The organism is Acinetobacter sp. Q85-2, assembly GCF_013420555.1.
Taxonomy (GTDB): domain Bacteria; phylum Pseudomonadota; class Gammaproteobacteria; order Pseudomonadales; family Moraxellaceae; genus Acinetobacter; species Acinetobacter indicus.
Window position 1 is genome coordinate 57,672 of record NZ_VOXW01000004.1, and the last position, 115,343, is coordinate 173,014.

At 46.3% G+C, this 115,343-nt stretch carries 103 protein-coding genes (2 of these 103 cut by a window edge); 50 read left to right on the forward strand and 53 right to left on the reverse strand.

Annotation, left to right across the window (positions count from 1 at the left end; translation table 11 throughout):
• Together FTT68_RS02850 and FTT68_RS02855 are read right to left on the reverse strand one after the other, a co-directional pair.
• A protein-coding gene (locus FTT68_RS02850; protein ID WP_160241209.1) for a bile acid:sodium symporter family protein crosses the window boundary here: on the reverse strand, positions 1–778 show its 5' portion. Its footprint begins 107 nt before the window's first position; only the first 778 of its 885 coding nucleotides appear in the window; it begins with the start codon at positions 776–778; its stop codon lies off the left edge, out of view.
• Positions 779–940: 162 nt separating this feature from the next.
• Positions 941–1,300 carry a hypothetical protein gene (locus tag FTT68_RS02855; RefSeq protein WP_180175188.1) on the reverse strand — a complete coding sequence of 120 codons (360 nt, stop codon included), beginning with the start codon at positions 1,298–1,300 and terminating at the stop codon, positions 941–943.
• A gap of 261 nt (positions 1,301–1,561) precedes the next feature.
• On the opposite strand from FTT68_RS02855, the gene mnmG reads away from it, so the two are divergent.
• A complete protein-coding gene (gene mnmG, locus FTT68_RS02860) occupies positions 1,562–3,442 on the forward strand; it encodes a tRNA uridine-5-carboxymethylaminomethyl(34) synthesis enzyme MnmG (RefSeq protein WP_016659103.1) in 1,881 nt (626 codons plus the stop codon).
• 323 nt (positions 3,443–3,765) lie between these two features.
• Here the strand turns inward: mnmG and FTT68_RS02865 are convergent, their stop codons facing one another.
• Positions 3,766–4,764 carry a YafY family protein gene (locus FTT68_RS02865; protein WP_005178762.1) on the reverse strand — a complete coding sequence of 333 codons (999 nt, stop codon included), beginning with the start codon at positions 4,762–4,764 and terminating at the stop codon, positions 3,766–3,768.
• 245 nt (positions 4,765–5,009) lie between these two features.
• On the opposite strand from FTT68_RS02865, the gene FTT68_RS02870 reads away from it, so the two are divergent.
• The 5 genes from FTT68_RS02870 (at position 5,010) to FTT68_RS02890 (ending at position 9,255) form a co-directional block, all read left to right on the forward strand.
• Positions 5,010–6,560 (forward strand): circularly permuted type 2 ATP-grasp protein, encoded by a 1,551-nt coding sequence (locus FTT68_RS02870; RefSeq protein ID WP_180057006.1) that lies wholly within the window; start codon positions 5,010–5,012, stop codon positions 6,558–6,560.
• 20 nt (positions 6,561–6,580) lie between these two features.
• Positions 6,581–7,183 carry an alpha-E domain-containing protein gene (locus FTT68_RS02875; protein ID WP_016659100.1) on the forward strand — a complete coding sequence of 201 codons (603 nt, stop codon included), beginning with the start codon at positions 6,581–6,583 and terminating at the stop codon, positions 7,181–7,183.
• The gene (locus FTT68_RS02880; RefSeq protein WP_180175189.1) at positions 7,180–7,959 is read left to right on the forward strand and encodes a transglutaminase family protein; all 780 of its coding nucleotides are present in this window, start codon (positions 7,180–7,182) and stop codon (positions 7,957–7,959) included. The genes FTT68_RS02875 and FTT68_RS02880 overlap by 4 nt, the downstream gene beginning before the upstream one ends.
• A 30-nt stretch (positions 7,960–7,989) precedes the next feature.
• Positions 7,990–8,724 carry a proteasome-type protease gene (locus FTT68_RS02885; RefSeq protein WP_005178750.1) on the forward strand — a complete coding sequence of 245 codons (735 nt, stop codon included), beginning with the start codon at positions 7,990–7,992 and terminating at the stop codon, positions 8,722–8,724.
• A 96-nt stretch (positions 8,725–8,820) separates the two neighbouring features.
• Positions 8,821–9,255 carry a BLUF domain-containing protein gene (locus FTT68_RS02890; RefSeq protein ID WP_016659098.1) on the forward strand — a complete coding sequence of 145 codons (435 nt, stop codon included), beginning with the start codon at positions 8,821–8,823 and terminating at the stop codon, positions 9,253–9,255.
• A 71-nt stretch (positions 9,256–9,326) separates the two neighbouring features.
• Here FTT68_RS02890 and alr read toward each other — a convergent pair whose 3' ends face one another.
• From alr to ppsA, 12 genes are all read right to left on the reverse strand, one after another.
• Positions 9,327–10,397, reverse strand: coding sequence for an alanine racemase (gene alr / locus FTT68_RS02895; protein ID WP_104510195.1), 1,071 nt, complete (start codon positions 10,395–10,397; stop codon positions 9,327–9,329).
• Between the two features lie 45 nt (positions 10,398–10,442).
• A complete protein-coding gene (gene dnaB / locus FTT68_RS02900) occupies positions 10,443–11,888 on the reverse strand; it encodes a replicative DNA helicase (RefSeq protein ID WP_005178744.1) in 1,446 nt (481 codons plus the stop codon).
• Between the two features lie 210 nt (positions 11,889–12,098).
• The gene (rplI, locus tag FTT68_RS02905) at positions 12,099–12,545 is read right to left on the reverse strand and encodes a 50S ribosomal protein L9 (protein ID WP_005178742.1); all 447 of its coding nucleotides are present in this window, start codon (positions 12,543–12,545) and stop codon (positions 12,099–12,101) included.
• Between the two features lie 9 nt (positions 12,546–12,554).
• Positions 12,555–12,782, reverse strand: coding sequence for a 30S ribosomal protein S18 (rpsR, locus tag FTT68_RS02910; protein ID WP_004719336.1), 228 nt, complete (start codon positions 12,780–12,782; stop codon positions 12,555–12,557).
• Between the two features lie 11 nt (positions 12,783–12,793).
• A complete protein-coding gene (rpsF, locus tag FTT68_RS02915) occupies positions 12,794–13,183 on the reverse strand; it encodes a 30S ribosomal protein S6 (RefSeq protein ID WP_005178734.1) in 390 nt (129 codons plus the stop codon).
• Between the two features lie 297 nt (positions 13,184–13,480).
• Positions 13,481–14,359, reverse strand: a complete 879-nt coding sequence (gene cyoE, locus FTT68_RS02920) for a heme o synthase (protein WP_005178733.1) — start codon at positions 14,357–14,359, stop codon at positions 13,481–13,483.
• Positions 14,360–14,369: 10 nt separating this feature from the next.
• Entirely contained in the window at positions 14,370–14,699 is a 330-nt protein-coding gene (locus tag FTT68_RS02925) for a cytochrome o ubiquinol oxidase subunit IV (protein WP_171296426.1), read from the reverse strand.
• Entirely contained in the window at positions 14,696–15,316 is a 621-nt protein-coding gene (cyoC, locus tag FTT68_RS02930) for a cytochrome o ubiquinol oxidase subunit III (protein WP_005178726.1), read from the reverse strand. Before cyoC ends, FTT68_RS02925 begins: the two co-directional genes overlap by 4 nt.
• Before the next feature lie 4 nt (positions 15,317–15,320).
• Positions 15,321–17,303 (reverse strand): cytochrome o ubiquinol oxidase subunit I, encoded by a 1,983-nt coding sequence (cyoB, locus tag FTT68_RS02935; protein WP_104491607.1) that lies wholly within the window; start codon positions 17,301–17,303, stop codon positions 15,321–15,323.
• 3 nt (positions 17,304–17,306) lie between these two features.
• Positions 17,307–18,383, reverse strand: a complete 1,077-nt coding sequence (cyoA, locus tag FTT68_RS02940; RefSeq protein WP_104491605.1) for a ubiquinol oxidase subunit II — start codon at positions 18,381–18,383, stop codon at positions 17,307–17,309.
• 298 nt (positions 18,384–18,681) lie between these two features.
• The gene (locus tag FTT68_RS02945; RefSeq protein WP_075166879.1) at positions 18,682–19,476 is read right to left on the reverse strand and encodes an RDD family protein; all 795 of its coding nucleotides are present in this window, start codon (positions 19,474–19,476) and stop codon (positions 18,682–18,684) included.
• 66 nt (positions 19,477–19,542) lie between these two features.
• Positions 19,543–21,921, reverse strand: a complete 2,379-nt coding sequence (gene ppsA, locus FTT68_RS02950) for a phosphoenolpyruvate synthase (protein WP_180175190.1) — start codon at positions 21,919–21,921, stop codon at positions 19,543–19,545.
• 155 nt (positions 21,922–22,076) lie between these two features.
• Between ppsA and FTT68_RS02955 the strand changes: the two genes are divergently transcribed.
• Positions 22,077–22,913, forward strand: a complete 837-nt coding sequence (locus FTT68_RS02955; protein WP_104488923.1) for a pyruvate, water dikinase regulatory protein — start codon at positions 22,077–22,079, stop codon at positions 22,911–22,913.
• A gap of 183 nt (positions 22,914–23,096) precedes the next feature.
• Here the strand turns inward: FTT68_RS02955 and FTT68_RS02960 are convergent, their stop codons facing one another.
• The 4 genes from FTT68_RS02960 to FTT68_RS02975 all read right to left on the reverse strand — a co-directional run bounded on the left by FTT68_RS02960 (position 23,097) and on the right by FTT68_RS02975 (position 26,169).
• The gene (locus tag FTT68_RS02960; RefSeq protein WP_005178717.1) at positions 23,097–23,666 is read right to left on the reverse strand and encodes a hypothetical protein; all 570 of its coding nucleotides are present in this window, start codon (positions 23,664–23,666) and stop codon (positions 23,097–23,099) included.
• Positions 23,667–23,886: 220 nt separating this feature from the next.
• The gene (locus FTT68_RS02965) at positions 23,887–24,882 is read right to left on the reverse strand and encodes an LLM class flavin-dependent oxidoreductase (RefSeq protein ID WP_005178716.1); all 996 of its coding nucleotides are present in this window, start codon (positions 24,880–24,882) and stop codon (positions 23,887–23,889) included.
• Between the two features lie 150 nt (positions 24,883–25,032).
• On the reverse strand, positions 25,033–25,524 hold the full coding sequence (locus tag FTT68_RS02970; protein ID WP_180175191.1) for a glycine zipper domain-containing protein: 492 nt from the start codon (positions 25,522–25,524) through the stop codon (positions 25,033–25,035).
• Between the two features lie 222 nt (positions 25,525–25,746).
• Entirely contained in the window at positions 25,747–26,169 is a 423-nt protein-coding gene (locus FTT68_RS02975; protein WP_005178713.1) for a glycine zipper domain-containing protein, read from the reverse strand.
• 358 nt (positions 26,170–26,527) lie between these two features.
• On the opposite strand from FTT68_RS02975, the gene prfA reads away from it, so the two are divergent.
• Positions 26,528–27,616, forward strand: a complete 1,089-nt coding sequence (gene prfA / locus FTT68_RS02980) for a peptide chain release factor 1 (protein ID WP_005178710.1) — start codon at positions 26,528–26,530, stop codon at positions 27,614–27,616.
• Positions 27,616–28,443: a peptide chain release factor N(5)-glutamine methyltransferase gene (prmC, locus tag FTT68_RS02985; RefSeq protein ID WP_075166875.1), complete on the forward strand. Its 828-nt coding sequence runs from the start codon at positions 27,616–27,618 to the stop codon at positions 28,441–28,443. Before prfA ends, prmC begins: the two co-directional genes overlap by 1 nt.
• Here the strand turns inward: prmC and FTT68_RS02990 are convergent.
• The 3 genes from FTT68_RS02990 to FTT68_RS03000 all read right to left on the reverse strand — a co-directional run bounded on the left by FTT68_RS02990 (position 28,440) and on the right by FTT68_RS03000 (position 31,094).
• The gene (locus tag FTT68_RS02990) at positions 28,440–29,351 is read right to left on the reverse strand and encodes a bestrophin family protein (protein WP_005178708.1); all 912 of its coding nucleotides are present in this window, start codon (positions 29,349–29,351) and stop codon (positions 28,440–28,442) included. The genes prmC and FTT68_RS02990 overlap by 4 nt on opposite strands.
• 149 nt (positions 29,352–29,500) lie before the next feature.
• On the reverse strand, positions 29,501–29,851 hold the full coding sequence (locus tag FTT68_RS02995) for a hypothetical protein (RefSeq protein WP_005178707.1): 351 nt from the start codon (positions 29,849–29,851) through the stop codon (positions 29,501–29,503).
• Between the two features lie 223 nt (positions 29,852–30,074).
• On the reverse strand, positions 30,075–31,094 hold the full coding sequence (locus FTT68_RS03000; protein WP_104491604.1) for an AraC family transcriptional regulator: 1,020 nt from the start codon (positions 31,092–31,094) through the stop codon (positions 30,075–30,077).
• A 159-nt stretch (positions 31,095–31,253) separates the two neighbouring features.
• Between FTT68_RS03000 and FTT68_RS03005 the strand changes: the two genes are divergently transcribed.
• The 3 genes from FTT68_RS03005 (at position 31,254) to FTT68_RS03015 (ending at position 35,278) form a co-directional block, all read left to right on the forward strand.
• Entirely contained in the window at positions 31,254–32,024 is a 771-nt protein-coding gene (locus FTT68_RS03005; protein WP_005178702.1) for a 3-hydroxyacyl-CoA dehydrogenase, read from the forward strand.
• Positions 32,025–32,202: 178 nt separating this feature from the next.
• Positions 32,203–33,339, forward strand: a complete 1,137-nt coding sequence (locus FTT68_RS03010; RefSeq protein ID WP_005178699.1) for an acyl-CoA dehydrogenase family protein — start codon at positions 32,203–32,205, stop codon at positions 33,337–33,339.
• A 298-nt stretch (positions 33,340–33,637) separates the two neighbouring features.
• A complete protein-coding gene (locus tag FTT68_RS03015) occupies positions 33,638–35,278 on the forward strand; it encodes an AMP-binding protein (protein WP_180175192.1) in 1,641 nt (546 codons plus the stop codon).
• A gap of 181 nt (positions 35,279–35,459) precedes the next feature.
• Here FTT68_RS03015 and FTT68_RS03020 read toward each other — a convergent pair whose 3' ends face one another.
• A complete protein-coding gene (locus FTT68_RS03020; RefSeq protein ID WP_005178694.1) occupies positions 35,460–35,960 on the reverse strand; it encodes a pyridoxamine 5'-phosphate oxidase family protein in 501 nt (166 codons plus the stop codon).
• Between the two features lie 294 nt (positions 35,961–36,254).
• On the opposite strand from FTT68_RS03020, the gene FTT68_RS03025 reads away from it, so the two are divergent.
• The 4 genes from FTT68_RS03025 (at position 36,255) to FTT68_RS03040 (ending at position 39,278) form a co-directional block, all read left to right on the forward strand.
• A complete protein-coding gene (locus tag FTT68_RS03025) occupies positions 36,255–37,028 on the forward strand; it encodes a HesA/MoeB/ThiF family protein (protein ID WP_180175193.1) in 774 nt (257 codons plus the stop codon).
• Between the two features lie 59 nt (positions 37,029–37,087).
• Positions 37,088–38,386 carry an AarF/ABC1/UbiB kinase family protein gene (locus tag FTT68_RS03030; RefSeq protein WP_016659087.1) on the forward strand — a complete coding sequence of 433 codons (1,299 nt, stop codon included), beginning with the start codon at positions 37,088–37,090 and terminating at the stop codon, positions 38,384–38,386.
• Positions 38,387–38,503: 117 nt separating this feature from the next.
• Positions 38,504–38,884, forward strand: coding sequence for a dihydroneopterin aldolase (gene folB, locus FTT68_RS03035; protein ID WP_005178686.1), 381 nt, complete (start codon positions 38,504–38,506; stop codon positions 38,882–38,884).
• A complete protein-coding gene (locus FTT68_RS03040) occupies positions 38,841–39,278 on the forward strand; it encodes a 2-amino-4-hydroxy-6-hydroxymethyldihydropteridine diphosphokinase (protein WP_005178682.1) in 438 nt (145 codons plus the stop codon). The genes folB and FTT68_RS03040 overlap by 44 nt, the downstream gene beginning before the upstream one ends.
• 169 nt (positions 39,279–39,447) lie before the next feature.
• On the opposite strand, the gene coq7 is transcribed toward FTT68_RS03040, so the two are convergent.
• Positions 39,448–40,083 (reverse strand): 2-polyprenyl-3-methyl-6-methoxy-1,4-benzoquinone monooxygenase, encoded by a 636-nt coding sequence (gene coq7, locus FTT68_RS03045; protein WP_005178679.1) that lies wholly within the window; start codon positions 40,081–40,083, stop codon positions 39,448–39,450.
• Between the two features lie 4 nt (positions 40,084–40,087).
• The gene (locus tag FTT68_RS03050; RefSeq protein WP_180175194.1) at positions 40,088–41,407 is read right to left on the reverse strand and encodes an MFS transporter; all 1,320 of its coding nucleotides are present in this window, start codon (positions 41,405–41,407) and stop codon (positions 40,088–40,090) included.
• Positions 41,408–41,584: 177 nt separating this feature from the next.
• Here FTT68_RS03050 and FTT68_RS03055 point away from each other — a divergent pair, with 177 nt between their 5' ends.
• The 10 genes from FTT68_RS03055 (at position 41,585) to FTT68_RS03100 (ending at position 59,645) form a co-directional block, all read left to right on the forward strand.
• The gene (locus tag FTT68_RS03055) at positions 41,585–44,335 is read left to right on the forward strand and encodes an autotransporter assembly complex family protein (protein WP_180175195.1); all 2,751 of its coding nucleotides are present in this window, start codon (positions 41,585–41,587) and stop codon (positions 44,333–44,335) included.
• A gap of 21 nt (positions 44,336–44,356) precedes the next feature.
• Positions 44,357–48,868, forward strand: coding sequence for a translocation/assembly module TamB domain-containing protein (locus tag FTT68_RS03060; protein ID WP_180175196.1), 4,512 nt, complete (start codon positions 44,357–44,359; stop codon positions 48,866–48,868).
• Between the two features lie 107 nt (positions 48,869–48,975).
• Positions 48,976–49,335, forward strand: coding sequence for a hypothetical protein (locus FTT68_RS03065; protein ID WP_168390645.1), 360 nt, complete (start codon positions 48,976–48,978; stop codon positions 49,333–49,335).
• A 272-nt stretch (positions 49,336–49,607) separates the two neighbouring features.
• Positions 49,608–49,877, forward strand: coding sequence for a hypothetical protein (locus FTT68_RS03070; RefSeq protein ID WP_005178664.1), 270 nt, complete (start codon positions 49,608–49,610; stop codon positions 49,875–49,877).
• Between the two features lie 295 nt (positions 49,878–50,172).
• The gene (locus FTT68_RS03075; protein WP_104488916.1) at positions 50,173–52,812 is read left to right on the forward strand and encodes a bifunctional aconitate hydratase 2/2-methylisocitrate dehydratase; all 2,640 of its coding nucleotides are present in this window, start codon (positions 50,173–50,175) and stop codon (positions 52,810–52,812) included.
• A 204-nt stretch (positions 52,813–53,016) separates the two neighbouring features.
• The gene (locus tag FTT68_RS03080; RefSeq protein ID WP_168370161.1) at positions 53,017–54,027 is read left to right on the forward strand and encodes a hypothetical protein; all 1,011 of its coding nucleotides are present in this window, start codon (positions 53,017–53,019) and stop codon (positions 54,025–54,027) included.
• A gap of 106 nt (positions 54,028–54,133) precedes the next feature.
• The gene (locus FTT68_RS03085) at positions 54,134–54,355 is read left to right on the forward strand and encodes a hypothetical protein (RefSeq protein WP_180175197.1); all 222 of its coding nucleotides are present in this window, start codon (positions 54,134–54,136) and stop codon (positions 54,353–54,355) included.
• A 124-nt stretch (positions 54,356–54,479) separates the two neighbouring features.
• On the forward strand, positions 54,480–55,703 hold the full coding sequence (gltS, locus tag FTT68_RS03090) for a sodium/glutamate symporter (protein WP_168370571.1): 1,224 nt from the start codon (positions 54,480–54,482) through the stop codon (positions 55,701–55,703).
• Positions 55,704–56,289: 586 nt separating this feature from the next.
• Complete coding sequence (locus FTT68_RS03095) at positions 56,290–58,512, forward strand: DUF6351 family protein (protein WP_180175198.1); 2,223 nt, start codon at positions 56,290–56,292, stop codon at positions 58,510–58,512.
• 395 nt (positions 58,513–58,907) lie between these two features.
• Positions 58,908–59,645 carry a hypothetical protein gene (locus FTT68_RS03100; RefSeq protein WP_180175199.1) on the forward strand — a complete coding sequence of 246 codons (738 nt, stop codon included), beginning with the start codon at positions 58,908–58,910 and terminating at the stop codon, positions 59,643–59,645.
• On the opposite strand, the gene thiM is transcribed toward FTT68_RS03100, so the two are convergent.
• From thiM to FTT68_RS03115, 3 genes are all read right to left on the reverse strand, one after another.
• Entirely contained in the window at positions 59,642–60,505 is an 864-nt protein-coding gene (gene thiM, locus FTT68_RS03105) for a hydroxyethylthiazole kinase (protein WP_016659073.1), read from the reverse strand. The genes FTT68_RS03100 and thiM overlap by 4 nt on opposite strands.
• 11 nt (positions 60,506–60,516) lie before the next feature.
• Positions 60,517–61,683 (reverse strand): hypothetical protein, encoded by a 1,167-nt coding sequence (locus tag FTT68_RS03110; protein WP_075166858.1) that lies wholly within the window; start codon positions 61,681–61,683, stop codon positions 60,517–60,519.
• 195 nt (positions 61,684–61,878) lie between these two features.
• Positions 61,879–62,136, reverse strand: coding sequence for a hypothetical protein (locus FTT68_RS03115; protein WP_005178638.1), 258 nt, complete (start codon positions 62,134–62,136; stop codon positions 61,879–61,881).
• A gap of 663 nt (positions 62,137–62,799) precedes the next feature.
• Between FTT68_RS03115 and pepN the strand changes: the two genes are divergently transcribed.
• A complete protein-coding gene (gene pepN / locus FTT68_RS03120; protein WP_104505379.1) occupies positions 62,800–65,406 on the forward strand; it encodes an aminopeptidase N in 2,607 nt (868 codons plus the stop codon).
• 240 nt (positions 65,407–65,646) lie between these two features.
• Positions 65,647–65,862, forward strand: coding sequence for a hypothetical protein (locus FTT68_RS03125; protein WP_005178631.1), 216 nt, complete (start codon positions 65,647–65,649; stop codon positions 65,860–65,862).
• Between the two features lie 70 nt (positions 65,863–65,932).
• Here the strand turns inward: FTT68_RS03125 and FTT68_RS03130 are convergent, their stop codons facing one another.
• A complete protein-coding gene (locus FTT68_RS03130; protein WP_005178630.1) occupies positions 65,933–66,379 on the reverse strand; it encodes a universal stress protein in 447 nt (148 codons plus the stop codon).
• Between the two features lie 106 nt (positions 66,380–66,485).
• Complete coding sequence (locus FTT68_RS03135; RefSeq protein ID WP_005178628.1) at positions 66,486–66,929, reverse strand: universal stress protein; 444 nt, start codon at positions 66,927–66,929, stop codon at positions 66,486–66,488.
• Between the two features lie 284 nt (positions 66,930–67,213).
• Here FTT68_RS03135 and FTT68_RS03140 point away from each other — a divergent pair, with 284 nt between their 5' ends.
• The gene (locus tag FTT68_RS03140) at positions 67,214–68,233 is read left to right on the forward strand and encodes an alpha/beta hydrolase (RefSeq protein WP_180006352.1); all 1,020 of its coding nucleotides are present in this window, start codon (positions 67,214–67,216) and stop codon (positions 68,231–68,233) included.
• A gap of 25 nt (positions 68,234–68,258) precedes the next feature.
• Here the strand turns inward: FTT68_RS03140 and FTT68_RS03145 are convergent, their stop codons facing one another.
• The 4 genes from FTT68_RS03145 to FTT68_RS03160 all read right to left on the reverse strand — a co-directional run bounded on the left by FTT68_RS03145 (position 68,259) and on the right by FTT68_RS03160 (position 72,260).
• Complete coding sequence (locus FTT68_RS03145) at positions 68,259–69,437, reverse strand: benzoate/H(+) symporter BenE family transporter (protein ID WP_016659069.1); 1,179 nt, start codon at positions 69,435–69,437, stop codon at positions 68,259–68,261.
• A 108-nt stretch (positions 69,438–69,545) separates the two neighbouring features.
• Positions 69,546–70,199 (reverse strand): leucine efflux protein LeuE, encoded by a 654-nt coding sequence (gene leuE / locus FTT68_RS03150; RefSeq protein ID WP_005178625.1) that lies wholly within the window; start codon positions 70,197–70,199, stop codon positions 69,546–69,548.
• Between the two features lie 91 nt (positions 70,200–70,290).
• A complete protein-coding gene (tal, locus tag FTT68_RS03155) occupies positions 70,291–71,274 on the reverse strand; it encodes a transaldolase (RefSeq protein WP_180175200.1) in 984 nt (327 codons plus the stop codon).
• Between the two features lie 95 nt (positions 71,275–71,369).
• Positions 71,370–72,260: a LysR family transcriptional regulator gene (locus tag FTT68_RS03160; protein WP_168381423.1), complete on the reverse strand. Its 891-nt coding sequence runs from the start codon at positions 72,258–72,260 to the stop codon at positions 71,370–71,372.
• A 98-nt stretch (positions 72,261–72,358) separates the two neighbouring features.
• Here FTT68_RS03160 and aceI point away from each other — a divergent pair, with 98 nt between their 5' ends.
• Positions 72,359–72,793, forward strand: coding sequence for a chlorhexidine efflux PACE transporter AceI (aceI, locus tag FTT68_RS03165; RefSeq protein WP_168405513.1), 435 nt, complete (start codon positions 72,359–72,361; stop codon positions 72,791–72,793).
• Between the two features lie 104 nt (positions 72,794–72,897).
• On the opposite strand, the gene FTT68_RS03170 is transcribed toward aceI, so the two are convergent.
• A complete protein-coding gene (locus tag FTT68_RS03170) occupies positions 72,898–74,409 on the reverse strand; it encodes an acetyl-CoA C-acetyltransferase (protein WP_045795462.1) in 1,512 nt (503 codons plus the stop codon).
• A gap of 242 nt (positions 74,410–74,651) precedes the next feature.
• On the opposite strand from FTT68_RS03170, the gene FTT68_RS03175 reads away from it, so the two are divergent.
• The 5 genes from FTT68_RS03175 to dnaX all read left to right on the forward strand — a co-directional run bounded on the left by FTT68_RS03175 (position 74,652) and on the right by dnaX (position 81,171).
• Entirely contained in the window at positions 74,652–76,043 is a 1,392-nt protein-coding gene (locus FTT68_RS03175) for a 3-oxoacyl-ACP reductase (RefSeq protein ID WP_180175201.1), read from the forward strand.
• A 165-nt stretch (positions 76,044–76,208) separates the two neighbouring features.
• Entirely contained in the window at positions 76,209–77,063 is an 855-nt protein-coding gene (locus tag FTT68_RS03180) for a MaoC/PaaZ C-terminal domain-containing protein (protein WP_104489202.1), read from the forward strand.
• A 69-nt stretch (positions 77,064–77,132) separates the two neighbouring features.
• Positions 77,133–78,398 (forward strand): serine hydrolase, encoded by a 1,266-nt coding sequence (locus FTT68_RS03185; protein ID WP_180175202.1) that lies wholly within the window; start codon positions 77,133–77,135, stop codon positions 78,396–78,398.
• Between the two features lie 71 nt (positions 78,399–78,469).
• Positions 78,470–78,913 carry a copper resistance protein NlpE N-terminal domain-containing protein gene (locus FTT68_RS03190; protein WP_127801430.1) on the forward strand — a complete coding sequence of 148 codons (444 nt, stop codon included), beginning with the start codon at positions 78,470–78,472 and terminating at the stop codon, positions 78,911–78,913.
• A 146-nt stretch (positions 78,914–79,059) separates the two neighbouring features.
• Positions 79,060–81,171: a DNA polymerase III subunit gamma/tau gene (gene dnaX, locus FTT68_RS03195; RefSeq protein ID WP_180175203.1), complete on the forward strand. Its 2,112-nt coding sequence runs from the start codon at positions 79,060–79,062 to the stop codon at positions 81,169–81,171.
• Between the two features lie 24 nt (positions 81,172–81,195).
• Here the strand turns inward: dnaX and FTT68_RS03200 are convergent, their stop codons facing one another.
• Together FTT68_RS03200 and FTT68_RS03205 are read right to left on the reverse strand one after the other, a co-directional pair.
• Positions 81,196–81,633 carry a thioesterase family protein gene (locus FTT68_RS03200; protein ID WP_075166843.1) on the reverse strand — a complete coding sequence of 146 codons (438 nt, stop codon included), beginning with the start codon at positions 81,631–81,633 and terminating at the stop codon, positions 81,196–81,198.
• A 72-nt stretch (positions 81,634–81,705) separates the two neighbouring features.
• The gene (locus FTT68_RS03205) at positions 81,706–82,866 is read right to left on the reverse strand and encodes an iron-containing alcohol dehydrogenase (protein ID WP_180175204.1); all 1,161 of its coding nucleotides are present in this window, start codon (positions 82,864–82,866) and stop codon (positions 81,706–81,708) included.
• A 118-nt stretch (positions 82,867–82,984) separates the two neighbouring features.
• Between FTT68_RS03205 and FTT68_RS03210 the strand changes: the two genes are divergently transcribed.
• From FTT68_RS03210 to FTT68_RS03225, 4 genes are read left to right on the forward strand one after another with little or no spacing between them, the layout of a single operon-like run.
• Complete coding sequence (locus FTT68_RS03210) at positions 82,985–83,491, forward strand: low molecular weight protein-tyrosine-phosphatase (RefSeq protein WP_005178601.1); 507 nt, start codon at positions 82,985–82,987, stop codon at positions 83,489–83,491.
• A gap of 15 nt (positions 83,492–83,506) precedes the next feature.
• A complete protein-coding gene (gene murB / locus FTT68_RS03215) occupies positions 83,507–84,544 on the forward strand; it encodes a UDP-N-acetylmuramate dehydrogenase (protein WP_016659057.1) in 1,038 nt (345 codons plus the stop codon).
• A gap of 15 nt (positions 84,545–84,559) precedes the next feature.
• Positions 84,560–85,687: a YdcF family protein gene (locus FTT68_RS03220; RefSeq protein ID WP_180061756.1), complete on the forward strand. Its 1,128-nt coding sequence runs from the start codon at positions 84,560–84,562 to the stop codon at positions 85,685–85,687.
• Positions 85,687–86,730 carry an alpha/beta hydrolase gene (locus FTT68_RS03225; RefSeq protein WP_005178596.1) on the forward strand — a complete coding sequence of 348 codons (1,044 nt, stop codon included), beginning with the start codon at positions 85,687–85,689 and terminating at the stop codon, positions 86,728–86,730. Before FTT68_RS03220 ends, FTT68_RS03225 begins: the two co-directional genes overlap by 1 nt.
• 41 nt (positions 86,731–86,771) lie before the next feature.
• Here the strand turns inward: FTT68_RS03225 and FTT68_RS03230 are convergent, their stop codons facing one another.
• Positions 86,772–88,442 carry an FMN-binding glutamate synthase family protein gene (locus FTT68_RS03230; protein WP_005178590.1) on the reverse strand — a complete coding sequence of 557 codons (1,671 nt, stop codon included), beginning with the start codon at positions 88,440–88,442 and terminating at the stop codon, positions 86,772–86,774.
• Between the two features lie 262 nt (positions 88,443–88,704).
• On the opposite strand from FTT68_RS03230, the gene FTT68_RS03235 reads away from it, so the two are divergent.
• Together FTT68_RS03235 and FTT68_RS03240 are read left to right on the forward strand one after the other, a co-directional pair.
• Positions 88,705–89,391, forward strand: coding sequence for a response regulator transcription factor (locus tag FTT68_RS03235; RefSeq protein WP_016659055.1), 687 nt, complete (start codon positions 88,705–88,707; stop codon positions 89,389–89,391).
• Positions 89,388–91,277 (forward strand): ATP-binding protein, encoded by a 1,890-nt coding sequence (locus FTT68_RS03240; RefSeq protein ID WP_216605607.1) that lies wholly within the window; start codon positions 89,388–89,390, stop codon positions 91,275–91,277. Before FTT68_RS03235 ends, FTT68_RS03240 begins: the two co-directional genes overlap by 4 nt.
• A gap of 4 nt (positions 91,278–91,281) precedes the next feature.
• Here FTT68_RS03240 and FTT68_RS03245 read toward each other — a convergent pair whose 3' ends face one another.
• From FTT68_RS03245 to FTT68_RS03255, 3 genes are all read right to left on the reverse strand, one after another.
• A complete protein-coding gene (locus FTT68_RS03245) occupies positions 91,282–92,463 on the reverse strand; it encodes a cupin domain-containing protein (protein WP_180175205.1) in 1,182 nt (393 codons plus the stop codon).
• Positions 92,464–92,632: 169 nt separating this feature from the next.
• On the reverse strand, positions 92,633–93,223 hold the full coding sequence (locus FTT68_RS03250; protein WP_180175206.1) for a nucleoside triphosphate pyrophosphatase: 591 nt from the start codon (positions 93,221–93,223) through the stop codon (positions 92,633–92,635).
• Positions 93,223–93,606: a DUF2237 family protein gene (locus tag FTT68_RS03255; RefSeq protein WP_168390631.1), complete on the reverse strand. Its 384-nt coding sequence runs from the start codon at positions 93,604–93,606 to the stop codon at positions 93,223–93,225. Before FTT68_RS03255 ends, FTT68_RS03250 begins: the two co-directional genes overlap by 1 nt.
• A 143-nt stretch (positions 93,607–93,749) precedes the next feature.
• Between FTT68_RS03255 and FTT68_RS03260 the strand changes: the two genes are divergently transcribed.
• The 4 genes from FTT68_RS03260 (at position 93,750) to FTT68_RS03275 (ending at position 97,486) form a co-directional block, all read left to right on the forward strand.
• Positions 93,750–94,937 carry a phosphoglycerate kinase gene (locus FTT68_RS03260; protein ID WP_127798862.1) on the forward strand — a complete coding sequence of 396 codons (1,188 nt, stop codon included), beginning with the start codon at positions 93,750–93,752 and terminating at the stop codon, positions 94,935–94,937.
• Positions 94,938–95,069: 132 nt separating this feature from the next.
• The gene (locus tag FTT68_RS03265) at positions 95,070–95,345 is read left to right on the forward strand and encodes a hypothetical protein (RefSeq protein ID WP_005178577.1); all 276 of its coding nucleotides are present in this window, start codon (positions 95,070–95,072) and stop codon (positions 95,343–95,345) included.
• A 137-nt stretch (positions 95,346–95,482) separates the two neighbouring features.
• Positions 95,483–96,520: a class II fructose-bisphosphate aldolase gene (gene fba, locus FTT68_RS03270; protein WP_005178575.1), complete on the forward strand. Its 1,038-nt coding sequence runs from the start codon at positions 95,483–95,485 to the stop codon at positions 96,518–96,520.
• 111 nt (positions 96,521–96,631) lie between these two features.
• A complete protein-coding gene (locus FTT68_RS03275; protein ID WP_104494872.1) occupies positions 96,632–97,486 on the forward strand; it encodes a DMT family transporter in 855 nt (284 codons plus the stop codon).
• Here the strand turns inward: FTT68_RS03275 and FTT68_RS03280 are convergent.
• Both FTT68_RS03280 and nfsB read right to left on the reverse strand, forming a co-directional pair.
• Positions 97,449–97,658 (reverse strand): hypothetical protein, encoded by a 210-nt coding sequence (locus FTT68_RS03280; protein ID WP_035363206.1) that lies wholly within the window; start codon positions 97,656–97,658, stop codon positions 97,449–97,451. The genes FTT68_RS03275 and FTT68_RS03280 overlap by 38 nt on opposite strands.
• Positions 97,659–97,779: 121 nt before the next feature.
• Positions 97,780–98,433 (reverse strand): oxygen-insensitive NAD(P)H nitroreductase, encoded by a 654-nt coding sequence (nfsB, locus tag FTT68_RS03285; RefSeq protein ID WP_005178567.1) that lies wholly within the window; start codon positions 98,431–98,433, stop codon positions 97,780–97,782.
• Between the two features lie 248 nt (positions 98,434–98,681).
• Between nfsB and hpaI the strand changes: the two genes are divergently transcribed.
• Positions 98,682–99,476, forward strand: a complete 795-nt coding sequence (hpaI, locus tag FTT68_RS03290) for a 4-hydroxy-2-oxoheptanedioate aldolase (protein WP_075166833.1) — start codon at positions 98,682–98,684, stop codon at positions 99,474–99,476.
• Between the two features lie 64 nt (positions 99,477–99,540).
• On the opposite strand, the gene FTT68_RS03295 is transcribed toward hpaI, so the two are convergent.
• Entirely contained in the window at positions 99,541–100,260 is a 720-nt protein-coding gene (locus FTT68_RS03295; protein WP_168397883.1) for a UDP-2,3-diacylglucosamine diphosphatase, read from the reverse strand.
• 57 nt (positions 100,261–100,317) lie between these two features.
• Positions 100,318–100,827, reverse strand: a complete 510-nt coding sequence (locus FTT68_RS03300; protein WP_005178561.1) for a peptidylprolyl isomerase — start codon at positions 100,825–100,827, stop codon at positions 100,318–100,320.
• Between the two features lie 166 nt (positions 100,828–100,993).
• Between FTT68_RS03300 and FTT68_RS03305 the strand changes: the two genes are divergently transcribed.
• Positions 100,994–102,718: a glutamine--tRNA ligase/YqeY domain fusion protein gene (locus tag FTT68_RS03305; protein ID WP_016659047.1), complete on the forward strand. Its 1,725-nt coding sequence runs from the start codon at positions 100,994–100,996 to the stop codon at positions 102,716–102,718.
• Positions 102,719–102,858: 140 nt separating this feature from the next.
• Here the strand turns inward: FTT68_RS03305 and FTT68_RS03310 are convergent, their stop codons facing one another.
• A complete protein-coding gene (locus FTT68_RS03310; protein WP_005178558.1) occupies positions 102,859–103,389 on the reverse strand; it encodes a lecithin retinol acyltransferase family protein in 531 nt (176 codons plus the stop codon).
• Positions 103,390–103,473: 84 nt separating this feature from the next.
• Between FTT68_RS03310 and FTT68_RS03315 the strand changes: the two genes are divergently transcribed.
• Positions 103,474–104,322, forward strand: coding sequence for a phosphodiester glycosidase family protein (locus FTT68_RS03315; protein WP_180175207.1), 849 nt, complete (start codon positions 103,474–103,476; stop codon positions 104,320–104,322).
• Here the strand turns inward: FTT68_RS03315 and FTT68_RS03320 are convergent.
• From FTT68_RS03320 to putA, 4 genes are all read right to left on the reverse strand, one after another.
• Positions 104,309–104,563 (reverse strand): hypothetical protein, encoded by a 255-nt coding sequence (locus FTT68_RS03320; protein ID WP_045795440.1) that lies wholly within the window; start codon positions 104,561–104,563, stop codon positions 104,309–104,311. The genes FTT68_RS03315 and FTT68_RS03320 overlap by 14 nt on opposite strands.
• A 167-nt stretch (positions 104,564–104,730) precedes the next feature.
• Positions 104,731–104,955: a hypothetical protein gene (locus FTT68_RS03325; RefSeq protein WP_005178553.1), complete on the reverse strand. Its 225-nt coding sequence runs from the start codon at positions 104,953–104,955 to the stop codon at positions 104,731–104,733.
• 243 nt (positions 104,956–105,198) lie between these two features.
• Positions 105,199–106,281 (reverse strand): tRNA (uridine(54)-C5)-methyltransferase TrmA, encoded by a 1,083-nt coding sequence (gene trmA / locus FTT68_RS03330; protein WP_087662276.1) that lies wholly within the window; start codon positions 106,279–106,281, stop codon positions 105,199–105,201.
• 252 nt (positions 106,282–106,533) lie between these two features.
• Positions 106,534–110,286, reverse strand: coding sequence for a trifunctional transcriptional regulator/proline dehydrogenase/L-glutamate gamma-semialdehyde dehydrogenase (gene putA, locus FTT68_RS03335; RefSeq protein WP_168390628.1), 3,753 nt, complete (start codon positions 110,284–110,286; stop codon positions 106,534–106,536).
• 129 nt (positions 110,287–110,415) lie between these two features.
• Between putA and FTT68_RS03340 the strand changes: the two genes are divergently transcribed.
• Positions 110,416–110,898, forward strand: a complete 483-nt coding sequence (locus FTT68_RS03340) for an Lrp/AsnC ligand binding domain-containing protein (protein WP_005178547.1) — start codon at positions 110,416–110,418, stop codon at positions 110,896–110,898.
• 93 nt (positions 110,899–110,991) lie between these two features.
• Here the strand turns inward: FTT68_RS03340 and putP are convergent, their stop codons facing one another.
• Positions 110,992–112,500 carry a sodium/proline symporter PutP gene (putP, locus tag FTT68_RS03345; RefSeq protein ID WP_075166972.1) on the reverse strand — a complete coding sequence of 503 codons (1,509 nt, stop codon included), beginning with the start codon at positions 112,498–112,500 and terminating at the stop codon, positions 110,992–110,994.
• Between the two features lie 424 nt (positions 112,501–112,924).
• Between putP and aspA the strand changes: the two genes are divergently transcribed.
• Positions 112,925–114,373, forward strand: coding sequence for an aspartate ammonia-lyase (gene aspA / locus FTT68_RS03350; RefSeq protein ID WP_016659035.1), 1,449 nt, complete (start codon positions 112,925–112,927; stop codon positions 114,371–114,373).
• Between the two features lie 89 nt (positions 114,374–114,462).
• Here aspA and FTT68_RS03355 read toward each other — a convergent pair whose 3' ends face one another.
• Positions 114,463–115,167 carry an NAD-dependent deacylase gene (locus tag FTT68_RS03355; protein ID WP_104499675.1) on the reverse strand — a complete coding sequence of 235 codons (705 nt, stop codon included), beginning with the start codon at positions 115,165–115,167 and terminating at the stop codon, positions 114,463–114,465.
• Positions 115,160–115,343, reverse strand: the end of a protein-coding gene (locus FTT68_RS03360; RefSeq protein WP_005178537.1) for a LysR substrate-binding domain-containing protein. 776 nt of this gene lie beyond the right edge of the window; only the last 184 of its 960 coding nucleotides appear in the window; the start codon falls outside the window, past its right edge — the gene reads right to left on this strand; its stop codon occupies positions 115,160–115,162. Before FTT68_RS03360 ends, FTT68_RS03355 begins: the two co-directional genes overlap by 8 nt.

Consider the following 115,343-nt stretch of genomic DNA (forward strand, 5'->3'; position numbering starts at 1 on the left):
GAATGGCAATCTGGGTGCTTTGTAGTACCGACAGTGCCAGGGTTAAAGACAGCGCGGTGTTATGAATACTCATAAAGAAACCGCAGGAGCGCGCCTGCTGTTCGGAAATGTCCATCAGCTGTGGCAGCACATAACCGGCCACCAGACTGACAAAAGCATACAGGGCGGTGGCCAGTCCAACCTGTTCCATATACTGCGCCAGCTGATAGCGCTCCTGAAAGAGCGCGAAAAAGAACAGGGCAAAAATAAAATATACCGACATGCGTCGAATTGGTTTACTCAGCCGTTTGGCCAGCTCTGGAAAAGACGAGCGAATGGCCATTCCCAGACAGACTGGTACTAAAATTAGCAGGAAGGTATAGGCAATCCGCTCAATTGGCATGTTGATTTCGGTCTGATCGGCCATGAAATAGCGCATGGCAATGCTAATGATAAAAGGCAGGGTTAAAATGGCCATCACCGAATTGATGGCGACCACGACAATATTCAGGGCTACATCGCCTTTATAGACATAACTGAACAGGGCAGAGGTGGAACCACTAGGGGTAGCTGACAGCAGCATCAGGCCCACCGCCAGCAAAGGAGGCAGTTCTAAAAACAAGCAGAGAATAAATGCCAGTCCAACCAGCAAGACCTGCCGGGTAAACAAGGCAATAAAAATGACTTTCGGTTGCTGATTGACCCGAATAAAATCTTTAGGGCTGAGTAGCAAGCCCAAACCCATCATTAATACCGCCAAGGTTAGCGGTAGAAAGAAGGTAAAAATGCCGCTTTGCATGGCATCATCCTATTTAATTCTTATTTTCCCCAGTTTCAGTGTAATTGAGTTGAGTTTTAAATCAACCATAAAAATAATAAAAACAGCCATTTACTTGGTAATAAATGGCTGTTTTCTTGATTGAGTTCACATATTTTGGCTAGATGTGAATCGGGTTGGAGTTTACATTTGAGCAGGACGCGGCGGGGTAAATCCAAGGGCACATTTACCACGAACTTCTGCACCGGAAATGGTTGCCGTGGTTGCATTCATGTCTTGGCCACAGGTGGTATACAGTGCAGCTTCATCACCGTGAATATCGAGTTTTCTGTCTGCCGGGAAGAACTGTGGCTGGCAGGTACCGTTCCAGATAATGCCACGATAGGCAAAGCTGACCGCAGCACCTTGAGATTTGCCTTTACAGACATTCTGATAGCGCTGTGAATCGTACACTTTTTCAACTTTGTCATTTGCCTGTATAGCTGCAAATGGAGATAAACATAAACCGCAGAGGATGGATGAGAGGAGTATCTTCTTATTCATAATTCGTACCTGTGCTTGTTTGTAATGAGTACATGATTTAGGATAAAAAATAATCAAAATAAAACAACCTATATCTGGTTAATTTTTAATATGAAATGTTTTTATTTGCAGTATATCTGCAACGTTCATTTACATTGCCAGCCAATCAATCAGGTGAAAAACCACGAGAAAATCCAAATAAAATTGACTTAATCTGTCAACTTATACGCCGGCTTTTGCTATAATATTCTGTCATTTCTTTTTATCTCTCAATTTACCACTATGCATTATCCTAAAGTTTACGATGTCATTGTTATCGGCGGCGGTCACGCGGGTACGGAAGCGGCTTTGGCTGCGGCGCGTATGGGCCGACAAACCTTGCTCTTAACTCATAACATTGAGACTTTGGGGCAGATGAGCTGTAACCCGGCCATTGGTGGTATTGGTAAATCGCATCTGGTGCGTGAAATTGATGCCTTGGGCGGTGCGATGGCGCTGGCTGCCGATAAAGGCGGGATTCAATTCCGTATTCTGAACTCGCGTAAAGGTGCTGCAGTGCGTGCCACACGTGCGCAGGCTGATCGGGTTCGTTATAAAGCCGCGATTCGTGAAACGCTTGAGAACCAAGCAAACTTGGATATTTTCCAGCAAGCGGCGGATGACCTGATTGTAGAAGGCGATACCGTTAAAGGTGTGGTCACCCAAATGGGCATCCGCTTTGATGCCAAAACGGTAGTATTGACTGCCGGGACCTTCCTGGGTGGTGTGATTCACGTCGGTCTGGAAAAATCCAGCGGTGGTCGTGCCGGTGATCCACCCTCTATTTCTCTGGCACACCGTTTACGTGAATTACAACTACCAGTGGGCCGTTTAAAAACTGGGACTCCACCGCGTATTGATGCACGTTCAGTCGATTTCTCGGTGATGACCCCGCAGCCGGGTGATTTCCCATCTCCAGTGATGTCATTTATGGGCGATGCCTCGATGCATCCTGAACAGGTCAACTGTTATATCACCCATACCAATGAAAAAACCCATGACATTATCCGTGGTGGTTTGGATCGTTCGCCAATGTATACCGGCGTGATTGAAGGGGTAGGTCCACGTTACTGTCCTTCGATTGAAGATAAAATTCACCGTTTTGCCGACAAAGATTCGCACCAAGTGTTCTTGGAGCCTGAAGGTCTAGATACACATGAGCTGTATCCAAACGGTATTTCAACTTCACTGCCTTTTGATGTGCAGTTTGAACTGGTACGCTCAATCCGTGGTATGGAAAATGCCCATATTCTGCGTCCGGGTTATGCGATTGAATACGATTATTTCAACCCGCAAGCATTGAAATTCACTTTGGAAACCAAAGCCATTAATAACCTGTATTTTGCTGGTCAAATCAACGGGACTACTGGTTATGAAGAAGCCGGTGCGCAAGGTCTGCTTGCAGGTTTGAACGCTGCACGCCGTGCCTGGGATCAGGAACAGTGGACGCCAAAACGTGATGAAGCGTATATGGGCGTACTGGTTGACGACCTGATTACCTTGGGAACCAAAGAACCGTACCGGATGTTCACCTCACGTGCCGAATACCGTTTAATGCTGCGTGAAGATAACGCAGATCAGCGTTTAACCGCGATTGGCCGTGAACTGGGTCTGGTGGATGATGCACGCTGGAATGCTTACTGTGAAAAAATGGATGCAGTTGAGCGTGAGAAAGGCCGTTTACAGCACTTGTGGGCTGCGCCAAATAACCCGATGGGTAAAAAATTCGTTGAAATGACGGGTGCAGACCTTTCTAAAGAGTGTTCTGCAATTGACCTGCTAAAACGTCCAAACATCACTTTTGCGCAAATTGCCGAACTGACTGGTTCAGAAGTATCGCAGCAAGTCGGTGACCAGATTGAAATTGCGGTGAAATACGAAGGGTATATCAACCGTCAGCATGAAGATGTAGCGCAGATGAAACGTCTGGAAGAAACCAAAATCCCGGCTGATTTTGATTATGACGGCGTATCTGGTCTGTCGCGTGAAATCACCATGAAGCTGAAACAGGTATTGCCGGAAACTCTGGCGCAGGCCAGTCGTATTCCAGGCGTGACTCCTGCGGCAGTTCAATTGGTGATGATCACCATTCGTAAAAATGCCCAAGCCCGTAAATCTGCTTAAAAGATCCTAATTTGTGAAAAAGCCCGCGGTTGAGATCGCGGGCTTTTTTATGTGCTGAATAAATAAAGTGGAAATTGAGTTTAAGAAAAAACAGATTTAAGCTGCAGATCTTATGATTTCACAGATGATATTGGAGCCGTTACAGTGATCTTATCCAAACAGAGAGGAGTGCACGATGACCTTAAAAACCATTCGTTATAATACGGCTGAACTGGCATGCTAACGGCAATCGCATCCTGTTCAACTTCCCTAAAATCAGCAGCGATAACAACAAAATTGAAAAGAAAATAAGTAAATGTTAGGTCCCAGACTTGGGACCTTTTTTATTCATTGATTTGATGCACAGCGTCAGACACTTCTGCCGGCTCAATCTGTACCAGTTTTTTGCCAAAACTGCGCAGCCACCACACCAGTTGCGAGGTAAACGGCACATTGGAAATGACCTGATACAAGCCATTGTCCAGCTGGATAATCTGCTGGTCTTTGCTTAAACGGGTTTCTTCAAAATAATGTGCATCGGCTTCTGACATGGTCAGTTTCAACTCGATATTTTCAGTCGGCTTGCTGTAATCGACTCTAAAGCCCAGCGCGCCGGATTCAATATAGGCATCAATATCAAAATTAACCGGATGCAGGGCGCGGGAATTTAATACCTCCGCCGATTTAAAGCGATGCAGGGCAAAGGTCTGAATATCGGTTTTGTCGTGTCGGGTGCAAATCAGATAAATCACTGCACCTTTTTGTACCAGCGCCAGCGGATTCAGAATATAGGTCTTTTCTTCCGAAGCCGTGGTACGTGGATGGTAAACGCATTCCAGCTGTTTGTCCTGTAGCAGACCTTCATAAATGGCCTGTTGTGCGCTTTTATCGACTACCGGCGGAATCAGCGGCTGAATGGCCGGCACAATCCGCACCCGGTTAATCCACTGGCGGACATTGTTCTGGGTCGACAGGCTGCGCCGTGCCAGATCAAACCACGGGGTCATTTCCTCAATCAGGCTAGGTGGTAACAGATGTTTGAGATGTTCTTCCACCATCATAAAGGTGACTGCCTGTGAGCTGGTCATGTGCGGCAGGCTTTGTAGCGGTGCATCGGAGCGCCAGCGCCAGCCTTGCGGGACGGTGCCATTATTTTCAATCGGGAAGCGCTGCGAAATCTGGTTTAAATCACGCTGGATGGTACGTAGGCTGATATCAATGCCTTCACGTTGCAGAATTTCCTGTAATTCACGGGTACCCATCCATTTTCCGGTAGAAAGGCGGGACAGGATTTGCCACTGGCGATAGAGGCTATTGGACGTTTCTTTTTCTTGTGTCGACATATTGGAATCAGCGCTGAGATAAATATTGGAGAGTTCATGGCTATAGTCCACACAATAAGAAATGTCATGCTTTTTGGCAAGTGGCAGGCACGAGGTCTGGCGATAAATTGATACAAGATGAAGCAAAATAAGATTTGTTTTATCTCTACAGATCGGCGATAAAGAAAGAGTGAATACCAAGTCACAATTATTGGCACTGGAATTGCTTATATAAAATTAGAAAGGATAACAATGATGAGGTTTGTATGCTGAAAGAAAATCAAGATACAAATTCAATAGATACAATAACATCAGACCATCTTTTAGAGCGGGTGCAGGTCTCGGTGACCGATATTTCGCTGCCGCAGCAAAAATCATCTGTATTATTCGAACAATTGAAATCTGAATTTTTTAATAAATTGTCGGGCGAACAGAGCCTTGCCGATAGTGCCGCGCAGAAAATCGAACAATGGCTGACCCAGCACAGTTTAGAAGAACTGACAGCACTGAATGATGCCGCCAAAGCACATTTTCTGTATCAGGGAATTACCTTTACCGTGTATGGCGATCAGGAAGGCACCGAGCGCACCATTCCTTTTGATATTATTCCGCGGGTTATGGCCCGGCAGCAATGGAATACAGTGGCCTTGGGCTGTGCCCAGCGTACCCGGGCGCTAAATCTGTTTTTACATGATATTTATCATCAACAGGATATTCTAAAAGCCGGTATCGTACCGGAACTGCAGGTGCTGACCCACGAAGCCTATCAGCCACATATGCTTGGTCATGGTCTGAAGGGTAAGGTCTATAGTCAGATTAGTGGCATTGACATTATTCGTGATCAGCACGGTGAATTTTTTGTGCTGGAAGACAATTTAAGAACGCCATCGGGTGTGTCTTATATGCTGGAAAGCCGTAAGATTAGCCAGAAACTGATTCCCCAGCTGTATCAGCAGAATAATATTCAGGGCATCGAGCATTATCCGCAGCTTTTAAAAGAAATTCTGGCCGAAAATGCCTATGTCGATCAGCCTTTTATTGTGGTGCTGACACCGGGGCGCTATAACAGTGCCTATTATGAACATGCATTTTTAGCCCGTGAGATGGGTGTACCTTTGGTAACATCGAGTGACCTGTTTGTATTAAATGACAAGGTTTATGTGAAAACGGTGCGGGGCAAACAGCAGGTTGATGTAATTTATCGCAGGGTAGATGATGCATTTTTAGACCCGCTCTGTTTCAGACCGGACAGCACCCTGGGTGTGCCGGGCCTGATGTCGGCCTATTTACAGCATCACGTCGTCATCGCCAATGCGCCGGGTACCGGGGTGGCCGATGACAAATCCATTTATCCTTATGTCGATAAAATGATTCATTTCTATTTGGGTGAACAACCAATCTTAAATAATGTCCCGACCTATCAGTGCCGCGAAGCAGATGATCTGGCCTATGTGCTGGAACATCTGGAACAGTTGGTAGTGAAAGAAGCACAAGGTTCAGGTGGATATGGCATGCTGATTGGTCCTCAAGCCTCCGAGGAGCAACTGGCCGAGTTTAAAATGAAAATTCTGGCCGCACCGCAAGCCTACATTGCCCAGCCGACCCTGAATCTGTCGGTGAGTCCGACCTTAACCGAACAGGGCATTGCCGAACGGCATATTGATTTACGTCCTTTTGTGCTCAGCTCGCCTTATCGTACTGAAATTGTTCCCGGTGGCTTAACCCGTGTGGCCATGCAGGCCGGTTCGCTGGTGGTCAATTCATCTCAAGGTGGTGGCATTAAAGATACCTGGGTGGTTGATCCCTTACATTCATAACAACTCCCAAGGAGAATCATGTGATTTTACTGAGTCGTAATGCACAGCAGATTTTCTGGTTGGGTCGTTATTTGACCCGCATCCAGTATTTATGCAGTCAGTTTCCATTTAAATATAATGATGATGCCTTGCAGTATGCACACGCCTTCTGTTTGCCAGCCTTTGATGCGGCATCTTTAAATGAGCTGATTCTAAATCCGGAACAGCCCGCCTCTTTTCATCAGCAGTTTCAGTATGCCAAAGACAATATTCAGGATTTACGCGGGGTCTTGTCGGCACATGCCTATGCCGAATTAAACCAGTACATTAAAAATGCCAAAGAAAATCCGGCCTATATCTGTGATGTAGTTGGAGATTGTCATGAAGTCTTAGAAGCTGAAGCATCTGATATTTTCCTGTTCTTTAAACTGGGGCAGCATCTCGAGCAACTGGACCGGCAATTGCGCTTAAAGCAGGATATTCAGGGCACGGTCTATTATATTGAAGTGGTGGTAGGGTTATTGACCCAAGCCGGCTGGGATTCTTTACCCGAAATCTGGATGAAGCTGAAGCAGCAGCCCGACAGCATGCATTTTTACCAGTTTAGTGACCATATCCAGCAACTGTTCGAGGCCGATGCATGAGGCTCATGATTAATCACCAGACCCATTATCATTATTCGGTACCGGCCTGTAACAGTATTCAATATATTAAAATGACCCCGCCGAACAATGCCCATCAACAGGTTCATCATTGGGCGATTAGTGTGCCAGGGGAATCCGAGATTAAACAGGATGCTTTTCAGAATATCTGGATGACCAGCACCCAGCGCTTTAGCTATCAAAGTCTGAGTATTATGGCGCAGGGCATTGTCGAGTTGCGTCCGCAGACACGCTGGGGCCTGCAAGATCAGCTGAATCCCTATCTGTTTTTACAACCAACAGCCAGCACGCTGTGCAGCCCTGAAATGCAGTGTTTTGCACGGCAGTATGTACCGCAGGTGAATCGTGACAACCTGATCCGTTTGTCAGAAGCGATTTTAAGCCATATGCCATACCGTCCGGCCCAAACTTCGGTGCAGACCACCGCCATTGAAGCCTTTCAGGCCAAACAGGGCGTCTGTCAGGATCATGCCCATGTACTAATTGCCATGTGTAAATCTTTGGGCGTACCGGCGCGTTATGTTTCGGGTTATTTATATAGCAGCAACAGTTCACATCTTGCCAGCCATGCCTGGGTAGAGGTATTTTTAGAACAGCACTGGTACTGTTTTGATGTCAGCAATCTGGCTTTTCAGCCAGACTCGCATGTCTATCTGGCCGTCGGGCGGGATTATTGGGATGTGGCGCCGGTCCGTGGCGTAAGAGAAAAAGGCGGCATCGAGCACATGCAGACCATGGTGCAGGTTCTGGCCTGCTAAGTAATGGATGACAACGAAAAGGATAATGCTATGACGTATTGCTGTGCGCTGCGTTTAAAAGATGGTCTGGTGTTTATTAGTGATTCGCGTACCAATGCCGGGGTCGATCACATTTCGGTATTTCGCAAGCTGTATACCTTTGGCGTGGAAGGCGAGCGCCTGATTACCATTCAGACCTCGGGCAACCTAGCGACCACACAGGCAGTCATCGGTCATTTAAAAAATCATCTGACTTTAAACCAGGAACCGCATTTATATAGTGTCAAAACCATGTTTGAAGTGGCAGAATTGGTGGGTTGTTTGCTGAAAAAAGTCATTCAGGATGTTACCGACGATAAAGACGAGCAGCATAATTATTATTGCAATTTGCTGGTGGGCGGGCAGATTAAAGGCGAGCCGATGCAGCTGTATCATATTTATCCGCAAGGCAATTTTATTTGCGCCACGCGTGATACGCCGTTTTTCCAGATTGGAGAAAGCAAATATGGCAAACCAATTCTTGACCGGGCCTTACGCTATGATATGTCGCTGGAAGATGCCTTACGCTGCGGCCTGATTTCTTTTGATTCCACTTTACGTTCCAATGTGTCCGTGGGTATGCCGCTGGACTGTATGGTTTATCATAAAGACAGCCTGCATATTCCTTTGGGCAAACGTATTTGCGAAGAAGACCCGTACTTTGAATATATCAGCAAGCAGTGGTCCGATACCTTAAGACGCGGGTTGCAGGAATTGCCGGTGCCAACCGAAGATTATTTGACTTAAAAGCTCAGTCCCTTTATTTTAATCAAGTTTTCCTTGAATGATAAATCCTTAAGAAAATCAAAAAATATTCGTACAGATCATGATGAGGACTTGAATATGTTTCAGCTTTGCTATGCCAGCCAGAGTACCTCGACGGCTGAAAATTTACTGCAAGATTTACGCAATATTCTGATCGAAGCGCGCAATGCTAATACCCAGCATCAGGTATCGGGTGTGCTGTGCTATGCAGAGGGTTATTTTTTTCAATGTCTGCAAGGTGATGAACAGGCCGTTCAGGAAATTTTTGCCGGGATTGTTGGTGATCCGCGTCATCAGAATATCCAGATTTTTACCGAGAATCATGTTGCCCAGCAGCGTTTTCAGGATTGGGCTATGAAATATGTGATGCGTAATAGCGAGATCAAAGCCTATTTCCAGCAACTCGGTCATGCGCAATTTTTACCGCATCAATTAAATGCCACACAGGTTGATGGATTGCTTCAGGTGCTATATGAGGCGCTAAATCATTCGGTGGTGGATGAGGTGGCTTAAATCTGCTGCTTATGTAATTAAAATGAATAAAAAAAAGAACCTCAAGCAAGGTTCTTTTTTTATTGAGCAGATTAAATGATTTTACGGTCCGGACGCTGGGTTAAACGGCACAACAGCTCATAACCAATGGTGCCATTGGCTGCAGCAACATCATCCACTAATCGTTGCTTGCCCCAAAGCTCGACTTCCGTGCCTAACTGAACATCCAATCCAGTTACATCAATAGCAATCATATCCATGGCAACACGACCGACTACAGCTGCTTTTTGGCCTTTAATGGCGACAAAATTCTGCGCAAAGAAGGCACGTGGATAGCCATCACCGTAGCCAATGGACACAATAGCCAGTTGCATAGCTTTATCGGCAGTAAAGGTCGAGCCATAACCAACCTGTTCACCGGCCTGAATCTCATTTAAGGCAATAATTTCTGCGCTAAAGGTCATCACCGGTTTTAAATCTAGTGCATAAATATCTCGGTCTGCAAACGGAGTTGCGCCATAAAGCATGATGCCGGGACGGACAAAATCAAAATGCAGTTCCGGATATTTATAAATAGCAGCAGAATTACAGCACGAAGCTAAAATCGGTGCGCAGTCGTTTTTTACTTCCAGAAACTGACGGATCTGTTCATCATTCAGTGGATGATCAGCATCTGCATTGGCAAAGTGCATCGCCAGAACACAGGTAAAGCCGGCCGATTTTAATTGCTGAATGACCTCTTTAATCACCTCAAGTTTAAAGCCCAGACGGTTCATGCCGCTGTTGAGCTTAACCCAGACTTTCAGATTTTTAGAGATATAGGCATCTTTGTGCGCAATGAGCCATGTAACCTGTTCAGGCTGATGCACCACAATCTCGATATTCTGTTCAATGACAATTGGCATTTCATCTTCAGTGAACACGCCTTCAATCAGGGTGATGGGTTGCTGGAACCCCAGTTCACGAATTTCCAGTGCTTCTTGTAAACAGGCGACACCAAAGGCATCGCTGTCTTGTAAGGCTGCTAAGCAGTCTTTAACGCCATGTCCATAAGCATTGGCTTTGACCATACTGACAATTTTGGCAGTTGGGGCAAGTTGTCTGACACGGTTTAAATTATATTGAAGCGCAGCGCGATCAATATAAACTGTAGCTTGGCGCACCCTTATTTACTCCTACAGGGTCATGGAAAGGCAATGATGGCTGAATTATTCATCATCATCGTACTGAGCATAAAACTCAGGGGAAAGGTTACTAAAGCGGGTGTATTGGCCTTCAAACGCCAGACGCACGGTGCCAATCGGGCCGTTACGCTGTTTACCAATAATAATTTCGGCAGTACCGGCTTCTTTAGATTCCTTGTTATAGACCTCATCACGGTAAATGAACATGATCAAGTCGGCATCCTGCTCAATCGCACCCGATTCACGAAGGTCGGACATTACTGGGCGTTTGTTGGGACGGTTTTCCAGCGAGCGGTTGAGCTGGGAGAGGGCAATGACCGGACACTGCATTTCTTTGGCTAAGGCTTTCAAGCTACGCGAAATTTCTGAAATCTCGCCGACACGGTTATCGCCCATGCCGGGTACTTTCATCAGCTGCAAATAGTCAACCATGATACAGCCGAGTTTGCCGCCGTGCTGTTTGGCAATCCGGCGCGCACGCGAACGTACTTCGGTTGGAGGGAGCGCTGATGAGTCATCAATGTATAAATGCTTTTCTTGTAGCTGTAAAATGGTGCCGGTGACTTTGGACCATTCATCGCCGCTGAGTTTGCCGGAACGTAAATTCCCCTGATGCACTTTGCCATACGAGGAAATCAGACGCATGGCAATTGAATCGGCTGGCATTTCCATGGAGTAAACCAGCGCCGGCAGGTCGTTATTGAACAGTACACTTTCAACCAGGTTCATGGCAAAGGTGGTTTTACCCATTGACGGACGGGCCGCAACAATAATCAGGTCGCCAGCTTGCATCCCCGAAGTTTTATTGTCCAGCTCGACAAAGCCGGTGGTCAGACCGGTAATGTTGCCATCCATTTGCGACAGTTCATTTAACTTGTCGAAGACATCGGCCACGACGGTATTAATGGCTTTCGGACCGGCATTTTTCTTGTTGTTATTGTGCTGCTCGGCAATCTGGAAAATATTGGTTTCAGCGAGGTCTAGAATTTCACTGACAGTGCGGCCTTTGGTGTCATAGGCATTTTGCAGAATTTCCGAGCTGACTTTAATCATGTTTCTTAAGGTCGAAAACTCTTTAATTTTAGCCGCATAAGTTTCCAGGTTATAGAAACTCGATGGTGAATCGGCCATCAGCTGCATGAGATATTCTTCACCACCAATGGCATCAAGCAGATTGTGCTTGATCAGCCAGTCATTGACCAGAACGGCATCATAAGGGGAGTTTTCTTTGGCCAGGGTATCAATGGCACGGTAAATATATTTGTGTCGCGTGGCGTAGAAATCGGATTCCTGTAATACATCTCCGACCTGTTCCAGTGATTCGGCCACGGTCATGAGGGCAGCCAGAACGGCCTGCTCAATGGCCAGGTTATGCGGCGGGGTGCGAAACTCTTTGAGCGCACCGGAATCGTTGCTGGAACTCTCTGTTTTGACTGGAGTTGGTTTGGTGTTGGCCAGCGCCTGTGACATATAATTCCCTGATTTTAATACGATGAATACCAAATAAAACCGGTGGTCTTATAGCATGAATTCAATAAACGGTGTAACCACAAATCATACGCGCTCTGGCAAAAAAAGCGAGCAGATTTTAAGAACGGATAGCTTACAAAAAGGTGAGGAGATTTTTACAGAAATAAAAAAAAGAGCATGCCAAGGCATGCCCTTTTTTCTTGCGAGAAATTACTCAGATACGATAGTAACGAGAACTTCAGCAACAACATCATGGTGCAATTGGATTGCGATGTTGAATTCACCAGTGTGACGAAGCGCACCGTTTGGTAAACGAACTTCTGAACGGTCTACTTCTAAACCAGCGTTCGTTAACGCGTCAGCGATGTCACGAGTACCGATTGAACCGAATAATTTACCTTCGTCACCCGCTTTCGCAGTGATTACGATATTTACTTCGTTCAGTTGGTCAGCACGTGCTTGAGCAGCAGCCAATACTTCAGCTTCTTGCTTCTCAAGTTCAGCACGACGAGCTTCAAAAGCAGCAGTGTTTGCTTCAGTCGCAGCAACTGCTTTACCTTGAGGGATAAGGAAGTTACGGCCGTAACCAGCTTTAACTGATACTTTATCGCCTAATTTACCAAGGTTTTTAATGCGTTGTAATAAGATAATATCCACAGCTCAACCTCACTTATGATTGTCAGTGTAAGGGATCAACGCTAAGTAGCGAGCTTGTTTGATCGCAAGCGCTAATTGACGTTGGTAACGAGCTTTAGTACCTGTAATACGGCTAGGAACGATCTTGCCGTTTTCAGTGATGTACTGTTTTAAAGTATCGATATCTTTGTAGTCGATGTACGTAACGTTCTCAGCTGTAAAGCGGCAGAACTTGCGACGACGGTAAAAACGTGCCATTGATGTTCTCCTTATGCTTCAGCAGAGTCTTGGTTAACTTGTTGTGCTTCTTCACGTTGAGCTTTACGCGCACGTTTTTCTTCAGCACTCTTAGCCAGTAAAGACTCTTCAGTGATAGCGTTTTCACGACGGATGATTAAGCTACGAAGGATCGCGTCGTTATAACGGAACAATTCTTCAAGTTCATCAAGAGTCGTTTGACCACATTCAACATTCATTAAAATGTAGTGCGCTTTGTGAATTTTGTTAATTGGGTAAGCCAATTGACGACGGCCCCAATCTTCTAAACGGTGAATTTGACCTTCAGCTTCTTTGATGTGAGTCAGGTAACGTTCTACCATACCCACAACTTGATCGCTTTGGTCTGGGTGTACCAAAAGTACGATTTCGTAGTGACGCATTGTCAGCTCCTTACGGTTTATGCAGCCCCTGACCAAATAGCCAGAAGCAAGGAGTCACAACCAGGGTTGTGTCGCAAAATTGCGAAGCGTGAATTTTAGTGCTTTTGCTAACGAAATACAAGCCATTGAACAAAGAGCTTGATCACTTATTTCAACAAAAGAGTGAGGTGGGGGAATTATGGTAATAAGCTTACTAATAGAGAGTAAGTATCTATAAATCAGAAAAAGAGATCGAAGAAAAGAAAACTGGAATTAGAAGGGGAGTCCCATCTTAAAAGATAGAGAGGGCTCTATCTTTTAAAAGAGGATGATTGAATTTGCAGGAGCTTGCGCAGTAATGCTGAAGCTTAAACTGATCACGGTAATTAAAATTACAGAGAACAGGAAAAAGCGTTTTGCCCACAGCTGATCATTTTCTGCTTTAAAGCCGAGGATGGCAATGTACAGCCAGTAAATACACAGGGCATTTAAAATCAGCAGATATAACCAGTTGGCATATCCAAATACAAATAAGGCATTCATGACCACTGTAAACAGAATCACATAAATTAGCGACTCTACTTTGGTGCGATACACAGAACGCGCCACAGGTAAAATTGGAATACCTGCATTTTTGTAGTCATCGAAGCGGTAAATGGCAATCGCCCAGGAATGCGGCATTTGCCACAGTGCATAGCCCAGAAAAATAAGCAGGGCAGCCAGGTCAAACTGGTTTGCAACCGCAGTATAACCAATAACCGGTGGGCTTGCGCCCGAAATACTACCAATAATGGTCTGATGAATGGTGGTGCGTTTGGTCCATAAGCTATAAAAGCCGACATAAACTACAAAACCAATCACGGCAAAAAGGAAAGCGTACGCATTTACCCCAAACCATAAAATGCTAAAACCTAGTACACCCAGTACTAAAGCAAACGCTAAAGCAACCGGAACTGAAATGGTTTTTTTTACCATCGCACGATTTTGTGTACGTTGCATTTTTTGGTCGATGTCTTGGTCAATTACGTTATTAACCACACATCCAGATGCCACTACCAGGGTAGTGCCCAGAAGGGTAAGAAGCAGGAGAAGGAAATCTACAGAACCTTGAGTGGCTACAAAGTAGCCACCCAAAGTGGTAACGAAGTTACCGAAGAGAATTCCTGGCTTAGTCAGGAATAAATACTTTTTCAGCATGACAACCAGTTTAGATCATCATGTTGTAGTGAAGGTAGTTCATAATCCATACTGAACCGACTAACAGAATAGCGATACAGAGGATTGTATAAATAAACGCAATCACGTTCCAGCGTTGTTCTGAAGACGAGTTCATGTGCAGGAAGTAAACTAACTGTACAAGAACCTGAGCAACCGCAGTAATCGCAATAACTGTGACCAGCAGACCGCGGCTAAAACCACCTGCCATAACCATACCAAAAGGAATAATGGTTAAAATAACAGACAGGATAAAGCCAACAGAGTACTGCTTGAAGTTACCGTGTGATGCGCCAGCAGCGTTGTGATCGTGACCCATTATAGAACTCCCATCAAGTAAACGACGCTGAATACACAGATCCATACGATGTCAAGGAAGTGCCAGAACAAGCTTAGGCAAGCAAGACGACGCATGTTAGGTAGAGTCAAACCATATTTCTTGATTTGAATCATTAACACGATCATCCATACCAGACCAGAAGTAACGTGAATACCGTGCGTACCAACTAAAGTAAAGAACGCAGATAAGAACGCACTAACGCTTGGGCCATGACCAGCGTGAACTAAATGATTGAACTCATATAGTTCCATGCCAATAAAGATCGCACCGAAGATCCATGTGATGCCTAACCAAGTTAAAACTTTAGCAACATCTTTTTTGTATGCAGCCAGAACTGCAAAACCAAAGGTTACTGAAGAGATCAGCAGGGCGAAGGTTTCAGTTAAAACGAAACCTAAAGACTCGCCAAAAAGATCTTTTGCACTTGGAGTACCAACTGGAACGTGGCTGCTTAATACAGCGAATGCAATGAAGAGTGTACCGAAAATGATCAAGTCACTCATCAAGTAAGTCCAGAAACCAAAGACAGTGATGTCAGTATCATCGTGATGATGATGCTCATCGTGTCCGTGGTTGTCGTGATGAAGTACCTCAGCCATTGTCTTAGTCCTTCTTCAAGTGTTTTTCAAGTAAGGCATAACGTTCGTTTTCAATGCGTTCTACTTCTGCTGCAGGAACATAGTAGTCCACTTTCTTCGTGAACGAGCTCACGATGAACGAAATGATAGACGCGATAAACGTTACAACTACTAACCACCAGATGTGCCAGATAAGTGCAAAGCCCATTACTGTGATAAACATAGCAATCACAAAGCCCGCAGCACGGTTGGTTGGCATGTGGATGTCTTCGTACTTCGCTGGTTTCGCGTAAGCTACGCCATTCTCTTTGTCAGTCCAGAAAGTATCAATACCATTGATCTTTGGAAGATGCGCAAAGTTATAGAACGGAGCAGGAGATGAAGTCGCCCATTCAAGGGTACGGCCATCCCAAGGGTCGCCAGTGTGGTCAAGACGCTGGTTACGTTGCAAGAAGCCAACAATGATTTGCATTAAGAAGCATGCAATACCAATGGCAATCATTACCGAACCCACCATCGCGATCATGACATATGGGTCCCAATCTGGGTTGTCATATGTGTTCAGACGACGCGTCATACCCATGAAACCAAGGATATACAGCGGCATGAACGCAAAGTAGAAACCTAAGAACCAGAACCAGAATGCAGCTTTACCCCAAGTTTCATTCAGTCTCCAACCAAACATTTTTGGCCAGTAGAAAATGATACCTGCGAACATCGCGAATACTACACCACCAATAATTACGTTATGGAAGTGAGCGATCAGGAATAAAGAGTTGTGTACCAGGAAGTCCGCTGGTGGAACTGCCATTAATACACCTGTTAAACCACCGATACCGAAAGTCACTAGGAAGCCAAGTGTCCACAGCATTGGAGTTGTGTAGGTGATGCGGCCCTTGTACATGGTGAATAACCAAGAGAAGATTTTCACACCAGTCGGGATCGCAATAATCATGGTCATGATACCGAAGAACGCGTTAACGTTGGCACCTGCACCCATGGTAAAGAAGTGGTGAACCCATACAACGAAAGACAATACAGTAATTGCTACAGTTGCATACACCATTGATTTGTAGCCGAACAACGTTTTACGAGAGAACGTCGCAACAACTTCTGAGTAAATACCAAATGCTGGTAATACCAAGATATAAACTTCAGGGTGACCCCAAGTCCAGATCAGGTTTACATACAACATTGGGCTACCACCCATGTCGTTTGTAAAGAAGTGGAAACCGAAGTAACGGTCAAGCGTTAACATTGCAATTGTTGCAGTTAACACTGGGAATGAAGCAATGATCAGTACCGCTGTACATAAAGATGTCCAGGTAAAGATCGGCATGTCCATTAATTTCATGCCAGGCGCACGCATCTTGATGATGGTAACGAAGAAGTTAACACCCGTTAGAAGCGTACCTAAACCGGAGATCTGTAATGCCCAGATGTAGTAGTCCATACCTACGCCTGGAGAGTATTCAATACCTGACAGTGGAGGATAAGCCATCCAGCCTGTTGCAGCGAACTCACCAATTGCAAGTGAAACCATGATTAGACCCGCAGCACCAGCGAACAGCCAGAAGCTTAAAGAGTTTAATAATGGGAAGGCAACGTCACGAGCACCAATCTGTAAAGGTACAGAGATGTTCATCAAGCCTACTACAAGACCCATTGCCACGAAGAAGATCATGATCACACCGTGTGCGGTGAAGATCTGGTCGTAGTGCTCAGGGTGTAAATAACCTTCGCCACCACCTCGTGCAAGGAATTGCTGAAGACGCATCATGATCGCATCGGCGAAACCACGCAGCAGCATGACCACAGACACGATGATATACATGATACCAATTTTTTTATGGTCTACAGATGTGAACCATTCATTCCACAGGTAACCCCATTTCTTGAAGTAGGTAATACCCGCAACAAGAACGAGACCGCCCAGGATCATCATTACAACTGTAGCCTGTACGATTGGATCGTACGGAATTGCATCTAGTCCTAACTTACCAAACATGTCTTATTCCTCTACAGAAGCAGTCGCATGTTCAACGTTTACATGAGCTTCTGAAGCAGGCGCTTCAAGCGCAGTTTCAGCTTGAGCTGAATGGTCTGCACCATGATAGTTACTCATGTATTTATTGATCACAGATTCAAACAAGCCTTGCTCTACAGAAGAGTAATAAGTCACAGGATGTGGCTGAGTCTTATAAGGACCTTCTGCTTCAGCAGTTGCAGCAAGTTTTTTCTCTAGTTCTGTTTTCGCGTTACGAACCATTGCATCAATTTGTTTCTGTGAACGGTTACCGTCACGTAAAGATGCAAATTCAGCTTGATCTAGAACTGTTTTTTGAACAGCTTCAGGATTGATCGTTGTGCCTTGTCCGGCTTTAACCGCAGTTACCCATTGATCAAAATCAGCTTCAGTTACAGAGTGAGCAAGGAAGCGCATTTGAGAGAAACCGTAACCTGAGTAGTTAGACGAGAAGCCGCGGTATTGACCAGTGCTGTTCGCTAATATGTTCAGGTGAGTCTGCATACCCGCCATTGCATAAATCTGACCAGACAATGCAGGGATAAAGAACGAGTTCATTGTAAAGTTAGATGTTAAACGAAGGCTTACCGGCGTTTGCTCTGGGAAGCGGATTTCGTTAACAGTCGCAATGTTCTGTTCTGGGTAGATGAAGATCCATTTGAATTGTTCGGCAATAACCTGAACAGTTAATGGAGCCTTATCTGACTCGATTGGACGGTATGGGTCATACTTGTGGGAACCCCACCAAGTTAACCAAGCTAAAATACCAATAATAATAACCGGGATACCCCAAACCACGATTTCAATCGCAGTAGAGTGTGCCCATGTTGGTTTATAGTCTGCATCTTTATTTGATGCGCGATATTTCCAACCAAACCATAATGCCATGATGATTGAAGGAATCACCACTAATAGCATCAAGTAGATCGCAGTCATCATCAGGTTCGATTGACCTTCAGCAACTGGACCTTGCGAGTTTAGAAGTACCATATCACCACCACACCCGGTTAAGAGTGCAGCCATCGTAGATAAAGACAATACAGCTAAAATCGTTTGTCTCATTTTACAACCTCGGTGAAGAGTCCCATTCCCTAATTTAATTATGGGATAGCGATTATAGTGTCGCATGATTGATAAGTATTTTTTTTGACGCAAAAATCCTTGTCAATCATGATACACCGCTACGTTGTAGGGCATTATGCCTGATATCGACAAACTAAGCTACTCAAAAAGCGGCTTTAAATGACTGTAATAAAAACCGATTCTGTCACTCGGAATTAACTTTTTTACGAAATATTTTTATTTGTATATCAATGTAATGAATAAAAAAGGGATGAAATTTCATCCCTTTTTTGATCTTTTATTTTTCTTGCTTTACGACTTTGGTTTTGGCCAGTTTGTCATGCAAAGTCTGACGTTTTTCACCCAAAGCGAAGATATAATCGGCAATTGTAATAAACGGCATGAATAACAGATTCAAAATAATGAAAACCAGGGTACGCAGGGCAAATACGCGGGTCAGGCCTACTTTGCTGTGGTCTTCAGCATCGACAATCTTGATTTTGGTTAAACGTTTACCAATACTCTGTCCACTTTTGGCCAGCAGAAACGCCTGAATCCCGAGCATAATCAGCAGGTAAATAGCCATCATTTGCCAGGCATCGGCAGGAATCAGGCGAAACAGTTCCGACTGTAGTTGCACGGCCTGATCAGAGCTGGTGGCTGACTGCATTTTTTGTTGTAGTTCAGACAGTTGACCAAACTGGTCCTGCGTTAAAAAGAAAGATGGAATGGCGGCGGCGGGTAACCACAGCAACAGGTCAATAATTTTCGCCAGTGCGCGCGTGCCGATAGAGGCCAGTTCGGTTTGAGTGGCTTTTGCTTGCGGCTGGTTCAGGCTTGAATTGTTATAGCTGGCAGTATTCTGCGGCTGCTGAAACGGTGATGCTTCCGGTGCGGCCGGCGCAGGCTCGTAGCCTTCAGGTTGATATACAAGTTTACCTTGGGTGAGCTCACCTAAAGCTTTCCATTCTGTCATCCCTTGATGCCATGCAAGATCTGTCAGTAACACTTGCTGGCTGGCAAGCATCTGGTTTACTTGCTCCAGGGTATATGGACCGGCTTGTTGATTATTTCGTGCCAAGTAAATCTGCATAAAGTTTAAATCTCAAATCTATAAATAAAAAAGACCCAATGAATGGGTCTTTTTTAACATGTTTTATTAAGCTTGTTGAGCTTTTTCTTCAGCAAGGAAGAACCAGGTGTCTAATACTGAGTCTGGGTTCAGCGACACAGATTCAATCCCTTGTTCCATCAGCCATTTTGCCAGGTCAGGGTGGTCAGATGGACCTTGACCACAGATGCCGACATATTTGCCCGCTTTACGGCAAGCATGAATCGCCATCGACAGCAGGGCTTTTACCGCTGCATCACGTTCATCAAACAGGTGAGAAACAATACCTGAGTCACGGTCTAAACCAAGGGTTAACTGGGTCAAGTCGTTTGAACCGATTGAGAAACCGTCGAAGTGTTCAAGGAATTGCTCAGCCAACAGGGCGTTGGTTGGTAATTCACACATCATGATCACTTTCAGACCATTTTCACCACGTTTCAGGCCATTTTGTGCCAGCAGTTCCATCACACGTTTCGCTTCAGCCACAGTACGTACAAATGGAATCATGATTTGTACGTTGGTTAAGCCCATTTCATCACGGACTTTTTTCAGTGCGCGACATTCAAGCTCGAAGCAGTCACGGAAGTTGTCTGATACATAACGGCTTGCACCACGGAAGCCTAGCATCGGGTTTTCTTCTTCCGGCTCGTATAACTTACCGCCAATCAGGTTGGCATATTCGTTTGATTTGAAGTCAGACATACGCACGATGACTGGCTTGTCTGCAAACGCGGCTGCCAGCGTTGAAATACCTTCTACCAGTTTTTCCACATAGAATTCAACTGGAGAAGTATAACCCGCAGTACGTGCCATTACGGCTGCACGTGTTTCACGTGGCAAGCTGTCAATATTCAGTAGTGCTTTTGGATGCACACCAATCATACGGTTAATGATGAACTCAAGACGTGCCAGGCCAATGCCTTCGTTTGGAATTTGCGCGAAGTCAAATGCACGGTCCGGGTTACCCACGTTCATCATGATCTTGAACGGCAGCGCAGGCATCGACTCGATTGAGTTACGTTGTACTTCAAAATCTAAAGCACCTTCATAAATGAAGCCTGTATCGCCTTCGGCACAAGAGACAGTGACTTCTTGACCATCTGCTAATACTTCAGTTGCATTACCACAACCCACAATTGCAGGTACGCCTAATTCACGTGCAATAATTGCAGCGTGACAGGTACGACCACCACGGTTAGTAACAATGGCAGCGGCACGTTTCATCACTGGTTCCCAATCCGGGTCGGTCATGTCAGAAACCAGTACATCACCGTCTTGGACTTTGTCCATTTCTTTAATCGAGGTTACGATGCGAACTTTACCAGACCCGATACGCTGACCAATTGAACGGCCTTCACACAATACCGTGCCGCGTTGTTTCAGCAGGTAACGCTCCATGGTGCCCACGTTTTGACGACTTTTCACTGTTTCCGGACGCGCCTGAACAATGTAAATTAAACCGTCATCACCATCTTTGGCCCATTCGATGTCCATTGGTGCACCGTAGTGCTCTTCAATGATTAACGCCTGTTTTGCCAGTTCTTGCAGTTCGTGATCGTTTAAGGCGAACTGTTGACGGTCGGCTTTTTCAACATCAACCACAACCACAGATTTACCAGCCGCACCTTCTTCACCATAAATCATTTTCTGGTGTTTAGAACCGAGGTTACGACGTAGAACTGCGTGTTTACCTGCTCTTAACAGTGGCTTAGAGATATAGAATTCGTCCGGGTTGACCGCACCTTGTACCACCATTTCACCCAGACCGTAAGAAGCCGTAATAAAGACTGCATCACGGAAACCAGATTCTGTATCCAGGGTGAACATTACACCTGCGGCACCTGTTTCTGAGCGCACCATGCGTTGTACGCCAGCAGACAGGGCAACAACATCATGGTCAAAGTTTTGGTGTACGCGGTAAGAAATTGCGCGGTCGTTGTACAAAGAGGCAAATACTTCTTTAATGGCAATCAGGACGTTGTCGATGCCACGGATGTTCAGGAAAGTTTCCTGTTGACCCGCGAAAGAAGCATCTGGCAAATCTTCTGCGGTAGCAGATGAACGAACGGCAACCGCGATGTCAGGGTTGCCGTTAGAAAGTTCTGCGAAAGCATCGCGGATTTCTTTTTCAAGTTCTGCCGTAAGCGGAGTGTCGACAATCCATTGACGGATTTTTGCGCCTGTCTCAGCAAGAGCATTGACGTCATCTACATTTAACGTTTTAAGCTCGGCTTGAATTTTAGCGTTTAGGCCACTTTGCTCGAGAAATTCACGATAAGCTTGAGCCGTTGTCGCAAAGCCACCTGGTACAGAGACGCCAGCATTAGACAAATGGCTGATCATTTCGCCCAGAGATGAGTTTTTCCCACCTACGAGCTCAACGTCGTGTTTCCCTAATTTTTCTAGACCAATTACGCGCGCTTCCAAAGTTATTACTCCACTTTTGCAGTATTAATCACTATCTTGGCATGAAATTATATTGAATATGCTTAGCTTTTTGATTTAACTAAGCGACAGTCATGTAAGATCAGTTTACTATAAAGATTATATAGCACTAAGACAAATGTTTAAGGAGAATTTTAATGTCCGAAGGTAAACAAATTAAGCGGAGTGTTTTTTTTATTTCCGATGGAACTGCAATTACAGCTGAAACCCTTGGACATTCACTCTTAGCGCAATTTCCAAATGTAGACTTTGATATTCACATTCATCCTTATATTACGTCTGAAGAAGCGGCAATGAATGTGGTGACTGAGATTAATGCGCGTGCACAGCAAGATGGTCAACTGCCTTTGGTTTTTGACACGCTAGTAGATCAATATGTGCGTGACATTATTAACACTGCAAAAGCGATTAACCTAGATGTGTTCGAAGGCTTAATTAGCAAGCTTTCAGAGGAATTGGGTACACCACCAACCACCTTGGTTGGACAAACTCACGCAGTGACAGATTCTGAGTCATATAAGGCACGTATTGATGCGGTGCATTTTGCTTTGGACAATGATGATGGCGCACGTACCCGTCACTATGACAAAGCTGATCTGATTCTCATTGGCGTATCCCGTTCTGGTAAAACCCCAACCTCGATTTATTTGTCATTACAGTTTGGTATACGTGTGGCCAACTATCCACTGACCGAAGAAGATCTGGATGATAACCGTTTGCCAGCTGTGCTGCGTCCACACAAACATAAATTATTCGGTTTGATGATTGATGCCGAGCGTCTGGTGGCAATTCGTACCGAACGTAAAGCCAATAGCCGTTATGCCAGCTTTAACCAGTGCCAGATGGAATTACGTGCCATTGAAGGCATTTATATTTCTGAAGGTATTAAATACCTGAATGTGTCTGAAATGTCGATTGAAGAAATTTCCACCCGTGTCCTGCAAATGACCGGTCTAAAACGTCGTATTGGTTAAGTAATTGTTGTTAAAGCTGGAATACTACAGGCTGCAGTATTCCAGTGGATATTAGACTGAAAATAAATTAAAAAACTAAAAAATCGGCCTAAAATCCTGTTTCATCCATTGCTCTCATCGGCTTGAAAATTAATAACACTTTTCTCTTAATTTACCGCTCTTTTAATTTACTTGTACCTGTATTTACTTTTCCGGATTACGGTGAGTCGTAATAATCACATCGACCTTATATTCACTGCCATCAATGGTATAAATACTGTGTTCTGCAATTCGGGCAATGGGCCAGGTAATTAACTGACAGTTGTCACGTTGCAGCGCAGCATAATAACTGTCCGATTTAAAATAGGCGTGCTGGGTATCGGCAATATTCGGGGTCAGCTGACGTTTTAGCCAGGTATCTACCACCTGCGCATCTAAAAAGCGCAAGGCCAGAATATTCTTGACCCGGTTGTTAAACAGCCGGCGGTTTTTAAATACCAGCGGATGGCTGATTAAACGATGGATACCGCGTTCGGTACTTGGTAATACAAAGTGCGGTTCAATCTGAAAGACTTTAACCTGGCTGGCGACCTGGGCAATTTTGTCCAGCTGCGAGACACTGTCCTGATTGGCACCAATAATCGCCACGCTGCGTTGACTGAAGTCATGCTGTTTGCTGTCTTTGGCACTGATGCAAAGCCCCTGAAAGGCATGAAAGTCTGCTGCACAATTTTCAAAAACGCTTTTGCCGGTATCCTGCTGTTTAACGACCATGAGGGCATCCTTTCATTCTTGGTTTTATCAATTTAGATGTTTTACTCTATTTTTAGTCAGCTCTTGCTGGAAGGTAAAGCGCTTTAACTATCTGGCCAGTCATTTCGGTCACGGTGACGAAAATATCAGTGCAGGATGGGGCGAGAATAGATTCACCGTCACAATAAAAAAAGCCTGTAAATCCACACGGTTTACAGGCTCCATTACAGCTCGATGAAACTTATTTGAGCTGCATCAGGTAGTCAAAGTTTTGCAGACGTTTTTCAGTGTCATAGACATCACAGGTAAAGATAAACTCATCGACCTCATAACGGCTCAACAACTGTTCTAAGCCGGCTTTAACAGTCGAAGGTGAGCCAATTTGACCCATGGCATAGAAGTTATCCACCGACATTTTTTCAGCCGGTGACCATAAACCGTCCATGCTGGCGACTGGCGCTTTCAGTTTCAGGCTCTGACCACGCATTAAACCTAAAACCCGCTGATAGGCACTGGTGGCCAAAAACTGCGCTTCTTCATCGGTGGCCGCCACGACCGTTGGCACGCCCATTGAGACATAAGGCCGATCTAGATATTCAGACGGCTGGAAGTTATCCCGATACAGCTGAATGGCCTGACCGAGCATCCGCGGCGCAAAGTGTGAGGCAAACGAGTAGGGCAGACCCAATCGGGCTGCCAGCTGGGCACTAAACAGGCTGGAACCGAGTAACCAGACCGGAACATGGGTGCCTTGTCCTGGTGTCGCTACAATGCGTTGCTGCGGTTCAGGTTCTTTGAAATAGTGCAGAATTTCCAGCACATCTTGCGGGAACTGGTCTTCAGTTTCCTGACGGCCACGACGCAAGGCACGCATGGTGGTCTGATCAGTGCCGGGCGCACGACCGAGACCCAGCTCAATCCGGTCTGGATAGAGTGTGGCCAGCGTACCGAACTGTTCTGCCACCACTAAAGGGGCGTGATTGGGCAACATAATCCCACCAGAGCCGACTTTTAAAGTCTGGGTGTTGGCCAGAATGTAGCCGAGCAGCACCGCTGTGGCCGAGCTGGCAATGCCGTCCATATTATGATGTTCAGCCAGCCAGAAGCGGGCATAGCCCAGTTTTTCTGCCCGTTGCGCCAGCTCTAGCGCATGATGCAGGGAAAATTGAATGGTTTTATCGTCACGAACCGGTGCCAGTTCCAGAATGGAAAATTGTGTGTCTTTTAAACTGCGCATTGGCGTTCTCTATTCACATATCTATGGCTCACAGCATACGTTGTGTCCCGATGTTTGTATATCGCTTTTTTTCGATATAAGGTTTCATCGTGTAAAACAACACAAGCACCCGAAGGTGCTTGTGATAGGTTTAGATTCTGAACTTTGAAATTAACGGCGTTTTCCGTTTTTATAATGACCCAGATGCAGGCCATTATCACTGCGGTAACGGTCATTATAACGATAGTCGTTGTAACGGTAGCCACGGCTGTCGTAGCGACGGTCATAACGGCGATCTTCGCTGACTTTGGTACCTAACACTGCACCGGCACCACCACCTAAGGCTGCGCCAATATAACCACCATTGCTGCCGGCCATGTTTTTACCGACACTATAACCACCAGCGCTACCTAAAGCGGCACCAATGGCTGCACCATTGCGGTCACGTTTATCGGCAGAGACTGCTGCACCACCGGCACCACCCAAGGCAGAACCAATTAACGCACCGGTTGAGCCGCCCATTTGCTGGCCAATGGCTGCACCGACCACACCACCTAAAGCGGAACCTACTGCGACACGGGTGTTGTTGTCGGCGTGTGCTGTACCCATCATAAGCGCTGAGCTGGCCAGTACTGTACTCAATAAAATTTTGTTGATCTTCATGGTTACACTCCAAAGAGCACATTCAATTTGTCTTGACTTTAATGTAGAAAAACTTTGAGAAAAGATCGTGGAGGGCACAGGTGTCAAAATGCTAATTTTGGTCAACGCTGTGTAATTTTTCTGTCGAATCTCTTCATAATTGCCTCCTCATCCATCTACTGAAAAAATGAAATCCCAGGCGTAAAAAAAGCATCCTGAAGATGCTTTTTTACAAGGGGAGAATTAACGACGACGTTTTTTCTTCCATTTACGTTCCTGGTAACGGTCGTATTCTTTATCTTTGGAAATCTTGTTACCCAGCGCTGCACCACCGGCTGCACCGAGCGCTGCACCAATATAACCACCATTCGTACCGCCCATGTTCTGACCCACGGTATAACCCGCACCGCCACCTAAGGCACCGCCAATGGCAGATTCAGTACGATGGCGTTTGTTACTGGCTACAGCTGCGCCACCTGCACCACCTAAAGCCGCACCAATGGTTGCACCCGTGGTACCGCCCATGTTTTTACCTAAGGCTGTACCTGCGACACTACCTAAGGCACTGGCTGCAGCTACACGGGTCGCATTGTCAGCATGTGCATTCACCGTCATGAAAGAAGTGGCAGCAAGCGTTGCACTTAATAAAACAGCATTGAGTTTCATATTCACTCCATGTCCAAGAGCGGACTTTTTAATGTCATTTGATGGCAGTAAATGTAACAAAAGGATTCCCTGCAAATATGGAGAGGCACCTTCATAATTCAGTGCTTTGGTTTCGGCTTTGTATAAGTTGTATTAAAACTGTCGATTTTATCGGCAGCCCAGACTTTAAATTGAAAGAGGCAGGATGCATCTCTTGCACGCTGTAGCGTATTTGCCGGATTTGGCCATCAACCACGCAGTTTCTGCTACGAATAAAGATGTTATTTGCTGGCCAGAATCGTTAAACTATGGCAATTTTTTGATTTCGCTGGCCTTATTGAATTAGGGCGACAGCCTGTATATTGAGATAATTTGCACAATGAAAGAATCGTTACGTTTACGATTAGATCAACTTTCTGACCGTCACGAAGAATTAACGGCACTCTTGGCCGATGCTGAAGTCATTTCCGATAACAAACGCTTTCGCCAGCTGTCGCGCGAACACAATGACCTGAGCGAAATTACCGAAGTCTGGGGCAAATATACCCAGGCCGAAGCCGATATTGAAACGGCTGAAGCAATGCTGTCCGATCCTGACTTTAAAGAGATGGCGCAGGAAGAGATCAAGGAAAACAAGGCATTGATTGAACAGCTGGAAGCGGATTTAAACATCCTGATGATTCCTAAAGACCCGAATGATGCCAACTCGGCCTATCTGGAAATTCGTGCCGGCACAGGTGGTGATGAAGCGGCAATTTTCTCCGGCGATTTATTCCGCATGTACAGCAAATATGCCGAATCTCAAGGCTGGCGTATTGAAGTGCTGTCAGAAAACGAAGGCGAACACGGCGGTTATAAAGAAGTGATTTGTCTGGTTAATGGTGACGGGGTCTATGGCCGCCTGAAATTTGAAAGTGGCGCACATCGTGTCCAGCGTGTTCCGGCAACTGAATCGCAAGGCCGTGTACATACGTCCGCCTGTACCGTGGCTATTTTGCCTGAAATTGATGTCGATACCACGGTGGATATTAACCCGGCAGATTTACGTATTGATACCTACCGCGCGTCGGGTGCCGGTGGTCAGCACGTCAACAAAACTGACTCTGCGGTGCGTATTACCCATATTCCAACCGGCACGGTGGTGGAATGTCAGGAAGAGCGTTCGCAGCACAAGAACAAAGCCAAAGCCATGGCCTTATTGGCCTCGCGTCTGGAAAATGCCAAACGTGCCGCAGCAGATGCCGCCACTTCGGAAATGCGTCGTGACCTGGTCGGTTCCGGTGACCGTTCCGAGCGTATTCGCACCTATAACTATCCGCAAGGGCGGATGACCGATCATCGTATTAACTTAACTTTATATAAGTTAGATGCAGTGATGGAAGGTGATTTAACCGAATTGCTGGACAGCCTGCACCGTGAATATCAGGCCGATCAGCTGGCGTTACTTGCCCAGCAAAATGGTGGCTAATGAAAATTGCCGATGCACTGGCCATTCGTGGCGTAGCAGACAGCTACGAACGTCAGGAAAATCTCTGGCTACTGGAGCATATTCTAGGTTTATCTGCCTTGGCGCTGAAATATCAGGCCGATCGTGAGCTAAGCCCAGAACAGGAACAGCAATATCTTGCGGGTATTGCCCGGATTGAAGCAGGTGAACCCTTGGCCTATGTCACCGGTTCACAGCCATTCTGGACACTGGATTTAAAAGTCACACCAGATACCCTGGTGCCAAGACCAGATACCGAAGTACTGGTAGAAAGCTGTTTGCAACTGGATTTACCGGCACAAGCGGCGATTATCGACTTGGGTACCGGCACCGGTGCGATTGCCTTGGCCTTGGCATCGGAACGTCCGGATTGGCAGGTGACTGCAACCGATATTTATCCGCCGACTCTGGCGGTTGCCAAAGAAAATGCGCAGACGCATAACTTGGAGCGGGTAGAGTTTAAGCTGGGCGCCTGGTTTGCTGCTTTAGGCGTTCCTGCCGAGCCGAGGTTTGATCTGATTGTGTCGAATCCACCGTATATTGCGGCTGATGATGTACATATGAAAGATTTGGCCACCGAACCTGAACGGGCCTTAGTGGCGGCCAAGCAGGGCTTATCTGATCTTGAGATTATTATTCAGCAAGGCAAGCACTGGTTAAAACCGCAAGGCTGGATTGCTGTAGAGCATGGTTATGATCAGGCAGTAGCTGTGCAAAATATCTTTAACGATGCCGGTTTTGTTGCGGTACGCACCATTCTGGATTATGGCGGTAATGATCGGGTGACTATCGGCCAACTCGGCGATTAAGTCAGGTTGCCTTTAATCGCCTGAATGGCCGGAGGTAATTCTTCACCCAAGGCACTCAGCATTTCCCGTTCGATTAGCCGGACCATGGCACTCAGTGGCAGGTCATTGTCTTGCAGGCCAAACGGTTCTTCCAGCTGTTCGCTTAAGGCATCCAAGCCCAAAAACAGATAGGCAATCAATCCCACCAGAATGGGGGTCCAGATACCTAAATTCGCCTCTAAACTAAAAGGCAGAATAAAGCAGAAACAGTACACGGTGCGGTGTAGCAATACCGAATACGAAAAAGGTAACGGCGTGGTCAGAATCCGGTCACAACCGGCCTGAATATCCCCTAAGCTGATAATGTGCTTGTTCAGGCCATGATAGACAATATCTGACAGTTCGCCGCTGTGCAGGGCCTTGACCAGATCTTTCTGAATCTGTTCCAGAATAAACTGGGCGGCATTAATATGCCCAAACAGCGCCTGATAATCGGCCGGGCTTAAATTGACCTTGTTATGATAAAAATCAATCGGCTCATTCTGGGTGCGCAGCCGGTTTTTCAGTAAATTGCTAAACAGCATTACCCGATACATCAGCACCTGACGTTCGGCGGGCGGCAACACATAGGAATCACGGGCAAGATGGCGTGAGGTGGCAATCAGCTGCCCCCATAATTTGCGGCCTTCCCACCAGCGTTCATAACTGGCAGTATTTCTGAAACTGAGGAAAATTGACAGGATAACCCCGAAAATGGTAAAGCCAATCGCGGGCACGGCCGGCGCCTGTACATAATGATGCGAGGACAGATAGACCAGCACGGTGGAAATGAACACCACCATCATTAAGGCCGGCATGACCTTGGGCAAGATGGTGCCTGACCATGCAAAAAGTAATGCGAAACTGTTGCTTTTATCCCGAATAATCATAGTGCTTCTGCGCGGATGCTCAGCCGTAGTGTTCCATAGCCGGACAAGGCAATGCAAGCCGTATACGTTGGGATGATTCAGTATAATCCAGTCAAAAAAAGTGACGCCGTAGCGTCACTTGAATAAGGCGTTGGGTAACTGCTCAAGATTTACATTGGATAATCTTGCAGACAGTCAGATACTTCCACTTGAGCCAGGCTATCGGTTTCTAAAGCCAGACACAGCGCTACAATTTTTGCCGTTTCGCTCAGGTTTTCATCTTTAAGTGCTAAGCCTGCTTGTAAGGCGTGCAGATCTTCCTGAGGAATATCTAAGGCTTGTGCCGCTTCTAGCGCATCTTCACGATCAAAAAATGCCGCCATCGCATTACGTAACTGATCTTCAGAGGTGTTGAGAATGCCTTGATTCAGCAATTCATCAAGTTGCTCTGAAGGAGTAGAAAGTGCGTGATTAAAATTTTGAACCAGATTTTGTGCAAGCACATCAATCATCTTAAGCATGGGAACCTCTAAAGATGGAGTACAACAAGGAGGAGGAGGGATTACAGCCAAAATTGCATAGAATCTATGCGATAAATTGAGTGAAAATTAATCTATTTGGGTGTGATTGGCAATGCTGTTACGATGAATGACCGGTTCAAATACTGCACTTGAAATGCCAAGTGCTTCATATTGCAACTTATATTTAAAAGTTCTGAGTTAAAAATATCAGCATAAATAACGGCTAGCTTTGATTCTGCCGGTAGGCCCCCGGATTTAAGCCAGTCCACTTTTTAAAGGCTCGGTGAAAGGCACTTGGATCATGAAAATTCAGCCGTTCACTAATATCTTGTAGCGATAGCTCGGTTTTCGAGAGTAGTTCAATCGCGGTATCGCGGCGGATTTCATTTTTCAGTAGCTGATAGCTGGTACCTTCCTGTTTTAAACGGCGCTGAAAAGTGGCGCCTGACATATTCAGTTGTCGGGTCAGTTCATGCAGTTCCAGCCATTCACTTGGCGGACGCTGCATCAGTTGTTTGCGAATCATCGTGCTTAACGCATGCGGATTTTTAAAACGCACCAGCAGGTTATACGGGGTTTGCTGTAAAAAGCGTTTCCAGCTGCGCTCATCCTGCTTGATTTTTAGACCCAAAGCCTGCGCATCAAAATAGATTCGGTTGTCGGGTTGTTCATAGCGAATGTTTTCACAAAAGCGCACCCGATAATCTGCATCATCGCTTGGAGCCGGGCATTTTAGTTCGATTTTTTGAATGGCAATGCGCTGTCCACTGAGCCAGCAGATCAGGCTATGCACCAGCATTAAATAAGTCGCATAACTGAACATGGCTTTGGGCTGCGCCCGATCATGAAGGGTCAGCACAGCAGCATCTTTGTTGAGCTGCAGTTCCCCGCGCAGATCATCCAGAATCAGGTTGAAAAACTTTAGAATCTCTTTCAGTGCGGTTTCAATGGTATCGGCAGAGTAGACCCATTTGGACAATAAACGATAACTGCCACGGCGCAGCGGATGGCTGTCCATACCAAAAAACTCATCATTCATGGCATCGGCCAGGGCAATCCACAGCTGCCCATATTGCAGCACCGACACCCGCGCTTTGGCCGAATGCATCAGCTCCAGCGGAATACCGGCCCGGGTCAGAATGGAGTGAATTTCCACCCCTTGCTGCTGGGCGGCTTGCAGTGCTTCATGCACCAGTGCAATAGAAATGGTGCCTTTACTATAATGCAAATGGGATGGCGTCATCGCGTGTCTATTCAATTTAAAATTATGTTAAAAATGCTATTGTTCAAAGGCATCATGCAGGATGCTGTATTTGGAAATTGTACTCAAGCTGGAGTCTGATTACTCTGCATCTTAAGTCGAGTATGTGTCATTGATAACAAAACTATTTGGGAAAATAAAATGAAGATTCAAGGAAAAGTATGTGTGGTTACCGGTGGTGCATCTGGTTTGGGCGCTGCTACTGCACAGTATCTGGTGGAGCAGGGGGCCAATGTCATTCTGGTCGATATGAATCAGGAGCTGGGTACGCAAATGGCACAGCAATTGGGTGAAAAAGCCCAGTTTAAGGCGCTGGATGTGACCGATGAAGCCGCGGTAGAGCAATTCTTTGCCGAGATTGAGCAGCACTATGGCCAGTTAAATGGTCTGGTCAACTGTGCCGGCATCGCACCTTCAGCCAAAGTGCTGGGCAAAGAAGGCTTACATAGCTTAAGCATGTTCCAGAAAGTGCTGGACATTAATGTCAGTGGCAGCTTTAACATGATTCGTTTTGCTGCGCAGCTGATGGCCAAATATCAACTGCAAGCTGGTGAAGAAGAGCGCGGTGTAATTGTCAATACCGCTTCAGTGGCGGCGTATGAAGGACAGATTGGTCAGGCGGCCTATTCTGCGTCCAAAGGTGCGATTGTGGCGATGACCTTGCCGCTAGCGCGTGAACTGGCCCGTGAATCGATCCGCGTGATGACCATTGCACCGGGGATTATGGAAACACCAATGCTGAAAGCCTTTCCACAGCATGTGCAGGATGCTTTGGGGCAGATGGTGCCATATCCACCGCGTCTGGCTAAGCCACATGAATTTGCCCAGTTGGTAGGACAGATTTTTGAAAATGGCTATTTGAATGGTGAGGTGATTCGTCTGGATGGTGCGATCCGGATGCAGCCTAAATAAGTACAATGCTTAAAAAAGCAGCCCTTTGCTGGGTTAAATAAATAGCCTAAGTAAATAAAAATAAGATAAACCCATCTGGTCTGGTTGTCGTGCTGATGCTGCAGCTAGACCATCCCCCAAGTTTTTAGATCAGCCAGCGTACTTCAGCCGAATCCAACGTAATGAGAACGAGAAAGCAATGATTTTAAATGAACAACAAAAAATGGTTCAGGACATGATGCGTAGCTATGCGCAGGAGAAATTGAAACCGACCGCAGCCGAACGCGATAAAACCGCACAGTTTCCGGCACAGGAACTGAAAGAGCTGGGCGCTTTAGGTGCACTGGGTATGACTGTATCGGAACAGTGGGGTGGTGCCGGTCTGGATTATATCTCGCTGGTGCTGGCTTTAGAGGAAATTGCCGCAGGAGATGGTGCGATTTCGACGATTGTGAGTGTGCAAAACTCTTTACCGTGCGGCATCATTCAGCGTTATGGCACTGAAGCGCAAAAACAGCATTATCTGACCAAACTGGCGACCGGTGAATGGTTAGGCTGTTTTTGCCTGACCGAACCGCAAGTCGGTTCCGATGCTAGTGCCATCGAATGCAAGGCTGAACGTGATGGTGACAGCTGGATATTAAATGGCACTAAGCAGTTTATTACCACCGGTAAACACGCCCAGCTGGCTTTGGTCTTTGCTGTGACCGATAAATCTGCTGGCAAAAAAGGCATTTCCTGCTTTTTGGTCCCGACCGAGAACCCCGGATATATCGTGTCGCGTTTAGAAGACAAAATGGGGCAGCATTGTTCCGATACGGCGACTATTGTGCTGGATCAATGCCGTATTCCAGCTGATCATCTGCTCGGTCAGGAAGGCGAAGGCTATAAAATTGCTTTGTCCAATCTGGAGTCAGGCCGGATCGGGATTGCTGCCCAATCGGTGGGGATGGCGCGTGCTGCTTTAGATGCCGCCGTGGAATATGCCAATGAACGTAAAGCCTTTGGGGTTGAGATCGTGCAACATCAGGCAGTGGCTTTTCGTCTGGCCGATATGGCCACGCAAATTGAAGCGGCGCGTCAGTTGATTTTGCATGCAGCCAGCTTAAAAGATGCCGGTTTACCGTGTTTAAAAGAGGCTTCGATGGCCAAACTGTTTGCTTCAACCATGGCAGAGCGCGTCTGCTCCGATGCCATCCAGATTCATGGCGGTTATGGTTATGTGTCCGACTTCCCGGTAGAACGGATTTACCGCGATGTTCGGGTTAGCCAGATTTATGAAGGCGCTTCGGATATTCAGCGTTTGGTGATTGCCCGGGCTGTGACCCAGTCTTAAACCGGCGTTGATACAGCAATATGTCCAAACACGGCATCACGATTGAGGCCAATGGAAATTGCAGTGGTGCCCTCCTTATGCTGAACTGAAGCATAAGATGTTATTCATCATCTAACCCATCTCCCATGTGAAGACCGCTTTGCATGGGTACAATCTAAAAATAGCCGTATAAGAAATAACCCTGCAGTCGGATGGACTGCAGACCATCAGCCCGATGGCATGAAAACAACAAGGAACACGTTCTGCAATACGGATGTTTTTGCAGATTAATCGCCCCGAAGGATAAGAGGTTGCCCCCATGAAAACGTTGCAAGACGCCTATCAAGATTTTAATTTGGAACAACTGATTGCTACCCAGTTACAGGGAACGGCACAGGCACTGAATGCCTATACCGAATGCTGTGGCCGATATTCTGGACAGCAGCACACCGCTTTGATCTGGGAAGGTAAGCAGGGTGAATCAGCTCGTTGGAGCTTTGATCAGCTGGCTGAGGCTTTGGGCAAGCTGGCCAATTATTTTCAGGCCATGGGTTTAAAAGCAGGCGACTGTATTGCCGGTCTGCTGCCACGTACTCCGGAATTACTGATTACCGTATTGGCCACCTGGCGGATGGGCGCGGTCTATCAGCCGCTATTTACAGCCTTTGAATCGAAAGCGATTGAACACCGGCTGGAGGTTGCCAATACCCGGTTTATTGTGACCCATACCGAGCAACGCGCCAAACTCAGTTCATTGCAGCAGATTGGTATATTAACCGTCGGTGCTGAAGCGGCTGGAACAGGTGATGCCGATTTCTGGCAGCAGCTGAATCAGCATTCTGCCAGTTTTGAGCCGGTACTGCGCAGCTTTGAAGATGACTTCCTGATGATGTTTACTTCGGGTACTACGGGTCTGGCAAAATCGGTACCGGTGCCTTTAAAAGCCTTGCTGGCCTTTAAAGGTTATATGCAGCATGCGGTGGATTTACGTGCTGAAGATTCGTTCTGGAATCTGGCCGATCCGGGCTGGGCTTATGGGCTGTATTATGGCATTACCGGGCCGCTCAGTCTGGGGCATAGTATTATCATGGATGAACGACCATTTAGTGTCGATCATGCACTGGAAGTCATTCAAAAATATCAGGTCAGCAATTTGGCCGGTTCGCCAACAGCCTTTCGTATGTTCTTTGGCTTTAAAGAAAAATTTGCCGGTGTACCTAAAACCTTGCGCGTGGTCAGCAGTGCCGGTGAGCCACTAACCCCAGAAGTTATTCACTGGTTTAAACAGGATCTCGAGGTCAATGTTTACGATCAGTACGGACAAACTGAACTGGGCATGGTGATTGCCAATCATCATGCGCTGGAACATCACAAAAAAGTGGGCTCGGCCGGTTATGCCATTCCGGGACATCGTTTTGCGGTATTAAATGCACAGCATCAGGAAGTTGCCGCGGGTGAAATTGGCACGCTGGCGCTGGATGAATCACAATCTCCATTAATGTGGTTTAAAGGCTATGCCGGACATAACCGTAAATCCTTTGTGGGCCAGTACTATTTAACCGGTGATACGGTGCGTTTAAATGAGCTGGGCGGAATTGATTTTATTGGGCGTGCAGACGATGTCATTACAACTTCAGGTTATCGGGTCGGACCGTTTGATGTCGAAAGCACCTTGCTGGAATGTGAGGAAGTGCTGGAATCAGCGGTTGTCGGTAAACCGGACCCGGCGCGTACTGAAATCGTTAAAGCCTTTGTGGTGCTAAAAGCACAATTTGCTGCAAGTCCGGCACTGGAACAAAAACTACAGCATTATGTGCGTTCACGTTTATCCAAACATGCTTATCCGAAAGAAATTGAATTTGTCGAGGCTTTACCCAAAACCTCCAGCGGCAAGATTCAACGCAATATCCTTAAGCAGCAGGAAATTGATAAACAGATACTGTTGGAAAAAGTCAGTTAAGAGGAGATAGAAGACAATTAAAATTATTTAATTTATGTAATTTGTATGTCATTACATTTGGTTTCTTGATATTGATTTTCATCAGTTTTATTTTTATCTATAAAAAGTCACGCAAGAATCGGCAAAATACAGGTCAAAGCGTGACTTTTTTTATGGCTATTTCAAGGCGTATATGTGGCTGTTATAAATCCATTTTCTGGTGTTCAGAATTGGGTTCACCAGTTTTACCGGTCAGATTGCCTTTCAGTACTTTAAATAACTGGGTGACTTTATTGTCGGTGACATTCCAGTATTCGGCACTAATCGCTTCTGCCACCAGAACACGCACCGAAGGATCATCCTTGCCGTTAAACCAGTTTTCCGCCCATGGATTCCAGAGCTGATCAATCAGGGCACGATCTGTACTGATTTGCGCATGTGCACTCATCGATACATAAATCCCGTCTGAGGGTTTGGAGAACGCCAGACCAATCTGGTTACGGCCGCTGGTCACTGCTGTAACCAGATCATTGCTGTCACGCAAAATAAAATACAAATTCTGACGTTCATGCAGCTTTTCAGAATTGAGCATGGTCATTGGCTGTGCATGAATTTCTTGGGTTTCGGTGTGGTGACTGATCATGGTGAAGCGTACATCTTTAATCAGTTCCCATAATTTGTCGCGGTTATGTTGATCGTTCATGTGCTTTGCTCCTGATGTCAGTAAATGCGCTTTTACGCAAAAGAACTCATTCACAAGCAGAGTAAAACGATTTTTGTGCTTCGCGTAGCGGTCTCACCTAACTCATACAGATTCAGGGTAAAACAATATCTGCGCTCAACAAAAGCGCATCAAGCAAGACAGTTGTTTACATATCATCCAGACCAAGAGGTTATACATAAAACGAAGGGCGGCGAACACCGAAAAAACAGTGGGTAAGGCTGTTAAAAAAAATCAATCGAATTACACTATAGCCAGCAAAAAACAGGAAGATAAATGGTGACACTTGAGGATAACTGGCAGGAACTGAGCGATGCAGAAATGCATTTATATAGTCGCCAGATTTTGCTGGATGGCTGGGATATCGAAGCGCAGGAAAAATTAAAACTGGCCAATGTGCTGATTGTCGGCTGTGGTGGTATCGGCTGTAGCAGTGCCGAACTGTTGGCGCGCGCCGGGGTCGGAAAAATCACCCTCATTGATGCCGATACGATTGAAATCAGTAATTTGCAACGTCAAATTGCCTATAGCGCAGAAGATTTAGGCTTCTATAAGGCCGACATTCTGGCCAAGCGTCTGCAAAAGATTAATCCGCATATTCAGGTACATGCCATCACAGCCAAACTGGATGACAGCAATGCTATCGGACTGATTGCCCAGCAGGATCTGGTTTTGGATGGCTGCGATAATTTCAGTACCCGCTATCTGGTCAACCGTGTTTGTGTGCAGCATCAGGTGGCGCTGATTAGCGCCTCGGCTATTGGTTTTCAGGGCCAGCTGTTTATGGTGGAAGGCGATTCGGCTTGTTATGAATGCCTGTTTCCAAAAGAAGATCAGGCCAATGAAAGCCTGCGCTGCACCGATTCCGGTGTGCTGGCCACGACTCCGAATGTGATGGCCAGTTTACAGGCGCATCATACCTTGATCTATTTAGGACTGGGAATTGCTGCGTTAAAACAGAAGCTGCTGCTCTGGGATGGGCTGAGTTTAAAACAGCGCCTGCTGGCATTTGAAAAAGACCGAAATTGCCCATGCTGTCAGGCAAGATAAATCTATCTGACATCAATTTTTTGCTACACTGACTCAAATTTAATTTCATCGAAGACATTATGAAAAACAATATCTGGTTAGATGGCCTTCGTTCCGTGGCGCGTATGGGCGAAACGGCGGTCGTGGCGGCCAAAGCCGGCCTGAAATATGCGACTGAAAAACCCAGCAACGCCAAACTGATGCGTGAAACCTTTGAATCGCTCGGTTCAACCTATATCAAGCTGGGACAGTTTATTGCCAGCACGCCGTCCTTGTTTCCACGTGAGTATGTGGAAGAGTTTCAGGGCTGTTTAGATCAAACTCCATCATTGCCGTTTAGCTATGTACAGCAGGTGCTGGCTTCAGAATTCGCCGGGCGTGATTTAGGCGAAATTTTTGCCTCGATTGATGAAACCCCGCTGGCTTCGGCTTCCATTGCCCAGGTGCATGCTGCCAAGCTGGTCTCGGGCGAAGATGTGGTGATTAAAGTCCAGAAACCGGGTGTGGAAACCATTTTATATACTGACCTGAATGTGCTGCACTGGGCCACCAAGCTGCTGGAAAAAGCCGTACCAAAAGTAAAATTCGCCTCTCTGGCTGATATTGTCGAAGAAATTAAAGTCCGTATGGTGCGCGAAGTCGACTTTATTGAAGAAGCCAAAAACCTGGATGATTTTGTCAATTATCTGAACCTGACCCAGAATCAGGCTGCAACAGCGCCGAAGGTTTATCATCAGTATTCCACTCGCCGGGTGTTGACCATGCAGCGTCTTTTCGGGGTGCCTTTAACCGATTTTGAAGTGGTAAAACAGTATGCCAAAGACCCGTCGCAGGTGTTAATTACCGCCATGAATACCTGGTTTGGCAGCCTGATGATGTGTAACAGTTTCCATGCCGACCTGCATGCTGGCAACCTGATGCTGCTGGAAGATGGCCGCGTCGGTTTTATTGATTTTGGGATTGTCGGGCAGCTGAAGCCTGAAGTCTGGACGGCCTGTATCGCCTTTATGGATGCCTTGCAGAATACCGACTACACGCTGATGGCGGAAAACATGCTGAAAATGGGCATGACCGATACCCAGATTAACACCCAAGTGCTGGCGCAAGATTTGGAACGTCTGTTTAGTGGTGTATTGCTGGCCGATCCACAGGAAATCCTCAGTTCAAATCCGGCCGATTTAAATGACATCATGATGGATATGGTGGCGGTTGGTGAACGTCATGGCATCCGTTTCCCGCGTGATTTCGCGCTGCTGTTCAAGCAAATGCTGTACTTTGACCGTTTCATGCGTATCCTGGCGCCGTATACCGACATTTATGCCGACCAACGCTTGCAGATGGTACAAAGTATGGACCCAAATCTGCTGCTCAAACATTAATTTATAGACATCGCCCAGCTTTTATATAACAAGCTGCTGCTACATCGCAAAGCGACACACGTGATGCTGATGTAGCAAGCAGGCGATGATTCACGTTATACACGCCCGAGTAATCCGATGGACGCAATTATTATTGAAGGCTTAAAGGTCGAAACAGTGGTGGGCTGTTTTAACTGGGAGCGTCAGATTATTCAGCCTTTGCTGCTGGACTTAACCATTCAATGCAGTCTGGAGCAGGCTGCCTGTTCTGATGAACTGGAAGATACCCTGAACTATGCCGAAATTTGCGAAATTTCTGCGCAAGTGATTCAGGCCGCTCAGCCAAAATTGATTGAACATGCAGCAAAGCTGGTGCTGGATGCACTTTTTGCTCACTATCCTACAGTTGAATCGATTATGATTAGCATCCGCAAGCCTGCCATTATCCCGCAAGCCCAATCTGTAGGAATTCGTCTTGAACGCCACCGAAACGATTTTCGCCCTAGCACTGGCGAGTAATTCTCATCCTGAACAGCATTTTCAACAGGCATTTGCTGCGCTGTCGCGTTTGGGGCGTTTGCAGTGTTCCTCGATTTATCTGATTCCGTGCCGGGATGGGATTGGTGCGGATTACTGGAATGCCGCCTGTCTGCTCAAGAGTGAACACAGTGTCGAGCAGATTCTGGCCTTGCTAAAACAGTTAGAAGCAGATTCCGGGCGGGTACGACCTTCACATCAAATCAGTTTAGATGTGGATTTAATTGCTTGGGGGACAAGCCTGGAGCAAATGCAATTTAATCCAAAGAAATTACCGCTGGCTCTGGATGTGAAAATCCCGATGTTCGAGCTGTGGCACAATGCGGCATTTGCTCATCAGCCCCATCCATTTCCTGTAATTCAATGTTCAGCGTGAAGATGACATGATTTATCAGCAAGCCCGGTTTTTATACCGGGCTTTTTAAATTAAGTAGATAAATTGGTCGTGTTGATTTTACTTAAGCTTGCACACGCATGATAAAACAGCCTGCGAGGATGCAGGCTGTTTTTGGAATCTTTCATCAAACATGATGAAGATAAAACGCTTAAATATAATAACTAGTCTTGGTCATCAGTTTTGAAATACCGGTCATAGCAATACGTACAGGCGCAGGGAGATCAACCCCACCTGCATTTAGCGCCGTATCACGATGATGCAGCTCATCCTCGTTCATTTGTTCCAGAATTTTGCGCGAGCGTTCATCATGTGCTGGCAATTGACGAATATGATCTTCTAAATGCAGGCTGACCTGACGCTCAGTTTCAGCGACAAAACCTAAGCTATATTTGTCTCCGGCAATTCCGGCAATAGCGCCCATGCCAAAAGATAGTCCGTACCAGACCGGATTGAGCAGGCTGGTATGGCTATCCAGTTCTTTTAAACGGTCTTCACACCAGGCCAAATGATCCTGTTCTTCAATGGCGGCCTGTTCCATTTCGCGGCGTACATTCGGGAGCTTCGCTGTCAGTGCCTGACCATGATACAGCGCCTGCGCACAAACTTCACCACTATGATTGACCCGCATTAATCCCGCCACATGACGCGCTTCACTCACTGCTAATTGAGTTGGAGTATTTTGCCCAGGATTATCGCGCTGAGCCGAGGTGACACCCGGAACCAGGCTGCGTAAGGCCTGATCAAATGAATGAATAAACTTGTCGAGACCGGTGTAATGACGCATGAATTTAATCCTCCAGAGGGTCTGCTGCAGTATCAAGCATAGACTTGAGTTTAAACAAGAGCCAGATGGTGAATATGGCGCTTAAAACAGCAGTAATACAAAACAGAATTTTAAGGTCAATTTGCAGCACGCTTAAAATAATAATCGAGAAGATGGCTGAAGAAACCATAAAAATCGCATTTAAAATGTTATTGGCTGCCACCACCCGGGCACGATGCGAGCGCGGTGAATAGGCCTGCATCATGGCATATAGGGGCACAATATAAAAACCGCCACTAATACCGAGCAAGGTCACGGCTAGCATCACATGATAATAACTCCAGCCTTGCTGAAAGACTTCGCTTAAGCCCAGTAGTTCACCAGTTTGTGGTGGTACAAAGGCCAGTGCAGCAGCCAGATAAAACGCAAATACGGTTAAACCGACTGCACCAATCGGCACCATCTTGATATTTACCTCGGTACCGCCAATTTTACGACAGAGTAATGAACCGACACCAATCCCGACCGAGAAGAAAGTTAGCAATAAGCTGACCACATTTTCAGAAGCATGCAGGTTTTGCTGGGTCAGCTGCGGAATTTGGGTCAGATACGTCGCGCCATAAAACCAGTACCAGGAGTTTCCGAGTAAAATCAGAAAAATCAGCGGCAGGTTTTTGGCATATTTTAAGGTTTGAATACTGGTACGGAAAAAGTTCCAGTCCACCTGTAACTTCGGTGCAGCAATCGGCTGTTTTAAAATAAAACGGCTGGCAAGATAACCGACCACGGCAATAGCCAGCACGGTCAGGCTGATCCAGAGTAAATTACCAGCGGAGAGGGAAATCACCGCGCCGCCTAGAATCATCCCGACCAGAATGGCAATTGAGGTGCCGGACTGGAACAGCGCATTTCCCGACATCAACTCATTCGGTTTCAGGATTTCTGGCAAAATCGCATATTTGATGGGACCAAAAAAGGTCGATTGGGTACCCATTAAAAACAGGGCAAACATCAGCAACCATAAGTTGCCAATCAGGAAGCCGACCGTGGCCAGTAACATCACCGCAATTTCCAGCAGTTTTAAATAACGCACCAGCTGCGAGCGTTCATATTTATCGGCAATTTGTCCGGCTGTGGCCGAGAAAATAAAATAGGGCAAAATGAACAGCAGTGCTGCCAGATTATTCAGGGTGCTGATACTGCCAGATTGCTGACTGATCCAGCCATAGGTAATCACCAGCAGCAAAGCCTGCTTAAACACGTTGTCATTCAGCGCGCCCAGAAACTGGGTACAGAACATGGGCAAGAAGCGTCGTGTGGCTAGCAAATTTTCATTTTTTTCCATAAGAAGTGGACTTCATTAGTTTTATTAAGAAATGTGACCAATTGATATAATTGCCCGAAAATCATGTATGATATTTTGCAGTATTTTCACTGTTGAAAAAATCCAATAAATTAGAGTCTGTTAGCGAACATTTCATTGCGGATTTTTCCATTAAAAAGATTAAATTTAGAGTTTTCTATGCTTGTGAACCGAACTTTTAAAAAGTCTGCGCTGTCTAACAGTATGCATGCCATAATTCAGTGGAGGCATTCCAGACAACTTTGTCTGAGCATCTTTTTAAGTTTAGTCGCACAGCAGGGCTTTAGTCAAAATCCTCCCGCAGTGGCGGAACCGGCGAGCGATCCGGTCGCATCCGCCGACATGAAGCAGGAAATTCGTGATCTGGCGCTCAGCCAAGGTAAAGATACCCCTGAAGAATTAGAAAAAATTGAAAATTTTCAGGTGCCCAGCACTGAGCCGGACAGTCTGGAGATGTTGCAACAGCAGCAAAATAGCAGTGAACCGATAGCCGCCTTTCAGCCAATTGAACTGGAAAACCTGGATGATTTACCGGTATTGCCAGTCGATGCCAATATGGCTGCAGAAATTTTCCAGATCGCTGAACAGGCCAAACAGGAAGCACGCCAGTATCGCGCCGAGCAGAATACCGAAGTACTGATTAATGATGCCACCCAGCAGGAACTGGCCGAAATTAACCAGTCTCCGGTCAATGTCGACCAGCTCATGGACAGTATTCGCGCCGACAGCCAGATTGTGGTGGAAGCGAATACCTCCGGCCGAACCCTGACTGAATTGGGCCTGAATACAGAAGTGGCCGATGCCGATAAACCGGGGTTTTTCCGGCGCTTGCTGTATAAGGTACGTCCACCGCGTGAGTTAAATACTGCACGGGTGCCCCGGATTAGTGCCGATGTGGTGATTACCGGCGCCGAAAATAGTGGTGAAGTTTCCGCAGAGGCCTATGCCACGGCACTGGAAAATCTGCGTGCCAATGTGCGCGGCAAACTGTCCAGTTTTACCCAGGAATCTTTTGCCGATTTTCCCTCGGCTTTACCACAGCTGCGTTCTTTATCTAATCAGGCGGCACAGGCCGTCGGCTTTTATCATGCCGAATTCAAGTTTGAAAAGCTGAATGACAGCCGGGTGCGGGTTCTGGTCACACCAAATACACCGGTGCGTGTGCAGGAGCAGAATATTGAATTTAGCGGCCCAGGTGAGAATCTGGCACAGTTCCAGGTAATTCGCGTCCTGCCCGATCAGGATGTGGGCGATGTGTTTCACCACGGTCTGTATGAAGAGACCAAAACCCGGATTAATGATGCTGCCTCCAATAACGGTTTCTTTGATGGCTATTGGCGCCTGCATGACGTGAAAGTGGCGCAGCCGCAAAATACTGCCGATATTAATCTGCGCTATGAAACCGGCGAGCGTTATACGTTGGGGCCGGCCCAGTTCCGGATGAGCGATCCGAGCAAAGAATTTCCTCTGGATATGGATATTCTGGAAAGCATGGTGCCGTGGGAAGATGGCGCCGATTATACTTTCTGGCGGGTCAACGGTCTGGCCAATAACCTGACCAACTCACGTTATTTTAACTATACGTTGGTCGATACCATGCGTCCCGATCCGCTGGAACGCCCAACAGAGTTGCCACCGGATATTCAGGCCCTGGTTGATCAGCGCAAACTTTCCGCTGAAGACTTCCAGCCGGTTCAGGACCAGAAAGATTTAAGCTCGACTGAAGAAGTGACCCAGTCAGTGGTGGATGAAGACCAGTTTGCCGGCACTCAGGAAGCCGAGCAGAATGAAAACATCCGTCAGCTGCGGGTCGAACAGGAAACCCAGCAATCAGAAGAAGAGCGGCTAAAAGAACAGGCACGTCTGGAAAAGAAAATTCCGGTGATTGTGACTTTGAACGCCGATAAGCTGAACAGTGCAGAAGTCGGTGCCGGTTATGGTACAGATACCGGAATGCGTGTACGCGGCCAGTATCGCCGGGCCATTGTTAACCGTCGTGGTCACTCCTTCGATGCCAACCTGGAACTGTCTGAAATCCGCCAGTCTTTAGATGGCCGCTATAGCATTCCTTATAATCATCCACTGAATGACTATATTACCTTGGTGGCCGGTTATGAACGTGAAGAGCGTAGTGATGTTTCTGCCGGCAATGACCTGTTAATTGAATCGGCAGTGGCCGGCGCCGACCGGATTATTAAAAACCCGCGTGGCAGCTGGCAACATGCTTATGGTCTGCGTTACCGTCTGGACCGTTTAACCCAGAACGGTGTGGTCGATATTGACAAGATTCCTGACGCCTTTATTGGTAATGGTTCCACCGAACAGCAGTCTTTACTGTTCGGTTATGAACTGTCGCGCACCGACAGCAGCCCGCGTGTCAATCCGACCCGTGGTTTCAAGCAGATTTATAAAGTTGAACTTGGCAGTGAAAGCCTGTTGTCCGATGCCGATATGGCAATTTTGAATGCCGGCTGGCGTTTTATTTATTCTCTGGGTGAAAATAACGATCATCAGTTTGTCGGTCGTGCCGATTTGGGTTATATCGTGACCGAAGATTTTAGCAAAGTGCCTTATAATCTGCGTTACTTTGCCGGTGGGGATCAGACCATTCGCGGTTTTGACTTTAAGAGCCTGTCTCCGCAAATTGATGGCTTTAAAATTGGTGGACAAGCACTTGGGGTGGGCTCACTGGAATATAACTATCAATTCAGGGACGGTTGGCGCGCAGCAATTTTTAGCGATTTTGGTAATGCCTATGATGCCGATTTTAGCAATCCGACCGAATACAGTGTCGGTTTAGGGGTACGCTGGGCATCACCGATTGGCCCAATTCGGGTCGATGTTGCTTCGGGCATTTCGGATGAGAATCATCCAATTCGTCTGCATTTCTTTATTGGCTCGCAATTATAAAATTAAGATTTAGAGAGAACTATGGCTGAAGTTGAACAGCAACCAAATACACCCGCGCCTGTACCCAAAAAGCGCAGAATAGTCAGAAGTGCCTTGTTGTCACTGCTGTTTATGGTGGTGTTGCTGGTATCGGCTTTGGCAATCATGTTCTCGACCGACCGTGGCAGTAAATTCCTCCTTGACCGGGTGCTGGAACGTCAGCAGATCATTCAGTATGAATATGAAGGCGGAAACTTATTACGCGGTATTATCCTGCGCAATATTCTGGTTACGCTAAACTCAGTCGATGTCAAAATTGACCGCGCTGATGTCATGCTGGGCTGGCGCGCCGTGCTGAATAAGGAAATCCATTTTACCCATGCCGATGTGCGTAATCTGCAAATTACCACCAAAGGACCGCCAAGTGATGGACCATTCAAGTTTAATGAAATCCGTCTGCCTTTTGTACTCCGGCTTGATCATGCCGATCTGGACCGTTTGCTGATTCAGACTTCAGGTGGCAGCAAAGTCAATTTTTATGATGTGATCCTGAACGATGCGCTGTGGTCGGGCACCAAACTGGAATTTGAAGATTCCAGTATGCGTATGGATTATCTGTCGGTCAAAAATGCCAGCGGCGATATGGATTTTTATGGCAAATATCCGCTGAATGCCATTGGCGATGTGAATTTACCTTCGTTAAACAACAGCCTAAATATTCATGATATTAAAGTGGTGGCCAAAGGGTCTTTAGATACCGTTCAGGCCGGGGTGGCGACCTATACGCCCGATTTGCTCACCGGTTGGGTGGTGCTGCATCCAATGCGTAAAAATGTGCCGATGTTTGGCGAGCTGCAGTTCAATCAATACCATTGGCCGCTGTTACAAGACTGGGAGCTGTATACAGAAGACGGCACAGCCAAGTTTAAGGGTGATATCAAGCGTCTGGATTTAGATGTCGCTACCGATCTGACGGGTAAAGATATTCCAAAAGGACAATATACCGCGCTCATGCATACCGATCTGGTCAATCAGCTGAACATCAGCAACTTAAATGGCCAGCTGATGCAGGGCGCCGTGAATGTGGCTGGTGTGGTCGGCTGGAACGAGCGCGTCAGCTGGGATATTACCGGTCGCCTGGACAAGATTAATCCGAAAGACCTACTCATTCCGCAAGTGGTGCAGGATTTTCTGCCGCCAAGTCTGGATGCTCAAATTGCCTCTAAAGGCCATTTAGAAAATGGAACTCATCTGACGGCGCAGGTCGATTTCGACCGCTATGAAACCTGGAACCTGAAACTGGATCAGAATGCGCCGAAAAACCGCCAGCCAAACCCCATGGTACTGGATGTGCGCTGGAATAATATTGACCGCGCGATGCCTTATATTGGCTGGTTATCCAGTGAATCGGGTGATGTGCAGATGGCCCTGGTCGAAGGCCAGCAAAAGATTTTTGTCGCAACCCAGGTGGCGCAGCATGAGCAGGGTGCTTTACCAGCGGGCATGTATAAGGCTGAGCTGAATCTGAAGAACAATAATCTGGATGTACCTAGCTTTAGCTATAACGCCGGCGCCAGCACCTTAACGGGACGTGCGCTGATTGAACTGCCAACCGACAAGCGCCAGCTCAAATGGAATGCTACGTTAAACGCGGACAATTTTAATCCGCAAATTATTGCTGATGCTGCTCCGGTCAATCTGCTGAATGGCCGTTTGCAGGCCAATGGTTTTGCCCGTCCAAACCAGCAGATTATTCATTTAAACAATATTGATTTACGCGGGCGTCTGGCCGAGCAGGATGAAACAGTGCATTTGACCGGGAACAGTACCGTGGCCTTGCTGTTCCATGATGAACGTGCGGGTGGCGGCTTCAAGAGCTTCGCGGTCAATTATGATGGCGCGCTCAACAGCAGTCTGCTGCAATCCAGTCAGGGCAGTTTAAAGCTGAAACTGTCCGGTACACCGGAGCTGATCAAGATTTCAGACCTGCGTCATGACGGTGTGGCCGGGCAGATTCTGGCCAATGGTATGCTGAACCTGAAAAATGGCATTGGCTGGAACCTGAATGCCTCTTTAATCCGCTTTAAACCGCATTATTTTGTCTCGAGTGTGCGCGGCGAGCTGTCGGGCAATGTACGTACCCAAGGGGTTTGGTCAGATCAGCTTAAACGCATCAATATTGAAAAGCTCAATCTGGCCGGCATGATCAACAATAAACCGGTACGTGGTACCGGTAATCTGGCCCTGTTGATGGATGCCAATCAGCAAGGTTTCCTGCCGCAGCAGTTTGAGGCCAATAATTTATATCTGGCCTATGCCAAGAACCAGATTCAGGCTACTGGTAATGCACAAAACCTGAGAATCAAACTGAATGCACCAGCACTGTATGAACTGTATGCCGGTTTGCGTGGCCGTGCTTATGGCTATTTAAATGTGCAGTCGCAACCACGTTTGCAGGCCACCGCCAATCTAGTGGTCGATGATTTTGGTTTAAATAACCTGTTTAGCGTGCGCAAAATGCGTTTACGCGGTGAATTGCCGACCTCGGAAAATACCCCAACCTTGCTTACGGCCAGTCTGGAAAATTTACGTAGCGGCAACCGTGAAATTCAAAAAGGCGAGATTTCACTGGCCGGTACCCGCCAGGCGCATCTGCTGAAAGTGAAAGCGGAAAACCGTTTAAGTAGCTTCTATGTGCAGCTGGCCGGCGGCTTTAATGCTGAAAATAACTGGCTGGGTCAAATCCAGAAAGGTGATTTTGACTCCTTAAGAACCCGTCTGGTGCAGCGTCAGAATGCCTCGGTCATCTTCCAGACCAAAACCAGTGATCTGTTTGTGGGTGCGCATTGCTGGATGAGCCAGCAAAGCCAGTTGTGTTTTGACCAGCCAATTCGGGTCAATAAAAACCGAGGCAATGTGTCCTTTGTAACCCGCAATGTCGACCTGAACGATTTTGCCGCCTTTATGCCGGAAGGTCTGGCGATTACCGGTAAAGTCAATGGACATGCCAAAGCCTCTTGGGCACAAGGTCAGCGTCCAAAAATTGATGCACGTCTGGTAACCCGCAATGGGGTGATTGGTTTGGCAGGTGATGACCCGCAAGAGCTGGGCTCGACCTTAAGCTATGATCAGGTCGCTGTGGTGGCTAAAAGTATTGCTGAAGGTCTGCAAATTCGACTGGATGTGAAAACCCCGGAAATTGGTGCCGGTTATGCCAATGTTATTATTGATCCATATACCGAGCGTAAGCCGATGCGCGGTGAAATTGCCTTTAATGAAGTGCAGTTAAAAGTCTTTAAGCCGTTTATTGCCGATGTGCGTTCTATGGCTGGGGTATTGTCCTTTGCCGGTAAGGTCGGCGGTACGTTAACCCAGCCATTACTGACCGGTGAAATGCGTCTGAAAGATGGTGCCATCAGCATGATTTCCCTGCCGGTGAACCTGACCAATGTGCAGCTGTATTCCTCGATTCGACAGGATTCGGCCACAATTAATGGCGCATTTAACAGTGGTCAGGGCGTGGGACATTTAACCGGTCATGTTGACTGGAAAGGCGTACCGAAAATTCAGCTGAACTTAAAAGGGGATAATCTGCTGGTGCGTCAGGCGCCGCTAATTACTGCCATTGTGACGCCGGATTTATCCATGGAGGTTTTTCCGACCCAGAAACGTTTAAGCTTAAATGGCAAGGTCGATGTGCCGCGTGCGTTAATTTCCATGCCTGAGGCTTCTGATCCGGTGGTGAACCTGTCTTCGGATGTGCGTGTGGTGCATGAAGGGCAAGACCAGCTGGCGGTATTACGCTCTGCGCGTCCTTGGGATATTCGTGCCGATCTGGAACTGAATCTGGGCGATCAGGTCATCTTCCAGGGCTTTGACAGCCGTATTCCACTGGTGGGCCGTCTGTATCTGAGTCAGCGTGGTCTGGAAACCGCCATGCGCGCCAATGGTGCAATTGGGGTTAGCCAGCGCGTCAAGATTGAAGCCTATGGCCAAAGTCTGGATTTAAACCGTGCCATCGCCCGTTTTAATGGACCATTAGCCAACCCGAGTCTAGATATTGATGCCAACAAGAGCGTACAGGGCAGCGTAGTCGGGGTGCGGGTGACCGGAACGGCTTCTGGTCCGAATATTCAGGTCTATAACGATGCCGGCTTGTCCGAGCAGGAAGCACTAAATGCCCTGATTACCGGCCGGATTAACGAAGGTGCCAGCGGTTTAAGCCAGACCGACAGTTTCCGTTCCGATGTCAACAATACCATTGCGGCGGCAGGTATCAGTCTTGGTTTAGGCGGCACGCGTGCCCTGACCAACCAGATTGGGCGTACCTTTGGTTTAAGTGGGTTGGCTTTAGATGCACAGGGTACGGGGGATGATACCCAGGTCAGCCTGACCGGTTATATCACTCCGGATCTGTTTATCCGTTATGGCGTGGGCGTGTTTACCCCGGTGAACAAGCTGACCTTGCGTTATCAGATGAACAAACGTCTGTATCTGGAAGCCAGTCAGTCGCTGGAACGTGCCGTGGATATTTTCTATAACTGGCGTTTCTAAGCCGTCTATTCTGAACTTGAAAATGTGCTCAACACGGGCGCATTTTTTCTGGCCGATTTCTCATTCAGGATAACTTTGATTATCATAGCGGAAATAGGAGAGTATGCATGAACAAACTATTCGCTTTGGCTGCCGTAATTGCATTGGCCGGCTGTGCAGAGAAAAAGCCCTTAACCCCGGAAGAGCAGTGGAAAGGTTACTGTACCAGTGTTGGTAATGCAGCACGAACCATCATGCTGGATCGTCAAAATGCCATTGAAAAAGATCAGGCACTGGCTCATGCGGACAAAGTAGAAGATGAAACCACACGCAAATTTATTTTTGAGATTATTGAAACGGTCTATGCCATGCCTGAGCAGGAAGTGAAGAGTGATGTAGATGCCGCGCGTGAGAAAATTAAAGCGCAATATACAGAAAAATGTCTGGCTACGCCGTATGACGAAATGCCGGATTATCGACGTTTTTAAGTCATGAACCCAAAATGCCAGATGACATATTTGTAATCTGGCATTTTTTTATGCTCACTATTTCTGCATATAGATAAAAATAATCAAAATTCGCTGCGTTGATCTATTTTTTTAAGCGGATATTTAACCTAATTTTCCTTCCTCTACTTATTTCTAAATAGCCTAAGCAATATAAATATATATTGTGACACTTTTCTTTAGCACCAATATAGAAAAGCTTATCTTTTTAATGAATAATGGATTTAACAATAGCCAGAAGAAAGGAGCACATCATGGACGTGATTGGTTATCTGCATCATGCAGATTTGCTCTTGGAAGATGAACAGGGCGTGACCATTATTGGCAATAGCAACTATGTGCTCAGTATTGGAGATAAAGTCTATTTTCAACAACTTATTGATGCTGACAGCAAGCGTTATCAGGTCAATATCTCCTTTGCCAGTGCCGGGCATAGTACCCTACATGAAGATGAAATTCAGGTCAAATTTGAGGGCAGTCGCGAACATCTGCAGCAATATTTAAACAGTACAACGGTACACTAAGGTTGAATAGTAATTGGAACCCGGAAAAGGCAGCATAGTGTTGCCTTTTTTCTATTTAGAATTCGGTTAAAGTGGATTAAAAGCAGCAATGACGGGTCTAAACGTGCTCCGCTTGATTATTGTATAAACAATATGAACATCATTTAGTTATAAAATAATGAGCATCACAAAGAAACACCTTCCTTGCATTAACTTTTAACTGGAATTTTAGTAAAATTTTGCAGTCCATATTACTTGTGAAGCTTTGAACAAGCTGGAATTCACAGGTAATTTTTTAAAAAAGAGGAATAACACCGTGCTAGAAGCTTACCGCCAACACGTTGAAGAACGTGCCGCACTCGGAGTCCCACCGAAGCCACTTGATGATGCTCAAACCGCTGCATTAGTTGAATTATTAAAAAACCCGCCAGCTGGTGAAGAAGCTTTCTTGGTTGATTTGCTTGAAAACCGTGTTCCAGCGGGTGTAGACCAAGCTGCTTATGTAAAAGCTGCTTTCCTGTCTGCTGTTGCAAAAGGCGAAGCGACTTCTCCATTAGTTTCTAAAGAACGTGCGGTTTACTTACTAGGTACTATGCTTGGTGGTTATAACGTAGCGCCTTTAGTTGAGCTTCTGGAAAATGCTGAACTTGGTGGTTTAGCGGCTGACGCTCTGAAGAAAACCCTGCTTGTATTTGATGCATTCCACGACGTTGCTGAAAAAGCAAAAGCGGGCAATGACAATGCGAAAGCAGTACTTCAATCATGGGCTGAAGCTGAATGGTTCACTAGCCGTCCAGACGTTCCAGAAGAAATCAAACTGACTGTTTTCAAAGTAACAGGCGAAACGAATACTGACGACTTGTCACCTGCACAAGACGCGTGGAGCCGTCCAGACATTCCATTGCACGCAAATGCAATGCTGAAAAACGTTCGTGATGGTATCAACCCAGAAGTTCCTGGTGAAGTTGGTCCATTAAACCAAATTAAAGAACTGATCGCGAAAGGCAACCAGGTTGCTTACGTTGGTGACGTTGTTGGTACCGGTTCTTCTCGTAAATCTGCAACGAACTCTGTGCTTTGGTTCTTCGGTGACGAACTTCCACACATTCCAAACAAAAAAGACGGCGGTTACTGCTTAGGCGGTAAGATTGCTCCGATTTTCTTCAACACCATGGAAGATGCGGGTGCATTACCAGTTGAGATCGATGTTTCTAACATGAACATGGGTGATGAAATCACACTGAAAATCGATCACGCTGCTGCAAAAGTAACTGCGTTCAAAAACGGCGAACAAATTGCTGAATCTGAACTGAAAACTCCAGTGCTTCTAGACGAAGTACGTGCTGGTGGCCGTATTAACCTGATCATTGGTCGTGGTTTAACTGGTAAAGCACGTGAAGCTTTAGGTCTTGAGCCATCTTCTTTATTCCGTACTCCAGTACAACCTGCCGACTCTGGCAAAGGCTTCACTTTAGCGCAGAAGATGGTTGGTCGTGCATGTGGTCTTCCAGAAGGTCAAGGCGTTCGCCCTGGTACTTACTGCGAACCGAAGATGACCACTGTTGGTTCTCAAGATACAACTGGTCCTATGACTCGTGACGAGTTAAAAGACCTGGCTTGCTTGGGCTTCTCTGCTGACCTGGTAATGCAATCTTTCTGTCACACAGCTGCGTATCCAAAACCAGTTGACGTGCAAATGCAACACACACTACCTGACTTCATCATGAACCGTGGTGGTGTATCTTTACGTCCAGGCGACGGTATTATCCACTCTTGGTTAAACCGTATGCTTCTTCCAGATACAGTAGGTACTGGTGGTGACTCGCATACTCGTTTCCCAATTGGTATTTCATTCCCGGCGGGTTCTGGTCTGGTAGCGTTCGCTGCTGCGACTGGTGTTATGCCACTGGATATGCCTGAATCTGTACTTGTGAAGTTCAAAGGTAAAATGCAGCCTGGTATCACTCTACGTGACCTGGTACACGCAATTCCTTACTACGCAATTAAAGAAGGTGACCTGACTGTAGAGAAGAAAGGTAAGAAAAACATCTTCTCTGGTCGTATCTTAGAGATCGACTTAACAGAAATGGAAACAGACTTAACTGTTGAGCAAGCATTCGAATTGTCTGATGCTTCTGCTGAACGTTCTGCTGCAGGCTGTGCGATCACGCTTTCTGAAGAGAAAGTTGCTGAATACCTACGTTCTAACATCACCATGCTGAAGTGGATGATTTCACAAGGTTATGGCGATGCTCGTACTATGGCGCGCCGTGTTGAGAACATGGAAAAATGGTTAGCGAACCCATCACTGCTTAAAGCTGATGCTGATGCTGAATACACTAAAGTGTATGAAATTGACCTTGCTGACATCAACGAACCTATCCTGTGCTGCCCGAACGATCCAGATGATGCGAAACTGCTTTCTGACGTTCAAGGCGACAAGATTGATGAAGTATTCATCGGTTCTTGTATGACGAACATCGGTCACTTCCGTGCAGCTGGTAAACTTCTAGACAAAGTTCCTGGTGGTTCTTTATCTACTCGTCTATGGTTGGCTCCTCCAACGCGTATGGACGAACACCAGTTAATGGAAGAAGGCTTCTTCAACATTTATGGTAAAGCTGGTGCGCGTACTGAAATGCCAGGTTGTTCATTATGTATGGGTAACCAAGCACGTGTTGCACCGAACACGACTGTAGTATCTACATCTACACGTAACTTCCCGAACCGTTTAGGTCAAGGCGCGAATGTATACTTGGCTTCTGCTGAGCTTGCATCTGTTGCTGCGGTTCTTGGTAAATTACCAACTCCAGAAGAGTATCAACAATACGCTTCTCAAATCGACAGCATGTCTGCTGACATTTACAAGTACTTGAACTTCGATCAAATGTCTGAATATACAGATGCTGCTGAAAAGGTAGATACGAAGAAAATTGCTGCTGCTCAATTGTCTTAATTGATTAAGTAGTTAATAAGAAAATCCCACGTCATGTGGGATTTTCTTTATTTAATAGAATCTTACTAATAATAGACTTCTTGCGAAAGTATGGTTTTATCTAATTTTTGAATTGGCTAAAACCGCATAAAATATAGCTTTCGGCTGCTTAAAATTTGACTAACGCAAGAAGTCTAATAAAACTGTAATTTAGAAATTGGCCTTATGAAACTAAAGAATTTATCTTTTATATTATTAACATTTTGTTCTACACAAATTTTTGCAGAAGTGTCGTATACGAAGTTAGCAAACATAAAATTGGTTGATGAAAGTATATATCCCACAGGATATGACATTCAGTCTGAAGTGGAAAATTTGATTAGAGAGAAAAAGTTCAAAGATATTTCAAACAAAGCACAACAGCTTTTAAATAGTGAAGAATATAATTTTGATGGTAAGTTTAAACATACTAGTTATTTAGATTCTTTTCTTGGGATTGTAAATAAACATCGAGTAACTTCTCCAAATTATTATAAAGAAAATATAGCAATCGCACAGAAATGGATTAAGGCTGAACCAGAGTCACCATTAGGTTATATTTACTATACGCTTTGGGTTAGAAAACATGCTTGGAGCATTAGAGGGGGAAGTTATACTTCACAAGTATCGAAAAAAAATATGCAATATTTTGGTGATCAATCAATTAAAAATTTAAATTTTTTATTAGAAAATTATGATGTTGCATCTAAAGATCCTTTTTATTACTACATACTGTTAATGACCCTACGTGATCTGGGGGCTGAAGAAAACTACTTAAAAGCTTATCAAGATGGAATTGTAAAATATCCAAAACAGCGAGTTATTTATAATACATTTATGGGGAGTTTTGAGCCAAAGTGGTTTGGAGAAAATTATGATGCAATTAAAATGATTGTTAATGATATACAGGAATTAAATCCTACAGAAAAAGATTTTAATTATTATCATATTTTATATACCGCAAATAATAATAACTATAATTTGAAGAATCTTAATGTGGATTGGAATAGAGTAGAACAAGGTGCTGTTGATTCTTTAAGTAAACTTGCTTCATTAAGTAAAATTAATGATATTAAAAATCTGTATTGTTCTTATCCTGGGAATAGAGTGAGGTTGGAACGGTTATTAAAATCTTTTAAACAAGGACAATTAGAAAAAAGCTATATAGAAAATAGTTTGAATAACTGTCAAAAATAGAAATAATCGCCTCTTAATTGGAGGCTTTTATTTATAAATGTTATTTACAGTTCTAAGAATACAACGTTTAATCACAACTAATATTATTTTACAGTAGCATAGATCAGTGCCCAAACAATCCCGTTTCTTCTGTATCGGTGGCTTCCTTAACGGAACCCAAGTCAAAGACCAAGGTGACAGCTTTGTCTGTGTCGAAAATGGTAAACAAGTAACTTACTATAAAAAGGAAATCTTCCATCAAGATGCTTGGGATCATGACTACTATGTTTGTGAAACTACGACAGACCAACAAGCCAAAAATTGGGTTTATGATATTCCATCGCATTAATTACCCTGATTCAGTCTATTAATTAAACAATTACTAGAAACAGTAACTTGCATAACATTTCTAAAATTGATTTTTCATACTATTTTCCTAAAACTGTATGAAAATAAAGCCAATAGGGAATGTTATGAATTATGAAATTGATGCCTTTGGCACCTTGGTGATTGCAGTATTTTTTCTTTTTATTGGGCGGTATCTTGTTAGTAAAATTGGCTTCTTTAGAAACTATAATTTACCTGAACCTGTAATCGGTGGTCTAATCGCAGCGATTACAGCTTTTATTCTCTATAAATTTTTTAATATCAGTGCCACATTTGACTCAGAAATTCAAACCATTCTGATGCTGATGTTCTTTACCTCAGTTGGTTTAAGTGCAGACTTTACCAAGCTCAAAGAAGGTGGAAAATCACTGCTGATCTTTCTGGTCTGCGTCATTCTATTTGTAGTCGTGCAAAATGCAGTGGGTATGAGCTTAGCTACAGCGCTTGGACTTGATCCATTGATTGGTCTGATTGTCGGTTCTGTTACCTTAACGGGTGGACATGGTACTGCCGGTGCTTGGGGTGAAGTGCTTGAAACTCAATATGGAATACAGGGGGCAATTGTCCTCGGAATGGCAAGTGCTACTTTTGGTTTGGTTATTGGTGGGCTTGTGGGTGGTCCGGTTGCCAAATTCTTGATTAAACGAAATCAGTTGGCAGAGACAGTAGCGCAAGAGACCAATGAACAACAACTCGATACTAGCATCAACACCGCACCCTTCGAATATCCAAAGAAAACCCGGTTGATTACAGCCAGTAATGCAGTGTCGACTTTGGGGATGTTTGCACTATGTATATTTGTTGCGAATGAAATGACAGAGATCAGTCAGGGAAGATGGTTTGAACTACCGACCTTTGTCTGGGCTTTAGGGACAGGGGTGATTGTACGTAACTTCCTAGAGCATGTACTGAAAGTCGATATTTTCGACCGTGCCATTGATGTATTCGGAAATGCGTCATTATCCCTGTATTTATCTATGGCTTTACTGTCACTGCAACTCTGGTTGCTGGCCGATTTGGCAGGCCCGCTCATTACCATTTTGTTTGCGCAGACAGCGGTACTGATTTTATTTACCGCAATTGTGACCTTTAGAATCATGGGAAAAAATTACGATGCAGCCGTATTGGTAGCAGGGCATTGTGGTTTTGGTATGGGAGCAACCCCGACTGCGATTGCCAATATTCAGGCAGTTACCAATAGCTATGGTCCATCGCACAAAGCCTTTTTAATCGTACCGCTGTGTGGTGCATTTTTTATTGATATTGTGAATGCTGTGGTGATTCAGAGTATCATTGCATTTTTCGGTTAAATTTTAATACGACTTCAAAATCATATAGACATTAAAAAGCCCCATGGTTAGGGGCTAGTCGTATGCACATCTGAGGCACATACTGTAAGAGGCTCATCTCATACTGAGCGTATTAAAGCACACTCTTTTACTTCAACCTACGAAAGTTTTTCTGATCTGCTGGTTATAAATGAAAGGTCATAGCCAAAAGTGGGAGGAGGAGAAAGTTTTATTGCTCAAAAATAAGCATTTTTTATCTGGAACTTGGATGTTTTGAATTTCTCATTTCATCGTTAAATGGTTACAAAAATTTTCCAATAAGACGGAAAATATTACACGGGAATAAAAGAATTTAATCATTTACCAAGTTAATTAAAGTAAAAGTTATATAACTATTCATCTTTTTAGTCATGCAAAATAGCTTGAAATTAAATCAGATGTTCAGAAGCAGAATTTGGTTTTTATCCCTGATTTTGGTGATTTTTTAAAACAGCCCATAAAACAATAAATAACAATAATGACAATAGTTGTTGTCAAATTATCTTTATGCTCATGAATGAAGTTATACATATAAACTTCAGAAAAATAATAATTTATGGATGAGCGTATGAAAGGAAAACTGGTATTCAATAGCCTCAATATTGCGGTGTGTAGTGTCATATTGTATGGCTGTGGTGGCGGAGGTGGAGATTCTTCCGGTTCAGGAACATCTTCAAAAGTAGAACGGGAAATGGTGGAGGTGTTATCCACCCGGCCAGATTTAATTACAGACTCGGATGTATTGCTGAAACTGGAGCTGCCCGATGATATTCAAACTACGGCGTTGAAAGTGTCCCTGAATGGACAAAATATTAGTGATGCATTTGCCAATGAGCAGCGCCAAGCCTTAGTTGAAGGACTTAAACTGGGCGATAATCAACTCAAGGTTGAAGCAGGGCGTTATTATCAGAATTTAAGCCTGATCAATCATCCTTCGAGTGGACCATTACTGTCTGGCCCGCAGTTAAAGCCCTGGACCTGTACTAATGCGTCGACCGATCAGTTCTGTCAAAAGGCTGTGCAATATAACTATTACTATAAAGATCGTTTGGGACTCATTAAAAGTTATGACCCGGCACAACCGCCGGCCAGTCAGAATATTGCCACCACCACTACCGATGAAGGACTAACGGTGCCATTTATTGTGCGTGAGGAAGTGGGCTATCAGAACCGCGATGAATACCGTTTTGCGGTGTTGTATGATCCGAACCAGCCGTGGACCGCCTTAAAGCCACAAGCGCAATTTAACCATAAACTGGTGGTCACGCATGGCCAAAGCTGTGGTAATGATTACCAGTCTGCCTCTGCGCCAACGGTCATTGCCACTTCAAGTTCCATTTTGCCTGATGTCACCATTTTGGCTTTAGGCCGCGGCTTTGGGGTGATGTCGACTGCACTGTCTCATAGCGGTCATAACTGTAATCTGGCGATTCAGGCAGAATCGCTGATTATGGCCAAAGAGCGTTTTATTGAGCAGTATGGCACCTTGCGCTATACCATCGGGCAGGGCTGTTCAGGTGGTGCGCTGGCAGCACAATGGGTGGCCAATGCCTATCCGGGAATTTATCAGGGGATTTTACCCACTTGCTCATTCCCTGATGCCTGGAGTACCGCTTCACAGTTCGCCGATTATCACCTGATGATTAATTATTTCCAGACTCCAGAAGGCCGTTTAAGCTTCTTGCCGCATCAGATTGCGCATGTTCAGGGACATATTTCTGAAATTAATGGCTATGTCAGTGAGCTGGCCCAGTTTGATGTGGCGCGGCCAAATACCATCTGCAAGGGAATTTCATCGGCGCAGTTATATCATGCCACCAATAATCCTCAAGGCATTCGCTGTTCGATTCAGGATGCGGCAATTAATTTGCTAGCCCCACGCCCAACGGAGCTGTGGACCGAAACTGAGAAACGCATTGGTCGCGGTTTTGCTGGCCTGCCGATGGATAATGTCGGGGTACAATATGGGCTGGAAAGCTTGATGAAAAACATCATTACCCCAGAACAGTTTGTACAGTTAAACGAAAAAATAGGTGGCGTGGATATTGATATTCAGGCGGTGCCTGAACGTCTAGAAGCCAATTATACGGCGCTGAACAATGCCTATCGCAGTGGCTTAATTAATGTTGGGAACAACCTTAATAAAGTGGCGATTATTGACTGTCGAGGTCCGGACCCGGCGCTGTTCCATGATGCCTATCGTGCCTTTGCCATTCGGGCGCGACTGGAAAAAGCGCATGGCAATTATAATAACCATGTGATTTATGGCGGTGATCTGGTCATGATTGCCGATGCCAAATGTCTGGAAATCAGCTTTAATGATATGGACCGCTGGTTAAGCAATGTCGAAAAAGACTTAAGTGATTTGCCTATTGCCACCAAACTGACCCAAAACAAACCGGCAGATGTAAAAGATGCTTGTATTACTGCCGGCATCATTAACCGCGAGAATCTGTGCAGCACGCTCAGATTACCGGTATATGGCACACCGCGTATGGTGGCCGGGGACAGCCTGACCACCTATGCCAACAAGTGTCAGCTGAAACCTCTAAATGTGTCGGATTATGGCAATACGGTCCGCTTTAGCAATGAACAGCTCCAGCGATTGCATCGGGTTTTCCCGCAAGGCGTGTGTGACTATAGCCAAGCCCCAGTTGGCTTTGCTGACACCATTGGCTGGATGAGTTATCAGGATCGGCAGGGCAGCGTAGTTTATGGAGGACAACCTTTGCCTGCGGTCAGTTCATCGGCTGCACGCGGCTGGGCATCTAAAGCTTTCCAGTTGTTTTAATTCTTCACACATTTTTTGTTTCACAAAAACCAGTGATTTTTCACTGGTTTTTTTATGATTCATTTTGATTTTTAGTTGAAAATTCATGTAATATAACGACGGTTATTTCGCCGTTGTGTAGATGGCAGGCAGATAACCTTTGGTCGAATTAAAATGTTAACCAGATCTCATTAATTCGCTGAATTATCAGGTTTTTTAGCGAGAAAGCCCAGATAAGCGTTGTAAAATCATTAGATTAAATTTACTCACAATTATTTTGATTAATATGAATTATTTCTTATAATTACAATGATTTATAACAAAATGGACAAATCCCGGAAAATAGTGATAACTGATTCCGGGTTGTGACACTAAAATGAGTCTGAAAAATTAAAACAATCATAGGGTGAAGGATTATGGATATCACTGAGACGGTGTTTGACTTCAAAGCCTTATCCACACAACAACAAGATTATTTTTTTGAAAAAATTGCCGAGTTTGATCAGCAGGTGTTTACGTTAACCTGTGAAAAGGAGCTAAAGAAATATCTGTATGACCCGCAGGCAATTTCGGTCACTATTATTCAATATCATCATCGTGGCAAACTGGTCGGGCAGACCATTATTCCACTGTTGGCCTTAACCCTGTTACATCAGCCAATTCTGGTGGTCAACTCACGCGCCAGTTTTTTAAAAAGCTATCGCCATCAATACAACCATAAAATCATCAACAGTGCGCTCAAAGCCATGCTGAACCAGCGCTTTAAATATCCTTTAACGCCCATGTGGTTTATTGCCACCATCAACCAGCCGAAGCTTTATGCACATTTTGTATCACGTGTTCGGGGCTTTTATCCACGCAGTGATATCCGGATGCCGGAGGATTATTTAAGCGTGTTGCAGGTGATGGCCAGCCGGCAACACGACATCCAGAAGCGTGATGAAGATATTTATGTGCATCAGACCTGTGTGCCGCTGCGCAGTGAAGAGGAGCTGCAACAGTTAAGAGTGCATGCCAATCCGCATTGCGATTTTTTTCTGCAACACGCACCGGACTATTTTGATGGCATCGGCCTGATGTGTATTTGCCGTTTAGACAGTAAAACCCTGACCGAAACGGCACTCAACTTTGCTTTGGACGGGAAGATGTCTTAAGGCGCCAGAAATTTTAAATCGGCATGTTCACGGATGGTGTCCGCATCCAGACTGAAAATTGCATCTATAAACGCCACATTAAAACTGCCAACCTGTGAACTTTGCGCGTGGGCCAGTTTTCCGGCAATGGCAAAATGGACATGCGCGGCAATGGTGGCAATGGTCACCGGACTGACCGCGGCATACGCCGCAATTAAAGCGCCTAGGGCACAGCCGGTTGCGGTGACTTTGGGCTGTAATTCCGAGCCACCATTCACCTGCACCACCTGTTCAAGCTGTCTGGACAGAATAAAATCGGATTCACCGGAAATGGCAATACATTCGGCATGCGCCAAGAGGCTTTTGGCCTGTGCATATACCGCGGTGCTGTCTAGGGTCGAATCAACACCTTTGGATTCTACCTGTGCGCCGGCCAAGCCGCCAATTTCCGACGCATTGCCGCGAATCACACTCGGTTGAAAGGCCAATAGCGCATCAACCATATCTGAGCGCCATTTTAAGACGGGCCCATAACCGACCGGGTCCAGCACCCACGGTTTGGCAAGACGCTGGGCCGTTTCTGCCGAAATCTGCATGGCCTGCATCTGTTCGCTGGTCGGTGTGCCCAAATTAATACTTAAGGCGCTGCAAATACTGCTAAAGCTTTCTGCTTCAAAAGGATTATCAATCATGGCCGGTGATGCACCGGCAGCCAGCAGAATATTGGCGGTATAATTGGTCGCAACACTGTTGGTGATACATTGCACCAGTGGTTGCCGGGTTTTGAGCAGGCTCCAGGCTTCAATAATTTTTTCAATCATTGCCGCGGTTTCATCGGGCAGGCTGCTGTCAAGAGTGGAAAGCTGTTCTGGATAATTCATCAGTTACCCCTTTATTGGGTAAAGTAGTGGTCTTGCTGTTTACAGCGACGGCAGAACAAGGACACATAATGCTGGGCATCATAATCGACATCCAGTTCATCCGAGCCGCAGTGCATACAGCGTTTTAAGGCATAAAATTTTAAGCGCGGTTCAATCTTTTCCCAGATTTTCCAGATCGGTTGTACAAAGATCATTTCATCATAATTGAGAAAACGGAAAAATAGAATTTCCACCATTTTGCTCATCGGTAGTTGTGGTGGATGTGGCAGCGTGGTGGTCATCCATTTTTCTTGCAGGCCACGTTCACGGTACTGTTCTACGGTTTTTTTTAGCAGATTGGTATTAATGAATTTTTCATTGCGTGCCTGTAATAATTTCTGGCCATGCAGATAATCCAGCGCGGTTTGCACCAGATAAAAAATCTGACCCACTGCCAGGCTGTCCAGCAGGCGAAAACACAGGCTTTTAAAACTGTTGTTGCCGGAAATTTGCACCTGCCAGATGCGGCAATAAAACTGCATGAACTGCACCACTTTTTCATACATCAGTTCATAGATGGCATCTTTGACTTCATCTGAACTGTGAAAGGGCACGCCCTGACTCAAATTCTGGTAAAACCATTGTCGAAGCTGATGGGTAATACTGAACAGGCTCGGCTCTGAATAACCATCCAGCCGCACATTCACATAATACTGGCCGGCTTCATCGGCGAATTCCTTGGCCACCAGAATCTGCTGGTCAAGCAGCTGTTTGATCAGCTGTTTCTGATATAAATAGTTGGGTGAAAAAGGCTGGAATTTAATCCGTTCCCAGTAAATATATTCATCATGCTGGGTATTTTCATGTACCTGATCGTCCAGCATCGACAATAAAAACAGTTTCTGGATAAAGCTTAACTGATTCAGCTTGTGCTCAATCATGTCTTTATCTTTGCCTTTATTTTTGAGCTTGCGGTTTTCCTGTACCAGCGCTTCTTTAATCAGCTGTTTGCGTTTTTTTTCACAGGCCGGGCAATGACAACTGTGCAAATTGCCCGGATACACTTTATGTTCGCAGTAACTGCACTCGTGATAGCTCAGCTCCTGATCGTACTGTTCGGCTTCCACCCAATACATGGCAGCGCGGCACAGCGGACACGAGGTGCTTTCATCTAACTGTTTTTGCAGAATCTGGAGCATATTCAGGTGCAGTCATCATTTTAGAAATAGGATGTCTGGATTATACATGGCTGGGCCGCATTGGTTTGCTCAAAAAAACATAAAGCAGAAAACTTGGACACTATGCTGAATTTAAACGCCCTGACTTGAACAGCTCTTTTTCATAAAAAATACGGCAGGACGCCGTATTTTAAATGGAAGTTAGAGGAGAGAAGATTATACCGGACACGGTAGCGAATCATCCTCCTCACCAAGTTGCTTGGCCTGAATCAGCGCCTGTACTTTTTTGCTTGGGATTTTCTTGCTGCCCAGGGCATCATAGGTATTCAAAATAGAGGTAACTTCATTGGTCTGCATGGGAATGCCTTCACAGCTCATAAAGAGGGCAATCACTTTATGGTCGATGTTGGCCTGATCGAGGGTTTGCAGGGTTTTAATATTTTCTACACGGACGATATGCTCTTTTAAATACATCTCACACCTCTTCTCGTTTTTTCATCATTGTTATCATGCGCTCGGCGCCTTTAAATACAAGCAAGAAGCGTGCACAAAATGTAGCCGATTTGAAAATAATGTAATGGCCCATGCTGAAATGGCGATCGGCCAACTGAAAGCGTCATTTAGCCGATAACTGTTTGACTCTAGAAGCGAAATTGAAAAGCTAAATTTGAATAAATCTCCCTTCGCAAATGCTGGCGAATTGTCACCGGATTTATCTTGACGAAGTCTAAATAAGCCTCTGTTTAGACTTGGGAAATTATCCGGTTTTATCTCGCAGTATATTTTTAGCTGCACAGATCACAGGTCTTTGATTACAGAATGTAGTCAAGTGGCAGCTTTATGTAGGAACTTGTATCTCAATAGCGCAGAATTTCAGGTCAGATGGGCAGAACAGCACCAGCATGGCGCAACACCAGCGCGAGAAGATTTTAGCGGGCAGATTAAGCTGTTGGATTCGCTGCATAATTCAGCATCTCTGTATTTTTAAACAGATTTAGTTGAATGATGAATTGAAAAGTTGTGGCCGGATGCCCATATTAGAACAGAAGCGCATTCAGCAGACAGACTGAAAAAGTTGGCGTATGATCAAGACATCATCCGCATAATGCCCCGGCGTATAAACAATTAGGACATGATATGAATATCGCAGCAAATCCAGTGGTTGAAGCAGACCAAACTATTTATTTAAAAGATTATCAAAAACCTGCATTTCTGGTGGATTCAATTAATCTGGATATTCAGGTGTATGCAGACCACACCATCGTCAATGCTATTTTGGAGATGCAGCGCCAGACCGAAGGTGATCTGGTGCTGCTGGGCCGTGACCTTGAGCTGAAATCTATTCATCTGAACAGTCAGCAACTGACCGAAAATGACTATCAGCTTGATGCTGAACAGCTGGTAATTCAGAATGCGCCAGATCGTGCACGTATTGAAACCCAGGTGGTGATTCATCCGGAAAGCAACACCATGCTGGAAGGTCTGTATCAGGCTGGTGATCTGTTTGTGACCCAGAATGAGCCGGAAGGTTTCCGTAAAATTACCTTCTATCCGGACCGTCCGGATGTGCTGTCGGTATTTACTACCCGGGTGGAAGCCGATAAAAAATATCCGGTGCTGCTGGCCAATGGTAACCTGATTGAAAAAGGCGAGGTCGATGCCCAGCGTCATTATGCGATCTGGCAGGACCCGACCAAAAAGCCAAGTTATCTGTTTGCCTGTGTGGTCGGCGATTTAGCGGTGCTGAAAGACAGCTATGTGACTTCTGAAGGCCGTAATGTGGCACTGGAAATTTATGCGGTAGAAAAAGATATTCCTAAATGTCACATCGCCATGGAAGCGTTAAAACATTCCATGCGCTGGGATGAAGAACATTATGGTCTGCCGTATGACCTCGACAACTATATGATTGTGGCGGTTAGCCAGTTCAATATGGGCGCGATGGAAAACAAGGGCCTGAACATCTTTAACACCTCGTGTGTATTGGCCGATGAAGAATACACCACCGATGCAGCCATTATGCGCGTTCAATCGGTCATCGCACACGAATATTTCCATAACTGGACCGGTAACCGGATTACCTGTCGTGACTGGTTCCAGCTGTGCCTAAAAGAAGGCTTGACCGTTTTCCGTGACCAGTCGTTTTCAGAAGATTTACAATCGGCCGCAGTACAACGGATTGATGATGTCGCGGTATTAAAAGCGCACCAGTTCCCGGAAGATTCTGGTCCATTGTCGCATCCGCCACGTCCAGATCATTTTGTCGAAATTAATAACTTTTATACCGCCACGGTGTATGAAAAAGGGGCGGAAATTAACCGCATGATGTCGACCTTGCTCGGCAAGGAAAAATTCCGCGCGGGTACCGATGAGTATTTCCGCCGTCATGATGGTCAGGCGGTGACGGTCGAAGACTGGGTTGCGGCACTGACTGCGGGTTCAGGCGTTGATTTATCGGCATTTTTAACTTGGTATAACCAGCCGGGTACTCCAAAACTGCAGGCACATGGCGAGTATGATGCTTCGACTCAAACCTATCGTTTAAGCTTTAAACAGAGCCTGAAAGCGCATCCGAAATATCCAGACCTGAAAGCCGTGCCAATTCCGGTGGCTTTGGCGCTGTTTAATGCTGAAACCGGCGAGCAATATGCGCTGCAATCTGAGGCCCTGTTTGAAAATGGCGTAAAAGATGGCGTGTATCTGTTTGATCAGGATGAGGCAACCATCGAATTTAGCGGCATTAATGCCAAACCGGTGGTGTCGCTGTTACGTAATTTCTCGGCGCCGGTAAATCTGGAATTTGATGCCAGTGATGCCGAGTTGGCCTTCCTGATGCAGTATGAAACCAATGGCTTTAACCAGTGGCAGGCGACGCAGACCTTGCTGGAGCGCATTTTGCTAAATGGTCATGCGGTAGAAAGTTATCTTCAGGCCATGAAAAACACGGTGCCGGCACTGGTCAATCAGGACCCGTTACTGGCCTCACGAATTTTTGATGTACCAAGTGAAGGTTATTTGGGCAGCCGGATTGATCAGCACTATAGTCCGGTGGACATTCAGGAAAAACGTGAAGCCTTGTTAAATACGCTGGCGCGTGAATTGGGTGCTTTCTGTAAGGAAACTTACTTAAGTCTGGACCCGGACCTGCAAAAAGAGTTTTCACAGGCCATGGGCGTGCGTGCGCTGAAGAATATTATGCTCAGTCTGATGGCACGTCAGGGCGATACCGAAGCCTTTGATCTGGCGCATCAGCAGTATCAGAATACTGGCAATATGTCAGAACGTTTAGGCGCGCTACGTGTACTGGTCTGGAATGATGCACCGCAAGCCGAATCCTGCCTGCAGGATTTCTATGACCGCTTTAAAGATGAAGCGCTGTCTTTAGACCAGTGGTTTACTGTACAGGCCTCCCATCCAAATGCAACGGCTGAAACCATTCATACCTTAACCCAGCATCCGGACTATGATCTGGGTACGCCAAACCGCATTCGTTCGGTCAGTGGTGGTCTGAATATGAATCCGGTAAATACCTGGAGTTTTGGGGTGCAGCATTATATCCATCTGGCCAAATACCTCGATGAAAAGAACCCGATTTTAGGTTCACGTTTGCTGCAGGTGCTGTCACGCTGGTATACGCTGGATGAACCACAGCGCAGTCAGGTACAGGTGGCCCTGGAAACCTTGAAGCCCTTGGTGAAATCGAAAAACGTGGTCGAAACTTTAAACAGTATGCTAAATGTCTAAACCGGTGCAGCTTTCGCTCGAAAAAATAGAATAATGAAGATTTATTTTATTTTCTCGGTATTTAGCTGTAACTTTATGTGAGCTTTCCCGCATATTCGCGGGGAGTATGCTAAATTAAGGCTGAAACGTGTTTAGATAATTTAAATAAAAAAGCTCATCATTGTGGTGGGCTTTTTTATTTTTAGCCTGGAAAGGTTCAGGTGAAAAAGCCGGGTTCTGGCGTGAACAAGAGGTTGAGTGATGCTGGTTAAAATTGAAGATGGTTTTTACTTGAATTCACGACATATTATTGCGTTAAGAGTGAACAGAATATTGAATGAAGAGCGTTTTATGGTGTCTATTGAATATACACCACACTCGATGCAGGACAAGGGGCTGTATCAGCGCATCTTTCCGAATAAAATTGAAGCAGAACTGTTTTTACAGGCATTGCATCAGGAAATTTCCAAACCCTGACCGCTGTTCAGCAGATTTAAAAAAAACTCCTCACGTTGAGGAGTTTTTTTATGGCAGCTTTAGATTTACTTTAGACTTTTACAATTAGCACCGGAATAGGCGATTGGGTCAGCACGTTTTGCGCTACGCTACCCAGCATCATTTTCTTGAAACCGGTCCGGCCATGTGAGCCCATAATAATCAGATCGGCACCGACTTCATCGGCAATCTGCATAATGCCATCTGAGGGTGAAACGCCGTGCGCCAGTTTCTGATCGACCTGCACGCCTTCACGCTGGAAAGAATCAAGAATTTCCTGCAAGCGCAGTTTGGCATTTTTTTCGGCCTGCATGAAATAGTCGGTAATGGCCGGAGCAACTTTATAAAAATCGACGCCGACAAATGGGTCAACCGCAATCACGCTCATTACCGTGACCTGGCAGCCTAAATCTTTGGCCAGACTTAAAGCCTGTTCTACAGCAGCATAAGAAATCGGGGATTCATCCACTGGAACAAGAATATGTTTATAGCTGGTCATGACAGTTTTCCTTATTTTTACATATGAATATCGCGGGCTTTATTGAAACTGACAGTGAATGAAAGTACATCAAAAGCATTCAGGATTCTGAACTGTAGTAGGGCAATTAGGCCTTAATGACCAGCACCGGCAATTCAGAACTGCGCAGTACATCCTGAGCAAAACTACCGAGCAGGAATTTCTGGAAGCCTTTACGACCGTGTGAACCCATCACAATCAGGTCAACGCCCATTTCTTGTGCAGCTTCAACCACATGCTTGGCCGATACTTCACCTTCCACAATTTTAGTACTTACAGTAACGCCTGCAGCTTCGGCAATTTGCTGGCCTTCTTTCAGGGCTTTTTGTGCATTACCGTGTGCCTGCACAAAGTATTCTTTCATGATGGCAGATGAATAATAGAAATCGGCATCAGTGAACGGGTCTTCCGCCACCAGACTCACCAGACTCAGCTGACTGTTAAAGGCACGGGCAATTTCAGCTGCATGTTGCACCGCAGAATAGGAAATTTGAGAACCATCGACCGGAACGAGAATATGCTGATACGCCATGGAGAAACTCCTTATTGATATAATGAACTTAATGTTTAGCTATACTCTATAGATAGCACATCACCGGGGGGCATTCAATTTATTCCGGTGTTCTGCCTGCAAAAAAGATACAGATTTTCAATCACAATACCACTTAAGTAGGTCTTTGATTTAACAAATAATTCTGACTGGAATACTCTACATTGTCAGATCGCATTGTCGTGAAAAACCGGGTTCCATCTGCGCGGCGGCTGCTTTATAGTGAAGAAAAATAAAACAGCTGTATAAACAGGAAGATGGGTGAAATGAAGTATCTGATGTTAAGTCTGTGCATGAGCTTGCTGCTGGTGCTGAGTGGCTGCCAAAGCACAGCCGGTAATAGCCGTATTATTGCCGGCGCATTTAATCTGACCACCCAATTGCAACAGAAACTGATGGATCGGGATGCACCGCAGCAGGTGCGGGTGCTGGAAAATATCCAGTATCAGCAAGATCCGGATTTAAGCCTGGATGTCTATTTGCCAGCACAGACACCTGATGATACCGGATTACGCCCGGCCGTGGTCTGGATTCATGGCGGTGGCTGGATTTCCGGTTCCAAAGCCCATGCGCGCGGTTATTTTAAACGGCTGGCAGATGCCGGTTATCCGGTGTTTTCACTGCAATATCAACTGGCGCCAGCGGCGACTTATCCCACCCAGTTACACCAGATTAATCAGGCACTGGCCTATATTCAGGAACATGGCGCGCTGTTTGGTGTTGATGCCGAGCAACTATTTCTGGCTGGAGATTCTGCCGGTGCCAATCTGGCCAGCCATTATGCAGCCTTGTTGAGTAATCCGGAATTTGCCGCGCATTCGGAATTTGTGCCGGTTCTGGCCTTAACACAGCTGAAAGGGGTGATTTTGCACTGCGGGATTTATGATTTACCGTATTTTATTAAAACCGCGCCGGATGAAATCAAAATTGTCGAGTGGGGCATTTATAACATGGTGCAGGCCTATACCGGCGACCGCAAACAGGATGCGGAATTTCTGCAGCAGATTTCACCGATTCAGCATATTACTCCCGCGTTTCCACCGGTATTTTTAAGTGGCGGCAATAAGGATTTTCTGACTGATACTCAATCTTTACCGCTGTTAGAGGTGTTAAAGCAGCAGCAGGTGCCAGTAAAAGCAGTATTTTATCCCGACTCTAAACGCTGGCTGATTCATGAATATCAGTTCTTAACGCATCTGCCCGAAAGCCAGCAGACTTTTGAGCAGACCCTGTCATTTCTGGCCGATTATAGTAAAGCGGATCAGACAGATAGATCCGCGCCCTAAAATCTGCTGGTCATCATGTTAGTCTTTAGGATTTGGCTTTCCAGGGAAATTTCATCACCAGTAACACCACCACACCGCAAACCAGTCCCCAGAAGGCCGAGCCAATGCCCCAGAACTGGATGCCTGAAGCGCTTAGTAAAAAGGTCATTAATGCGGCTTCCCGGTCATCGGCCTCTTTAAAGGCAATAAAGGCGTTATGGCCAATGGTGCCAAACAGGGCGATACCGGCCAATGCAGTAATCAGCACTGCCGGAAAAGACATCAGCAGGCTGGTTAAGGTGGCGGCAAACAAGCCCATCAGGATATAAAACAGGCCACAGCTCATGCCGGCAATATAGCGTTTTGATGGGTCCGGATGCACCTGATGATCCAGACTAACGGCGGCACTAATCGCTGCAATATTCACGCTATAACAGCCAAAAGGCGATAACACGGCCTGCGCGGTACCGGTCCAGCCGAGCAACTGATTAACATGCGGCTGATAGCCATAGCTTTTAATAATGGCGATGCCGGGTAAATATTGCGAGGCCAGATTAATTACCAGCAACGGTAAAGCCAGACCTAAAATAGCGGGCAGGCTAAATTCCGGACTGATCCACACCGGTTGCGCCAATGACCAGCTCACCACAGGAAAATGGAAATCCAGTACCAGCGGGCACAGCAGCATCGCGGCAATTACGGTCAGCACAATGCTATAGCGTGGCCAGAAGCGTTTTGACAGTACATAGGCTGCTAGTAAAGACAGGATAAATGCCCATTCATGCTGAATGCTGGCGAACAAGGCAATGCCGAATTTTAGCAGTACGCCGGCCAGCATGGCGCTGGTCAGGCTTTGTGGAATATAGCGAAACAGACGTTCAAAAATCCCGAAAAAACCCAACAGTGCGGTCAGCACGCCGCACACCAGAAAAGCCCCAATGGCCTGATTCAGGCTATAACCACTGCCCGTGGCAATAATCAGGGCCAGCCCGGCGGTTGACCAGGACGTCGACACCGGATATTTGTATTTCCACGAGAGCAGCAAGCCAGACAGGCCAATGCCCAGACCCAAAGCCCAGAACCAGGAGGTAATCTGTTCGGCTGTGGCCCCTAAAGTTTGCGCCGCCTGAATCACCAGTACGGCAGAAACACTAATACCAATTAAAAAAGTGATAAATCCAGCAAAAACAGCCGGAATAGAAAAATCATGTATAAGCTTTTGCATAATCCGTTGCACAATAAAAATGGGAGAGAAAGCCGATAAATCATACGCCTTTCAATGGCCATCTAAAAGTTCAAATCTTTATCAGAAGTTAAAAAAATTGCTTGATTTTTATAGGGTCGAGCTGGCCAGTTTTAAGCCAAAACCACAAAACAGCAGGCCAACTGCGGCCACACCGCTCGCGGTAAGGCGGTAATTCCGGTTGAAATAGGTCGCCAGTTTCATTCCGGAAATAATCAGAATTGACAGATAACTCATGCTGATGATTTGCAGAATAATGGCCAGCAGGGTAAAAGTCAGCGCCGGATAAGGATAGGCCGGATCAACAAATTGCACAAAAAAAGACAGATAAAACAGAATCGCTTTCGGATTTAAAATACTAATGGTTAATGCGGTGCGAAAAGGATGAACCTGTTCTGGCGTACTGCTGCTATTCTTGGTTTGAGTCGAGCGGCTTTTTTCGGGCTGCCAGGTGCGATAGGCGGCAATCATCAGGCGTATGCCCAAATAACTTAAATACAGCGCGCCAATCATTTTCAGCGCTATAAACAGCCACGGAAAACTGTGTAGCACTGAAGCCGCACCAAAGGCAGTACACAGAATTAAAATCAGGTCACCGGTGTAAACGCCTAAAGCACCCAGATAGCCGGCTTTAATGCCAAAGCGCGAGGCAATTGACATCACATATAAAGAGTTGGGGCCGGGCAGGATCACAATTAAAATGGTTCCAATAATGAACGTCATTACGTCAGTGATACCAAACACAGGAAATCCAGAGAACTAAAAAGGCCGATGCAGCATTATATAGCAACATCGGCCTGGAATACGCGCACAGCGGCGCGGCTAAACAGGAAAATTAAGCTTTAATTTCGGCATCAATACCAAAGCTTTGGCGCAATAACTGGCTTAACTGTTCACGCGCTTTAATAAAGCCATCAATACCGCTTTGCAGTAACTGGAAGGCCATTAAGTCATGTTCCAGCTGCTGTTTAAATTTCTCTTTTGTGATCGGCTCCAGCTCGCCTTGAGCTTCAATCGTGTCACTTGAGAGTTGTGCTGTGACTTCACGCTCATCCTGTTCCAGTTCGGCCAGCAGGTTGGGTGAAACGGTTAACAGGTCACAACCGGCCAGCGCCAAGACCTGATCAATACTGCGGAAGCTGGCACCCATGATTTCAGTCTTCACCGCATGCTGTTTGTAGAACTGGTAAATCTTTTTCACGGACAGCACACCCGGATCTTTTTCAATTGGGTAGTACATGACATTTTCGGCTTTTTTGTACCAGTCCAGAATACGCCCGACAAAAGGGGAAATCAGCGTGACTTTGGCATCTGCACAGGCATGTGCCTGATGCAGACCGAATAGCAAGGTTAAATTGGTATGAATGCCTTCTGCTTCCAGCTGTTTTGCGGCCTGAATGCCTTCCCAAGTTGAAGCAATTTTAATCAGGATGCGTTTCTGATCAATGCCATATGCTTTATACAGCGCGAGCAGTTCTTTGGCTTTGGCAATAGTGGCATCTGTATCATAAGACAGCGAGGCATCTACCTCAGTCGAGACACGGCCATCAATCAGTTTAAGAATTTCTACCCCGAACTTGACGGTTAAAATATCAATGGTGCGTTCAATCAGCTCGTCTTGCTGATAACCTTCTGCTTTGGCCTGATCAAAGGCTTCGGTTAAAAGCGGTTTACTGTCGGCCTGTTCAGCCGCCGCGGTAATTAAAGACGGGTTGGTTGTTGCATCTAAAGGACGAAACTTTTCAATGGCAGTTAAGTCACTGCTGTCGGCCACAATAGTTGTTAAGCGTTTTAATTGGTTTAAGGCGTTCTGTGTCATTGAATCCGCTTCTCTAGTTGTTCGGTTATTGCTTATGCAATTATTTATAACACAAACTGGATTTAACCCAAGTGAAAAGCGTTACAGATCAGTGTCTAATTTGTGCTTTTTCGTTGATTGCGCAAGTGATTAATCAAAAAACGAGCAGCCAGCCCCAGTTTGCTTTCACGGCTCCAGACCAGATCGACAAAATATTCAAACTTGGGCGAGAAATCCAGAAAGTCCAAAACCTGTAGTTGCTGCTTTAAGTTCGGGTTTTCATTCAGCATTTGCAGCGGCAACACACCCCAGCCCAGACCCTGTAAAATTAACGAGCAGGCAGTATGATGATTATCAGTGCGCCAGTACTGTTTGGAAAATAACAGTTCCGGCTGAATACGACGGTCACGGCTGGCCACCACAATTTGCCGGCTGTGCAAAATAGCTTCAAAGCTGACCGGTGCCTGTTGAGCCAAGGCAAAATCTCGGGCCGCCACCGGCACCAAGGCTTCGCGTTTCAGTTCTACAAACTGCTCGCCACTGTCGAGCTGTTCACGTTCAAACATCACTGCCAGTTGCGCCGACTGTTCGACCAGCATGTGCATGGCATCTTCCTGTGGCGCTGAAAATATATTGATCTGTAGCGTTGGAAATTCCAGCTGCAGCAGGGCAATGTATTGGGTCCAGTCGCTATGAATCAGCTCGGACACCACCACAATATTCAGTTCCGATTCCAGCCCTTCACTTAACGCTGCGGCATGCTGTTTCCACTGGTTCATTTCAACCAGCAGTTGTTCGGTCTTTTCATACAGCGTCAGCGCCTGTGCGGTGGGCACCGGTTCACGCCCGATGCGTTGAAACAGATTCAGGTTCAGGTCAATTTCCAGATTGGCAATTGACATACTCACCGCGGATGGCACTTTTCCCAGTTGCCGCGCCGCTGCGGAAAAAGAACCGCATTCAATCACGGTTTTAAAAATGATCAGCTGTTCCTGATTCACATTCATGGGCAGTAACCTGTCAATAATATTGAAAGATTCTAACTCGATTTGTCGATAATTTAAAAATAAGATGGCAGCAATTGATGAAATGGATAAGGTTTAACATGCTGCTGTCGAAAAGAAGATTAATTCATGCCTTGAGTTATGAACTGATTTTACTGGTGATTATTGCCCTAGCTTTAAGCCTGATTTTCAAGATGCCGCTGGAAGTGACCGGTAGCCTGGGTGTGGCCATGGCAGTAACCTCGGTCTTATGGAATATGCTGTTTAATTATTTTTTTGAAAAATTTGAAGCACGCAGACAGCTCAAGCGTACGGTGAAAGTACGGATTTTACATGCCATTGGTTTTGAGGGTGGCTTAATGTTAGCCACCATTCCAATGGTGGCCTATGCCATGCAGATGAGTCTGCCCGAGGCTTTTTTGCTGGATTTAAGCCTGACCTTATGTATTTTGGTCTATACCTTTATCTTCCAGTGGGGTTATGACGCGATTGAGGTACGTTTGGGCTATGCACCGGCCTATCGTGAGTCTGTTTAAAATACGTCTGATGAATTTAAGAGCAGACAATAAAAAGGTAATAAAACGTCCATAAAAAAAGCCACTGCACCAGGCAGCGGCTTTTTCAGTGAAGGCGAGGAGAATTACTTCTCGACAATCGCTGTTACACCTTGACCGCCTGCAGCACAGATTGAAATCAGCACACGACCTGAACCTTTTTCATTCAGCAGTTTGGCAGCAGTTGCCAGAATACGTCCGCCGGTTGCAGCAAATGGGTGACCAGCAGCCAGAGAAGAACCTTTTACGTTCAGCTTGTTACGATCAATTGAACCCAATGGTGCTTCTAGACCTAAGCGATCTTTACAGAATTTTGGATCTTCCCAGGCTTTTAAGGTCGACAGCACTTGTGAAGCAAAAGCTTCGTGAATTTCATAGTAGTCAAAGTCTTGTAGAGTCAGACCGGCACGTTCCAGCATCCGTGGTACGGCATAGGCTGGCGCCATAAGCAGGCCTTCTTTCTTCTCGACAAAATCAACTGCAGCCGTTTCCTGGAAGGTTAAGTAAGCCAGTACGTCATGACCATTGGCTTTGGCCCATTCTTCAGAAGCAAGCAGAACACAAGATGCACCATCGGTCAGTGGGGTTGAGTTGCCTGCGGTCATGGTACGCGCATCACCTTTACCAAAGGCTGGTTTCAGTTTAGCCAGTTTCTCTACTGAAGAATCCGGGCGCAAGTTGTTGTCACGCTCTAAACCTAAGAATGGTGTGATCAGGTCATCAAAGAAACCTGCTTCATAGGCGGCTGCCATTTTCTGGTGTGAAGATGCAGCAAGTTCATCCTGCGCTTCACGCGAGATGCCCCATTCCAGCGCAGTAATCGCCTGATGGTCACCCATTGACAGACCGGTACGTGGTTCACCATTTTTCGGTGCATCCATCAGGTCTTTGATATTGATTTTGGTCAGCGCTTTTAAGCGGTCTTTACCGGTTTTGGCAATATTCAGCTCCAGCAGGGCTTTACGTAAACCGTCACCAAAAGCAATCGGGGCATCGGAAGTGGTATCGACACCACCAGCAATACCGACTTCAATTTGGCCCAGAGCAATTTTATTGGCCACTAAAAAAGCTGCCTGCAAACCGGTTCCACACGCTTGCTGAATATCGTAAGCAGGTGTTTCAGGAGCCAATTCAGTGTTCAGTACACACTCACGAGTCATGTTAAAATCACGGCTGTGTTTGAGTACGGCACCGGCAACGACTTCACCGAGGCGTTGGCCTTCTAAACGATAACGTTCTACCAGACCATTTAAAGCGGCGGTGAACATATCGATGTTTGAGGCAGTGAAGTAAGCGCCATTTGAACGTGCAAATGGAATGCGGTTACCACCGATAATCGCAACGCGACGGACAGTGTTTTGGCTCATGGTATTATCCTGTTGACCAGATGTTTCAGTTGTAGTTTCAGAAGGAGGAGGGGTTGTACTTTTTTTACGGGTAGATGCCGCACGGGTGCGTGCAGGTTTAGCCGCAGGGTTTGCTGACGAATTTGCCGTGCCAGAACTTTTGGTTGTACGCGTTGTACTTTTTGATGTATTTGACACAGTTTCTGTAGCAGAATTTTCGACCGCCGGATTTTCTTGAGTTGTTTTGCTCATAAGGCTTTTCCAAGCATGTTGATGATCTTCTTAGGGGTTACATTAGCATAATCTAGAATAGCCTGAATTGACTACAATGACATTGCAGAATGCTTTCAGGTCAAGTCATCTGTATATGATCTCAAGTATTATTCATAACAAACTGATCGATCTATTGAAATACAAAGTATCTGACATCATATTGAAGCTAAAGGATAACTTTAGATTAATCACAAATTCATTTTGTCTGAGAGATAATAATCATGACTGACCAATACCAAGCTTTTGCAAAATCTCCAATTGGTAAATTTGTCATTAAAAATTTAGGCCTGCCATCCCCAACTTTCCTTGAGCGTTTTGACAGCGCGACGCCTGTGGTCAAGGGTGCAGTTTTGTTGGGCGCAGCGCCGGAAAGCACATTATCAGGTGCAATTGCCCAGGTTCTGGCCAATATCCATGCCAACAGCTATGCCGGCAATAATGCAGAATTACAGCAGGCTGCTGCACAAGCCGGTTTAAACCTGTGTGCTTTTAACGCGGGCGATAAAGAATCTAAATTTAAAGCGGTGGTCTTTGATGCCTCAGGCATTCAGAACTCTGAACAGTTAAATGCGCTCTATAACTTCTTTAATCCGGTGGCGCGCCAGATTCAGGCCTCTGGCCGTGTAGTGGTCATTGGCACCACGCCAGAAACCGCCAAAACGGTAAAACATGCAATTGCACAGCGTGCGCTGGAAGGCTTTGTTAAATCGGTCGGGAAGGAGTTTAAAAAAGGCATTGCCGCCAATCTGATTTATGTTGATGACGGCGCTGAAGCGAACCTGGAATCGAGCTTACGTTTTGCCTTGTCACCGCGTTCGGCTTATGTATCGGGTCAGGTGATTCGTGTTTCTAAAGCAGACACGGTCGATGTGGATTGGGCTAAACCACTGGCAGGTAAAACCGCGGTTGTGACTGGTGCCAGCCGTGGTATTGGTGAAGCGATTGCGCATGTATTGGCACGTGATGGCGCGCATGTGATTTGTCTGGACGTACCACAGCAACAAGCTGACTTGGACCGTGTTGCCTCTGAAATTGGGGGTTCAACCCTGGCAATTGATATTACCGCCGCTGATGCGGGCGAGCAGATTAAAACGGCAGCCGCTGCACAGGGCGGTCTGGATATTATCGTGCACAATGCCGGTATTACCCGTGACAAGACACTGGCCAATATGAAGCCTGAACTGTGGGATCTGGTGATTAACATTAACCTGGCTGCTATTGAACGCGTGAACGACTATCTGCTGGAAAATGACGGTCTGAATGCCAATGGCCGTATCATCTGCGTATCCTCGATTTCAGGGATTGCCGGTAACCTGGGCCAAACCAACTATGCAGCATCAAAAGCAGGCGTGATTGGAGTGGTGAAATATACGGCACCGGTGCTGAAAAATGGTGTGACTATTAACGCTGTGGCTCCGGGCTTTATTGAAACCCAAATGACTGCGGCCATTCCGTTTGCCATTCGTGAAGCGGGCCGCCGTATGAACTCGATGAGTCAGGGCGGTTTACCGGTTGATGTCGCAGAAACCATTGCCTTCTTTGCCTCAACTGCATCTACCGGTTTAAATGGTAACGTGGTGCGTGTTTGTGGTCAGAGTCTGTTAGGGGCTTAATATATCCCTCACTCGGAATCCCCCCTAAAATCCCTCTTTAATAAAGGGGGACTTCTCCTCCCTTTTTGAAGGGAGGTCGGGAGGGATTTGAGGGAATTAAAATAGAAAACCCAATTCTTATTAAAGAAAGGGTGATTTAAAAGATAAATATTCCAAAGGTTCAGTATGAATACTCGCCATTTTAGTCAACTTCCCAAGCCGTATTTAGCCTATCCAAAAGTGATTCAGGGCTTAATTTTTAAAAAGCCGAAGGGTGAAAAAGTTCTGCCGCAAGTTGAATATGTGGTGGATTCATTCAAGGTCGACCAGAAACATCTGAAAGCCTATAACGAAGTCTGTGGTTTTAAAAATAACGGCTATATTCCGGCCATTTATCTGGCGGTGTTATCGCAAAGCCTGCAAATGCACATGATGACTGCGGAAGCTTTCCCATTTCCGATTTTAGGTCTGGTGCATATCCGCAATCAGCTCAAGCAATACCGTAAAGTTGGCGTGAATGAGCAGCTGACTTTATCCTGCAAGTTTGGTGAATTGCAGCCACATGACAAAGGCGTACAGTTTGATTTTATCACCACTGCTAAAGTTGGTAATGAAGTGGTGATGGAAGGTTTAACCACCTATTTGTCACGTCAGAAAAGTGGCAACAAGCCCGCGGCCAAAGCAGCAGAAAGTGCCGTACCGGATTATGTACCGGCAGGACAATGGGATGTGTCGGAAAATACCGGTCGCCGTTATGCGCTGACATCGGGAGATTTTAACCTGATCCATATTCATGCGTTAACCGCCAAAGCCTTCGGTTTTAAACAGGCCATTGCACATGGTATGTGGAGTAAAGCCAAAGCGCTGGCCAATATCCAGTTGCCAGATGCATATGAAGCCGATGTCTGGTTTAAATTGCCAATGTATCTGCCATCTCAGGTGGAATTCTTGACGGCACAGCAGGCACAAAATACTGACTTCCTGATTCGCAGCAAAAAGAATCAGAAGCCGCATGTCAGCGGTAGCATTCGCCCACTTTAAGTCATAGCGCCTAAGTCCAAACCGGATTTAGGCTTTTTTCATTGTTCACCATATTGCTGGAAAGGATGCATGAACAGCGTAAAAGATTATCTGCGTGCAGATATTCAAAATTATCGTGGTTCAGTGGAAGAACCATTTAAAGATTTGGCCCATCTATTTAGCCGTTTTCAGGATCCCCGCTCAACGCAAGGCGGCGCTGCGCTGGTGGTTTATTTTCAGGGTCATAAAGTCGTTGATATTTATACCGGTCAAAAATCTGCCAATGAGGCCTGGCAGCCGGATAGTCTGTCGGTCTGCTATTCTACCGGAAAAGGCGTGCTGGCCACGCTGGCACATATTCTAGTGAGTCAGGGGCGGCTGGATTATGATGTGCCGGTGGCTGAATATTGGCCAGAATTTGCAGCGCAGGGCAAACAGCAGCTGACCTTAAGAAATATGCTGTGTCATCGCAGTGGTTTATACGATATCCGTAATCTGATTGCCGATGCCTCGGAAATGGCCGACTGGTCGCATATGCTGGAGGTCATTGCCGCGGCCAAACCGCGTTTTCTGCCGAACAGTGATGCAGCCTATCAGCCCCTGACCTTTGGCTGGCAGGTCGGTGGTGTCTTGGAAAAAGCCTGTAATGAAAGCTTGGCTGTATTGATGCAGCGTCATTTAAGCGAGCCATTGGAATTAAACGGAGCTTATTTTGGCGTGCCGGTAGAGGAATTAGCGCGGGTGGCGCGACCGTTTGCCACATCTCAGCCCGCCCAATCTGCCCAGCCTCCCAAAAAACAGGCTGCTGCTAAACCTGCACGTACCGCATCGCCTTTAGAAAAGCTGCTGGCCTTCAGTCGGCAACATCCGCAAGATTTTCAGGATGCCATGATTCCCAAAGGCATGAAAAAATTTTCATTCTTTAGTGATGCCGGTTTACAGGCGATTGTGCCGGCAGCCTCCGGGGTATTTACCGCACAAAGTCTGGCCAAAATCTATGCCATGCTGGCGCAGGGTGGCCAATGGCAGGGGCAACGACTGATTTCACCACAGGTGTTTCAGGCCCTAAGTCAGGTGCAATATACCGCCCGTGACCGGGTGATGCCGCTGCCGATGCATTGGCGTTTGGGCTATCACCGCATTTTGAGCCTGGGCAAGTCGGCATCGTCGGGCTTTGGTCATATTGGTTTTAATGGCTCAGGTGGCTGGTGTGATCCAGAGCGGAATTTAAGTTTTGCTTATACCCATAATTTTCCGACCGGTTCCATCACCGGCGATTATCGCTTGTGGGGATTAACCCAGGAAACCTTACGCTGTGCCGATGGTGTTTTAAAAGGCCGAAAGGGCTGGTTTTAAACAGTTTGAGATGATTTTGAGCCTATCCTTGTGCTATGTTCTTGCACTAGTCAATTTGATGTTGTGCGAAGATGAAAAAAGTCATTTTGATTCCGCTGGTGGCCAGTTCAGTTTTACTCGGATGTCAGGATCAAAACTCAACTCAATCCCAAACCGTGGTGGAATCTAAGACCGCAATTCCTGCGTGGGTTGGTGAGTTCAAAGGCACCACGCCTTGTATGGGCTGTTTATCGCGCTGTGATGATTGTCCGGGAATGGCAGTATCTTTAGAACTTCATCAGGATGAAACCTATACCTTGGTGCGTGAAAGTATGAGCGGGCACAATGCACCGGAAGTGATTCAAGGGCGGATTCGCTTCGCAGATGCATCGCGTCAGCAGCTTGAACTGCTGCAAGTCAACACCCGAAATTTGTTATATGTCGATCTTGAGAAACAATTGCTCGAGATTCGTGTAGATCAAACAGGCAAACGCTATCAAATGCAAAGTGATTTTATTCTGGCCAAGTCTGTTTAAATACTGGCTAATCATTTGCTAAATATACTGATTTTTAATCCCTTTTTTGCTGGCGCGAACAAGGGATTTTTCTTTGGAAGCGCCCGTCATTTATTTCACTATTTACTAAAAAAACAGTATGCTTAGACCTGTAAAAAGGAGCATACATGTATCAGGTACTTGCGCGTAAATATCGTCCACGTAATTTTAATGAGCTGGTGGGGCAAAATCATGTTTCTCGTGCACTGACCAGTGCCTTAGAGCGTGGCCGTTTACACCATGCCTATCTGTTTACCGGGACTCGTGGGGTCGGGAAAACCACCATTGCGCGTATTTTGGCCAAATGCCTGAACTGTGAAACAGGGGTGACCTCCACACCGTGTGAAGTTTGTCCGACCTGTAAAGCGGTCAATGAAGGCCGTTTTATTGATTTAATCGAGATTGATGCGGCATCACGTACCAAAGTGGAAGATACCCGCGAACTGCTCGATAACGTACCGTATGCACCGACACAAGGCCGCTTTAAAGTCTACCTGATTGACGAAGTGCATATGCTCTCGACGCACTCTTTCAATGCCTTGCTAAAAACGCTGGAAGAACCGCCAGAGCATGTTAAATTCCTGTTTGCCACCACCGATCCGCAGAAGCTTCCGATTACGGTCATTTCACGCTGCCTGCAATTTACCTTGCGTCCTTTGGCAGTAGATGAAATTACCGAGCACCTATCTTCAATTCTCAGCAAAGAGCAGATTCAGGCCGAGCAGGATGCAATCTGGCAAATTGCTGAATCGGCACAAGGTTCATTACGGGATGCCTTGTCCTTAACCGATCAGGCCATTGCCTATGGTCAGGGTGAAATTCATCATCAGGATGTCAAAGACATGCTGGGGCTGATTGACCGCACCATTATTTATGACCTGATTCTAGCGATTCATCAGAACCAACCTGCACGCGTGAGCGCACTGTTAATACAGTTCCGTCAGCAGGCGCTGGATGTATCACTGGTGCTGGATCAGCTGATTTCGACCTTGCATGAACTGGCCTTATTGCAATATCTGCCAGATTTAAGCCTGAAATATAGTGCCGAAATTAACCAGAAAATTACCCAGCTGTCGCAGCGCATTTCGGCTCAGGATTTACAGCTGTATTACCAGATTGCCAGCAAAGGTCGCGCAGATTTACAGCTGGCGGTTACCCAGGAGCAGGGCTTTGAGATGTGCGTGCTGCGTCTGCTGGCTTTTCGTCCCTTACAGCCAAATGAAGTGCCCTTGACGCAGGTCAGCGCACAAAGCAACGCAGTTGCTGCAGCACCGGTAGTCGAGTCAGCTACCGCGCAGCCTGAACCGGTGCATCCCGTTGTTTCAGCTGAGGATGAATTAGAAGCTGAAACTGCTGCTATAAACCCACCCGTTGCTGAACCATCATCAGATGATTTTCTGCAGGATGAAGCGTTAGAGGTTGCTGAAGTTGCATCTCCATCCGAACCAGACCATCCGGTGACTACACCGGCAGAAGCGGCATCTGCGCAGATGATTTTTGATCCGGCGGCAGATGAAGTGCTGTTTGATTTAGATGAAGATGATCGTGCTGATCAGCCGGCAACGCAGGAGGAGGCCAGCAGTGATGATTTCCTGTTTGATGAAATTGCACCTTTACCGGAAACGGCCGTTGCGCAGCCAACTCAACAGCCTGCTGAACTTGCAGCACCGGTTTCGTCTGTCGCACAGCCTGAGCTGACGCATCCACAGGATTCCAGTCCGCAAGACAGTTTATTTGCGCAGCCAGCACCGACGTCATCCGTCAACCAGCCTGTCGTTGCTGCTGTAGACAATACCGCTATTCCACGTGCTGATCAGCGCCTGATGCCGCAAGATATTCTGCAACTGCCGGTGCAGTCCTTAGAGGGCGAATGGAGTGTGGAAAAATGGGAATACTGGTTCCGTAATAGTGATTTATCACCGGCAGTTCAGGAACTGGCCCAACATGGCCTGATGACCGGCCAGATTGAAGCTGAGTCGGTTTTCCATATTCCGGAGCAGTATCAGCAATTGTTAAATTCGCAGTTACAGCATTTAGAAGCAGCGCTGAAACAGCAGTGGCCAAACAGCTTCCTGAAAGTGCAGTATGGACAGGTCACAGAGGTGACACCGTATAGCTTGCAGCAGGAACGTAAAGTACGTGCTTATCAACGCGCCAGTGAGCTGCTGCATCAGGAGCCGCAGGTTAAATCGCTGCTCGAAAGTTTTGATGGCGAATTGCAGAATATCCAGTTGAAATAACCACCGTCAGACCATTTCAACCGTTTATTGAGAACGCAGATAAGGCAACAGGGCATTCCGCATTTCGCTTGGAATCGGGGTGCTTTTACGTTGCTGCGCATCGACAAAAACATGCACCATATGTCCTTGAGCTGAAGCCTGCTGTTGATGCTGCTTGAAAATTGCCAGATCATATTTCAGCGAGCTGTTGCCCAGCGCTGCAATCGCCACACCGACCTCAATCACTTCTGGATAACTCAGCTCGGCTAAAAAGCTGCAGCCAGAGTCTACCACCAGCCCCATAATCTCGGCCTGATGAATATTCAGTCCGGCTTTCTCAATCAGCAGCGCATTGGCAGCGGTATCGAAGTAGCTGTAATACATGACATTATTGACATGACCATACATGTCGTTGTCTGACCAGCGGGTTTGAATCGGTAAAAAGAAGGTATATTGATCGCGGGTTTTGGCTACCGGTTTCATAAAAAGACGTCATCCCTGAATAGATCGAAAATTTATATTTTTGATTTACCACAACTTTAAATAGCTTCAGCCTTATTGATAAATCGCCTGATAGATGGCCAGCGCATCCTGTTTTTCCATGTCGCGTGGATTATTTTGCAGCAGGCGGGTTTGTAACATGGCATCCTCGGCCAGCTGTTCCAGCATGTTTTCAGGTACATTCAGGGCATTCAGTTTTAAGGTCAGACCACTGCGGTCCAGATAGTTTTGCATGTGGTCAATAAACAGATCACACAAGCCATCTACACAGCCTTTGCTGGATGGGTCGAGCAAGGTCATCAATTCGGCATACTGCTGCTTGGCGGCTGGTGCATTAAATTTCAGCACTTCGGTTAAGACCAGCGCATTGCTGTGCCCATGCGACAAATGAAAATGTCCACCCAGCGGATAGGCCAGTGCATGGACTGCTGCCACCGGTGCATTGGCAAAAGCCTGTCCGGCCAGCATCGAGCCGACCAGCATATTTTGACGGGCTTCTATATTGTTGCCATCTTTTAGCACCAGATGCAGATTCTGGTTCAGCAGTTTAAGTGCCTGAATCGCCAGCATATCGGCATAAAAGTTCTTTTTGTGTTTGGAGGTATAGGCTTCAATGGCATGTACCATCGCATCAATACCGGTGGCGGCCGTAATGTGTGCCGGCAGGTTCTGGGTAAAGTTGGCATCTAAAATGGTGACATCGGCATACAGGGCAGCAGACACAATGCCGGTTTTGGTGGTTTCGCCGGTGGTGACAATGGAAATAGGCGTCACTTCCGAGCCGGTACCGGCCGTGGTTGGAATTAGAATAAGAGGCAAACGCGGTTTTTGCGCCTGATTGATGCTATACATCTCATGCAATTGCTGTTTCTGTTCAGGATGGGCCAGCAGGGCAATAATTTTAGCCACATCCAGCGAGCTGCCGCCCCCAAAACCAATGACTGTATCTATCTGGTTTTGCCGGGCGAATTCGGCGGCTTCCAGCACAATATGTTCCGGTGGATCGGCCTGTACGCTAGAATAAATGCAGTAATTACATCCTGCAGCTTCGAGAATTTCCAAAACAGGCGCATGCAATTGTAATTGCACCATCCCCGGATCGGTCACCAGCAGCACACGTTGATTGTTCTGTTCAGTCAGGAGGGCTTTGAGCTGTTGGATGCTGCCCAGTCCGGCAATAATGTTGGGCACAGTCTGGAATTGAAATGGGCTCATACGCTTTATCCTTAATTTTTATACTTAAATCAACATTTATCTATAGTGACAATATAGGATTCATCCTGCAAATAACTTAACATAAGACACTTTAAAAGAAAGCAGTTTTGAGGTTGTTATGTCATCCAGAACGCCATACAAGGTGTTATGTGTCTGTTTGGGCAATATCTGCCGTTCACCTACCGCGGAAGTGGTGTTCAGACATTATTGTGATGCACAGCAACTGAATATCTGGGTCGATTCTGCCGGCACCAGTAATTATCATCCGGGCAAAGCGCCCGATGCGCGCAGCCAGCAACATGCCTTGCAGCGTGGCTATGATTTATCTGCCTTGCGTGCCCGTCAGTTAACTACGCGCGATTTTCTGGATTTTGATCTGATTCTGGCGATGGATCAGGAAAACCTGCAAAATATTCAGCATCTAAAACGTCATGCAGCCGAAGAATATGGCGCAGAGTTGCTACGTGCCAAAGTGGCGCTAATGAGCGAACATGATCCACAATATCCACGTCATGAAGTGCCTGATCCTTATTATGGCGAAGCCGATGGCTTTGAACGCGTGCTGGATCAGTGTGAATCCAGTGCACAGGCCTGGATCAATATTTTAAAAACAGAATTGGCTTAAATCAGGTTTAAGAATATGAACATTCAACATCAGGTCCAGCTTAAGCCTTTTAATACCTTAAATCTGGCTGCAAATGCGTCTCATTATATTAAGGTGCATTCTACCGATGATTTAATCGCAGCCTTAAACTATGCCAAGTTACAGCAGCTGAATGTGCTGATTTTATCGGGCGGCAGTAATATGCTGCTGCCAGAGCAGATTCAGGCGCTGGTGTTACATATGGATATTCAGGGCATTGAATTCCTGAATGAAGATGACAATTTCAGCACCATTCGCGTCGGTGCGGGTCAGGTCTGGCATGATTTTGTGCTCTGGACCACCACGCAGCAGTTATTTGGCCTGCAAAATCTGGCCTTAATTCCCGGTCTGGTCGGTGCATCGCCGGTACAGAATATTGGTGCCTATGGGGTTGAGGTCGGTGAATTTATTGAATCGGTACAGGTTTATGACCGCTATAACGGTCAGTTTAATTCGATTCTGGCCAGTGACTGCCATTTTGCCTACCGTCACAGTATTTTCAAAGAAAATCCGAACCGCTATATCATCACCCATGTCACGTTCAAGCTGCGGAAACAGCCGGACTTGAAACTGAATTATGGCGATTTAAAAACCGCGGTGGGTGATGAGCAAACCGCGGAAAACCTGCAACGCCAGGTGATCCAGATCCGTCAAAGTAAACTGCCAGATCCGCAGCAATTTCCAAATGTTGGCAGTTTCTTTAAAAATCCGGTGGTGACTGCCGCGGTCTATGAACAGCTAGCGATTCAGTTCCCGAACATGCCGCATTATCCGCAACCCGAAGGCCAGGTCAAAATTGCAGCTGGCTGGCTTATTGATCAGGCTGGCTGGAAAGGGAAGCAGCTGGGCATGGTCGGTATGTTTCACAAGCAGGCACTGGTGCTTGTCAATTATGCCAATGCGACCCTGGCCGATGTTCAGGCAACATATCAGGCAGTACAGCAGGACGTGTACCAAAAATTTGGGATACACTTAGAACCAGAACCGGTGCTGTTTAATGACGCCGGGCTGATTATTCCCCACAATACCTTTTAATCAGGTTAGGCATTTATGAATAGAACTCACTGGATGGTGCGTATCGTACAAATGGCGGCTGTGCTATTTGTGCTGATGGGCTGTCTGGTGGTTTTTATCTATTCGCCGTTTTATTCCAAGTTTGTGATAAAAGTGCTGAATACCATTGTGCCGGTGGAGGTCAATGAAGTGGCTGCACAAAGCCAGCAGATGGGGGCACTGACCGATCAGGAAAATCTGGAACCTGGCTCGAATTTGTGGATTGCCCGGCAAGCTTATTTAAAAGTGATGGAAGAAGAGATTCAGGCCAAAAATTCACAGAATCTCACCATCATTCAGGCACGCTATAAAGCCTTGCAGACTTTAATTCAGGATGAGCAGCGCAGTCAGCAGGAACAAGAGCAGGACAGCACACCGCAAATTCCATTGCTGGCCGATGTTTCCGCATCTGAGGCGCAACTTGCACAGCCTTCACAGCAGTTACAGGATTTATTGGAGTTAGACAGCTCTGAAAATCAGGCCCTAATGGAACAGTATCTGAAATTTTTAAGAACCCATGAAGTGGCAGCGGTTGAAACCGTACCGGTTGATGAAGAAATTTTTCAGGATATCGCACTGATTCAACAACAAAATAGCCAGAAGCCGCAAATAACTTCCCAGCCGTATGCAATTGTGGTTCTGGGCGGCGGTCTGACCTTACATGAAAATCAAAAAGATATTATTGTGAATAACTACACACGACTACGTTTAGAAAAAACCTTAGAAATTGAAAAACAGTATAAATTACCCATTGTGCTGAGCGGTGTTGAAGCACCTTATATGCAGAAATGGCTGGCAGAACGCGGGGTTGAAGCCAACTTGCTGGAAGATCGCAGTATGAACACCTGTGAAAACTCGCGTTTTAGTTCCTTGCTGCTACAGAAAAAAGGCGGCGCACCAACGGTGATTTTAATCACCGATCAATATCACATGCCGCGCACACGCCGTTTGTTTGCCTTAAACGGCATTGAAACCGTGCCGGTGGTCGCGCCAATTCCAACCGAGTTGACCCAATGGCAGCCTAGTGAGCAGAACTATGATCATAGCCGCCGTGCCAATTATGAAATGCTGGCCACCATCCGCGATATGCTGTTTGGTTCGAGCGACTGCCGGGAGGTGCCATAATGCCGAATATCCCGTTTTTAAATCCGAGTGTGCTGAAACAGCTGGATTTACCGGTTCCTAGCCGCGATACCACGCCGCAGGTGCTGGAGCCTTTAAACCTGAACCGGCCTTATGCGCCCACGGTGGATATTCAGGCCTATCGCCAGCTTTACGGTTTTGACAGCTTAGAGTGCGAGCATTGGCAGGGTTATGTGCAAATGCCGCTGTTTAAACTGCATGTGCAGGTGTTTCAGCCTAAACTTGAAGCGGGCAAGCTGGAAAAAAGCAAAGGTACGGTGTTTTTACTGCATGGCTATCTGGAGCACAGCGGCATTTATCAGCCGATTGTCAAAGAAATTCTGGAGCAGGGCTTTAGTGTCTTGACTTATGATTTGCCCGGCCATGGTTTAAGTAATGGCTCGCCCGCCAGTATCCAGAATTTTGATCATTACCAGCAGGTGCTACACGCCATTTACCAATATGTGCGCAATGCCGATCAATTGCCTAAGCCTTGGCTAGGGGTAGGGCAAAGTACCGGTGGTGCGATCTGGATGCATCATTTACTGGAATTTGCCGAGCGCCGGGAGAATCCGTTTGTCGAGCGGGTGTTGTTATTATCACCTCTCATCCGTCCGGCCAAAAGTGCCTGGTGGCATAATTCGGTGGGCCTCGGAATTATCCGCCGGATTAAACGCGAAGTGCCGCGCCATTTTAGACGCAATAACCATAACCCGGAATTTTTGCGTTTTGTGCGCTTAAAAGATCCGTTACAACCACGCATGATGGGCATGGACTGGATTCTGGCCATGTCCAAATGGATGCTGGAAATGGAGCAGCGACCAGCGTGCCGGATTCCGGTGTGGCTGGCACAGGGCGCGCAAGATCAGACTGTGGACTGGCGTTATAACATCGAGTTTATCCGGCGTAAATTCCGCCTGCAAACCTTGCTGATGCTGGAAGAAGGGTCACATCAACTGATTAATGAGCGCCCGGATATTCGTGCGGCCTTAACCGGTTTGATTCCAGCCTTTTTGCATGCTTCGAATTCCAAGACTTATTATTAAGCTTTCCTCCATTTCATAAAAAAGAGGCCTGAGCCTCTTTTTTAAAATTCTTCCGCTTTGGCCAAATTCCACATACGGAAATAAAAGTTTTCTTCATCTTTATTTTCACAGCTCAGTAATTCGCCTTCTTTCAACCAGAAATGCAGCTGGGCATAGTTTTTAATTTCCCGGTCGTTAATCCGCTGCGCCAGATGATGGGCACGAATATCGGCCGGGTGTTTTAAACCGGCTGCCGCAATCATTTCCGACAGGGCATGCATGGTATTTTTATGGAAGTTATAGACCCGTTCTGCTTTGGATGGCACATGCAGCGCTTTTTGACGGTCTTTATCCTGGGTGGCGACACCGACCGGACATTGGTTGGTATGGCAGCTTTGTGCCTGAATACAGCCGACAGCAAACATAAAACCGCGAGCGGAATTGACCCAGTCTGCGCCTAAGGCAAAGGTACTGGCAATATCAAAGGCACTGATAATTTTACCACTGGCCCCGAGCTTGATTTTGCTGCGCAGGCCGGCACCGACCAGGGTGTTATGCACAAATAGTAAGCCTTCACGCAGCGGCGTACCAATATAGTCACTAAACTCAATCGGGGAGGCACCGGTACCGCCTTCTGAGCCATCCACCACAATAAAGTCAGGCACAATTTTGGTCACCAGCATGGCTTTGACGATACTCATAAATTGCCAGGGCTGGCCAATACACAGTTTAAAGCCCACCGGTTTACCACCGGATAAATCGCGTAGCTGCTGTAAAAACTGCAGCATTTCAATTGGGGTGCTAAAACTAGGATGGCGTGAAGGTGACACACAATCGCGGTCACGCGGCACGCCACGAATCTGCGAGATTTCTTCTGAAATTTTATGTTTCGGTAAAATACCGCCATGGCCCGGCTTGGCACCTTGGGAAAGCTTGAGTTCAATCATCTTGATATTCGGATTACCGGCCTGACGGGCAAATTTTTCCGGATCAAATAAACCTTCTGCGGTGCGGCAACCAAAGTAGCCACTGGCAATTTGCCAGACAATATCGCCGCCATATTCCAGATGATACGGGCTAAGGCTGCCTTCACCAGTGTCATGATAAAAGCCACCAAGTTTGGCCCCTTTATTTAAGGCACGGATGGCATTGGCGCTCAGGCTGCCAAAACTCATGGCAGAAATATTTAAAATCGACGCGCTATAAGGCTGGCTGCATTGTTCATTGCCAATATGAATCCGGAAGGTTTTTGGATCAGCCGGTGGGCAGGGGCGCAAGGAATGCACAATAAAACGGTAGTCGGCTTCGTACACATCCAAAATCGAGCCAAAGGGTTTATCGGCATTTTCATTTTTGGCACGTTGATAGACCAAACTGCGCTGCATGCGCGAAAAAGGCTGGGCATCCTGATCGGCTTCAATAAAATACTGGCGAATTTCGGGGCGGAAATCTTCAAAAATAAACCGGAAATGACCCATAATCGGGTAGTTTTTCAGAATGGAATGCTTGGTCTGAATGACATCATACAGACCGACCAGACTCAGCAGTGTGGTGATTAGCCAGAGTGAGTTAATTACACCATCGGACAGAAAATAATAAATATAATGTGGCTCATAAAATAGCCTAAGCCATGTAATCCCCAGCGCAATTAAAATACAGGCAAACCAGACCGAGTGACGGGAGAAAAAAGTATTTAAAAGTTTATGGCGAATGGCTTGGGCTGGACTTGGCATTGTTATGATTTTTCCATTGCGAATTCAATCTTGTATTACTGTGCAGATTCTGAATAGGGCATACAAGTAATGATTTGTGAAATTTGGCAAGGGCTTTAGCACAGCTTAAAAATGAGCAATAAAATCTATAAAAATTAAAAAATAGCTGCTATGCTGAAATCATAAAAATAACAGTGCTAACACTCTGAAATTCCTTAATTCTAGGGATAGAGAACCGTTTAATAATATCGCTATATTGAAAGTTAAAAGATCGGGGAAGACAGTGGACATTACAGAATCAATATTACCGGCCCCTGTGCTGATTGTGGAAGATGAACCCATGATTCAGTCACGCCTCAGACATATCCTCCTTGAAATGGGCTACAGCAATGACATGCTGATTTTTGTTAGCCATTTAAAAGCAGCATTACAGAAAATTGAAGAACAGCCGGTGTCTTTGGCGCTGGTCGATTTGGGGTTGCCAGATGGCAATGGAATTGAACTGATTGAACAGCTTCGGGCCAAAGACAGCAGTGTACTAATTTTGGTGATTTCGGCCTGGAGTACGCAAAACAGCCTGTTTTCGGCCATTCAGGCGGGCGCTACCGGTTATGTGTTAAAAGAACGCGACGATACTGAAGTGATCATGGCCATTCGCAGTATTTTAAGAGGCGGCGCACCGATTGATCCCTTTATTGCCCGGGAAATACTGTCGCAGATTTCAGTACAGAAACCACAGGAAATTGCCAAGCCGTTTAAACAGCCCGATGAAGATATTGAACAGCTGACCAACCGTGAACATGAAATTCTAAATCTGGTCGCGCAGGGCCTGAGTAACCGGGAAATTGCCGAGCAGCTGTTTGTGTCGCGGTATACCGTGGAAAGTCATATCAAGCATATTTATCGCAAGCTCTCGGTGAGTAAACGCACCAAGGCAGTCAGTACAGCGCGCTCATTAGGCATTTTATGATCTACAGATTGCTCCAGTTTTGGTGCGGCTGTTGTCTTTATCTTTGTCTATCGAGTGCGTATGCAGAGCAAAGCTATGCCATAGACCCGTATTGTCAGGTTAATATTCAGTCGGTCAGCACCGTACAGACACCGGATATTCATAGCCATCCACATACAGGATGGCAGCCTGTGACTTTGCCTGATCGCTGGAACGAGCGCTGGCCAGATTATAACGGCGGGGTGTGGTACAAAATTGTCTGGAACTGGTCCTGTCAGGAACCGGCCGTGCTGGACCAGTCGATTGTATTTTCTATTAATTATTTAAATAGTGCGGGTGCGGTGTTTTTAAACCGCGATTTAATCTGGTCAAACCGGCATCTGGAAGAACCACTCTCCAAAAGTTGGAATATGCCACGCTACTGGATTTTACCGATTAGTGGCTTGCGTCCCGACCAGAATGAAATTTTAGTCTATGTCCGGGGCTATGCCTTTCAATCCGCCGGTCTCGGTGATGTTTCCTTCCAGAATGTCTATAACAGTTATACGGAATATCAGCAACAGATCTGGGATCGCCGTACCTTATTTGTGATTAATGCGATTTTATCGGCAACCCTGGGCGTACTGTGTCTGGTGATCTGGCTGTTTCGGCGTAAAGAAGTCAGTTATGGCTGGTTTGCCTTAAGCTGTTTGCTGTGGCTGTTATTTGTCTCCAATATTATTAGCACGGAAACTTATCCCTTCCCGAATACGCTGATGGCGGCACAGGCCAATATTGCCTTTTTTGTGCTGTATATTCTGTCATTCATTGTCTATTTGCTACGTTTTGTGGATAAAAAATTTCCGATACTGGAAGAAACCGCCTTTATCTGTTCGGTGGCGGTGATTCTGGGCATTTTCGTAACGCCACTCGAACATGCACAAACCGTTTTCGGGTTGGTATTTTTAGGCTATAGCCTGCTATTTTTCGGGGTTTTCCTGTATCTGCTGCGTTTAACCTTCCGCGTGCCGCGGGTAGAAAATATCCTGCTGGTGATTTGTTTAAGCCTGATTATTATCTTTGCCGCTTTAGATATTGCACTGTTGGCTGCGCCGTTTGATACCGATTTACAGCCCTTATCACCGTATACCTCGCCGGTGGTGACGCTGTTTATTGCATTAATTCTCGGGATTCGCACCACCAAAAGCATGCAGAAAATTGAGCAGTTTAACCAGCAACTGGAATACCGGGTGTTTGAGGTTCGTGAAGACTTAAAACAGAGCATGTCGGAAAAGCATTATCTGGAACTGGAAAATGTGCGCTTGCAGGAGCGGATTCATCTCTCTCATGATTTGCATGATGGCCTGGGTGCTTCGCTGGTGCGTTCAATGATTATGGTTGATCAGAGCGAGCAGCCCATGAGTAACCGCCAGTTTCTGTCGATTTTGAAATTACTGCGTGATGATTTGCGGCAAATTATTGACAGTGGCTCCTCAATTGGCGCCAAAGTGCCGGAAACGCCGGTGTTATGGATTGCGCCGGTGCGTCATCGTTTTAGCCAGCTCATGGATGAAGTTGAGATGCGGGCCACCTGGAACATTGCCAGTGAATGGGTAGTGCAACCGACACCGCTGCAATGTCTGAACCTGATGCGGGTGCTGGAAGAAAGTCTGACCAATGTGGTGAAGCACAGTCAGGCCAAGCATGTGCAAGTGACACTGGATTTTCCCGATGAACAGACTTTATGTTTAAGTATTCAGGATGATGGAATTGGATTTGATACCCATGGGGTGCTCGATCACGGGATGAGTATTGGCGTACGCAGTATGAAGCTGCGTCTGGCGCGGATAGGTGCAGAGTTAAAGGTGAACTCTACACCCGGTTATACCTTAATCAAGGCGATTTTAGTGGTATCACCTCAGGATTAAGCCCTTATTCGGCCTCATCTTCTGCATCTTCAGCTGGCAGCAGCATCAGCACAGAATCATTGAGTAACTGGGCTACATCTTCCAAAATGTCTTCATGGTACAGGTCTTCATTCAGCTCGACGAGTTCACCATCAGCAATCTGCTTCAGTAAAGGCGCAAACTCATCCGAAATATACAGACCTTCGCCATTTGCCCAGAACAAGGTTTCGCCATCTTCTTCGGTATAAAGTAAGCGTGAAGCAGGTTCAAGCATAATGCTATAGCCTTGATCAAGCGCTTCTTCCAAATCACCTGTACCAATTTCTTCTGCTTCAGGAATATTTTCAGGATATTTGGCTTCTGACATCAAGCTCATGATGGCATCTTCAAGCACGTTTGAATTGTGCAGTTGCTCCATGATTTTTGATTTTAAATATTCAAGTTCATTCGGAGTCACTTCACCTGCTTTAGAGATTTGATCACGAATGATATCGGTAAGTGGATTGCGTAAATTTTCATTTTCAGAAAATTTATCACCGACACGATCCATCATGTCACTGACATTCGGCATACGGAAACCGAAAGAGAAAGTGAGGCAGTCATCTTCAGCAACGCCGTAGTGAGATAGACCCGGTGGTACATAGAGCATATCGCCTGGTGCGAGCACTTCATCAAAATGTACATCCATTTCAGGAAGCAGTTTTAACGGCTGACCTGCAACAAACTCAGTTTCAGCATCACACATTTGACCCAACTGCCAACGGCGGTGCCCATAGCCTTGTACAAGGAATACATCATAGAAGTCGAAATGCTTGCCGACCGAACCGCCTTTTGGCGCATATGACACCATAATGTCATCACGGCGCCACTGCGGAATAAACGGGAATTTTTTCCACAGTTCCGCCAGATCAAAAGAGTAGTGATCTACCGCTTGGACCAGCAGCGTCCACAGCTTTGGCATTTTCTGGAAATCGGCTTTTAATAGCGGTGAAGATTTTACGGACCACTGGTTGGGATCACGATCTTTCTGCTTGATTAAGCGGGCGCTGATATTTTCGTCCAGTGCCAGCTCCATGACATCACTCGGCTCAAGAATATTGGCAATTTCAGGCAGAGCATTACGCACCAGCAGCGGTTTTTTTTGCCAATATTCGGCAAGGAATTGTTCAGCGGTGATTCCGCCTAAAACGTCTAAAGGTTGAGACATGTCAAATAACTACAACATAAATTTAGCTGTTATTGTCCCTTGAGTTGTGCGGTGGTGCAAGTGATGAACTTCATCTTGAGGAAATTTAGAAAAGTGGCAGAAGGGAAAAGATGGCGAAAAAAATGATCAGGACAGGCACCTGATCATTTTGGGTATTGCATTACCGTGTTTAGGGAATCTGCAGATTAAGCTGGCGGAGAATCTGGCACAGCTGAATCATTGGCATACCCATCAAGGTGGTCTGGTCCTGGCCAATCATCTGTTCAAACAGGCTAATCCCCAGACTTTCGCATTTAAAACTGCCGGCACAATGCAGCGGCTGTTCCAGTGCCACATAGCGCTCGATTTCATCCAGACTCAGTTTACGGAATTTGACTTTGTAGTGTTCGACAAGGGTCTGTTCAAAACCGCTGGATTTTTGCTGTACGCTCAGCGCAGTACTAAAGTAGACAATTTTGTCCGAGTTGGCCTGCAGCTGGCGAATGGCTTTTTCCGAGCTTAACGGTTTACCAATAAAAATATCGGGCGCACCTTCACGCCACGCCACCTGATCGGAACCTATCACAATGGCTTCAGGATATTGCTCGGCAATACTCTGGGCTTTTTCAAAAGCCAGCCGTTTGGCCAGATCATCGGCATGGTTTTCACCTTGCGGTGATTCATCAATGTCGGGCGTAATACACTGATAGTCGAGCTTTAAACGGTCCATCAGCTCTTTACGGGTCTGGCTGCTGGACGCCAGAATAATCGGACGCTTCATTAGACAGCATATTCCATCAAAATATCTAAGGGAACGTAAGACAGTACCGCCTGATGGCAGGCCTGAATTTTTACGGGTGGTGCTTTACCGGCCTGATAGGCTTCAACCCAGCGGGTCACACAAATACACCATAAATCACCCGGTTTTAAGCCCGGAAATTCGACTTCAGGCAACGGTGTGATCAGGTCATTGCCAATTTTCTGGGAAAAGTTCAGAAATTCCGAGGTCATTTGTGCACAAACAGTGTGCTGGCCCAGATCCGTGGGCGCCGTATGGCAAAAGCCATTACGAAAATAGCCGGTAATCGGGTCAAAACAGCAGCTGGCCAAAGGCTCGCCTAAAACATTTAAACGGTTCAGGGTTGGATCTGGATGTATAGACATAGGCATAAGAATTATCAGGTCTGTTTTTTTCCTATCATAACAAAACTTTGGCAATCGTTAGCTTTTCTGCAAAAGAAGCTAACCTTTTTCTGCATAATCATTTAGAATCTTGGCGATTTTAATATCTAAAAAGTGAGCTATACATGAATTTTCAGCGTATGACTGACCTCGACCTGGCACAAAAGCGTGTTCTGATCCGCGAAGACTTAAACGTGCCGGTGAAAAATGGTGTGATTACCAGCGATGCGCGTTTACGTGCTGCCTTACCGACAATTAAAGCGGCTTTGGAAAAAGGCGCAGCCGTAATGGTGTATTCTCACCTGGGTCGTCCTGTTGAAGGTGAACCTAAAGCTGAACAATCACTTGCGCCTGTCGCAGCTTACCTGACCGAAGCACTGGGCCAGGAAGTCAAATTATTGACTGACTACCTGGATGGTGTAGAGGTAGAAGCAGGTCAAGTGGTGTTACTTGAAAACTGCCGCTTTAACGTGGGTGAAAAGAAAAATAATCCTGAGCTGGCAGCAAAATATGCAGCGCTGTGTGATGTATTCGTAATGGATGCCTTTGGTACTGCGCACCGTGCAGAAGCGTCAACTGAAGGTGTTGCGCGTCTTGCTAAAGTGGCTGCAGCAGGTCCTTTACTGGCTGCTGAACTGGATGCCTTGGGCCGTGCACTGCAAACCCCAGAAAAACCAATGGTGGCGATTGTTGCCGGCTCTAAAGTATCCACCAAGCTGGATGTATTGACATCACTGTCTGACATTTGCGACCAGTTGATTGTGGGTGGTGGTATTGCCAATACTTTCCTGGCCGCTGCGGGTTACAACGTGGGTAAATCACTGTGTGAAAATGATTTGATCGACACAGCCAAAGCCATTGCTGCCAAAGTATCTGTACCACTTCCAACGGATGTGGTAGTTGCTGATGCGTCTGAAATCAACTTTGATGACTTCTTGGGTTCACTGGCAGCTGCCAAAGCAACCGTGAAAAAAGTAGAAGATGTGGCAGACAACGACATGATTCTGGATGTCGGTCCAGAAACAGCAAAAGTATTTGCTGAGATCTTGAAAACTTCTAAAACCATTCTCTGGAATGGCCCAGTTGGCGTATTCGAAGTGGATCAGTTCGGTGAAGGGACTAAAGCCCTGTCTTTAGCGATTGCTGAATCAGAAGGCTTCTCAATTGCAGGTGGTGGTGACACCTTGGCTGCCATCGACAAATATGAAGTTGCAGACAAAATTGGTTATATCTCTACAGGTGGCGGTGCTTTCCTTGAGTTTGTAGAAGGCAAGACCTTACCAGCAGTTGCCGTATTGCTAGAACGTGCTTAATTCGCACACGCTTGCAAGATGACAAAAGGTTGACCTCGGTCAGCCTTTTTTATGCACTTCATTTTTTAGTCATAAAACTGTCATGTTTCTGAAATATTATGATCAAAAATCACCGGGTTGTAGGATATTCTGATGAACCAAAAATTAACTCTTGCCGCGTTACTTGCTGCATCTTTAGCTTTCACTGCATGTGCTAAAAAAGACGACAATGCAACAGCGACCACTGCAGATGCATCAGCAGCTGTAGCGTCAGAGCAAATTTCTGCAGAACAGCAAGCGGCGATTGATGCAATTGATCAGCCAGTACTTGATGAAAACAATACCGATGTGCCTGAAGAAGTGGCCAATGCACCAGCAGATGCCGCAACCCCAGACAGCGCAGCAGCGCCAGCATCTGAAGCGCAATAATCCTAAAAGTTCCACAAATTGTAGTAATTTGTATAAAAGTCCCTGCATTGGCAGGGATTTTTTTTAAATACGACGTTTTGTTGCTGAATTGAAACAAATCCCCATGTAGAATATGCAGCATTACCTGGGAGGATATTATGGCTCTTATTTCAATGCGCCAGCTATTGGATCACGCCGGTGAACACGGATACGGCGTACCAGCGTTTAACGTAAACAACTTAGAACAAATGCGCGCAATCATGTTGGCCGCAGATGCGACGAATTCACCTGTAATTGTACAGGCATCTGCAGGTGCCCGTAAGTACGCAGGCGCACCATTCTTACGTCATCTTATTTTGGCTGCAATTGAAGAATGGCCACACATTCCGGTGGTGATGCACCAAGATCACGGTACCAGTCCTGACGTATGTCAACGTTCTATCCAGCTTGGCTTCTCATCAGTCATGATGGATGGTTCACTGGGTGAAGATGGTAAAACTCCGACCTCATATGAATACAACGTAGATGTGACCCGTCGTGTGGTACAAATGGCGCACGCATGTGGCGTTTCTGTTGAAGGTGAAATCGGTTGTCTAGGCAGCCTTGAAACAGGTATGGCCGGCGAAGAAGATGGTGTCGGTGCAGAAGGTGTACTGGATCACTCTCAATTGCTGACTTCAGTTGAAGAAGCACGTTCTTTCGTAGCAGACACCAATGTAGACGCACTGGCAATTGCAGTGGGTACTTCACACGGTGCGTACAAATTCACCCGTCCACCTACAGGCGATATTCTGGCGATTGACCGTATTAAAGAAATTCATGCGGCACTGCCAAATACGCATCTGGTGATGCACGGTTCAAGCTCTGTGCCACAAGAATGGCTGGCAGTCATTAACCAGTATGGCGGTGACATCAAGGAAACTTATGGTGTACCTGTTGAGCAGCTGGTTGAAGCGATCAAGCACGGTGTGCGTAAAATTAACATCGACACCGACTTGCGTCTGGCGTCTACTGGTGCAATGCGTCGCTTCATGGCTGAAAAACCAAGCGAGTTTGACCCACGTAAATTCTTCGCTAAAACGGTCGATGCAATGAAAGATATTTGTGTTGCACGTTACGAAGCGTTTGGTACTGCGGGCAATGCCGACAAGATCCGTCCAATTTCTTTAGAGAAAATGGTAGATCGTTATAAATAATTACTGGTGAAGTATTTATAAAAAAAGCCCACATTGCGTGGGCTTTTCTGTATCTGAACCGCTATAGTGCAGCAGAGCAGATCACATAATGCATATAAATAAGAGTAGATCATGGAACTGATTTTAGCAGCGGCCATTTGTAGTGTGGTGGTGTCGATTCTCTTGAAAGTCGCAAAGAATCGCGGCTATTCACCTTTGCAGATGATCAGCTGGAATTATGCCTCGGCCAGTGTGCTGTGTTTTTGGTGGTTTCAGCCTAATGTACAACAGCTGTCCCTCACCGACACGCCGTGGCTGCTGATTCTGGCTTTAGGGGTATTATTGCCAAGCGTATTCCTGTTTTTAGCCAAAGCATTACAAACTGCCGGAATTTTAAAAACCGAAATTGCCCAGCGGCTGTCGGTGGTGCTGTCTTTAACTGCGGCCTATTTTATTTTCCAGGAACAGTTTAATAGCCTGAAAATTGTCGGGATTGCGTTGGGGATTGCAGCGGTACTGTGTATTTTATATTCGCATCGTGGCGGTGCATCGTCCGCCCAGGCGGGTATGCTGTATTTGGCTTTGGTCTGGGTCGGTTATGCGCTGATTGATGTGTTGCTGAAATACACCACCGGTTTAGGCCTGCAGTTTGCGCTGGTATTGAACCTAATGTTCATCTGCGCTTTTATTTTATCGTTGGGGTATATTCTGATTCAGCACAAAAGCTGGGGCAGTGGCAAAAATATAGTGGCAGGCTTAATTTTGGGGATGCTGAATTTTGCCAATATCGCGTTTTATGTCAAAGCACATATGGCTTTAAAAGATTCACCGGCGGTTGTATTTGCCGGCATGAATATTCTGGTGGTGATTTTAGGGGTAATCAGCGGTTTGCTGTTCTTTAAAGAAAAATTAAAACCCAGCACCGCCATCGGGCTGGGGCTGGGCATCATTAGTGTGATGTGTTTAGCTTATGCGATGACGGCTTGAATTTGATGAAGCTGGCAGCAAAAATCAGCGGATGTTTGATCAGGTCCTGAAGTTCGGCAATGCCCAGTAGCAGACCGGCTTTCTGGCAGCTCGGACAATGAGGATAATGGCGTTTTTCCTGCTGATATTGATGCAAATACAGTTTATTGCATTGACGACATTCAAACTTCATTGGGAGCTGGGCAAGGATAGAGATCTTTCTTCTCCGGTCTATTATTATTGTGTTGTGAAAGGGAAAGCAAAAATCAAGCCGAAATCAGGGACTTTCGTCCCTGTATTATGTAATGTAGTTCTTACAATTTGGTGAAAATTTCATCTTTATTCAGGCGTGACTTGGGAAGTTTAGCATTAAAGTCCTGCTCACTGCGATAGCCCAAGGTCAGCAGCACCGATGGAATTAAACCCTTGTCCTGTAATTCTAGTTCTTCCGTCAGAATCTGTTCATTAAAGCCGCCAATCGGGGTGGCATCTACACCTTCAATACCGGCAGCCAGCAACATCTGACCCAAGGCAATAAAGGTCTGGTTTTCGGCCCAGCGCTGAATATCACCTTTTTCATTGCGGTAATAATCCACATATCCGCTACGGCTGTCTTTCTGGCCCTGCTTGGCACTGGCATCTTTAAAGCGGCCGCTGACATCATCCTGCTGCAACAAATTGTCCAGATGCTCATCGCTAATATCGGCTTTGGTGCAGAACAAAATGGTGTGGGAAGAATCTAAGACTTTAGGCGCATTGTAGGCATATTTCCCGACCAGGGCTTTGGCAATGCGCTGCTTGGCTGCATCATGCTCGGCAATAAAAAAATGCCAGGGCTGGATATTAATAGAAGAGGGGGTAAAACGGAGAATTTCGAGAAAGCGTTCAAACTGCTCTTGAGGAATTTTTTTTGCAGGATCATAGGCTTTGGTGGTATAGCGGCTGCGTACGACGTCGAGCAAATCCATAAAGATACTCCAGCAATAAGGATAAATTGAGAAAGGCTGAACCTTCAGCATCATACGCCATTTTGATGGCTTTGATGGCATATTCGCTGCAATTTTATTGTCAAAATTAACCTTAAAATATGCTCATCGTATTTTCAGTTATTGCCCGATTAAGTGTTAAATCAAATCACAACAGTGGTTTTGAATATTGGCAATTTTTAAAAATCGGCATTTAATGGAGACAGGTGTGGACTATAGCGAGCCTGTTGATGGACTATCGTAATCACTTTAAACATAAATTAAAAACCCAGCAGCAGATTGGTTTATGGGTCGGTCTGGCCGATGCCTATGGCACTGAAATTGCGGCCAATGCCGGTTATGACTGGTTGCTGATTGATGGGGAACATGCGCCCAGTGATTTAAGAACCACACTGGCCCAGCTGCAAAGTATTGCGGCCTATCCGTCACAGGCGGTGGTCCGTCCGCCAATTGGCAGTGTGCAGCTTATTAAACAGTTGCTGGATATTGGCGCACAAACCTTATTGATTCCGATGGTGGAAACCGTGGAGCAGGCCGAACTGATGGTTAAAGCAGTGCGTTATCCACCGGAAGGGATTCGCGGTGTAGGTGCGGCTTTGGCACGTGCCACACGCTGGAACAGTATTCCGGATTATTATGCCACTGCACATGAAAATATCTGTTTGCTGATTCAGATTGAGTCAGTTACAGGGCTGGAAAATCTGGATAACATCTTAAAAGTCGAGGGCATTGATGGGGTATTTATTGGCGCAGTAGATTTATCTGCCACTATGGGTTATGAAGGCAATCCGAACCATCCTGACGTGCAAAACGCAGTGGTTGATGCAATTCAACGAATTCGCGCATCGGGTAAAGCGGCCGGGATTTTATCGACTCAACATGACGTGACGCAAAAATATATTGAACTGGGTACCGAATTTGTCGCTGTCGGTGTCGATACCAGCGTATTAATGAATTCCTTGCGTGAGCTGCTGGCCAAATATAAAACCGGAGCGAGCTGGGTAAAACCTGAAGGGGGGTATTAAGCGGTCATTATTAACCTGACAGATGATGCAGGAGGTGGGGATGTATCAGTCATCCACCTGCTGCTTAATAGGTCCAGCGTTTCAGTTGCAGGTGAGTGGCGGGCTGTTCGGGATCAATTTCCAGAATCAGTGCCTCATGCGCACGCCAGTCCCCCAGCACAATCCGCTTTTTGCCATTCAGCTCATGGATGGCTGGTCGATGGGTATGACCATGAATCAGTACATCCACCTCGGCCAAAGCCTGCGTTACCGCAGCCGGATTCACATCCATCACTTCATACGATTTAACTTCTTTAGAAGCGCGGCTTTGTTTGCGAAAACCGTTGGCCAGTTTGCTGCGAAAGGACAGCGGAGTTTTTCTTAACAGACGCAGCACGAGCGGATGACGGATAACTTTTTTAAAGCGCTGATAGGATACATCATCGGTGCACAAGGCATCGCCATGTTCCAGACGATAGCGGGTCTGGCCAATAGTGAGGGTGTCAATTTCAGGTAATAATTGCCCGTTAAACTGCTGTAAAAAAACCTCATGCAGTGCGAAATCGCGGTTGCCGACCTGAAAATACAGCTGATTGCCTGCGGCATTAAACTGTTTTAAAGCGCTGACAATTTCATCCAGCCAAGGGGCGGTGTAGTCATCGCCAATCCAGGCATTGAACCAGTCGCCTAAAATATACAGCTGGGTGTTTTGATCCTGATAAGCACGTAATAAATCTAAAAACCCCCGAACGAGTCGAGGGTGATCAGGTGACAAATGTAAATCTGAAATAAACAGATAGGTCACAATCTTTTCCTTGGAATCTCCCAACGCCCTTAAATAACGGGAGGTTGAGAGGGATTCTTATTCAGAAATGATCTTGGCAGATTCGATGACCACATTTTCTAGTGGAACATCAGCGTGGTAACCACGGTTGCCTGTACGTACGCCTTTGATTTCAGCAACTACATCCATACCTTCAACTACTTTACCAAATACGGCATAACCCCAACCTTGTGCAGTTTTGCCCGTGTGGTTCAGGAAGGAGTTGTTTTTCACGTTAATGAAGAATTGAGCAGATGCAGAGTGCGGAGCCTGGGTACGCGCCATTGCAATGGTCCCTTCGTCATTGCTCAGACCGTTGTCTGCTTCGTTTTCGATTGAATCACGGGTTGCTTTTTCTTTGAAGTTTTCATCAAAGCCGCCGCCTTGAATCATGAAACCATCGATGACACGGTGGAAAATTACGCCATCATAGAAACCGTCACGAACGTATTGAAGGAAGTTCTCAGCAGTTTTAGGTGCTTTTTCAGTGTTAAGCTCAAGAACAATACGACCTTTGTTGGTGTTTAATTCGACTTGAGGAAAACTCATTGTGTTATCTCCTAATCATGGACAAAAAAGCCATGGGTTTTTTGGTTGAGAGAAGCATAAGCAAACTGTAAACTACAAGGCAAGTAAAAACGTTATTTTCTTTGTTAAAAAGTGGGAATAGCGTTTTAATTATCCTAAATTTTTATCTAGAAGTGATTTATTAACTATGAAGCCGAATGATGCTGTTTCATCTCTGCCTAACACCCCGACACCAAGTAACCATGCCTCTGTCGATGCTGCGCAGCAAGAACAACAGCCGGGCTTAGATTTTGTGCGTCAGGTCATTACCGATGATCTGGCAGCAGGCCGTACTGAAAAAGTGATCACACGTTTTCCACCAGAACCGAACGGTTACTTACATATTGGTCACGTGAAAGCAATTTGCCTGAATTTCGGGATTGCCGAAGAATTTAACGGTTTATGTAACTTACGTTTTGACGATACCAACCCGGATGCCGAAGAACAAGAATATGTAGATGGTATTGCCAACGACGTGAAATGGTTGGGCTTTAACTGGAATGGCGAGCCACGCTATGCATCAAGCTATTTTGACCAGCTGTATAGCTGGGCGGTGCAGTTAATTGAACAGGGTGATGCCTATGTCGATTTGCAAACTCCTGAAGAAATCAAGCTGAATCGTGGTTCATTTGTCGAGCCGGGTAAAAACTCACCATACCGTGATGCGTCTGTAGAAGACAACCTGGCGCGTTTTGAACAGATGCGTAATGGTGCGCTGGGCGAAGGTCAGGCGGTATTGCGTGCCAAAATTGATATGGCATCGCCAAACGTACATATGCGTGACCCAATTTTGTACCGTGTGCTACATTCCGAGCATCACCAGACCGGTGACAAATGGAAAATGTACCCAATGTACGACTATGCGCATCCATTATCCGATGCGATTGAAGGCATTACTCATTCACTGTGTACGCTTGAATTCCAGGATCACCGTCCGTTCTATGACTGGGTGGTGGAAAAGGTAAAATCAGCGGCGGTACCACGTCAGTATGAATCCAGCCGTTTAAACGTCGATTACACCATTACCTCAAAGCGTAAGCTGCGCCGTCTGGTGGAAGGTGGTTTTGTTAAGGGTTGGGACGACCCGCGTATGCCAACTGTAGTGGGTATGCGTCGTCGTGGCTTTACTCCGGAAGGCTTGCGTGATTTCTGTAAGCGCGTTGGTGTGTCGAAGTCTGACGGGATTGTCGATGTGGCAATGCTGGAATACTGCATCCGTCAGTCGCTAGAAAATACCGCAGCGCGTGGTATGGCCGTGCTGAATCCATTAAAAGTGACGTTAACCAATCTGCCAGCAGAAATGGATCTGACTCATTCGCGTCATCCAAACGTAGATATGGGCGAGCGTGTCATTCCGCTAACCTCTGAAATCTATATTGACCGTAAAGATTTCGAAGAAGAGCCACCGAAAGGCTTTAAACGTCTGATTCCGGGCGGTGAAGTGCGTTTACGTCATGCTTATGTGATCAAGTGCGACGAAATCATTAAAGATGACAAGGGTGAAATTATTGAGCTGAAATGTTCAATCGACCCTGAAACTTTAGGTAAGAATCCGGAAGGCCGTAAAGTAAAAGGCGTGATTCACTGGGTATCTGCCACTAAAGGCGTGAAAGCTGAAGTGCGTATTTACGACCGTCTGTTCACCGAATCTGACCCAGAAGTCGGCGATGACTTCCTGGCGAATCTGAATCCGGACTCATTGAAAGTGGTACAAGCGGTTATTGAGCCGGCTTTAGCGCAAGCGCAAGCAGAAGATCGTTTCCAGTTTGAACGTGAAGGTTATTTCGTGGCGGATCAGTATGATCATTCCAGCGAAACGCCAGTGTTTAACCGTATTCTGGACTTAAAAGACAGCTTCAAACCGGGCAAATAAAAGCGCATTTTGCTAGATGATTGAAAAAGCCTGCTGGACTCAGTGGGCTTTTTTATGCGGTGTTGAAAATGGAAAGTAAAGGTTGAAAGGAAGTAGCACGTTAAATTAAAAAAAATTTGATTTACAGATGATCCGGTGTGTTATTTCTTTTCATCGCGTTTATAAAACAGATGGGTCGGCATCTGCATTTTGGCTTTGTCGCGCAATTTCTTTTTAATATACAGCACCAGGGCAAAACAGGTGGTGGTCAGGGTCAGCATCATGCTGTTCATATAGCTCATTAAGGAGCTGACATAACCAATGGTGGTTAAGCGGTTCATCATCCGGAAGACTTGCGGACTGCTTTCCACGCCGGTAATGGCCCAAGTGCATAAATGTTCGCAGTTATTGATAATCAGGTGATAATTATTTTCATGCATCCGTGAACGCATCCGGCGCACCACTTTACGGCCTTTATATTTGGGTTGATCATAATGCTGCACATGCACCGGTTTGCCATGACTGAACTTGTCTAGGCTGGTGATTTCAATCGGATGTTTTTTAAATAAATGTGCAAAACCGGAATAATGAATGACACGACCACGTCCAGCATAAATCCCGTGGTGGGTATAGCCGAAATGTTTGACAATCAGATGCGCCCCTAAAGGGAACCGTGTGTTCTGCTTGAGCATTGTGACATTAGTAAAGTGACAGGTGTATTTTAAAGCTCTAGTGTACTGCTTCTTGGCACAAGAATCGACAGGGTGGCGACAAGAATGGCTGAATTATACAACGATGAACAGGGAACAGATGCAATGAAAAAGTTAGGACAGTACTTTGCACGAGTTACTGCCAAACCGCTGTTAAAACTGCTGATTCTGCTGGGTGCTTGCAGTGCAAACTGGGCACAGGCACAGCCGCAAATCTACAGCTGGCAGCTGAAACATAGGCTGGGTGATTTTGATGTCACGGAAATCCGATCAATGGCGCAGCTGAAGCTGGTATTAAAGAATACAGCACAGCAGCCCTATCGTTATTTCACTGCGCTCCAGGATGATCTGCAACCGTGCCAGCAGCTGGAATTTGCCATGAATGCCGGGATGTTCCATGCCGATTATGCACCCGTCGGGCTGTATATTGAAGAGGGCAAGAGGGTAAGCCAGTTAAATACCCAGACCCAAGGCTGGGGCAATTTTCTGATTCAGCCGAATGGGGTACTGGCCTGGGACAAGCAGCCACTGTTGATGATCACCCAGCAGTATCAGCAGGCCAATGTGCAACCGAAATATGCCACCCAATCTGGCCCGATGCTGGTGATTGACGGAAAAATTAACCCAAACTTTATTCCGGATTCCGATTCCAGAAAAATCCGCAATGGTGTTGGGCTGAAAGACGCCACTCTGTATTTTATGATTAGCCAGCAGCCAATTAATTTTTATGACTTTGCCCGGCTGTTTCAGCAGCAGCTTAAGACACCGAATGCGCTGTACTTGGATGGTTCAGTATCTTCTGTGTATATTGCGGCCTTAAAACGCCATCGCCAGTACCGCGCAGTTGGCCCGATGCTGGCGTATATTGATGATTCAGCCTGCGCGACTGAGCCAGAAAAATCTACTGGCCAATAATGCCCAGGGTCTGGGTTTGCTGGCTGCAGAGGCGTTTGGCATCTTCAGTCGACATTTCTTTGATTCCGGCCTCAAACTGTTTTTTCTGGAATTGACGCTGTTCTTCCGAAAGCCCCATTTTTGTGCTCAAGCTGTCCATTTTGTCCCAGGCTTCTTCACATTCTGCCGGCATACGGTCGCAGCCTGTGAGGGCCAGGCAGAGCAGTGGAAGGGTAAGAGCGCCGATCATTTTGTTATTCATAGCGGTATCCTTATTGTTATGTATTGAATTAAAAATACGGTCAAGACTGATCTAAGCCCTTGAGCATACATGAAAAAAATGTCAAAACTAAGAAATCTGATTAAAATCAGACCAATAAAAAAAGGCACCTAGAAATTCTAAATGCCTTTTTCTGTGGTCAGACTCTGCTATTGCAGGGGTAAATGTTGAAGTTCATTCAACTCTTTACGGCTATAGCCGCGCGAAGCGAGAACCTTTTTAATACCGATAATCACATCTTCATCTGTCGCTTTTGCTAAAGCTTCAAGAAGCTGTTCATTTGTCTTACAAGAGCAATCATTTTCAACACAAGCAATCTGATTCTTATGCTCGTTTTGCTGTTCCTGAGCGAACAGCTTTTGCCAAAAACTCATAGAGCCTTCATTTGCAACCTAACATAGCTCGAAATATAGCCAATTTAAAAATTAATGCAAGTCGACTAAAGTGATAAAAGCAGCAAACAGACTCTAGAAATTTCGATAGCTTGTAACAGTTTAAACGTAATTATGATGGCTATAAGCCTTGATTATAACTAAGTTGCTTGTTTTTATAAGAAAAAAGGAAGATTAAAAAATCTTCCTTTTCGGACTGAATAATATAATTTGAAACAAATTGTTTTAGATCTTTTCCAGTAAGACACCAGATTCCACATGATGGGTATAAGGGAATTGATCAAACAAGGCAAATTGGGTGATCTTGTGGGTGCTGGCCAAAGTCTGCAAATTGTCATGCAGCGTATCCGGATTACAGGAGATATAAATAATCCGCTCAAAACGTTGTAGCAGTTTTAAGGTTTCGGCATCAATACCGGCACGTGGTGGGTCTACAAACACGGTATCAAACTGATAGCTGGACATTTCAATGCCGGCTTCCTGCAAACGGCGGAATTCACGCTCGCCATTGTAGGCCTGGGTAAATTCTTCGGCAGATAAACGCGCCACCTGAATATTATCAATCTGGTTCTGCTCAATATTCCACTGCGCCGCATAGACTGAAGATTTGGCCAGTTCTGTGGCTAAGACGCGATTAAAACGGGTCGACAGTGGCAGGGTAAAGTTACCATTGCCACAGTACAGCTCTAACAGGTCCTGATTGGCGTGTCCGGCGGCTGTACAGGCCCATTCCAGCATGTGCTGGCAAACGCGCGCATTCGGCTGGGTAAAGCTGCTTTCAATCTGTTTGTATTGATACTGGCGTTCAAAGACTTGCAGTTCTTCCACCACAAACTCATCGCTCAGTACCAGTTTCTGGCCACGGCTCCGGCCAATAATTTTAATCTGCAGTTGCTCGGCCAGCTGTTTGGCCAGCGCTTCCCACTCTGCAGTTAACGGACAGCGATAAATCAGTGAAACCAGCATTTCACCTTTTAAGGTCGCCAGAAAATGCACTTCAAACAGGCGATTGGATAACAGCGGTTCTGCTTTTAAGGCATTCAGCAGTACCGGCATTAACTGGTTGATGCTGGCATCGGCAATTGGAAATTCATCAATTCGAATGACTTTTTTGTTCTGCTGCTCATCGCGTTCAAACATGGCATAAAACAGGTCATCTTCGGTATGCCAAATCCGGAATTCTGCACGCATACGGAAATGCTGTTCAGGCGAGGCAAACACCTCCAGTGCTGGAGGATTAAATTCGGCAAACTGTGCAGAAATACGTGCAACTTTGGCATCAAGTTGTTGCTGATAAGATGAAGTCATATGCAGTAAAAATCACAAACCCATTGAAACAGGGGATGGTAACAAAGTTTCAGGCAGATGCCTAAAGATATTCTGTGCAAACCTTAAATTGCGGTAGCGTGACGGGAGAAATCGAGCCTCGGCTCAACAGATCGGCAGATTAAAGCCGGGAAATAGATCACTTGCGAGAGCAAAGATAAAAAAAGCCAAACCAACAGAGACCAGGGAGAGTTGGTTTGGCAAAGAGGAATAACACCATGAAAAGGGGTGGCTTTAATCCAGCGTCATCAGGCTGGCGTTCCCTCCAGCTGCAGCAGTATTAATGCTGATGGCCCGTTCAATCACCAGACGTTCCAGCGGAATTTTCGGATCATTCGGTTTGAGATGGCTGATGCCGACAATCGCTCCGGCACGCTGCGCTACCGTTTGCTGTAACTCCAGCAATTGCGCCGAGCTGCCATGATGCAGCACTGCATCATAATCGCCATGCAGCAAGTCTGGGATCACGCGAATCCGCTGGGCAATCTCTGGCGGCATTTTCGGCAGATATTTCAGCATGAAGCGGTTTTCTGCCAGAACCACCGGCTGACTGCCGACTGCAAAAATCGCCAGTAACTGATGAATCTGATCCAGCTCCTGTTCGGCCAGGGATAGCACGGCATGGCGGGGCAAAATCGTATACTGGTTACTTTCACCGGTTGGACCAGTCAGGTTAAAACTCTGACCCGTGGCAATTTTTTCCGGTAGCTGAATCAGCTGCTGCGGGAACTCGGCCTGTACCCAGTTCACCAATTGGCTATATAGGGCAGGCATTGCTGCTGCATGTAGAGACTGCACCGCAAATGGTTGAGCCAGTTTTTTCTGCGAGCAGTATTGCATTAAGCGGTAGAGATACAACGGTCCACCGGCCTTAGGTCCGGTCCCCGACAGGCCTTCGCCACCAAAAGGTTGTACCCCGACCACCGCACCAACAATATTACGGTTGATATACAGGTTGCCGACTTCGGCCTGGGCAATTACGCTATGAATGGTTTCATCAATACGGGTATGCAAGCCCATGGTCAGGCCATAACCTTTGGCATTGATTTGTGCCAGCAGTTGATCAAGCTGTCCGTAACGGTAGCGAATCACATGCAGTACCGGGCCAAATACTTCACGCTCCAGATCATCCAGATGCGGCAGTTCAATCAGCGTTGGTGGTACAAAAGTGCCGTGTTGCAAGCTTGCATCGCTTTGCTTATTCCACATCAACTGATGCACCGGATAGCCCTTAATGCGCATTTTTTCAATATGACGCTCAATATTGTTCTGTGCTTCCAGGTCAATCACCGGGCCAATATCGGTTTTCAGCAAATAAGGATTACCGACGCGCAACTGCTGCATGGCACCTTTGAGCATAGTCAGTACCGTGTCGGCATTATCTTCCTGCACACATAGAATTCGCAGGGCAGAGCAGCGCTGACCGGCACTGTCGTAAGCAGAGCTGACCGCATCCAGAATCACCTGTTCAGTCAGGGCTGAAGAATCAACAATCATGGCGTTTTGCCCGCCAGTTTCCGCAATGAGCGGAATGGCACCACCAGTCTGGCTTAAACGTTTGGCCACGGTCTGATTCAGGATTTTGGCGACTTCAGTCGAGCCGGTAAACATAATGCCCTGAATCCGTTCATCCTGACTCAGCTGCGCACCGACTGTTTCACCACGTCCCGGCAGCAGTTGCAGTACATTTTGCGGAATGCCGGCATCCCATAAAATCTGCACCGCTTGCGCTGCAATCAGCGGGGTCTGCTCGGCCGGTTTGGCCAGAACGGTATTGCCAGCCACCAGTGCCGCGGCAATCTGGCCGCTAAAAATCGCCAGCGGGAAATTCCACGGGCTGATACATAGCACCGGCCCTAGCGGAATAATCTGGGTATTGATGTCCAGATCACGCATCTGTGCGGCATAGTAGCGCAGGAAATCAATTGCTTCACGCACTTCGGCAATAGCATTGGCATAGGTCTTGCCACTTTCGCGGCAGAGGAGCAGCATGAGCGGTTGCAGGCGTGCCTGCATTAAATCGGCAGCACGTTCCAGACATTGTGCGCGTTCATGTTTGGAAATATTGGCCCAGACGGCTTGTGCCTGTACCGCATTTTCCAGCGCCTGATTGACCTGTGCTGCAGTGGCTTCCTGCACATGACCAACAATATCCTGATGCTGCGCCGGGTTTAAAATTGCGTGTACATCGGCACTGTCTTCGGCGGTTAAGCTTTCACCCATCGGCTGGGCAGTCCATTGATGTTGATGCAGATGCTGCGCGGTTGTATTTAATGCCGCCAAGTCCTGATCATTGGCTAAGTCCAGGCCGGCAGAGTTGTCGCGCTGCTCGCCATATAACTCATGCGGTAAGGGAATCGCCGGATGTTTCTGGCCGACTTTCTGTTCCTGTTGAGCCGTGGCTAAAATAGTCTGATGCGGATTTTCGATCAGATCTTCAATGTTTAGGGTCTTATCGGCAATACGGTTGACGAAAGAGGTATTGGCACCATTTTCCAGCAAACGACGCACCAGATAGGCCAGCAGGGTTTCATGGTTACCGACCGGCGCATAAATACGGCACGGCACACCGAGTTTCTGCTGCTGTTTCGAGCCGACCACATTTTCATACAATGGCTCGCCCATACCATGCAGACACTGGAATTCATATTGGCCAGCATAATAGCGCGCTGGATCGGCTAGATGATAAATCGTGGCCAGCGTCTGGGCATTGTGAGTCGCAAACTGCGGATAAATCTGTTCCGGTGCCGCCAGTAATTTTTTTGCGCAGGCAATATAGGACAGATCGGTATGCACTTTACGGGTAAACACTGGATAATCCGACATGCCATCAATTTGCGCTTTCTTGATTTCGCTGTCCCAATAGGCGCCTTTCACCAGACGGATCATCAGGCGTTTCTGGCTGCGTTTGGCCAGATCAACTACATAATCCACCACATAGAAGCAGCGTTTCTGGTAGGCCTGAATCACAAAGCCAATGCCTTTCCAGTCATCCAGTGCCGGTTCAAAACACAGCCGCTCCAGCAGCTCTAAAGACATTTCCAGTCGTTCAGATTCTTCGGCATCAATATTCAGGCCAATATTGTAGTCCTTGGCCAGCACCGCCAGTTGCAGCACCTTGTCATACAGTTCGGTATGTACGCGGTCAATTTGAGCACGCTGATAACGTGGATGCAGGGCAGAGAGCTTGATCGAAATCCCGGGGCCGGTATAAACATCTTTATCTTTAGAGGCCTGGCCAATGGCATGGATGGCATTTTGATAGTCATCAAAATAACGCTCTGCATCGTGTTCGGTCAGGGCCGCTTCGCCGAGCATGTCATAAGAATAACGGAAACCTTTTTCTTCTAAAGGTTCGGCGTGTTGCAGGGCTTCGCTAATGGTTTCGCCGGTGACAAACTGCTCGCCCATCATCCGCATCGCCACATCTACCGCTTTACGGATAATACCACGGCCACTGCGCGCCAGCAGGCCAGTCAGAATACCGCTTAAGCTGTTCTGTTTCGGGGTTTCCATCAGCTTGCCGGTCAGCATTAAGCCCCAGGCCGCTGCATTCACAAACATCAGGTTGCTTTGGCCTAAATGCTCTTTCCAGTTGCCTTGATTGATCTTGTCACGGATCAGCAGATCACGGGTTGCGGTATCGGGAATACGTAATAGCGCTTCGGCCAGACACATCAGGGCGATGCCTTCTTGTGAAGAGAGGGAGAACTCTTGCAACAGGCCTTGCACCAGACCGGCTTTACCGCTGGAATTTTTACGTTCACGCAGGGAGTGGGCCAGCTGAAAAGCCAGCTCATAAATTTGGCTGTTCAGTGCATCAGGAATTTCACTGTGCTCGAGTAAGTGGCTGACACATTCACTTTCAGGGCGACGCCATGCCGTATTAATGGCAATTTCTGCCTCATTTTTTTCTTTGAATTCAGTGATGTAATCCAAATGCGGTTTTGCGTCGTCGAAATGGGTTTCGCTATCCATCATGTTCATGCCAACATCCTGTGACGATATATTTTAGTTGAACGGTGTACCTTATATAATTTATGATTACAGAAAATATGCCGAATAACTCACTATAATTTTTGTTATTTTTAGAGATAAATACGGATTATGAATGGAATGATGAGCCTGGATCGCACTGACATTAAAATTCTGGATATTCTGCAAAAAGATGGCCGGATTTCAAATATTAAACTGGCAGAAGCCGTCAATTTATCGCCAACTGCTGCGCTGGCGCGGGTACAGAAACTGAGTAAAGATGGTTTTATTCTGGGCTATGAAGCCAAGCTGAATCCGGAGTTGCTGAATAGCAGCTTTGTGGTATTTGTGGAAATTCTGCTGGATAAAACCACGCCGAATGTACTGGAGGAATTTTCAGATGCGATTTTGCAGCATCCGGAAATTGTGGAATGTCACATGATTAGTGGTGGTTTCGATTTTGTAGTCAAAATCCGCTGCGCCAATATGGAAGAATTCCGTAAGATTTCCGGGCAAATTTTATGGCAGTTGCCGGGGGTGAAAGAAACCCGCAGTTATCCGGTGATGGAAGTGATTAAGGAAAGCTCGCAATTGAAACTGAAATATCAGCACAAGGCCAAATAAACCGTCATCTTTGTCTGTATTTTCCGTTAAAACCCAAAAGGAGCCGAAGCTCCTTTTTTTATGGATGATCAATCAATTCGGTAGATTGCTGTGCTAGCTGTTCATTTCCTGCATGGCTTTTTTGTACTCGGCATCTGACTGTTCAAAGCGTTCAATCACCTCTGTACTTGGTGTCCGGTCGAGCAGACTGACTATTACAATACTCAGGCTGGCCAGAATAAAGCCGGGAATAATCTCATAGAGTCCGGTATCGGCCATGACATTTTTCCAGACAATCACGGTCATCGCACCGACTAGCATCCCGGCAATCGCGCCTTTCAGGGTCATGCGTTTCCAGAACAGCGACAGAATAATGAGAGGACCAAAAGCCGCGCCAAATCCGGCCCAGGCATAGGCCACCAGACCCAGGACTTTACTCGATGGATTGCTGGCCAGCCAGATTGCCAGCATTGCAATCAACAACACCATAAAACGGCCGACCCAGACCAGCTCTTTTTGTGAGGCATTTTTGCGTAAAAAAGCCTTGTATAAATCTTCAGTTAAGGTACTGGAGCAGACCAGTAACTGGCAGCTGAGTGTACTCATGACCGCGGCTAGAATGGCGGCCAGAATAATCCCGGCAATCCACGGATTAAACAGGATTTTGGTCAGCTCCATAAACACGGTTTCCGGGTTCTGATTCACCACAGCGGCCAGTTCTGGAAATTGCTGGAAATAGGCAATGGCAATGAAACCGGCACCGACTGCACCGCCCAGACAGAGAATCATCCAGCTCATACCAATTTTACGCGCCGCCGGAATGGTTTTAACCGAATCGGCTGCCATAAAGCGGACCAGAATATGCGGTTGTCCAAAATAGCCTAAGCCCCATGCCAAAGAAGATAAAATAGCAATAAAACTTAAACCGGACAGCATCTGCGTGGCATGTGGGCGCGCAGTTTCCAGTAACAGACCAATCTGCTGGCTATGATCACCCAGTGCCAGATAGGTCATGATGGGAGTAATCAGCAGGGCAAAAATCATCAGCCCGGCCTGGAAGGTATCGGTCCAGCTAATTGCCAGGAAGCCGCCAATACAGACATAGCTGATGGTGGCTATCGCGCCAATCCACAGCGCCGTGGTATAGGACCAGCCAAACAGGCTTTCAAATAAACGCGCACCGGCCACCATGCCGGATGCACAGTAAATCGCGAAAAATACCAGAATTACCAGTGCTGAACTGACGCGCAGAATTTTCTTGCGGTCGCCAAAACGGCTGGTGAAATAATCTGGCAGGGTCAGGGCATTGTTTTGTACTTCGGTATGAACCCGCAAACGCCCGGCGACCAGAAGCCAGTTTAACCATGCACCAATAATCAGGCCAATGGCAATCCAGGCTTCAGATAATCCGGCCAGATAGATTGCACCGGGTAAACCCATCAGCAGCCAGCCGCTCATATCCGATGCGCCGGCAGAAAGCGCAGTCACCACGCTGCCCAGACTGCGGCCCCCAAGAATATAATCCGAGAAATCTGTGGTGGCCTTGTAGGCATACAGCCCGATACCGATCATGGCCACGATATAAAATATAAAGGTAATTAATGTGGGATTCAGTTGACTCATATGCCCATCCTTTGTCTGTAAGCGTTCATCCATCCGAGATGATTTTTTGCGCATTTTTTCAAGGAGCTGATTCAAGCATGGAATTAAAATTACGTTCTGTAACATTTCGACGGGATTTATAGCGGTCTTATGTTGCGGTTTGTAGCTTTAGATACAATTGAAAAAATGGGAGCAATGAGCGGAAAATTATTAAGTCAAAATTTTGAATAAAGCGGTGAATATTTTTATTTTTGCAAATATGGAGAGAATCTGTTAAATCTGGCTTAAAAATGGAGTAAATTTACATTATGTTACATCCCGTACATTCAGAAAGAATGTGTAATTAAATATTTCAAAAAGCGTATCAATCTTGTGTAGTTTCAGGCTGGCACAGGTTTAAGATTTTCTTATGCACAATATTGGTGCGAAATAGTGAGTAAACAGTGTGATTACGGTTCAGACAGAGAAAACAAGAATAGAGCATGATTTGCTAGGTGCTAAAGAAGTGCCGGCAGACAGTTATTATGGTATTCATACCTTGCGTGCCTTGGAGAACTTCCAGATCTCTAATCAGCAGGTCGGTGAAAACCTGCATTTCATTCGTGCTTTGGCGCAAGTGAAAAAGGCATCTGCGCAAACCAATTTACAGTTTGAGAAAATCTCCCCGCAGGTGGCTGAGGCGATTCAGTATGCCTGTGACCAGTTGATTGAACAGCCCGCCGCATGGCGTGCGCATTTCCCTTTAGATGTTTATCAGGGCGGTGCCGGAACGTCGATTAACATGAACAGCAATGAGGTGATTGCCAATATTGCCTTAGAACATCTGGGTCTGGAAAAAGGCAGTTATTTTTCTATTCATCCAAATGATCATGTTAATAAGTCGCAATCGACCAATGATGTCTATCCAACAGCCTTGCGTTTAGCGACTTATTACAGTCTGGATGATCTGTTCGTGCAGATGCGTAACCTGATTGACAGTTTCTACAAGAAAGTAGCTGAATTTCAGTATGTACTGAAAATGGGCCGGACCCAGCTGCAAGATGCCGTGCCGATGACCTTAGGGCAGGAGTTCCGGGCTTTTGCTACCCTGTTAAAAGAAGATTTAAAACTGATTGACCGGACTCGTCAGTTGTTATTGGAAATTAACCTCGGCGCTACCGCGATTGGTACGGGCGTGAATACCCCCAAAGGTTATGCCCAGGAAGCGGTGCAGGCTTTAAAAGAGATTAGCGGCTTGCCATTAATTGGCGCAGAAGATTATGTTGAAGCCACCAGCGACTGTGGGGTTTTCATCATTTTATCCAGCACACTGAAACGTCTGGCAGTGAAATTATCGAAAATCTGTAATGACCTGCGTTTATTAAGTTCTGGCCCGCGTACCGGTCTGGGGGAAATCCGTTTACCGGAGTTACAGGCCGGTTCTTCGATCATGCCCGCCAAGGTCAATCCGGTCATTCCGGAAGTGGTGAACCAGATTGCCTTTAAAGTGATTGGCAATGACCTGACCGTGACCATGGCAGCCGAAGCCGGGCAGTTGCAGTTAAATGTAATGGAACCGGTGATTGCTGTGTCGATTCATGAATCCATCCAGTTATTGACTCAGGCCATGAAAAGTCTGGATGAGAAATGTATTCAGGGTATTCAGGCCAATGAACAGGCCTGCCATGATGCGGTGATGCGTAGCGTCGGTATTGTCACTTTGCTTGACCCGATTCTAGGTCATGCCAAATGTGATGAAATCGGGAAACTGTGTATTGCTGAAAACAAAACCATTCAGCAGGTGGTACTGGAGCAGGAATTACTGACTCAGGAACAGCTGGATGAAATTTTTGCCCTGCATAATCTGGTCAGTGAGGTAACACCACCGGAAGCAGTTTTTGCCCAAGTCAGCTAAGACACTGATTGCTTCAGTAAAACAGCAAAGGCTCAAGGTCATATATTGGTTTTGAGCCTTTTGTGTTTGGCCGATGGTTTTGATTAAACTTACAGGGTCGCCAGCAGACGTGGCTTTAACTGTGCCAAACCTTGGGTTGCAGTGGCGGCAATACATTCATATTGTGCTGGTAAATGCTGCTGATTGGCTTTCGGATCAATATAAAAGGCCTGACAGCTGGCCGGAATTTCATGAACCAGACCGGCCACCGGGTAGACCGCCAGACTGCTGCCAATCACAATAAAAATATCGGCATCCTGCACCCATTCAATCGCTTGTTCATAGGCTGGTACCGCCTCACCAAACCAGACCACATGTGGCCGTAGCGGATAACCCGCATCACAGACATCGCGTTCCAAATCCAGCTCGGCGCCTTCAATCGGGTAAAAGCGGGTAGTGGTTTGTGCATCGGGTCCGGAAGTTTTGGCCAGCCGGATATTGCCATGCAAATGTAATACCTGCTGGCTACCAGCACGTTCATGCAGATCATCAATATTCTGGGTAATAACAGCCACATCAAAATACTGTTCCAGTTCGGCAATCAATTGATGTGCCGCGTTGGGCTGGGCATTCAGAATATTTTTGCGCCGTTCATTATAAAAACGCTGCACCAGCGCCGGATTTTTGGCCCAGGCTTCCGGTGTGGCCACATCTTCCACCCGATGCTGTTCCCACAATCCATCACTATCACGGAAGGTATTAATCCCGCTTTCGGCGCTCATTCCGGCACCGGAGAAAACAATCAGTTTAGGCATAGGCAGATTCCTGTGTGGCGATACTGTGCGTGACTTCCTGTTGCATCCATTCTACAAATTTCTGAATTAAAACTGAATTTTCCTGACTAGAATGTACCAGATAATAGGAGCGCCGGCCGCTGAGCTGCTGATCTGAGGCCAGTACCAGTTCACCGCTGGTTAATTCCTGCTGAATC

What these genes read in the sequence shown, in the direction of transcription:
- FTT68_RS03140 (WP_180006352.1), top strand. Translation starts at nt 67,214, where the DNA reads ATGAAGTATCTGATGTTAAGTCTGTGCATGAGCTTGCTGCTGGTGCTG.
- FTT68_RS03115 (WP_005178638.1), bottom strand. Translation starts at nt 62,136, where the DNA reads ATGTATTTAAAAGAGCATATCGTCCGTGTAGAAAATATTAAAACCCTG.
- FTT68_RS03070 (WP_005178664.1), top strand. Translation starts at nt 49,608, where the DNA reads ATGGACGTGATTGGTTATCTGCATCATGCAGATTTGCTCTTGGAAGAT.
- FTT68_RS02995 (WP_005178707.1), bottom strand. Translation starts at nt 29,851, where the DNA reads ATGCTTAAGATGATTGATGTGCTTGCACAAAATCTGGTTCAAAATTTT.
- FTT68_RS03245 (WP_180175205.1), bottom strand. Translation starts at nt 92,463, where the DNA reads ATGTCTCAACCTTTAGACGTTTTAGGCGGAATCACCGCTGAACAATTC.
- FTT68_RS03025 (WP_180175193.1), top strand. Translation starts at nt 36,255, where the DNA reads ATGGTGACACTTGAGGATAACTGGCAGGAACTGAGCGATGCAGAAATG.
- FTT68_RS02855 (WP_180175188.1), bottom strand. Translation starts at nt 1,300, where the DNA reads ATGAATAAGAAGATACTCCTCTCATCCATCCTCTGCGGTTTATGTTTA.
- FTT68_RS02885 (WP_005178750.1), top strand. Translation starts at nt 7,990, where the DNA reads ATGACGTATTGCTGTGCGCTGCGTTTAAAAGATGGTCTGGTGTTTATT.
- putA (WP_168390628.1), bottom strand. Translation starts at nt 110,286, where the DNA reads ATGAACATGATGGATAGCGAAACCCATTTCGACGACGCAAAACCGCAT.
- FTT68_RS03315 (WP_180175207.1), top strand. Translation starts at nt 103,474, where the DNA reads ATGGCTGAATTATACAACGATGAACAGGGAACAGATGCAATGAAAAAG.
- FTT68_RS03080 (WP_168370161.1), top strand. Translation starts at nt 53,017, where the DNA reads ATGAAACTAAAGAATTTATCTTTTATATTATTAACATTTTGTTCTACA.
- FTT68_RS03225 (WP_005178596.1), top strand. Translation starts at nt 85,687, where the DNA reads ATGCCGAATATCCCGTTTTTAAATCCGAGTGTGCTGAAACAGCTGGAT.
- FTT68_RS02865 (WP_005178762.1), bottom strand. Translation starts at nt 4,764, where the DNA reads ATGTCGACACAAGAAAAAGAAACGTCCAATAGCCTCTATCGCCAGTGG.
- FTT68_RS03190 (WP_127801430.1), top strand. Translation starts at nt 78,470, where the DNA reads ATGAAAAAAGTCATTTTGATTCCGCTGGTGGCCAGTTCAGTTTTACTC.
- FTT68_RS03305 (WP_016659047.1), top strand. Translation starts at nt 100,994, where the DNA reads ATGAAGCCGAATGATGCTGTTTCATCTCTGCCTAACACCCCGACACCA.
- FTT68_RS03250 (WP_180175206.1), bottom strand. Translation starts at nt 93,223, where the DNA reads ATGAAGCGTCCGATTATTCTGGCGTCCAGCAGCCAGACCCGTAAAGAG.
- nfsB (WP_005178567.1), bottom strand. Translation starts at nt 98,433, where the DNA reads ATGGATTTGCTCGACGTCGTACGCAGCCGCTATACCACCAAAGCCTAT.
- FTT68_RS03030 (WP_016659087.1), top strand. Translation starts at nt 37,088, where the DNA reads ATGAAAAACAATATCTGGTTAGATGGCCTTCGTTCCGTGGCGCGTATG.
- fba (WP_005178575.1), top strand. Translation starts at nt 95,483, where the DNA reads ATGGCTCTTATTTCAATGCGCCAGCTATTGGATCACGCCGGTGAACAC.
- cyoC (WP_005178726.1), bottom strand. Translation starts at nt 15,316, where the DNA reads ATGGCTGAGGTACTTCATCACGACAACCACGGACACGATGAGCATCAT.
- folB (WP_005178686.1), top strand. Translation starts at nt 38,504, where the DNA reads ATGGACGCAATTATTATTGAAGGCTTAAAGGTCGAAACAGTGGTGGGC.
- FTT68_RS03205 (WP_180175204.1), bottom strand. Translation starts at nt 82,866, where the DNA reads ATGAGCCCATTTCAATTCCAGACTGTGCCCAACATTATTGCCGGACTG.
- FTT68_RS03060 (WP_180175196.1), top strand. Translation starts at nt 44,357, where the DNA reads ATGGCTGAAGTTGAACAGCAACCAAATACACCCGCGCCTGTACCCAAA.
- aceI (WP_168405513.1), top strand. Translation starts at nt 72,359, where the DNA reads ATGCTGCTGTCGAAAAGAAGATTAATTCATGCCTTGAGTTATGAACTG.
- FTT68_RS03005 (WP_005178702.1), top strand. Translation starts at nt 31,254, where the DNA reads ATGAAGATTCAAGGAAAAGTATGTGTGGTTACCGGTGGTGCATCTGGT.
- FTT68_RS03240 (WP_216605607.1), top strand. Translation starts at nt 89,388, where the DNA reads ATGATCTACAGATTGCTCCAGTTTTGGTGCGGCTGTTGTCTTTATCTT.
- FTT68_RS03265 (WP_005178577.1), top strand. Translation starts at nt 95,070, where the DNA reads ATGAACCAAAAATTAACTCTTGCCGCGTTACTTGCTGCATCTTTAGCT.
- FTT68_RS02880 (WP_180175189.1), top strand. Translation starts at nt 7,180, where the DNA reads ATGAGGCTCATGATTAATCACCAGACCCATTATCATTATTCGGTACCG.
- pepN (WP_104505379.1), top strand. Translation starts at nt 62,800, where the DNA reads ATGAATATCGCAGCAAATCCAGTGGTTGAAGCAGACCAAACTATTTAT.
- FTT68_RS02890 (WP_016659098.1), top strand. Translation starts at nt 8,821, where the DNA reads ATGTTTCAGCTTTGCTATGCCAGCCAGAGTACCTCGACGGCTGAAAAT.
- cyoA (WP_104491605.1), bottom strand. Translation starts at nt 18,383, where the DNA reads ATGAGACAAACGATTTTAGCTGTATTGTCTTTATCTACGATGGCTGCA.
- FTT68_RS03125 (WP_005178631.1), top strand. Translation starts at nt 65,647, where the DNA reads ATGCTGGTTAAAATTGAAGATGGTTTTTACTTGAATTCACGACATATT.
- tal (WP_180175200.1), bottom strand. Translation starts at nt 71,274, where the DNA reads ATGACACAGAACGCCTTAAACCAATTAAAACGCTTAACAACTATTGTG.
- murB (WP_016659057.1), top strand. Translation starts at nt 83,507, where the DNA reads ATGAACATTCAACATCAGGTCCAGCTTAAGCCTTTTAATACCTTAAAT.
- FTT68_RS03185 (WP_180175202.1), top strand. Translation starts at nt 77,133, where the DNA reads ATGAACAGCGTAAAAGATTATCTGCGTGCAGATATTCAAAATTATCGT.
- FTT68_RS03180 (WP_104489202.1), top strand. Translation starts at nt 76,209, where the DNA reads ATGAATACTCGCCATTTTAGTCAACTTCCCAAGCCGTATTTAGCCTAT.
- FTT68_RS03275 (WP_104494872.1), top strand. Translation starts at nt 96,632, where the DNA reads ATGGAACTGATTTTAGCAGCGGCCATTTGTAGTGTGGTGGTGTCGATT.
- rpsF (WP_005178734.1), bottom strand. Translation starts at nt 13,183, where the DNA reads ATGCGTCACTACGAAATCGTACTTTTGGTACACCCAGACCAAAGCGAT.
- FTT68_RS03050 (WP_180175194.1), bottom strand. Translation starts at nt 41,407, where the DNA reads ATGGAAAAAAATGAAAATTTGCTAGCCACACGACGCTTCTTGCCCATG.
- FTT68_RS03320 (WP_045795440.1), bottom strand. Translation starts at nt 104,563, where the DNA reads ATGAATAACAAAATGATCGGCGCTCTTACCCTTCCACTGCTCTGCCTG.
- FTT68_RS03010 (WP_005178699.1), top strand. Translation starts at nt 32,203, where the DNA reads ATGATTTTAAATGAACAACAAAAAATGGTTCAGGACATGATGCGTAGC.
- FTT68_RS03220 (WP_180061756.1), top strand. Translation starts at nt 84,560, where the DNA reads ATGAATAGAACTCACTGGATGGTGCGTATCGTACAAATGGCGGCTGTG.
- FTT68_RS03135 (WP_005178628.1), bottom strand. Translation starts at nt 66,929, where the DNA reads ATGGCGTATCAGCATATTCTCGTTCCGGTCGATGGTTCTCAAATTTCC.
- FTT68_RS03065 (WP_168390645.1), top strand. Translation starts at nt 48,976, where the DNA reads ATGAACAAACTATTCGCTTTGGCTGCCGTAATTGCATTGGCCGGCTGT.
- FTT68_RS03100 (WP_180175199.1), top strand. Translation starts at nt 58,908, where the DNA reads ATGGATATCACTGAGACGGTGTTTGACTTCAAAGCCTTATCCACACAA.
- mnmG (WP_016659103.1), top strand. Translation starts at nt 1,562, where the DNA reads ATGCATTATCCTAAAGTTTACGATGTCATTGTTATCGGCGGCGGTCAC.
- FTT68_RS03200 (WP_075166843.1), bottom strand. Translation starts at nt 81,633, where the DNA reads ATGAAACCGGTAGCCAAAACCCGCGATCAATATACCTTCTTTTTACCG.
- FTT68_RS03000 (WP_104491604.1), bottom strand. Translation starts at nt 31,094, where the DNA reads ATGACGCCATCCCATTTGCATTATAGTAAAGGCACCATTTCTATTGCA.
- FTT68_RS03355 (WP_104499675.1), bottom strand. Translation starts at nt 115,167, where the DNA reads ATGCCTAAACTGATTGTTTTCTCCGGTGCCGGAATGAGCGCCGAAAGC.
- FTT68_RS03145 (WP_016659069.1), bottom strand. Translation starts at nt 69,437, where the DNA reads ATGCAAAAGCTTATACATGATTTTTCTATTCCGGCTGTTTTTGCTGGA.
- FTT68_RS02955 (WP_104488923.1), top strand. Translation starts at nt 22,077, where the DNA reads ATGTCCGAAGGTAAACAAATTAAGCGGAGTGTTTTTTTTATTTCCGAT.
- prmC (WP_075166875.1), top strand. Translation starts at nt 27,616, where the DNA reads ATGAAAATTGCCGATGCACTGGCCATTCGTGGCGTAGCAGACAGCTAC.
- FTT68_RS03015 (WP_180175192.1), top strand. Translation starts at nt 33,638, where the DNA reads ATGAAAACGTTGCAAGACGCCTATCAAGATTTTAATTTGGAACAACTG.
- FTT68_RS03055 (WP_180175195.1), top strand. Translation starts at nt 41,585, where the DNA reads ATGCTTGTGAACCGAACTTTTAAAAAGTCTGCGCTGTCTAACAGTATG.
- rpsR (WP_004719336.1), bottom strand. Translation starts at nt 12,782, where the DNA reads ATGGCACGTTTTTACCGTCGTCGCAAGTTCTGCCGCTTTACAGCTGAG.
- FTT68_RS03110 (WP_075166858.1), bottom strand. Translation starts at nt 61,683, where the DNA reads ATGCTCCAGATTCTGCAAAAACAGTTAGATGAAAGCACCTCGTGTCCG.
- hpaI (WP_075166833.1), top strand. Translation starts at nt 98,682, where the DNA reads ATGGACTATCGTAATCACTTTAAACATAAATTAAAAACCCAGCAGCAG.
- prfA (WP_005178710.1), top strand. Translation starts at nt 26,528, where the DNA reads ATGAAAGAATCGTTACGTTTACGATTAGATCAACTTTCTGACCGTCAC.
- FTT68_RS03210 (WP_005178601.1), top strand. Translation starts at nt 82,985, where the DNA reads ATGTCATCCAGAACGCCATACAAGGTGTTATGTGTCTGTTTGGGCAAT.
- FTT68_RS03230 (WP_005178590.1), bottom strand. Translation starts at nt 88,442, where the DNA reads ATGCCAAGTCCAGCCCAAGCCATTCGCCATAAACTTTTAAATACTTTT.
- FTT68_RS03175 (WP_180175201.1), top strand. Translation starts at nt 74,652, where the DNA reads ATGACTGACCAATACCAAGCTTTTGCAAAATCTCCAATTGGTAAATTT.
- FTT68_RS03255 (WP_168390631.1), bottom strand. Translation starts at nt 93,606, where the DNA reads ATGTCTATACATCCAGATCCAACCCTGAACCGTTTAAATGTTTTAGGC.
- coq7 (WP_005178679.1), bottom strand. Translation starts at nt 40,083, where the DNA reads ATGCGTCATTACACCGGTCTCGACAAGTTTATTCATTCATTTGATCAG.
- gltS (WP_168370571.1), top strand. Translation starts at nt 54,480, where the DNA reads ATGAATTATGAAATTGATGCCTTTGGCACCTTGGTGATTGCAGTATTT.
- FTT68_RS03280 (WP_035363206.1), bottom strand. Translation starts at nt 97,658, where the DNA reads ATGAAGTTTGAATGTCGTCAATGCAATAAACTGTATTTGCATCAATAT.
- FTT68_RS02970 (WP_180175191.1), bottom strand. Translation starts at nt 25,524, where the DNA reads ATGAAGATCAACAAAATTTTATTGAGTACAGTACTGGCCAGCTCAGCG.
- FTT68_RS02965 (WP_005178716.1), bottom strand. Translation starts at nt 24,882, where the DNA reads ATGCGCAGTTTAAAAGACACACAATTTTCCATTCTGGAACTGGCACCG.
- putP (WP_075166972.1), bottom strand. Translation starts at nt 112,500, where the DNA reads ATGAGTCAACTGAATCCCACATTAATTACCTTTATATTTTATATCGTG.
- FTT68_RS02990 (WP_005178708.1), bottom strand. Translation starts at nt 29,351, where the DNA reads ATGATTATTCGGGATAAAAGCAACAGTTTCGCATTACTTTTTGCATGG.
- FTT68_RS02975 (WP_005178713.1), bottom strand. Translation starts at nt 26,169, where the DNA reads ATGAAACTCAATGCTGTTTTATTAAGTGCAACGCTTGCTGCCACTTCT.
- FTT68_RS03160 (WP_168381423.1), bottom strand. Translation starts at nt 72,260, where the DNA reads ATGAATGTGAATCAGGAACAGCTGATCATTTTTAAAACCGTGATTGAA.
- thiM (WP_016659073.1), bottom strand. Translation starts at nt 60,505, where the DNA reads ATGAATTATCCAGAACAGCTTTCCACTCTTGACAGCAGCCTGCCCGAT.
- FTT68_RS03310 (WP_005178558.1), bottom strand. Translation starts at nt 103,389, where the DNA reads ATGCTCAAGCAGAACACACGGTTCCCTTTAGGGGCGCATCTGATTGTC.
- trmA (WP_087662276.1), bottom strand. Translation starts at nt 106,281, where the DNA reads ATGACTTCATCTTATCAGCAACAACTTGATGCCAAAGTTGCACGTATT.
- FTT68_RS03130 (WP_005178630.1), bottom strand. Translation starts at nt 66,379, where the DNA reads ATGACCAGCTATAAACATATTCTTGTTCCAGTGGATGAATCCCCGATT.
- cyoE (WP_005178733.1), bottom strand. Translation starts at nt 14,359, where the DNA reads ATGCTGAAAAAGTATTTATTCCTGACTAAGCCAGGAATTCTCTTCGGT.
- FTT68_RS02960 (WP_005178717.1), bottom strand. Translation starts at nt 23,666, where the DNA reads ATGGTCGTTAAACAGCAGGATACCGGCAAAAGCGTTTTTGAAAATTGT.
- FTT68_RS03260 (WP_127798862.1), top strand. Translation starts at nt 93,750, where the DNA reads ATGAATTTTCAGCGTATGACTGACCTCGACCTGGCACAAAAGCGTGTT.
- cyoB (WP_104491607.1), bottom strand. Translation starts at nt 17,303, where the DNA reads ATGTTTGGTAAGTTAGGACTAGATGCAATTCCGTACGATCCAATCGTA.
- FTT68_RS03020 (WP_005178694.1), bottom strand. Translation starts at nt 35,960, where the DNA reads ATGAACGATCAACATAACCGCGACAAATTATGGGAACTGATTAAAGAT.
- FTT68_RS03300 (WP_005178561.1), bottom strand. Translation starts at nt 100,827, where the DNA reads ATGAGTTTTCCTCAAGTCGAATTAAACACCAACAAAGGTCGTATTGTT.
- FTT68_RS02945 (WP_075166879.1), bottom strand. Translation starts at nt 19,476, where the DNA reads ATGCAGATTTACTTGGCACGAAATAATCAACAAGCCGGTCCATATACC.
- dnaB (WP_005178744.1), bottom strand. Translation starts at nt 11,888, where the DNA reads ATGTCACAGGCGCTGGCCAACACCAAACCAACTCCAGTCAAAACAGAG.
- FTT68_RS02870 (WP_180057006.1), top strand. Translation starts at nt 5,010, where the DNA reads ATGCTGAAAGAAAATCAAGATACAAATTCAATAGATACAATAACATCA.
- FTT68_RS03170 (WP_045795462.1), bottom strand. Translation starts at nt 74,409, where the DNA reads ATGAGCAAAACAACTCAAGAAAATCCGGCGGTCGAAAATTCTGCTACA.
- dnaX (WP_180175203.1), top strand. Translation starts at nt 79,060, where the DNA reads ATGTATCAGGTACTTGCGCGTAAATATCGTCCACGTAATTTTAATGAG.
- FTT68_RS03340 (WP_005178547.1), top strand. Translation starts at nt 110,416, where the DNA reads ATGATGAGCCTGGATCGCACTGACATTAAAATTCTGGATATTCTGCAA.
- FTT68_RS03325 (WP_005178553.1), bottom strand. Translation starts at nt 104,955, where the DNA reads ATGAGTTTTTGGCAAAAGCTGTTCGCTCAGGAACAGCAAAACGAGCAT.
- FTT68_RS03095 (WP_180175198.1), top strand. Translation starts at nt 56,290, where the DNA reads ATGAAAGGAAAACTGGTATTCAATAGCCTCAATATTGCGGTGTGTAGT.